The sequence below is a fragment of the Sulfitobacter sp. EhC04 genome (assembly GCF_001650875.1).
Lineage (GTDB): Bacteria > Pseudomonadota > Alphaproteobacteria > Rhodobacterales > Rhodobacteraceae > Sulfitobacter.
This window is the reverse complement of the sequence record NZ_LXYI01000001.1, coordinates 167,456-249,080: the sequence shown is the minus strand read 5'-3', so window position 1 is coordinate 249,080 and position 81,625 is coordinate 167,456. Positions and strand designations below refer to the sequence as shown.

The 81,625-nt window shown below is 62.6% G+C and carries 79 protein-coding genes and 1 riboswitch (1 of these 80 only partly in view); of the genes, 40 read left to right on the top strand and 39 right to left on the bottom strand.

What is annotated here, in order from left to right; all coding sequences use genetic code 11:
* Nucleotides 1-548: 548 nt before the first annotated feature.
* Nucleotides 549-1,661 (bottom strand): S-(hydroxymethyl)glutathione dehydrogenase/class III alcohol dehydrogenase, encoded by a 1,113-nt coding sequence (locus tag A8B82_RS01230; protein ID WP_067287325.1) that lies wholly within the window; start codon nucleotides 1,659-1,661, stop codon nucleotides 549-551.
* A 106-nt stretch (nucleotides 1,662-1,767) separates the two neighbouring features.
* Nucleotides 1,768-2,220, bottom strand: coding sequence for an Lrp/AsnC family transcriptional regulator (locus tag A8B82_RS01225; RefSeq protein WP_067287263.1), 453 nt, complete (start codon nucleotides 2,218-2,220; stop codon nucleotides 1,768-1,770).
* Between the two features lie 137 nt (nucleotides 2,221-2,357).
* Between A8B82_RS01225 and A8B82_RS01220 the strand changes: the two genes are divergently transcribed.
* The gene (locus A8B82_RS01220) at nucleotides 2,358-5,756 is read left to right on the top strand and encodes an indolepyruvate ferredoxin oxidoreductase family protein (protein WP_067287260.1); all 3,399 of its coding nucleotides are present in this window, start codon (nucleotides 2,358-2,360) and stop codon (nucleotides 5,754-5,756) included.
* A 215-nt stretch (nucleotides 5,757-5,971) separates the two neighbouring features.
* Here the strand turns inward: A8B82_RS01220 and xylB are convergent, their stop codons facing one another.
* The 4 genes from xylB to xylF form a co-directional block, all read right to left on the bottom strand.
* The gene (xylB, locus tag A8B82_RS01215; RefSeq protein ID WP_201120709.1) at nucleotides 5,972-7,408 is read right to left on the bottom strand and encodes a xylulokinase; all 1,437 of its coding nucleotides are present in this window, start codon (nucleotides 7,406-7,408) and stop codon (nucleotides 5,972-5,974) included.
* Nucleotides 7,408-8,157, bottom strand: a complete 750-nt coding sequence (locus A8B82_RS01210; protein ID WP_067287255.1) for an ATP-binding cassette domain-containing protein — start codon at nucleotides 8,155-8,157, stop codon at nucleotides 7,408-7,410. Before A8B82_RS01210 ends, xylB begins: the two co-directional genes overlap by 1 nt.
* Before the next feature lie 112 nt (nucleotides 8,158-8,269).
* Nucleotides 8,270-9,571 (bottom strand): sugar ABC transporter permease, encoded by a 1,302-nt coding sequence (locus A8B82_RS01205; protein ID WP_067287253.1) that lies wholly within the window; start codon nucleotides 9,569-9,571, stop codon nucleotides 8,270-8,272.
* Between the two features lie 137 nt (nucleotides 9,572-9,708).
* The gene (gene xylF, locus A8B82_RS01200) at nucleotides 9,709-10,740 is read right to left on the bottom strand and encodes a D-xylose ABC transporter substrate-binding protein (RefSeq protein ID WP_067287250.1); all 1,032 of its coding nucleotides are present in this window, start codon (nucleotides 10,738-10,740) and stop codon (nucleotides 9,709-9,711) included.
* 208 nt (nucleotides 10,741-10,948) lie between these two features.
* Here xylF and A8B82_RS01195 point away from each other — a divergent pair, with 208 nt between their 5' ends.
* Nucleotides 10,949-12,214, top strand: a complete 1,266-nt coding sequence (locus A8B82_RS01195; RefSeq protein ID WP_067287247.1) for an ROK family protein — start codon at nucleotides 10,949-10,951, stop codon at nucleotides 12,212-12,214.
* Complete coding sequence (locus A8B82_RS01190) at nucleotides 12,211-13,695, top strand: CRTAC1 family protein (RefSeq protein ID WP_067287244.1); 1,485 nt, start codon at nucleotides 12,211-12,213, stop codon at nucleotides 13,693-13,695. Before A8B82_RS01195 ends, A8B82_RS01190 begins: the two co-directional genes overlap by 4 nt.
* Here the strand turns inward: A8B82_RS01190 and A8B82_RS01185 are convergent.
* The 4 genes from A8B82_RS01185 to A8B82_RS01170 all read right to left on the bottom strand — a co-directional run bounded on the left by A8B82_RS01185 (nucleotide 13,692) and on the right by A8B82_RS01170 (nucleotide 18,885).
* The gene (locus tag A8B82_RS01185; RefSeq protein WP_067287323.1) at nucleotides 13,692-15,023 is read right to left on the bottom strand and encodes a cytochrome-c peroxidase; all 1,332 of its coding nucleotides are present in this window, start codon (nucleotides 15,021-15,023) and stop codon (nucleotides 13,692-13,694) included. The two genes, A8B82_RS01190 and A8B82_RS01185, sit on opposite strands and share 4 nt — an antisense overlap.
* 490 nt (nucleotides 15,024-15,513) lie before the next feature.
* Nucleotides 15,514-17,001, bottom strand: a complete 1,488-nt coding sequence (gene ggpS / locus A8B82_RS01180; RefSeq protein ID WP_067287242.1) for a glucosylglycerol-phosphate synthase — start codon at nucleotides 16,999-17,001, stop codon at nucleotides 15,514-15,516.
* Nucleotides 16,991-17,755 (bottom strand): HAD-IIB family hydrolase, encoded by a 765-nt coding sequence (locus tag A8B82_RS01175; RefSeq protein WP_067287240.1) that lies wholly within the window; start codon nucleotides 17,753-17,755, stop codon nucleotides 16,991-16,993. Before A8B82_RS01175 ends, ggpS begins: the two co-directional genes overlap by 11 nt.
* On the bottom strand, nucleotides 17,755-18,885 hold the full coding sequence (locus tag A8B82_RS01170; protein WP_082899075.1) for an NAD(P)H-dependent glycerol-3-phosphate dehydrogenase: 1,131 nt from the start codon (nucleotides 18,883-18,885) through the stop codon (nucleotides 17,755-17,757). Before A8B82_RS01170 ends, A8B82_RS01175 begins: the two co-directional genes overlap by 1 nt.
* Nucleotides 18,886-19,305: 420 nt before the next feature.
* On the opposite strand from A8B82_RS01170, the gene A8B82_RS01165 reads away from it, so the two are divergent.
* Nucleotides 19,306-20,199, top strand: a complete 894-nt coding sequence (locus A8B82_RS01165) for a UTP--glucose-1-phosphate uridylyltransferase (RefSeq protein ID WP_067287238.1) — start codon at nucleotides 19,306-19,308, stop codon at nucleotides 20,197-20,199.
* Nucleotides 20,200-20,233: 34 nt separating this feature from the next.
* Nucleotides 20,234-21,877 carry an alpha-amylase family glycosyl hydrolase gene (locus tag A8B82_RS01160; protein ID WP_067287237.1) on the top strand — a complete coding sequence of 548 codons (1,644 nt, stop codon included), beginning with the start codon at nucleotides 20,234-20,236 and terminating at the stop codon, nucleotides 21,875-21,877.
* Nucleotides 21,878-21,881: 4 nt separating this feature from the next.
* Here A8B82_RS01160 and A8B82_RS01155 read toward each other — a convergent pair whose 3' ends face one another.
* The 15 genes from A8B82_RS01155 to A8B82_RS01085 all read right to left on the bottom strand — a co-directional run bounded on the left by A8B82_RS01155 (nucleotide 21,882) and on the right by A8B82_RS01085 (nucleotide 36,276).
* Nucleotides 21,882-23,639, bottom strand: a complete 1,758-nt coding sequence (locus A8B82_RS01155; RefSeq protein ID WP_067287236.1) for a TRAP transporter permease — start codon at nucleotides 23,637-23,639, stop codon at nucleotides 21,882-21,884.
* 57 nt (nucleotides 23,640-23,696) lie between these two features.
* Complete coding sequence (locus A8B82_RS01150) at nucleotides 23,697-24,647, bottom strand: TAXI family TRAP transporter solute-binding subunit (RefSeq protein WP_067287234.1); 951 nt, start codon at nucleotides 24,645-24,647, stop codon at nucleotides 23,697-23,699.
* Between the two features lie 80 nt (nucleotides 24,648-24,727).
* Nucleotides 24,728-25,567, bottom strand: a complete 840-nt coding sequence (locus A8B82_RS01145) for a sulfotransferase (RefSeq protein WP_161489405.1) — start codon at nucleotides 25,565-25,567, stop codon at nucleotides 24,728-24,730.
* 170 nt (nucleotides 25,568-25,737) lie between these two features.
* Nucleotides 25,738-26,118, bottom strand: coding sequence for a rhodanese-like domain-containing protein (locus tag A8B82_RS01140; RefSeq protein WP_067287318.1), 381 nt, complete (start codon nucleotides 26,116-26,118; stop codon nucleotides 25,738-25,740).
* Between the two features lie 100 nt (nucleotides 26,119-26,218).
* Nucleotides 26,219-26,788 (bottom strand): hypothetical protein, encoded by a 570-nt coding sequence (locus A8B82_RS01135; RefSeq protein WP_067287230.1) that lies wholly within the window; start codon nucleotides 26,786-26,788, stop codon nucleotides 26,219-26,221.
* 80 nt (nucleotides 26,789-26,868) lie between these two features.
* Nucleotides 26,869-27,489, bottom strand: a complete 621-nt coding sequence (locus A8B82_RS01130; RefSeq protein ID WP_067287229.1) for a (d)CMP kinase — start codon at nucleotides 27,487-27,489, stop codon at nucleotides 26,869-26,871.
* A 2-nt stretch (nucleotides 27,490-27,491) separates the two neighbouring features.
* The gene (gene aroA, locus A8B82_RS01125) at nucleotides 27,492-28,844 is read right to left on the bottom strand and encodes a 3-phosphoshikimate 1-carboxyvinyltransferase (RefSeq protein WP_067287207.1); all 1,353 of its coding nucleotides are present in this window, start codon (nucleotides 28,842-28,844) and stop codon (nucleotides 27,492-27,494) included.
* Between the two features lie 177 nt (nucleotides 28,845-29,021).
* Nucleotides 29,022-29,723, bottom strand: coding sequence for a tRNA (guanine(46)-N(7))-methyltransferase TrmB (gene trmB / locus A8B82_RS01120; protein ID WP_082899073.1), 702 nt, complete (start codon nucleotides 29,721-29,723; stop codon nucleotides 29,022-29,024).
* A gap of 176 nt (nucleotides 29,724-29,899) precedes the next feature.
* Complete coding sequence (gene metK, locus A8B82_RS01115; protein WP_067287202.1) at nucleotides 29,900-31,081, bottom strand: methionine adenosyltransferase; 1,182 nt, start codon at nucleotides 31,079-31,081, stop codon at nucleotides 29,900-29,902.
* A 4-nt stretch (nucleotides 31,082-31,085) separates the two neighbouring features.
* A riboswitch (SAM-SAH riboswitch) is annotated at nucleotides 31,086-31,136 on the bottom strand.
* A gap of 90 nt (nucleotides 31,137-31,226) precedes the next feature.
* Nucleotides 31,227-32,729 carry an apolipoprotein N-acyltransferase gene (lnt, locus tag A8B82_RS01110; RefSeq protein WP_067287199.1) on the bottom strand — a complete coding sequence of 501 codons (1,503 nt, stop codon included), beginning with the start codon at nucleotides 32,727-32,729 and terminating at the stop codon, nucleotides 31,227-31,229.
* Nucleotides 32,726-33,625, bottom strand: a complete 900-nt coding sequence (locus tag A8B82_RS01105) for a hemolysin family protein (protein WP_067287198.1) — start codon at nucleotides 33,623-33,625, stop codon at nucleotides 32,726-32,728. Before A8B82_RS01105 ends, lnt begins: the two co-directional genes overlap by 4 nt.
* A gap of 34 nt (nucleotides 33,626-33,659) precedes the next feature.
* The gene (gene ybeY / locus A8B82_RS01100; protein WP_067287195.1) at nucleotides 33,660-34,163 is read right to left on the bottom strand and encodes an rRNA maturation RNase YbeY; all 504 of its coding nucleotides are present in this window, start codon (nucleotides 34,161-34,163) and stop codon (nucleotides 33,660-33,662) included.
* Between the two features lie 72 nt (nucleotides 34,164-34,235).
* Complete coding sequence (locus tag A8B82_RS01095; protein WP_067287192.1) at nucleotides 34,236-35,246, bottom strand: PhoH family protein; 1,011 nt, start codon at nucleotides 35,244-35,246, stop codon at nucleotides 34,236-34,238.
* Nucleotides 35,247-35,364: 118 nt separating this feature from the next.
* Complete coding sequence (locus tag A8B82_RS01090) at nucleotides 35,365-35,688, bottom strand: hypothetical protein (RefSeq protein WP_201120707.1); 324 nt, start codon at nucleotides 35,686-35,688, stop codon at nucleotides 35,365-35,367.
* Nucleotides 35,689-35,700: 12 nt separating this feature from the next.
* A complete protein-coding gene (locus A8B82_RS01085) occupies nucleotides 35,701-36,276 on the bottom strand; it encodes an OmpA family protein (protein WP_067287189.1) in 576 nt (191 codons plus the stop codon).
* A 644-nt stretch (nucleotides 36,277-36,920) separates the two neighbouring features.
* Between A8B82_RS01085 and A8B82_RS01080 the strand changes: the two genes are divergently transcribed.
* Nucleotides 36,921-37,271, top strand: coding sequence for a hypothetical protein (locus tag A8B82_RS01080; RefSeq protein ID WP_067287187.1), 351 nt, complete (start codon nucleotides 36,921-36,923; stop codon nucleotides 37,269-37,271).
* A gap of 115 nt (nucleotides 37,272-37,386) precedes the next feature.
* On the opposite strand, the gene miaB is transcribed toward A8B82_RS01080, so the two are convergent.
* Nucleotides 37,387-38,685 (bottom strand): tRNA (N6-isopentenyl adenosine(37)-C2)-methylthiotransferase MiaB, encoded by a 1,299-nt coding sequence (gene miaB / locus A8B82_RS01075; protein WP_067287184.1) that lies wholly within the window; start codon nucleotides 38,683-38,685, stop codon nucleotides 37,387-37,389.
* Nucleotides 38,686-38,794: 109 nt separating this feature from the next.
* On the opposite strand from miaB, the gene A8B82_RS01070 reads away from it, so the two are divergent.
* Nucleotides 38,795-39,664 (top strand): hypothetical protein, encoded by an 870-nt coding sequence (locus A8B82_RS01070; protein WP_067287181.1) that lies wholly within the window; start codon nucleotides 38,795-38,797, stop codon nucleotides 39,662-39,664.
* Between the two features lie 43 nt (nucleotides 39,665-39,707).
* On the opposite strand, the gene A8B82_RS01065 is transcribed toward A8B82_RS01070, so the two are convergent.
* Together A8B82_RS01065 and irrA are read right to left on the bottom strand one after the other, a co-directional pair.
* Nucleotides 39,708-40,502 (bottom strand): phytanoyl-CoA dioxygenase family protein, encoded by a 795-nt coding sequence (locus A8B82_RS01065; RefSeq protein WP_067287178.1) that lies wholly within the window; start codon nucleotides 40,500-40,502, stop codon nucleotides 39,708-39,710.
* A 22-nt stretch (nucleotides 40,503-40,524) separates the two neighbouring features.
* Entirely contained in the window at nucleotides 40,525-40,944 is a 420-nt protein-coding gene (irrA, locus tag A8B82_RS01060) for an iron response transcriptional regulator IrrA (RefSeq protein ID WP_067287175.1), read from the bottom strand.
* 160 nt (nucleotides 40,945-41,104) lie between these two features.
* On the opposite strand from irrA, the gene fabA reads away from it, so the two are divergent.
* The 3 genes from fabA (at nucleotide 41,105) to A8B82_RS01045 (ending at nucleotide 43,763) form a co-directional block, all read left to right on the top strand.
* Nucleotides 41,105-41,614 (top strand): bifunctional 3-hydroxydecanoyl-ACP dehydratase/trans-2-decenoyl-ACP isomerase, encoded by a 510-nt coding sequence (fabA, locus tag A8B82_RS01055; protein ID WP_067287173.1) that lies wholly within the window; start codon nucleotides 41,105-41,107, stop codon nucleotides 41,612-41,614.
* 118 nt (nucleotides 41,615-41,732) lie between these two features.
* Entirely contained in the window at nucleotides 41,733-42,962 is a 1,230-nt protein-coding gene (fabB, locus tag A8B82_RS01050; protein WP_067287170.1) for a beta-ketoacyl-ACP synthase I, read from the top strand.
* 9 nt (nucleotides 42,963-42,971) lie between these two features.
* The gene (locus A8B82_RS01045) at nucleotides 42,972-43,763 is read left to right on the top strand and encodes an enoyl-ACP reductase FabI (protein WP_067287167.1); all 792 of its coding nucleotides are present in this window, start codon (nucleotides 42,972-42,974) and stop codon (nucleotides 43,761-43,763) included.
* Nucleotides 43,764-43,938: 175 nt separating this feature from the next.
* Here A8B82_RS01045 and A8B82_RS01040 read toward each other — a convergent pair whose 3' ends face one another.
* Nucleotides 43,939-45,054: a THUMP domain-containing class I SAM-dependent RNA methyltransferase gene (locus A8B82_RS01040; RefSeq protein ID WP_067287165.1), complete on the bottom strand. Its 1,116-nt coding sequence runs from the start codon at nucleotides 45,052-45,054 to the stop codon at nucleotides 43,939-43,941.
* Nucleotides 45,055-45,199: 145 nt separating this feature from the next.
* Between A8B82_RS01040 and A8B82_RS01035 the strand changes: the two genes are divergently transcribed.
* On the top strand, nucleotides 45,200-45,601 hold the full coding sequence (locus A8B82_RS01035; protein WP_067287163.1) for a hypothetical protein: 402 nt from the start codon (nucleotides 45,200-45,202) through the stop codon (nucleotides 45,599-45,601).
* 37 nt (nucleotides 45,602-45,638) lie between these two features.
* Here the strand turns inward: A8B82_RS01035 and A8B82_RS01030 are convergent, their stop codons facing one another.
* Entirely contained in the window at nucleotides 45,639-46,067 is a 429-nt protein-coding gene (locus A8B82_RS01030; protein WP_067287160.1) for an FKBP-type peptidyl-prolyl cis-trans isomerase, read from the bottom strand.
* A 187-nt stretch (nucleotides 46,068-46,254) separates the two neighbouring features.
* Between A8B82_RS01030 and A8B82_RS01025 the strand changes: the two genes are divergently transcribed.
* From A8B82_RS01025 to A8B82_RS00985, 9 genes are all read left to right on the top strand, one after another.
* Nucleotides 46,255-46,941, top strand: a complete 687-nt coding sequence (locus A8B82_RS01025; RefSeq protein WP_067287157.1) for a haloacid dehalogenase type II — start codon at nucleotides 46,255-46,257, stop codon at nucleotides 46,939-46,941.
* Nucleotides 46,941-47,762 (top strand): alpha/beta fold hydrolase, encoded by an 822-nt coding sequence (locus A8B82_RS01020; RefSeq protein ID WP_067287156.1) that lies wholly within the window; start codon nucleotides 46,941-46,943, stop codon nucleotides 47,760-47,762. Before A8B82_RS01025 ends, A8B82_RS01020 begins: the two co-directional genes overlap by 1 nt.
* Nucleotides 47,759-48,727: a threonine ammonia-lyase gene (locus tag A8B82_RS01015; protein WP_067287153.1), complete on the top strand. Its 969-nt coding sequence runs from the start codon at nucleotides 47,759-47,761 to the stop codon at nucleotides 48,725-48,727. The genes A8B82_RS01020 and A8B82_RS01015 overlap by 4 nt, the downstream gene beginning before the upstream one ends.
* Nucleotides 48,724-49,923: an endonuclease/exonuclease/phosphatase family protein gene (locus tag A8B82_RS01010; RefSeq protein ID WP_067287142.1), complete on the top strand. Its 1,200-nt coding sequence runs from the start codon at nucleotides 48,724-48,726 to the stop codon at nucleotides 49,921-49,923. The genes A8B82_RS01015 and A8B82_RS01010 overlap by 4 nt, the downstream gene beginning before the upstream one ends.
* Nucleotides 49,920-50,708: a 3-oxoadipate enol-lactonase gene (gene pcaD / locus A8B82_RS01005; protein ID WP_067287139.1), complete on the top strand. Its 789-nt coding sequence runs from the start codon at nucleotides 49,920-49,922 to the stop codon at nucleotides 50,706-50,708. Before A8B82_RS01010 ends, pcaD begins: the two co-directional genes overlap by 4 nt.
* 30 nt (nucleotides 50,709-50,738) lie before the next feature.
* Complete coding sequence (locus A8B82_RS01000) at nucleotides 50,739-52,064, top strand: lyase family protein (RefSeq protein ID WP_067287138.1); 1,326 nt, start codon at nucleotides 50,739-50,741, stop codon at nucleotides 52,062-52,064.
* A gap of 5 nt (nucleotides 52,065-52,069) precedes the next feature.
* A complete protein-coding gene (locus A8B82_RS00995; RefSeq protein WP_067287136.1) occupies nucleotides 52,070-53,275 on the top strand; it encodes a TCR/Tet family MFS transporter in 1,206 nt (401 codons plus the stop codon).
* Between the two features lie 100 nt (nucleotides 53,276-53,375).
* Nucleotides 53,376-54,464, top strand: coding sequence for a zinc-binding dehydrogenase (locus A8B82_RS00990; protein WP_067287134.1), 1,089 nt, complete (start codon nucleotides 53,376-53,378; stop codon nucleotides 54,462-54,464).
* 62 nt (nucleotides 54,465-54,526) lie between these two features.
* The gene (locus A8B82_RS00985) at nucleotides 54,527-55,759 is read left to right on the top strand and encodes a mandelate racemase/muconate lactonizing enzyme family protein (protein WP_067287132.1); all 1,233 of its coding nucleotides are present in this window, start codon (nucleotides 54,527-54,529) and stop codon (nucleotides 55,757-55,759) included.
* A gap of 3 nt (nucleotides 55,760-55,762) precedes the next feature.
* Here the strand turns inward: A8B82_RS00985 and A8B82_RS00980 are convergent, their stop codons facing one another.
* Nucleotides 55,763-56,308 carry a hypothetical protein gene (locus tag A8B82_RS00980; protein WP_067287130.1) on the bottom strand — a complete coding sequence of 182 codons (546 nt, stop codon included), beginning with the start codon at nucleotides 56,306-56,308 and terminating at the stop codon, nucleotides 55,763-55,765.
* 354 nt (nucleotides 56,309-56,662) lie between these two features.
* Entirely contained in the window at nucleotides 56,663-57,886 is a 1,224-nt protein-coding gene (locus A8B82_RS00975) for an acyl-CoA dehydrogenase (protein ID WP_067287128.1), read from the bottom strand.
* A 101-nt stretch (nucleotides 57,887-57,987) separates the two neighbouring features.
* On the opposite strand from A8B82_RS00975, the gene A8B82_RS00970 reads away from it, so the two are divergent.
* Both A8B82_RS00970 and A8B82_RS00965 read left to right on the top strand, forming a co-directional pair.
* Nucleotides 57,988-58,887, top strand: a complete 900-nt coding sequence (locus A8B82_RS00970; protein WP_067287125.1) for a LysR substrate-binding domain-containing protein — start codon at nucleotides 57,988-57,990, stop codon at nucleotides 58,885-58,887.
* A gap of 94 nt (nucleotides 58,888-58,981) precedes the next feature.
* Nucleotides 58,982-59,329 (top strand): cupredoxin domain-containing protein, encoded by a 348-nt coding sequence (locus A8B82_RS00965; RefSeq protein WP_067287122.1) that lies wholly within the window; start codon nucleotides 58,982-58,984, stop codon nucleotides 59,327-59,329.
* Nucleotides 59,330-59,491: 162 nt separating this feature from the next.
* Here the strand turns inward: A8B82_RS00965 and A8B82_RS00960 are convergent, their stop codons facing one another.
* A complete protein-coding gene (locus A8B82_RS00960; protein ID WP_067287119.1) occupies nucleotides 59,492-60,157 on the bottom strand; it encodes an SOS response-associated peptidase in 666 nt (221 codons plus the stop codon).
* 155 nt (nucleotides 60,158-60,312) lie between these two features.
* Between A8B82_RS00960 and A8B82_RS00955 the strand changes: the two genes are divergently transcribed.
* Nucleotides 60,313-61,566, top strand: a complete 1,254-nt coding sequence (locus A8B82_RS00955) for an MFS transporter (protein ID WP_067287117.1) — start codon at nucleotides 60,313-60,315, stop codon at nucleotides 61,564-61,566.
* Nucleotides 61,567-61,702: 136 nt separating this feature from the next.
* Here the strand turns inward: A8B82_RS00955 and A8B82_RS00950 are convergent, their stop codons facing one another.
* Nucleotides 61,703-63,259: a bifunctional metallophosphatase/5'-nucleotidase gene (locus tag A8B82_RS00950; protein ID WP_067287114.1), complete on the bottom strand. Its 1,557-nt coding sequence runs from the start codon at nucleotides 63,257-63,259 to the stop codon at nucleotides 61,703-61,705.
* A gap of 290 nt (nucleotides 63,260-63,549) precedes the next feature.
* Here A8B82_RS00950 and A8B82_RS00945 point away from each other — a divergent pair, with 290 nt between their 5' ends.
* The 4 genes from A8B82_RS00945 to arsC are packed head-to-tail and all read left to right on the top strand — an operon-like array spanning nucleotide 63,550 to nucleotide 65,709.
* On the top strand, nucleotides 63,550-63,900 hold the full coding sequence (locus A8B82_RS00945; protein WP_067287111.1) for a DUF952 domain-containing protein: 351 nt from the start codon (nucleotides 63,550-63,552) through the stop codon (nucleotides 63,898-63,900).
* Nucleotides 63,897-64,328, top strand: coding sequence for a DUF1330 domain-containing protein (locus A8B82_RS00940; RefSeq protein WP_067287108.1), 432 nt, complete (start codon nucleotides 63,897-63,899; stop codon nucleotides 64,326-64,328). The genes A8B82_RS00945 and A8B82_RS00940 overlap by 4 nt, the downstream gene beginning before the upstream one ends.
* Nucleotides 64,328-65,368, top strand: a complete 1,041-nt coding sequence (locus A8B82_RS00935; protein WP_067287313.1) for a quinone-dependent dihydroorotate dehydrogenase — start codon at nucleotides 64,328-64,330, stop codon at nucleotides 65,366-65,368. Before A8B82_RS00940 ends, A8B82_RS00935 begins: the two co-directional genes overlap by 1 nt.
* Nucleotides 65,365-65,709, top strand: a complete 345-nt coding sequence (arsC, locus tag A8B82_RS00930; RefSeq protein WP_067287105.1) for an arsenate reductase (glutaredoxin) — start codon at nucleotides 65,365-65,367, stop codon at nucleotides 65,707-65,709. The genes A8B82_RS00935 and arsC overlap by 4 nt, the downstream gene beginning before the upstream one ends.
* A 40-nt stretch (nucleotides 65,710-65,749) precedes the next feature.
* Here the strand turns inward: arsC and A8B82_RS00925 are convergent, their stop codons facing one another.
* From A8B82_RS00925 to A8B82_RS00915, 3 genes are read right to left on the bottom strand one after another with little or no spacing between them, the layout of a single operon-like run.
* Nucleotides 65,750-67,126 (bottom strand): MATE family efflux transporter, encoded by a 1,377-nt coding sequence (locus tag A8B82_RS00925; protein ID WP_067287102.1) that lies wholly within the window; start codon nucleotides 67,124-67,126, stop codon nucleotides 65,750-65,752.
* A gap of 1 nt (nucleotide 67,127) precedes the next feature.
* Nucleotides 67,128-67,640, bottom strand: coding sequence for a PaaI family thioesterase (locus A8B82_RS00920; protein WP_067287100.1), 513 nt, complete (start codon nucleotides 67,638-67,640; stop codon nucleotides 67,128-67,130).
* Nucleotides 67,637-68,059: a PaaI family thioesterase gene (locus tag A8B82_RS00915; protein WP_067287097.1), complete on the bottom strand. Its 423-nt coding sequence runs from the start codon at nucleotides 68,057-68,059 to the stop codon at nucleotides 67,637-67,639. The genes A8B82_RS00920 and A8B82_RS00915 overlap by 4 nt, the downstream gene beginning before the upstream one ends.
* A 106-nt stretch (nucleotides 68,060-68,165) precedes the next feature.
* Between A8B82_RS00915 and A8B82_RS00910 the strand changes: the two genes are divergently transcribed.
* Nucleotides 68,166-68,567 carry a MerR family transcriptional regulator gene (locus A8B82_RS00910; RefSeq protein ID WP_067287310.1) on the top strand — a complete coding sequence of 134 codons (402 nt, stop codon included), beginning with the start codon at nucleotides 68,166-68,168 and terminating at the stop codon, nucleotides 68,565-68,567.
* Between the two features lie 165 nt (nucleotides 68,568-68,732).
* Here A8B82_RS00910 and A8B82_RS00905 read toward each other — a convergent pair whose 3' ends face one another.
* A complete protein-coding gene (locus A8B82_RS00905; RefSeq protein WP_067287095.1) occupies nucleotides 68,733-68,945 on the bottom strand; it encodes a hypothetical protein in 213 nt (70 codons plus the stop codon).
* A 96-nt stretch (nucleotides 68,946-69,041) separates the two neighbouring features.
* Nucleotides 69,042-69,782 (bottom strand): helix-turn-helix transcriptional regulator, encoded by a 741-nt coding sequence (locus tag A8B82_RS00900; RefSeq protein WP_067287093.1) that lies wholly within the window; start codon nucleotides 69,780-69,782, stop codon nucleotides 69,042-69,044.
* A gap of 243 nt (nucleotides 69,783-70,025) precedes the next feature.
* Here A8B82_RS00900 and A8B82_RS00895 point away from each other — a divergent pair, with 243 nt between their 5' ends.
* The 12 genes from A8B82_RS00895 to A8B82_RS00845 all read left to right on the top strand — a co-directional run.
* A complete protein-coding gene (locus tag A8B82_RS00895; RefSeq protein WP_067287308.1) occupies nucleotides 70,026-70,427 on the top strand; it encodes a MerR family transcriptional regulator in 402 nt (133 codons plus the stop codon).
* A gap of 39 nt (nucleotides 70,428-70,466) precedes the next feature.
* A complete protein-coding gene (locus A8B82_RS00890; RefSeq protein WP_067287090.1) occupies nucleotides 70,467-72,248 on the top strand; it encodes an acyl-CoA dehydrogenase C-terminal domain-containing protein in 1,782 nt (593 codons plus the stop codon).
* Between the two features lie 45 nt (nucleotides 72,249-72,293).
* Complete coding sequence (locus A8B82_RS00885; protein WP_067287087.1) at nucleotides 72,294-72,506, top strand: hypothetical protein; 213 nt, start codon at nucleotides 72,294-72,296, stop codon at nucleotides 72,504-72,506.
* 28 nt (nucleotides 72,507-72,534) lie between these two features.
* Nucleotides 72,535-73,692: an acyl-CoA dehydrogenase family protein gene (locus tag A8B82_RS00880; protein ID WP_067287084.1), complete on the top strand. Its 1,158-nt coding sequence runs from the start codon at nucleotides 72,535-72,537 to the stop codon at nucleotides 73,690-73,692.
* A 99-nt stretch (nucleotides 73,693-73,791) separates the two neighbouring features.
* Nucleotides 73,792-74,430, top strand: a complete 639-nt coding sequence (locus tag A8B82_RS00875) for a glutathione S-transferase family protein (protein WP_067287082.1) — start codon at nucleotides 73,792-73,794, stop codon at nucleotides 74,428-74,430.
* Between the two features lie 18 nt (nucleotides 74,431-74,448).
* Complete coding sequence (locus A8B82_RS00870) at nucleotides 74,449-75,660, top strand: acetyl-CoA C-acetyltransferase (RefSeq protein ID WP_067287080.1); 1,212 nt, start codon at nucleotides 74,449-74,451, stop codon at nucleotides 75,658-75,660.
* Nucleotide 75,661: 1 nt separating this feature from the next.
* Nucleotides 75,662-76,129 (top strand): cupin domain-containing protein, encoded by a 468-nt coding sequence (locus A8B82_RS00865; RefSeq protein ID WP_067287078.1) that lies wholly within the window; start codon nucleotides 75,662-75,664, stop codon nucleotides 76,127-76,129.
* On the top strand, nucleotides 76,126-78,327 hold the full coding sequence (locus tag A8B82_RS00860; RefSeq protein ID WP_067287076.1) for a 3-hydroxyacyl-CoA dehydrogenase NAD-binding domain-containing protein: 2,202 nt from the start codon (nucleotides 76,126-76,128) through the stop codon (nucleotides 78,325-78,327). Before A8B82_RS00865 ends, A8B82_RS00860 begins: the two co-directional genes overlap by 4 nt.
* Nucleotides 78,328-78,577: 250 nt before the next feature.
* Entirely contained in the window at nucleotides 78,578-78,742 is a 165-nt protein-coding gene (gene hemP / locus A8B82_RS23395) for a hemin uptake protein HemP (RefSeq protein ID WP_082899072.1), read from the top strand.
* Between the two features lie 65 nt (nucleotides 78,743-78,807).
* Nucleotides 78,808-80,070: an imelysin family protein gene (locus tag A8B82_RS00855; RefSeq protein WP_067287074.1), complete on the top strand. Its 1,263-nt coding sequence runs from the start codon at nucleotides 78,808-78,810 to the stop codon at nucleotides 80,068-80,070.
* 56 nt (nucleotides 80,071-80,126) lie between these two features.
* Entirely contained in the window at nucleotides 80,127-81,134 is a 1,008-nt protein-coding gene (locus tag A8B82_RS00850; RefSeq protein ID WP_067287072.1) for a hypothetical protein, read from the top strand.
* 70 nt (nucleotides 81,135-81,204) lie between these two features.
* Nucleotides 81,205-81,625 carry the beginning of a di-heme oxidoreductase family protein gene (locus A8B82_RS00845; RefSeq protein ID WP_067287305.1) on the top strand. 1,124 nt of this gene lie beyond the right edge of the window, so the window shows 421 of its 1,545 coding nt (coding positions 1-421); the start codon lies at nucleotides 81,205-81,207; its stop codon lies beyond the right edge, outside the window.

Below are 81,625 nucleotides of genomic sequence, written 5' to 3'. Positions count from 1 at the left end.
TCATCAGGTGATTCAAAGTCGTCATCGCACCCGCCCCCGATACAAAGCCCCACCCCCAGAAGGTCACCCAGGTCAAGATCGATATCAATGATCTGAGCCTGTGCAGGAAGAGTTGTCATTATCAGGGGCAGAACCGCCCCGATCATAGAATGCTTGAAATTGGTCATATCACTTCTCCAAACCAGTTACCCTTAAAGTTGTAAGTTGAGAATTCGGATAAATTTTGACGAGAGTTCTCAAAATCGCTGGTTATGCGCGGAAGATTAATTGAATCTTAACTAAATTAGAGCACCCAATGAAAACAGGTACTTAATTGGGCTGCGATCTAGAAATTCTGGGGAAACGGCGCGTAAATGGCCGAAAACATGACGAACGTCCGCAAGTTGCTGACGCAAGAGTTAACTTTCTGTTTTTTTAAACGCCACGCAGGGCTCAGCCCAAAAGGCTGATCAGACAGTCGAATAAATCAGCCCTGCTTCGCTCCTTCATTTGCGAAACAAAACAGGGCTTTTACCTATATTATATCATAATTGACCATAAGTCAGTAGTTAAAATTCAACCACCGCGCGAATGGACTTGCCCTGATGCATCAGTTCGAATCCGTGGTTGATCTCGTCCAGCGTCAGCTTGTGGGTGATCATCGGGTCGATCTCGATCTTGCCGTTCATGTACCAGTCGACAATCTGAGGCACATCGGTCCGGCCCTTGGCACCGCCAAAGGCCGTGCCACGCCAGACCCTACCCGTGACCAACTGGAACGGACGTGTGGAAATTTCGGCACCCGCTGCGGCCACACCGATGATGATGCTTTCGCCCCATCCCTTGTGCGCGGCTTCCAGCGCGGTACGCATCACCTTGGTGTTGCCCGTCGCATCAAAGGAGTAATCCGCCCCGCCGCCGGTCAGTTCGACCAGATGGGCAACCATATCACCGTCGACGTTGTTGGGATTGACGAAGTCGGTCATGCCGAAATATTTCGCGATCTCGGCCTTGTCGTCGTTCAGGTCGACGCCGACGATCTGGTCCGCACCGGCCAATCGCAGCCCCTGGATCACGTTCAACCCGATGCCGCCCAGGCCAAAGACCACGCAGCGCGCGCCGATTTCGACCTTGGCGGTGTTGATGACCGCACCGATGCCGGTGGTCACGCCACAACCGATATAGCAAATCTTGTCAAAGGGCGCATCCTTGCGCACCTTGGCCAATGCGATCTCCGGCACCACCGTATGATTGGCAAAGGTGGAACAGCCCATGTAGTGATGAATGGGGGTGCCATCCAGCATGGAAAACCGCGTGGTGCCATCGGGCAGCAGGCCCTGCCCCTGCGTGACACGGATCGCCTGGCACAGGTTGGTCTTGCCCGACAGGCAATAGTCGCACTGACGGCATTCCGGGGTATAAAGTGGGATCACGTGATCGCCCGGTTCCAGCGTTGTCACGCCTTCACCGACCTCCAGCACGATTCCGGCACCCTCATGTCCGAGGATCGCAGGAAAGATGCCTTCGGGATCGTCGCCCGAACGGGTGAATTCATCCGTGTGGCAAAGCCCGGTCGCCTTGATTTCGACCAGCACCTCGCCCTTTTTCGGCCCTTCGAGGTTCACTTCCATGATCTCTAACGGTTTGCCTGCTTCAACAGCGACGGCTGCACGGGTCTTCATCATGGGGAGTCCTCCGGTTTTGAGTTTCTGGCAAAAGGCCCAAGCTGGGCCGCGATGTCAAGCGGCGCGCGCCTGTCGGGCAGGAAATACCGGCCAGTCGCAGGGTTCAACCGCCCAGCGGCGCATTCGATTTGATCCGCCGCAGAACGACATTGGTCTGCGCCGAGTTGACGGCGGGCTGCACAAACAGGAAGTCTTCGAGAAAGGCGTTGTAGGCGTCGATATCCCGGCAGAGCACCCGCAGGTGGTAATCCGCTTGCCCCGTGGTGGCAAAACACTCCGTCACTTCCTCGCGCAGATGCACCGCCGCGATAAAGCGCGCCAGCGCCTGTGTGTCGTGGCGGGTCAGGTGAACATGTACAATCGCCTCGAACCCAAGGCCCATCGCCACCGGATTGACCATCGCGCTGTAACGCTCGATCACCCCTGCATCCTCCAATGCCTTGACCCGCCGCCAGCAGGCCGATGCAGAGATATTCAACTTTTCCGCCAGTTGCGCGTTGGACTGACGGGCGTCCTGCTGCAACAGGCGAACAAGTTTATGATCAATGGCTTCCATGAGCGCTCCTTGAGAAATCTATCCGCCGCAAGGCATCAAGGTGAATATTTCACCCCCATATCATAGGGAATTTCGCAAAAATAGACAGCAATATCCGGAGAATTCGCGTTAAACTGACCTTTCAGGAGGTGTTTCACATGACCAAGCAGGACCAGAGCTTTTCCACCTACAGGCTGGAGGACCGTTACGCGCTGCCGCGCGGGCGTGTTTTCATGACTGGTACGCAGGCACTGGTGCGTATCATGCTGGACCAGGCGCGGCGCGATCAGGCGGCGGGGTTGAACACCGCCGGTTTTGTATCTGGCTATCGCGGCTCCCCGCTGGGTGGCCTGGACCAGGAGATCTGGCGCAACAAGGCCCGGCTGGATGCGGGCCGCATCAAGTTCCTGCCCGCCGTGAACGAAGACCTTGGCGCCACCGCCGTTCTGGGCGCACAGCAGGCCCATCTGGACCCGCATGCAGAGGTCGAGGGCGTCTTTTCCATGTGGTACGGCAAGGGGCCGGGGGTGGACCGCTCGGGCGACGCGCTGAAACACGGCAACGCCTACGGATCGGCCCCCAAGGGTGGCGTGCTGGTGGTCGCAGGCGACGATCACGGCTGCGTCTCTTCCTCCATGCCGCATCAGTCCGACGTGGCTTTCATGGCGTGGTTCATGCCCACGCTGAACCCTGCATCGGTGGCCGAATATCAGACCTTCGGCGAATACGGATTTGCACTGTCGCGCTTTACCGGCACATGGGTCGGGTTCAAGGCAATATCCGAGACGGTGGAATCCGGTGCATCTGTCGATCTGGCGGCAGACCGTGTGTTCATCCAGCCCGATTACACCGCGCCATCGGGCGGCCTGCATGTCCGGTTGGGCGATCTGCCCTCCCCCCTGATCGAGAACCGACTGCACGACAAGCTTGAGGCGGTCGAAGCCTTTGTCGAGGCGAACCCGATCGACCGGCGCATCTATGACCTGCAAGATGCGCCCTTCGGGATCGTCACCACCGGCAAGGGCCATCTGGACCTGATGGAAGCACTGCGCCTGCTGGGGCTGGACGAGAACAAGTGCCACGCGCTCGGCATCGACATCTACAAGGTCGGCATGGTCTGGCCCCTGGCCCGGCGCGATGCGCTGGCCTTTGTCCGCTCCAAACGCGAAGTGCTGGTGATCGAGGAAAAGCGCGGCATCATCGAAAGCCAATTCAAGGAAGCCTTCTATGACTGGCCCGGCTCCAAGCCCGCGCGCATGGTCGGCAAACATGACGAGAACCTTGACGAACTGGTGCCCTGGACGGGCGAACTGTCACCGCTGAAGCTGGTCCCGATCCTCGCGGCACGGCTGCACGCCTTTTTTCCGGATGAAAACCTGCCGGACAAGGCAAAGGCCCTGACCGACACGCCGCCCATCCTGCTGAACGTGCCGGGGGCGACCCGTACACCCTATTTCTGTTCGGGCTGCCCGCATAATACTTCGACCAAACTGCCCGAAGGCTCCACCGCCAATTCCGGGATCGGCTGTCACGTCATGGCCTCCTGGATGGACCGCGACACCGCCGGTTTCGCCCAGATGGGCGGTGAAGGCGTGCCATGGATCGCGACCTCGCTGTTCAATGGCGGCAAGCATGTGTTCCAGAACCTCGGCGAAGGGACCTGGTATCACTCCGGTTCGCTCGCAATCCGGCAGGCGGTCGCGGCAAAGGCAAACATCACCTACAAGATCCTCTACAACGACGCTGTCGCCATGACCGGCGGACAACCCGTGGACGGCCCGGTCTCTGTCTTCGGCATCGCTCAGGCGGCGCGGGCCGAGGGGGTCACGCGTATCGCCATCGTCTCCGACATGCCGGAAAAGTTCACGCACGGCGACTTCCCCAAGGGGACCACATTTGACCACCGCCGCGATCTGGACACGGTACAGCGCGAATTGCGCGACATTCCCGGTGTGACCGTCCTGATCTACGAACAGATGTGCGCCACCGAGAAGCGTCGCAAGCGCAAACGCGGCACGCTGGAAGACCCGCCAAAGTTCGTGATGATCAACGATCTGGTCTGCGAAGGCTGCGGCGATTGCAGCCTTGAATCCAACTGCCTGAGCGTGGAGCCGAAAAAGACCGAGTTCGGCACCAAGCGCAAGATCAACCTGAGCACCTGCAACAAGGACTATTCCTGCCTCAACGGCTTTTGTCCCTCCTTCGTGACCATCGAAGGGGCGACGCGCCGCCGCAAGGCCGGTGCCGGTTTCAATGTGGCAGAGATGGCCCGCGCCCTGCCCGACCCCAACATGCCCGGGCTGGACGATCCCTATGACCTGCTGGTCACGGGGGTGGGCGGCACCGGCGTGGTGACCGTGGGTGCGCTGATCTCCATGGCCGCGCATCTGGAAGGCAAAGGTTCCAGCGTGCTGGATTTCACCGGTTTTGCGCAGAAGTTCGGAACCGTGCTTGGCTATGTGCGGCTGGCGCGCAGACCCGGCGACGTGCACCAGGTCCGCATCGAGGAAGGCCACGCCGACGCGGTGATCGGCTGCGACATGGTGGTCAGTTCCGCGCCCAAGGCATCGGCGCACTACCGCAAGGGCACCCGGATCGTGCTGAACCGGGCGGAAATGCCGACCGGCGATCTGGTGTTGAACCGCGATGCCGATCTGGCGATGGACCAGCGCGAGGCGGTGATCGCGGAGGTTGTCGGTGCCGGGAACCTGTCGGCCTTCGATGCCAACGCCATGGCTGAACGGCTGATGGGTGACGCGGTTTTTGCCAATGTCATGATGCTGGGATTTGCCTGGCAAAAGGGGCTGGTGCCGGTCTCGCTGACCGCGCTCTATCAGGCCATCGAGTTGAACGGCGTAGCCCCGGACCGAAACAAGGATGCCTTTGCCTATGGCCGCGTTATGGCGGCGAATCCTGCCAAGCTGGCCCTGCCCGAACCGACCCAGCCGGATGAAACGGTTCAGGGCCTGATCAAACGGCGCATGGCCTTCCTGACCGAGTATCAGGATACAGCCTATGCCCGGCGTTATGCCGACAGGCTGGCGCGTTTTGCCGAAACCGGTGCTGACGAGGACATGCAGCGCGCGGCGGCACGGTCACTGTTCAAGCTGATGGCCTACAAGGACGAATACGAGGTGGCCCGCCTGCACAGCCAGACCGGATTTGCCGAGCGTATCGCGGAAGAGTTCGAGGGCGACTACAAGGTGAAATACCACCTTGCCCCCCCGATGTGGCCCACGGGCCAGGACACGCGCGGGCGTCCCTTCAAAAGGATCTTCGGCCCCTGGATGGGGTCGGCCTTCCGGCTACTTGCGCGTATGAAGGGTTTGCGTGGCAGCTGGGCGGATGTCTTCTCCTACGGGGCGGACAGGCGGATGGAAGTGGCGCTGATCGGCTGGTACGAGGACCTGATGGACCAGGTGGCCCGCAGCAACCTCACGCAAGTGGACAAGCTGGCCCTGCTCGCCGCACCGAAGGATATCCGCGGCTATGGTCCGGTCAAGGAAAAGGCAGCCGATAAGGTCCGTGCCGAGGTCGAGGCGCGGCTAGCGGCGTGACGTTTTCTTCAAAGAAAACGGACCGGAGTTTTCAAAAACTCCGGCGCGCGGCATGGCCCGGCCAAGGAAGGGTGACCGGGCAGGTCCGCGCCGAGGTCGAAACCCGGCTGGCAGCGTGACGTTTTCTTCAAAGAAAACGAACCGGAGTTTTCAAAAACTCCGGCGCATGCGGCATAGCGGTCAGAAAGTCATAAATGGGGATCAAGCAGCATCCGTCAGACCATATCCCGGACCATTGCATAGGCCGCACGGTAGCGCGCGTGGCCATCCGCCATTGCCGCTGTCAAGGCCGGGTCGGGCTCAACGCTGCGCGCGATCGGGGGTTTGCCGGCAATCTCTGCACCTGCCCCGGTTGCCGCCATCTGGCCCAGACGCGCCGCCCCCAGCGCCGCGCCGAAATCGCCCGCCTGCGGCACCTCCAACGGGAATCCCAAGGTGCTTGCCAGCATCGCCAACCAATGGTCCGACCGTGCCCCGCCGCCCAGCGCCAGCGCGCTTTCGATCCGGGTGCCGGTTGCCCCCAGGGCAAGATTGCAGTCGGCAAAGGCATAGCTGACCCCTTGCAACACAGCACGGGCCGCGGCAGGGGCATCGGTGGCGTGATCCAGATGCAGGAACTGGCCCCGGATGGACGCATCGTTGTGCGGCGTGCGTTCGCCGCCCAGATAGGGCAGGAACAGGGTCTTGCCCGGTGCCTCCACGCTCCCCAGATCGCGGGTCAGATCGGCAGCGGATTGCCCGGTCAGGCGCGACAGCCATTCCAATGCATCGGTTGCCGCAAGGATCACCCCCATCTGGTGCCAGGTCTCCGGCACCGCATGGCAGAAGGTATGCACCGCCGTCTCGGGGTCGGGGCGATAGCCGTCGTTGGCGGCGAACAGCACACCAGATGTGCCCAGCGACAGGAAGGCGGTGCCATCGCGCACCACCCCTGCCCCGATGGCCGCCGCCGCATTGTCCCCGGCTCCGCCCGCGACCACCGCACGCGGCAGGCCCAGGTCTGCCGCAAGATCGGCACGCAACCGGCCCGAAACCCCCGACCCTTCGACCAGCGTCGGCATCTGGTTGCGGTCAAGATGGCAACCCGCCAGCAATTCATCGGACCAATCCCGCGCGCCGGTATTCAGCCAGGCTGTCCCCGCCGCATCTGACATTTCCGACACATGTTCCCCGGTCAGGAACAGGCGCAGATAGTCCTTGGGCAACAGCACCTTTGCGATCCGGTCAAAAATCCCTGGCTCATTCTGGCGCACCCATTCGACCTTGGGCGCGGTAAAGCCGGGAAACACGATGTTGCCGGTGATATCGCGAAACCGTGCCTGAGCATCCATCGCGGCGGCCTGCAGATGACTGCGGGTATCGTTCCACAGCATACAGGGGCGCAGCGGGGTGTCATCGGCACCGATCAGCGTTGCCCCATGCATATGCCCCGACAGGCCAATGCCCGTCACGCCCGAACAATCATGCGCAAACACCAGGGCCCGCAACGCCGTGACAGCAGCATCGCACCAGCTTTGCGGGTCCTGTTCGGACCAGCCATCACCGGGGCGCTGCACGCTGAGCGGCACCGCGTGTTCCGCCAGCACCTCATGCGCATCGTTCATCAGGATCGCCTTCAGCGAAGATGTTCCTAGATCAAGGCCGATGAACATCAAGCCGCCTCGCGCGGGTTCTTGCCCAGGATGATCATCGACAGGATATCATCTTCGGTCACATCCTCGACCCGTTCAGTCCCGACCATCTGGCCGTTCTTCATCACAGCTACGCGGTCGCAAAGTTCCATCATCTCACGCGTGTCATGGCTGATCAGGAAGATGCCAAGCCCCTGTTTCTTCAACTCCTGGATCAGTTCCGCAACCATCGCTGTCTCATGCACCCCCAGCGCCGCCGTGGGTTCATCCATGATCAGGATCTTCGCGTTGAAATAGACCGCGCGGGCAATCGCGACCGACTGGCGCTGCCCGCCCGACAGGGCCGACACCGGCTCTTTCAGTTTTTTGAAGTTGGGGTTGAGCCGCGCCATGATCTTGCGCGTCTCGGCCTCCATCCGGTCGTCATCGACAAAGCCCAGGCCGGTGGTCAACTCGCGCCCCAGGAACAGGTTGCTCGCCGCATCCAGATTATCGGCCAGCGCAAGCGTCTGGTAGATCGTCTCGATATTATAGTCGCGGGCGTCGCGGGGTGAATGGATCGTGGCGCGTTCACCCTCAATCCAGATCTCGCCGGAATCCATCTTGTAGGCCCCCGACAGCATCTTGATCAGGGTCGATTTCCCGGCACCGTTATGGCCCAGCAGGCCCACGACCTCGCCCGCGTGCAGGCTGATGCTGACATTATCGACCGCCTGCACCCCGCCAAAGGCGATGGAGACGTTTTTCATTTCGACCAAAGGCGTTGTCATCTACGTTGCCCCCATGTGTTTGAGGTGTCGCGCCAGAGGCGCGCAATAAATTTGAGGTGTCGCGCGAGAGGCGCGCGAAAAACAGGTGAAATATCGCTGGTGCTCCGCTTCATCATTTCGCCCCCACTCTCTTGCGATACTGAATGTCGATGAAGACGGCAAAGACCAGCACCGCGCCCACCACGATGTTCTGCAAGGGCGCATCGACGCCCACCATGGCCATCCCCGATTGCAGCGACTGCATGATCAGCGCGCCGAGGATCGCACCATATATCGTGCCGATACCCCCCGACAGCGCGGTGCCGCCAATCACGGCTGCGGCAATCACCCGCAATTCGTCCAGCGTGCCAAGGTCGTTGGAGTGGTTTGCCAGCCGCGAAGAGGCGACGATGGCGGATATGGCGCAGAGCACGCCCATCAGGGCAAATATCTTGACTGTCAGAAACCGCGTGTTGATCCCCGACAGTTCCGCCGCATCCGGGTTGCCGCCGGTGGCAAAGATATAGCGGCCAAAGCGGGTGCGCCGCGCAATCACCGTCATCACCACCGCGATGCCCAGCAGCAGCAACACCGAAATCGGCAGCCCGTAAACCGGGTTGCAGCCCTCGGCAACCTCGCAGCCGTATTTTGCCGGGTCCCGCGCCACCACGCGTTCAGGCACACCATAGTTGGTCAGGATCGCGATGAACCCCGCAATGGCAGCGGTGGCAATCACCGCCAGCGTCACCTCGGCCCAAAGCGGCTTGACCGGGAAGTCATGTGCCACCTTCACCCGCCGCGCGTTGAAGATCAGGATCACGGTGGCAACAATCGCGATGATGCCCAAGCCCCAGCTGAGCGGCCCGCCAAGGGTGCCGTTGATGCCGCCGAAGGTCATGAAGGTACTGTCGAGCGGTCCAATGGTCTGGCCTGCGGTCTGATACCAGCCCACGTTGCGCCAGATCAGGAAACCGCCCAGCGTCACGATAAAGGCAGGGATGCCCTGGTAGCCGATCAGCCAGCCGTTGAAGGCCCCGATCATCCCGCCAAAGATCACCCCGGCGGTGATCGCAATCCACGGAATTGCCCAATGGCCGATCTCCAGCCCCAGTCCGGGCAGCCAGCGCACCTGCGTCATGGCCATCAGCGCCGAACAGGCCGCCAGGATCGCGCCGACGCTCAGGTCGATGTGGCGCGTGACGATGACAAAGACCATCCCGGTCGCCATGATCGCAACCGAAGCCGTCTGGATCGTCAGGTTGAAAATATTGCGCGGCGTCAGGAAACGCCCTTCGGTCAGCACGTTGAACACCAGCGCCACCAGCACGAATGCCCCGATCATGCCCAGCAAACGGGTGTCGATCTCAAGCGAGTTGAGAAAGCTGCGCTTGGGGGCTGTCGGGCTTGGCCGTGTGTCTGTTGTGGAATCGGTCATGTCTCTGGCCTTCGCATATGGCGCGACCGGCCCTTGAGGGGCGGTATGGCGCGGTGCGGAAATAGGGGGTGTGCATCAACCTGCGCTGCGCGCAGATGAATGAATTGGGGGCGGCGCGGGCCGCCCCCGGATCGCGATCAGTTACAGGGTGCGGGACCGTCGGTCACGCCCTGGCACAAGGCCTCCTGGGTGATCCAGCCCGCGTCGGTCACGACGCTAAGGTTGTCGGCGGTCACCGGCACGGGGGCGAGGAACTTTGCCGTCAGCACAGAACCACCCGGCGATGTCCATTCCTGCGCACCTTCGACGGCAGACATGTCGGCACCACCGGCCAGTTGGACGGCGATTTCACCCGCAGCCTTGCCCAGTTCGCGCGCGTCCTTCCAGACAGAGACAGTCTGCGTCCCCTTGGCGACGCGGTTCAGCGCGGCGTGGTCGCCGTCCTGACCGGAAACCGGGATGCCCTCCATGCCCTGTGCCGTCAGCGCGGCAACAACGCCACCTGCGGTGCCGTCATTCGACGCCACAACCGCGTCGACGTTGTTGTCATTGGCGGTCAGGATCTGCTCCATGTTGCGCTGCGCGTTGGCGGGCAGCCAGCCGTCTGTATAGGCTTCATCGACGATGGTGATCTTGCCCGCGTCAATCGCTTCCTGCAGCACTTCCTGCTGGCCGCCACGCAGGAAATCCGCGTTCGGATCGGTGGGCGACCCCTTGATCATGACATAGTTGCCTTCGGGCTGTGCCGCAAACACGGCACGGGCCTGCATCCGGCCCACTTCGATGTTGTCGAAGGTCAGATAGAACGCGCGGTCGTCTTCGATCAGGCGGTCATAACCAACAACCGGAATACCCTCGTTTGCCGCCGCATTGATGGCCGGGCCAATCGCTGCGCTGTCCTGCGCGAGGATGATCAGCGCGTCGACGCCCTGCGCGATCAGGCTTTCCACGTCCGACAGCTGCTTGGCCGAAGATGACTGTGCATCGGCTGAGACATAGGTCGCACCGGCAGCTTCCAACGCGCCCTTGATTGCGGCCTCATCCGTCTTCCACCGCTCTTCCTGAAAATTTGACCAGCTCACGCCGATCGTCATGCTGTGACTATCCGCCCAGGCGAATGATGTGAATCCTGCGACCGCAACGCCAGCCGCGAGCATTTTCTTGAACATGTCGTCCTCCCTTATGATTCCCCCTGTCGCGCAGGAGGCGAGTCAGTTGACCCTGATAATAAGGTCGCTCAATTTATTTTAGCTGTCAAAATAATAATTCTCGTTTCGCCCGAATTTTCACATTTTTTTCTTCCCAAACGCCAAAGTCTTCGCCAAAATCATACATACCGGCCCAATATTGGGTGATTTATGTTTAGAGACTGAATTTATGGATGGCCATACAGCTGATCTCGCAGAGAACCCGCTGAAGGGATGCGGTCCGCAGCTGGGCAAAGGGCGGGCTGCGAATACCCCGCTGCGCGTCCAGATTTTCGATTATGTACGCGCATCCGGTTCCGCCGCAAGGGCCGACATCACCCGCGCGCTGGATATCAGCGCGGGTTCGGCCACCACCCTGACGGCAGACCTGATCACCGCGGGATTGCTGCGCGAGGTCACCGGCATGACCCGCGAGGCCGGGCGCGGACGCCCGCCTGTCGCGCTCCAGGTCGTTCCCGATGCGGCCCATGTTATCGGGATCAAACTGTCCTACAACCGGCACACCGCCGTCCTGACCGATTTTGCAGGCAACATGCTGGCGGATACGGCGCTGCCCACCAGCCAGGCCGTACATTCGATGCCGCAATTGCTGCAAGAAATCGACGCGTTGATCCAACAGATATTGACCGAAAGCGGAAAGGCCCTGTCTGACATTCGCGCCGTTGGCATCGGCATGCCCGGCATCATCGAATTCGACACCGGCACCATCGCATGGTCGGCCCTGCTGTCAGCGCGCGACCAGAACCTGCGCACCGCGTTCGCAACCCGTTTTGACATGCCGGTCTACATCGACAATGACGCCAATATGTTGACACTTGCGGAACTGTGGTTTGGTGAAGGGCGGCAGAAAAGCGATTTCGCGGTGGTGACCATCGAAAACGGTGTCGGCATGGGGCTGGTGCTGAACAACCGGCTTTATCGCGGCGCGCGGGGCATGGGCCTGGAACTGGGCCACACCAAGGTGCAGCTTGACGGCGCGCTGTGCCGTTGTGGCCAACGCGGCTGTCTTGAGGCCTATCTGGCCGACTACGCGCTGGCCCGCGAGGCGGCGACCGCCCTTGGCCCCGCGACAGCCACACCACAAAGCAACCAGATGCTGCTTGAAACCCTGTTTCAGAATGCCAAGGCGGGGAACCGCGCCGCCCGCACCATCTTTGAACGCGCGGGGCGGTATTTGTCGGTCGGCCTGTCAAATGTCGTGCAATTGTTCGACCCCGAGCTGATCATCCTGTCCGGGGAGCGGATGCAGTATGATTACCTCTATGCCTCGGAAGTGCTGACAGAGATGCAGGAACTGACCCTGTCAGAGGGCCGCGCCCCCTGCGAAGTGGCGATCCACGCCTGGGGCGATCTGGTCTGGGCACGTGGTGCCACCGCGCTGGCGCTGTCGGCGCTGACCGACACGCTGATTGGCGGAGAAGGGGAAACAACATGAGACGCGCAATCCTGCTGGCCTGCCTGATCGGCACCGCGGCACAGGCCGACCCGCTGTTCAAGGATATGTCCAGCGCCCTGCCGGATCACAGCTACACCGGCGGATGGGAGCACTTCGTCGGCGGTGGCGTTGCCGTGTTTGATTGTGACGGCGACAGCCTGCCCGACATCTTTGCCGCAGGCGGTGCCGCCCCCGCCACCTTGATCCGCAACCGGGGTCATTTCTGGTTTGACGCGGCCCCCCTGCCCCCGCTGACCGGCGTCACCGGGGCCTATCCGATCGACATGGATGCCGATGGGCGGATGGACCTTTTCGTGTTGCGCGCGGGCGAGAATGTCGCCCTGCGCGGCGGTGCCGATTGCAGCTTTGAGGATGCCACCACACAATGGGGCCTGCCGACCGATACACGGTGGAGCACCGCTTTCACCGCCTGGTGGGAAGGCGGCGACACCCGCCCGACCCTGGCCATCGGCAACTACGTGGACCGCAGCGACCCCGATGGCCCTTTCGAGGCCTGCGATGAAAACACGATCCTGCGCCCGGTCGCGGGCGGATATGAGGCCACACCGCTCACGCCGGGCTTCTGCCCCCTGTCGATCCTGGCGGCACGGGATGCGCGGCGCCGCCAGACGCTGCGCATCTCCAACGACCGGCATTATTACGTCAAGGGCGGCCATGAACAGATGTGGGACATCGCAGAGCGCCGTTTTCTGGGGCCTGAGGACGGCTGGCAGAACGTGGCGCTTTGGGGCATGGGGATCGCCTCGCGCGATATCACGGGGGATGGCGCGGACGAGGTGATGCTGACCTCGATGGGGGACCAGTTGTTGCAGATCGCACAGCCCGACGGCACCTATGCCGCCGCGCCCTATGCCATCGGCACCTACGCCCAGCGGCCGCATACCGGCGGTGACGGACGCCCCTCGACCGGTTGGCATGCCGAATTCGGTGATGTGGATAACGATGGCCGCGCCGATCTGTTCATCGCCAAGGGCAATGTGGACCAGATGCCGGGGCTGGCCACGCGCGACCCCAACAACCTGCTGATGCAACAGCCCGATGGCACCTTTGCCGAACGCGCGGCCCGGGCCGGGGTGGCCACTGTCAAGCGGTCGCGTGGTGCGGCGCTGGCCGATTTCGACGGCGACGGGCGGCTGGACCTGCTGGTGCTGAACCGCCGCGCCCCGCTGGAGATCTATCGCAATGTGACCACGGACACGGGCAACTGGCTTGCCGTCACGCTGAAGCAGGGCAATGGCAACCGCGACGCGGTCGGTGCCGTGATCGACCTGCGCACCGGACCGGCGCGGCAATCTGTGCAACAGGTGATCGGCGGCGGTCATGCGGGCGGGCAGATGCTGCCGCGCCATTTCGGGCTGGGCGCGGCAGAGAGCGCCGAAGTCACGGTCACCTGGCCCGATGGCAGCAGTTCAGCGCATGACCTTGGCGCGGGCACGACCCACGTTATCGACAAACCCTAGCGCTGCACCGGCAATCCACTGGGCACCGTCTCTGGGATGCCCAGACGCCCGTCAATTGCCACGGGGTCGGTCAGTGTGTCCAGAAAGGCGACGATTGCGTCCAGATCGGCTGGCGACATCTGAACCGATGGGGTCCGAACCGCCGCCAGTATCGCGGCAAGCTGTCCGGGGTCATGCATCACGGTGAAATCCTCGGCCTCGAAGCGCGGCAGCACGGCCTGCCCCTCGTCATACCGTTCAAGCCCCACCCCCGGGTCCGCATGGGCCGCGACGAAAGCGGCCAGATCACGGTGCCCGCCTGCGTGACCATAAGGCGCCGTCAGCGCCACGTTGCGCAGCGATGGCGTGCGAAAGGCATAAAGATTCGCCGGGTCGCCCGTCACGCGAAAACGCCCCTCGTCGCGGTCGTTGTCCTCGAAACTTGCGGATTTACCCGGGCCAATCTGCGGCGCGCCCATGGCGTGAAAATCATGATCGGTCAGGAACGGTCCGCTGTGGCAATCGGCACAGCCCGCCTTGCCATAGAACAGCTCCAACCCCGCCTGCGCCGCACCCTCAAGCTGCGCCTCGCCGCGCAACACCGCGTCGAAGGGCGCGGTATCGGACCGCCACTCATGCTCCATAAACGCGGCAAGCGCGTCGGAAATATCCGTGAAAGCGATGTCATCCGGGCCGGTCACATGCGGATAGACCGCCATAAAACTGTCGGCATAGGCGGGCAACGCCGCCACCCGGCGCGCGATCAGGTCCCAGGCACCGCCCGGCCCGGTGATCACCCCCTGCCGCACCGCGCGCGCCACGTCGTTTTCACGGTGCGATCCGGCCATCTCGTCCCGGCTGAGGACGGGAAACATGGTCTGCGCCGACAGGGCAGAGGCAAAGCCGGTGACCATGTCGGCGTCCATCGGGGTACGCAGCCCGCCGGGCCAGTCGGCATCCGCCTCTAGCCTGCCGTCATGAAACAACGAAGTGAATTCATGCGCGCCGAGGTTGAACAGACCCGGCGCGTTGCGCGGAATGCGCTCTTCCGGCAGGTTGTCCGGGTCCGCCTTCCGCTCGGGCCCCATACCGATACCGCCATCCCCCAGTGACAGAGACACCCCGTCACTGGTGCCGAAATCCGGGTGGTGGCAGCTTGCACAGGAAACGCTGCGGTTGCCCGAGAGGATGGCATCGTAGAACAGCAACTGGCCCAGCCGCGCCTCGTCCAGGTCGATGGGGCGGTAATCGCTGTCGGTCACAGGATCAGGCAGGGCCTGGGCCATCACCATGGCAGGCCAGAAGGCCAGCCCGGCCAAAACTGTTCGCAATGACAATATCGGTTTCATGCCCGCCAGCATAGCCGATGCTTGAACATAGAAAAGGGGTCAGGCGGTTTTGGCGTTGTATCAGATGTCAGGAAAACCCGGTTTTTGGTCACTCGCTGACCCGGAGCGCGGCGCTACCTCTGAAGGAGGGAGGCAGGGGCCAAGCGGACACTCGTGAAAAAATGCCGCGTAGGGCGGGATTGAGGCCTGTCCCCCGCGCGGAATCAAGGCCGCAGGCCGCCGCGCATCGCCGGGCCGTCCCCTGGCACGGCGATTTGGCTGCTGTCGTGTGTCACGCATAACTGGGAAGTGCATGGCTGCCATAAAGTGCCAGTCATGACGGTCGGATCGCCGCACCACGGCCCGTCGATGCGCGGCTTGGGGTTTCGTTGCAAAGGGCCGCTTCGTCCCGCTCACCTGACCTCGCCCCATGCCGCGCCAAAAGTCCGGTCTCGTTCGGAACCACCTGGCACGGCACCCTGACAGGATTCGGAAAATTCGACACGAAGTGTCAAGAATTCCCGGCATGCGACACGTCGAACTGGTGCTTGTGCTCTTCCGCCCAGGCATCCAGCGTATAGCGGAATACGGCCTTGCGCAGTTCAACCATCCGCGCGCGGCGTTCCTCCTGCGGCATGTCGAGCGCGGCAAGGATCGCATTGTCCATGGACCGGTGGGAAAACGGATTGGTGATCACCGCTGAATGCAGTTCGACCGCCGCACCCGCAAATTCCGACAGCACCAGAACCCCGTCCCCGTCACTGCGCGCGGCGACAAATTCCTTGCAGACCAGGTTCATCCCGTCCACCAGCGGCGTGATCCAGGCCACATCCGCCGCCATATAGTAGGACAACAACTGCTCGAACGGAATCGCCCGCGAGATCAGCGCGATCGGCTGCCATTCCAATGTGCCGAAACGCCCATTGATCCGGCCTGCGGTTTCCTCGATCCCGGTCTGCGTGCGCGCATAGGCCGACATTTTCCGGTCGGCGCTCACGGACACATGCATCAGCTTGACCTTGCCGCGCAGGTCCGGGTTGTCCTCCAGCACGCGCTCGAAACTCTCAAGCTGGTCGACGCCACCCTTGGTGTAATCGGTGCGCCCCACTGACAGGATCAGCCGCACATCGCCCATGCCATCGCGAATCTCGCGGGCCGTTTCCCTCAGCTCCGGTTCCTCCGACCGCCCAGAGATATATTCGGCGCTGACCCCGACCGAAGCCGAGCTGATCGCGATCTTGCGCCCGTCCTGGGTGATCGAGGTCGGCACGCGCCGCTCGCTCAGCGCGGTGCCGTCCGACACCAGATCGGGCGCGACATGGCCGATGGTGATGTCATCCAGATCGAACAGCGAATTGGCGACCGCCACGAAATTCGAGGCATAGCGCGGGATGTGAAAGCCGATGATGTCGCATTTCAGCAGGCTGTCCACGATCTCGCGCCGCCAAGGCAGCACGTTGAACATATCCGCCGCCGGAAACGGCGTGTGGTGGAAAAAGCTGATCGTCACGTCGGACCGCAACTGCCGCAGATACCCCGGCACAAGCCAAAGGTTGTAGTCATGCACCCAGACCCGCGCGCCCTTGCCCGCCTCTCGCGCGGCGGCTTCGGCAAAGGCCCAGTTCACCTCGCGAAAGGTGGGCCAGTCCACGGGGTCGTAGTTGAACTTTTCCTTGAAGCTGTGAAGGATTGGCCAGAACGCCTCCTTTGACGAAACGTGGTAAAAGCTTTTGACCTGCGCCTCTGTCAGCGGCAGGCGGGACACGTTGTAGGTGCCGTGGTTGTCGTTGATTTCGACCACCTTCTCAAAGCCGGGGTTGGCCGGATCTTCGGCCAGTTTCCAGGCGATCCAGGTGGCATGTTCGGCGGTGCCGAAAAAGCTCTTGAGCGTGGGCACGATGCCATTGGGGCTCTTGTTCTCGCGCAGGACCGTCTTGCCGTTTTCCTCGACCTCTTCGTAGGGCTGGCGGTGGTACACGATGACCAGATCAGATGACATCAGTCAGTATTTCCTTTGCATCGGGATGAAGATCAAAAGCGATCATGGCCTCGACGATCCCGGCAGCGCCGATGGCCTTGGCTTGGTGTATCCGGGGCAGATCCGGCAGTGCCTCGATCAGCGCGGCCTCCGACCCGCCAACTGCCACGGCGGGTGTGCCCGCAATCAGCATAGACAGATCGTTCAGCGTGTCACCAGCGGCCAGAACCCGTTCGGGCGGCAGCGACAGGTGTTCAAGCAGCCGCAACAGCGACGGCCCCTTGCTGACCCCGCGCGGCAGGACATCCAGGAATCGGTTGTCCGAAATCAGCACATCATGGCCCATCCCGGCGATCACCTCTGCGGCGCGCGGATCGTAGCTGTCGGGATCATAATCGAAACTGACCCGGTAGCGAAAGGCGGTCTTCTGCTCTGTCAGGCCGGGGAAAGACTTCAGTTCTGCGCGCACCGCATCACCGCTGTCATTCCACTGCGCGGCAATTTCCCTTTCCAGCGCGTCAATCGGCCTGATCCCTTTTTCAGGATGCACCTGCGCAATGCTGGTGCCCACGTCGCAGACGACATATTCGGGCCAGGGCAGTTCGTTGGACGAGCACATCTCATGGATGAATTCCGGGTCCCGGCCACTCACGAAAACCAGACCGACAGTATCCCGGTTGTCTTCGATCCAGCGGTACAGCGCGCGGCGGTCAGCCTGGGTGCCACCCAGGAAAGTCCCGTCCAGATCGGTGGCCAGTACAAATGGCTTGTCCATTACGCGGCCCCTCCGTCGAGACCGGTCATTGATTTATGCGCGGGGTTGTTCAGCGTCAGATCCATCGCACGCGGCTCCGCCGAGATCGGTTGGGTCCACAGGTCTGCAAAAGCCGCATTCAAATCGCGCCCCTCGTGCAGGATGCCGAACACAGTCTCGCAGATTGGCATTGCCACCCTGACCCGTTTCGCCAGGTCAATGACGGACCGCGCATTCGCCTCGCCCTCGACCACCACAGGCGCGCCGTCAAAGCACTGATCGCGCGGGATGCCCTGGCCAAGCTGCACCCCCAGCGACATGTTGCGCGATGTCTGGCTTGAGCAGGTCAGGGTCAGATCGCCCGTCCCCGCCAACCCGGTGACGGTTTCACGCCTACCGCCCAATGCCTCTGCCAGCACCTTCATCTCGTCCAGGCCGCGTGTGATCAGCGCGGCGCGGGTGTTCTCGGCAAATCCCGCACCTGTCATCATGCCGCAGCCGATGGCGACGACGTTCTTCACCGCCCCCCCGATCTCGACCCCAACCAGATCGTCGGAAATATAGGTCTTGAAGAAGCCCGTGCTCATCGACAGAGCCAATCGCGCGGCGGGGCTGTGCGCAGGTTCCAGCCGGTCCTTGTGGCTGAAGTCAAAGGCAACTGTCGCAGCGGTTGGATGGCCCAGCGCGGTTTCACGCGCAAAGGTCGGACCGGAGATGGTGCCGACCGGCACATGCGGCATCTCTTCCGAGACGACCTGAGACATCAGATAGCCTGTCTTGGGTTCGATCCCCTTGGTGCAGATCGCCACCGGTGTGCCGTCTTTGACCAGCCCGGAAATGCGCGAGGCCATGGCACGTACCGCACCAGAGGGCACCACCAGCAACACCGCGTCCGCGCCCTCCAGCGCTACCTCCAGATCGTCGGTTGCGGTCAATGACGGCGGCAATTCGATTTCGGGCAGGTATTTCGCATTCACATGAGTGGCGTTGATTGCACAGACCGTCGCACTGTCACGCGCATATAGGTGAACCACCCGACCCGCCTTTGCCGCGACGCTGGCCAGCGCCGTCCCCCATGCACCACCACCGATCACCGCGATCCGGGCATAGGGTTGTTCCTGTGTCGGCAGCACCTTGATTTCCGCTGTCATATCCTGGGCTCCTTTTGTGCTGACGCATCAACCCGGTCCTTGGCCCGGACCGACCTGCGCATCCGCTCGTCATGCTTAGCTACTGACCTAACGGCATGCCGTGTCAGTTCAATGCGAGACGCCGAGAAAGCCGAGAAACACGCAGGCTACGTCTGGATTTTGCCTAATTTTTGGGCAACTCGCGGAATGACGCGCAATCCTTGCTCAGGCCCTGCCCGGCTGACGCATCGCGCCGCCGCAGGATTAATGCGCTGAAATCATGTTATTTTCCAGACAAGATGGCCAGAATAAGCCGCCCCCGACCAGCGGACCTCGGCAGATATGCGCAATTTTCAAGCAAGCCCGCGCCCCGGTTTTTTTGACTTTCTGCATGTGCAGCATTACCTCTTTCCGAGTGGTGGAAACAGGAGTGAAACAAAAATGACAAAGACAGTTCGCACAGCAATTTTCCCGGTTGCCGGTATGGGCACCCGTTTTCTGCCCGCAACAAAGGCGGTGCCGAAAGAGCTGTTGCCGGTGCTTGACACGCCCCTGATCCAATATGTGATCGACGAGGCGCGCGACGCCGGGATCGAACGGATGATCTTTGTCAATCACCCCTCCAAATCCGCCATCGAACACTACGTCCTCGACGATATCGCCTTGGGAGAGACATTGTGCCAACGCGGCAAGAACAAGCTGGCGCAACAACTGCATGATGCCGCCCTGGACGAAAGCAAACATGACATCGTCTTTGTCCACCAGCACCAGCCGCTCGGCCTTGGCCACGCGATCCTCTGTGCCGCCGATCACGCGCTGCCGGGGGCAGTTGCCGTGCTGCTGCCGGACGATCTGATCCTCAGCCAGAAAGGATGCCTGAGCCAGATGATCGACGCCTACAAGACCTCGCCTGTCGACCATATGCTTGCCACCCTCGAAGTCCCGCGCGAGACCGTTTCAAGCTATGGCGTGCTGTCAATCGCCAGGCATGACAATGCGCTGGCCTATTGCGACGGGCTGGTCGAAAAGCCGGATGTGGATCTGGCACCCTCCACCACCGCCGTGGTCGGCCGCTACGTGCTGGACGGCGGCATCTTTGACACCCTGCGCAAACAGAAACCCGGTGCGGGTGGGGAAATTCAGCTGACCGACGCGATTGCCGCCGATATCGGCACAAAAACCGTTGCAGGCTATCGCTTTATCGGCAAACGGTTCGATTGCGGATCAAAGGACGGCATGCTGAGTGCGCAGTTGTTCCTGGCCCAGCAGGACGCGCAATTCGACCATGTGATCGGCGATTTCCTGAGTGCGAACCAACAGATGAGCGTCGCCTGACCGGACAAGCCACGGAAGGCCGGTAAAACCAGATATGACAGAGACAGAAGCCCCCGACCCCGACTGGTGGCGCGGCAGCGTCATCTACCAGATCTATCCGCGCAGCTTTCAGGACAGCAATGCGGACGGCATTGGCGACCTTCAGGGGATCGTGCAGCGGCTTGGCTATGTGGCCAGCCTGGGGGTGGATGCGATCTGGGTCTCGCCCTTCTACCGCTCGCCGATGAAGGATTTCGGCTATGACGTCAGCGATTACTGCGACGTTGATCCGATCTTTGGCAGCCTGGCCGATTTCGACGACGTGATCGCGGCGGCACATGATGCGGGGATCAAGGTGATCATCGACCTGGTGCTGTCGCATACCTCTGAACAGCACGCCTGGTTCGCCAACAGCCGCGCGTCGCGGGATGCGTCGCTGGCCGACTGGTACGTCTGGTCCGACCCGAAACCGGATGGCACCGCCCCCAACAACTGGCTGTCGATCTTCGGCGGTTCGGCCTGGCACTGGGACCCCCGGCGCGAACAATACTACCTGCACAACTTTCTGGCCTCGCAGCCCGACCTCAACCTGCACAACCCCCATGTGCAATCCGCCCTGCTGGAAGTCATGCGCTTCTGGCTCAATCGCGGGGTGGACGGGTTCCGCTTTGATACCGTAAACTTTCTGTTCGCAGACAAGGAGTTGCGCGACAATCCCGCGCTGGAAAAAGCGCGGCGCAGCGAAATCCTCACCCCTTCCGTGAACCCCTACAATTATCAGGATCACGTCAACTCCAAGAACCGCCCGGAAACGCTGGATTTCATTGCCAGTATCCGGAAATTGCTGGACGAATACGGTGCTGTCACCTCGCTGGGTGAAATCGGGGATGCCACAAAGGGTCTGCAACTGCTGGGACAATACACCAAGGGCGCGGACAGGCTGCACATGTGCTATGCCTTTGAATTCCTCGCCGCTGAACCGCTGAACGCCTCCCGCGTGGCAGAGGTTCTCTATACCATCAATCAGGTCGCGCGTGACGGCTGGCCCGCCTGGGCGTTCTCCAACCATGATGTGATGCGCCATGCCAGCCGCTGGGGTCTGTCCCCCGCCGCACAGCGGCTTTATGCAACCTTGCTGATGTGCCTGCCGGGGGCCGCCTGCCTCTATCAGGGCGAGGAGCTGGGCCTGGAAGAAGACGATATCTCTTTCGAGGACCTGCAAGACCCCTACGGCCGCGAATTCTGGCCCGAGTACAAGGGCCGCGACGGCTGCCGCACGCCAATGGTCTGGGACCAGAGCGAAAGCAACGCGGGTTTTTCCACCGGGGTGCCCTGGCTGCCGCTCAGCAATGAAAACCGCCACCGTGCCGTCCACACCCAAGAGGCGGAGCCGGGCGCCATCCTGCATCATTACCGCAACGCCATCGCCTTTCGACGCAAGCACGCGGCGCTCAGAACCGGGCGGCAGGAAGGTGTCTATGTCTTTGGCGACGTGCTGCATTTCCAGCGGGTGACAGAGGAAGAGACGATTTTCTGCGCCTTCAACATGTCAGACACACCGTCCATGCACAGCCTGCCGACAGGCACGTGGAAGACCATCGGTCGCAAGATCGGCAGCGCCAGCCCCTCGCCGGACGGGCGGTTGCACCTGGGCCCGTGGCAGGTCTGCCTGGCAAAGAAAATCAGCGAAGCGGCCTGAGCCGTCAGAGCGCCAGCCGGACAAAGATGATCGCAGCACCGGCGGCAAAAAGCCCCGCGCGCAGGGCGATGCCGCGCGGGGATATCAGCGCCGACGACATCAGCGCCAGCCCTGCCCCCACCTGTACCGCCGCAACAATCGCCAACAGCGGTGCCGCGCCCAGCGCGATGAGGTCAGGATTGGCGATCATCGCCAGCGGAATGACATAAAGGCCAAAGCCCAGCGACATCGCGGTCACCGCCACCTTCAGCCAGTTTTCCCCGATCATGCCCGCCGCGATGAACACCGCGCCGCAGACCGGCGGCGTGATGGTGGACAAAAGGGCAAACCAGAACACGAACAGATGCGCCTGCAAGGGCATCAGCCCCAGTTCGATCAGGGCAGGCCCTGCCACCGACACGCAGATCACATAGGCCGCTGTCGTCGGCACCTCCATCCCCAGCACCAGGCAGGCCAGCGCAGTCAGCAGCAGCGCGGGCCAGAGCATGCCGCCCGATCCCGACAGGATCAGCGAGGTGATCTTGACCCCAAGGCCCGTGATCGACAGCACGCCGATGATGATGGATGCGCAGATGATGATCGCCGCGATCATCGACACCTGCCTTGCCGCGTTGATCATGGCGCTTTCGATCCGCCCGCTGATCCCGCCCAGGGTGCCGATGCCCCGCGCGTTAAAGAACAGCAGGGCAAAGGCCGCAAGGATCGCCATCGTCGCTGCATATTGCGGCGTGACCTTGATCCAGAACATACCCCACAGCAGCACCGTGAACGGCACCGCAAAAAAGGCCGAGGTGATCAGCACATCGCGCAGGGCGGGGCGGTCTTCGGCCCGGATGCCCGACAGGTTCCCACGCGAGGCATAGGCGTTCACGCCAACCCAGACCGCCCAGAAATACAACAACGCAGGCAGCACCGCCGCCGCCATGATCGCCGTGTAGGGCACGCCAGTCAGCTCCACCATGACAAAGGCCCCCGCCCCCATCAGCGGCGGCATGATCTGCCCACCGGAGGAGGCCACAGCCTCCACCGCCGCTGCCAGCCGCTTGGGGTATCCCAGACGCGTCATCGCAGGCAATGTGATCGCCCCGGTGGAGGCGACATTGGCAGAAGCCGAACCGGAAATGGAGCCGAACAGCGCCGAGGACAGGACCGACACCTTGGCCGCCCCACCCTTGAGCCGCCCGGCAGCGGCGGCGGCCAGGTTCATGAAGCCCTGTCCCGCCTCGCCCGCATTCAGCACCGCACCAAAAATGACAAAGATCGCGACCACGCTGACAGAGACGCCGGTCAGACTGCCCCAGATGCCGCCTTCGGCAATGGTCAATGTGCCCAGAAAGCTGGCCAGTGGCGTGCCGGAATGGCCGAATTCGCCCGGAATATACTGCCCGAACAACCCGTAAAGCAGCGCCAGAAGCGCGACACAGGGCAAGGGCCAGCCGATGGCCCGGCGCGCGGCCTCAAGCACCACCACCAGCAGGGTCACGGCGATACCGGTCTGGAACGGCCCTTCCAGGAAACCGTATTGGTCTGACAGCATGTTATGCGACAAAGCCACCCAGAGGCTTGCACCGACGCCCAGCGCTGCCAGAACCGCACCACTGCCCCACATCAGCCGCGACTGCCCCGCCCCCAGCAGAATCCACGGCAGCGCCAGCGCAAGGTGCAGCGGGCGGCTGACCAGATTGGGCACCAGCCCCGAAAAGATCAGGCCAAGGTGAAAGACGACCAGCACAAGGGCCGCGAGAAAGGCAATAAGACGCATCAAGAGGCCTTTGACAGCAAGGAAGGGCGCGCCGGGTTTCCGGCACGCCGGGGGGCTTTACATCTGCGCGTCGCTCAGGGTCCAGCCCATTTCCTTGTAATAGCGCACAGCACCCGGATGCAGCTTGCTGGTGATCGTTTCCATCAACCCCTCGTCGACCGCGTTCCACCACGGCGCGGAGGCGCCCATCGCGTCACGCTGTTCCCAGAACGTCTTGGTCAGGGCGTAAGCGGTGTCATCGCTCATCCTGGTGGTAGCAAAGGCGACAACCGGCAGCGATGTGGTGACGATGTCGCTGGCCTGTCCGGCATAGGTGCCTTCCGGGATCACCAGCCTTGTCCGCTTGGTTTCCGCGATCTGTTCGTCACTCAGCGACAGGATGGTCACGCCGGTGGTTGCCGCCGCTTCAATCACATTGGGGGCCGGATAGGACCCGGCGGTCACAAACCCGTCGATCTGCCCGTTCTTGAGTGCGGCAACCGCGTTGGACAATTCCGCATCAGCCAGGTTGACCTTGCCCTGCAGCCCAAAGAGGCCAAGATACTTTTCACCCTCGGTCGCACCAAAGGACCCCTTGCCCAGCAGAATGGTCTTGCCCTCCATCCCGGCGAAATCGGTGACGCCGCTGGCCTCCGACATCACGAAATGCATGGTCAGGGACGGGATCGGGAACAGCGCGCGGATTTCGTCAAAGGCGGGGTCACCCTTGCCTTCGAACATCGCCTTGCCCTGCTGGGCAAGCCCCACCAGCGCAGGCGGCGTGGTAAAGACATAATCGCCCCCCCGCGCCCGGACTTCCATGACGTTCTGGACCGACCCCTGGCTTTCCTCGACAGTCACGATCACATTGCCATCGGTGCCGGCCTTCATCGCCTCGGCGATCTGCACGCCCATCTGATAATAGGACGATCCGGTCTTTGCGGATTTATAGGTCACACGCTCTTGCGCAGTGGCAAGGCCTGCGGTCACGACCAGCGCAAGGCTGGCCAGTACAGGTGTCAGTTTCATGGTAAATTCCTCCCTCGGAAATGTCTGCGGCCACTGTTCCACTGTCCGCGCCCGGCTTCAAGCCGCGAGGTTGGCGCTGATCACGCCAGAACTTGTTCCAGTGTATAGCCAAAGGTCGCGGCCCGCGCGCCGCAGATGTCCCAGATCCGACGTGCCTCTCCCGCATCCATGTCGATCACACTGGCACGCCTGGCATCCACCTTGAGGTTCGGCGCATCGGCGGGTGGCGCGCGGTGCAGGAACCCTGACAGGGCGGCGGCAACCGCCTCGGGACGCTCCAGCGTATCCTCGAACCGGACGATATGCAGCGCAGGATCACCATCGAAGCAGCGTGCCATCAGGTCCGCCTGATGCAACCAGCTGTAGGCATTGTGGATATGTGCGCTGTCCACCTCGATCAGTGCGGGATCGCGCCCGGCATGGACATAGGCCGCAGGCAGTGCCGCCCGACCCATCGGGTTGTTCATGCGCGATGTCATATGGGTGCGCCGCAGGCTGGCACGCACCGGATGGCGCACCAGGTGCAGGCATTGCGCCTGCGGAAAGGCCGCCTTGGCGAGATCGCAGATCAGTGTGGTTTCGGGCAGTTTCCAGCCCCAGTATCCGCTTTCGACCCGCCCGGCGCGGGCCAGCACTTCAGCCGCCGTTTCATGCAGGCGCTTGATATAGGCTGCACGCCGGGCGGCATCGGGCGGCGCATCCCCTGACATCACCTCGATCGCAATGGCATAGACGGTCTTGACCCATTCCACGGAATCAAAGCTCTTGTTGATGTCCGACCCCAGGAAAACGCCCTGCCCCTGGACAAACTCCGACAAAAGCCGCGTGCCGCCGCCGCCCCGGCCCAGCAGAATGACAGGGCGGGTTTCGTGCATCGGCTGGCCACCGGGGCCCATGATGGCTGATGAACTGGAGGTCATGTGCGGCATCCCCGTCTTGCGCGCGCCGGGAAAATTCCCTGGCCCTGTGTACCGCCGGGCGTGCCAGCCTGAAAGGCCCCGGATATGCCGGTTCCGATCTGTTGCCGACAGGTCGCGCGCGCTGCGGCTGGCATGATCCGTAACAGACCTGCCAGCCGCAGGGTCGCCTGTCAGCCCTCTTCGGTCGGGCCGCCCGCCTCTTTCCAGCCGGGGAAGCCGCCGATGTTGGTCACATTGGTGTAGCCCATGTTCTGCAAGGTCTTGCCCGCCAGTGCCGCCTGGCCACCCGCCCCACAGATCAAATAGATTTCGCCATCCTTCTTCAGCGCGGGGTTGTAGAACTGCTCCATCGCGGGATCGGCGCGGAATTCGATCATGCCGCGCGGAATCCGCTGTGCCCCCTTGATGGTTCCGCTTTTTGCAATGTCGCCGCTGTCGCGCACATCGACAAAGACACCGCTCCCCGCAGCATGTTTCGCTATTGCGTCGGCCGCAGCCATCTTCGGTACGGTTTCATTGGCTTCATCGAGATAGTCTTTTGCGGATTTCATCATCGCTCTCCTTCATTGCGTCCTTTGGGGAAATAGCCCGGTCGCGCGACAAGGCGATGGCAAACAGCGCGCCCTCTTGCCGGAAAATGCCCCGCTGCGGTCAAAGTTCCTGACCTTTCTTGCGCAGTTCCTCCAGCAGCCCGCGATAGATCTCGCTGCTGTCGCCGCCGCCGAAAATCGCAGCCCCACCAGCATAGGTCGTGCCATAGGTGCGCGCCACGGTGATTGTCTGAACCAGGCCGGACAGGAACTGATCCTTTTCAAGCGGTGACAGCGGATGAATGAAGACCCCCCACAGCCGCCCATGTGCAATCGCATAGCGCGCATCGAGGGCCGCATCGAAATTTGCCTGCATCAGGCGCAGCAGATCCGCCTCTGTCAGGCCCTGCACGCTGGCGATGGGCACCATGGCGCGCATCCGGTCGGCCCGCACATCCGTGATCACGATCACCGGAATATCCTCAAGCGTGAATTCCATTGCAGGCCCCTGCACCCGCATATCCGGGTCCAGCGCCGTGATGATTGCCGCCAGCCGCGTCAAGGTCATCGGTGCCTCGGCCTGCCGCTCCTGCGGGGCTTCCGGCACCGCAGGAGCGGTGGTTTGCGCCAGCAGGGCAGCGGGCATCAGCAGGTTTACAACGACGAAAGCCGGGGCAAAGACGCGGTACATAGCAATCTCCTCTGCCCCATCCTGCGCCGGAACAGACTGAAATACACGTCACCTCTGAGTGAACCGCGCCGCAAGGGGGCTCAGGCAGAGCCAGCCATCTTTGCCTCGATCAGGGAAATGGCAGTCTCGACGGCCGCCGCGATCGCCATGTCCGATGTGTCGATCCGCACCGCATCATCTGCCGGCTTCAGCGGCGCATCCGCACGGCCCATATCCCGCGCATCGCGGGCCTGAACATCGGCCAACACCTCGTCAAAGGTGGTCTCGACCCCCTTGCCCTGCAATTCGGCAAAGCGTCTGCGGGCGCGGACATCCGCATGGGCGGTGACAAAGAGTTTCACCTGCGCATCCGGGCAGATCACTGTGCCGATGTCGCGCCCGTCCAGCACCGCCCCCCCGGCACGGGTGGCGAAACTGCGTTGAAAGTCAACCAAAGCCGCGCGCACTTCCGGCACTGCCGCAACCCGGCTGGCCGCCTGCGCAACCTCGGGCGACCGCAGCCGGTCGTCTTCCAGATCACCGGGAACAAGCGCCTCTGCCGCTGCCTGCGCGGTGGCGCCATCCAGCACCTTTGCCCCCACCGCACGATACAGCAGCCCCGTATCCAGATGGGCAAACCCGAAATGCCGCGCCACCGCTTTCGAAATCGTCCCCTTGCCCGAGGCCGCAGGCCCGTCGATGGCCACCGTGAACCCGCTCAACCTCATCCCTTGCTCCGGCTGATCTGCGCACCCAGTGCCTGCATCAACGGCTCGAAGATCGGAAAGGAGGTCGCAATCGGCCCCGCGTCATCCACCTGCACCGGAGACTGCGATGCCATCCCCAGGATCAGGAACGACATGGCGATGCGGTGATCAAGCTGGCTGGCACAGGTCGCCCCGCCCGCCACATTGCCATGCCCCCGGCCCGCGACAACCCACCAGTCCGGCCCTTCCTCCACCTCGATCCCGTTGGCACGCAGCCCCTTCGCCATCGCGTCGATCCGGTCGCTTTCCTTGACCCGCAATTCCTTGACGCCGCGCATTTCCGTGTGGCCTCTGGCAAAGGCCGCAACCACCGACAGGACCGGGTATTCGTCGATCATGCTGGCCGCACGTTCGGGCGGCACCGCGATGCCTTTCAGATCGGGCGAAAACCGTGCGCGCAGGTCGGCCACCGGCTCGCCCCCCTCGACACGCTCGTTCTCATAGCTCAGATCAGCGCCCATCTCGCGCAGCGTGGTAAAAAGCCCCGCCCGCGTCGGGTTCAGCCCGATCCCCGGCACCAGCACATCAGACCCCGGCACGATCAGCGCCGCACAGACCGGAAAGGCCGCCGAAGACGGGTCGCGCGGCACCTCGATATGCTGCGGTTTCAGCTCCGGCTGCCCGGTCAGCGTGATCTCCCGCCCGTCATCGGTCTCCGCCACCGTGATCTCGGCCCCGAAGCCCGCCAGCATCCGCTCCGTATGATCGCGCGTGGCCTCCGCTTCGATCACAACGGTCTGGCCGGGCGCGTTCAGCCCCGCCAGCAGCACCGCCGATTTCACCTGCGCCGACGGCACCGGCACCACGTATCGCACCGGCACCGGTTCCACCGCGCCGACCAGCGTCATCGGCAGCCGCCCGCCCGTCCGCCCGATCGCCTGACAGCCGAACAAGGCCAGCGGGTCCGTCACCCGCGCCATCGGCCGGCCATTCAGACTGGCATCCCCGGTAAAGGTCGCGACGATGGGCGAGGTCGCCATCGCCCCCATGATCAGCCGCACGCCAGTGCCGGAGTTGCCGCAGTCAATCACGTTCTCCGGCTCGGCAAAGCCGCCGACGCCGACCCCGTGAACCGACCATTTGCCGCCGCCCAGATCCGTCACCTCGGCACCAAATGCCCGCATCGCCCGCGCCGTATCCAGCACGTCCTGCCCCTCAAGCAGGCCGGTGATCGTGGTTTCTCCCACAGCCATCGCCCCCAGAATCAACGATCGGTGCGAAATCGACTTGTCGCCGGGCACTTCCGCGGTGCCGGTCAGCGGCCCGCAGGCCTGCGAAGTCATCGGAAGTGGGTCACCATGGGCTGACATCTGAAGGTCCTTACCTGTTTCCGGGCGGTTTTAACCCAGCCTCCCGGCAGCGTCCATGCCAGCCTGCCAGCTTCATTGTTCCGATAAATATACCAGAGCGCGAGACAGCGTCTCGCACCGATTTGGCAGCGCCAAACCAATCAAATCGAATGCGGGCCGCAGGCCCGCGCCTTTCGGTCACACCCGGCGGAAAGTCAGGTAATGCGGTGTCCGGCCCTCGCGCAGGGCCTTCTGCTCATAGCGCGTGGACAGCCAGTCATCCCAGGGCGCGCGCCAGTCGCCCGGCCCCTCGGCCAGCCATTCAAACCCGAATTTCGGCACTTCCTCCAGGGTCTGGCGCACATAATCCTCGATGTCCGTCGCCACCCGGAAAATCGCCCCGGGCTTCAGTACCCGCGCCAGAGGCACAAGATGCTCTTCGGTCACAAAGCGCCTGCGGTGATGGCGCGCCTTGGGCCAGGGATCGGGGTAGAGCAGAAACGCCCGCGCGACCGAGGCCTCCGGCAGGACATCGAAGAGATCGCGCGCATCGCCGGGATGCACCGCGAGGTTCGACACGCCTGCGCGCCGGATCTTGCCCAGCAGCATGGCCACGCCGTTGATGTAAGGCTCACAACCGATGATGCCGACATCGGGGTTCGATGCGGCCTGATGCACCAGATGTTCACCGCCGCCAAAGCCGACCTCAAGCCAGACCGGCTTCTCGCCGAACAGGCCCGGCAAATCCAGCGGGCTGCGGGCGGGGTTATCCTCCCAGCTCACCGCACCGGGCGACAGGGCGCCCAGATCTTCATCCAGATAGGCTTTCTGCGACTTTTTCAGGGTCTTGCCCTTGAGGCGACCGTAGAAATTCCTGCGGGGTCTGACGGGATCATTCATGCCCCGCGCTTTAGCGCCCTGCGGGGGTTCCTGCAAGCCGCCGTTGCAAGGCGGCCTCCCCCGCGACTGGACCCATCCATCGAAACAAGAAAGGCGGCCCCGGTGGGGGACCGCCTGATCCGATGATCCTCACCCGGTTCCCCACAGGGAACCCGGCGTGCCAGCCGCCTGTCTGCTCAGACCGCCGCTTTCAGCTTGTCTGCCAGATCGGTGCGTTCCCAGCTGAAACCGCCATCCGCCTCGGGCGCACGACCAAAGTGGCCATAGGCAGAGGTGCGGGCATAGATCGGCTTGTTCAGTTCAAGGTGCTCACGAATGCCGCGCGGCGTCAGGCTCATTGCCGCGCGAATTGCCTTTTCAACCGCCGCATCCTCGACCTCGCCGGTGCCGTGGGTGTCGCAATAGATCGACAGCGGCTCGCTGACGCCGATCGCATAGGACAGCTGGATCGTGCATTTGGTCGCCATGCCGGATGCCACGACGTTCTTGGCAAGGTAGCGCGCCGCATAGGCGGCGGAACGGTCCACCTTGGTCGGATCCTTGCCCGAAAACGCGCCACCGCCATGCGGGGCGGCACCGCCATAGGTGTCCACGATGATCTTGCGGCCGGTCAGGCCTGCGTCCCCGTCGGGGCCACCGATCACAAAGACACCGGTCGGATTGACGTGCCAGACGGTATCATCGGTCACCCAGCCTTCGGGCAGAACCTCAAGGATATAGGGTTCCACGATGGCGCGGATGTCATCGCTCGACTGGCTTTCGGATTCGTGCTGGGTGGACAGCACAATGGAACTGACACCCACCGGCTTGCCATTTTCGTAACGCACGGAAAGCTGGCTCTTGGCATCGGGCCGCAGGGTCGGCTCGGTGCCGTCCTTGCGCACTTCGGCCAGGCGGCGCAGGATCGCATGTGCATAGTGGATCGGTGCCGGCATCAGCTCGGGCGTCTCGTCGGTGGCGAAACCGAACATGATCCCCTGGTCGCCTGCGCCTTCGTCCTTGTTCTCGGCCGCATTGACACCCTGGGCGATATGCGCGGATTGCTCGTGCAGCAGATTGGTGATTTCGCAGGTCTCGTGGTGGAACTTGTCCTGCTCATAGCCGATGTCCTTGATGCAGGCGCGGGCGATATCTTCGATCTTGCCCATATATTCGCTCAGCTTGGCCTTGTCGGACAGCCCGACCTCACCGCCGATCACAACACGGTTTGTTGTCGCAAAGGTCTCTGCGGCGACGCGGGCTTCGGGTTCTTCGCTAAGAAAAGCGTCAAGAACCGCGTCGGAAATGCGGTCACAGACCTTATCGGGGTGACCCTCGGAAACGGATTCTGAGGTGAAAATGTAGTTTTGTCGGGACATGTCGTGCTCCAAATGAATACCAAGACGCCACGTCAGGAAGCCGTTGTGGCGCGATTGGGTTGGCTTACCCGGGCTTCATACAGGCGTCAATCGCTTAGGGGCGCTCAACAGAAATCGGCGGCGCAGTGATGCGCCAAACGCGGGTTTACGCCCGGTTCCGACGCAGCGCACGCCAGCCACACAGCGCCAACGCGATGATCACAAACAGGGCAACAGGCAGATCGCCGCTGCGCGCATAAAGCGTCGCGGCCCCCGGCGCGGGCAAGGCGGCGTCAATGAAACCGGCGGTATTCAGCGGCAGGCTGGCCGTGATCCTGCCCTGCGGGTCGATCATCGCGGAAATGCCGGTGTTGGCCACGCGGGCCAGCGGCAGGCCCTGTTCGATCGCGCGCATCCGGGCCTGGGCCAGATGCTGGCGCGGCCCGGCCCCCCGCCCGAACCAGGCGTCATTGGTGATCTGGATCAGGAAATCCGGCCGTTCAGGTGCGGCGTTCACGTCATGGGCAAAGACGGCCTCGTAACAGATCAGCGGCAGCGCATGGCCCAGCGGCCCGAAATCCAGCAGCCGCGCCCCCGGCCCTGCGGAATACCCGTGGCCCTGGTTCGCCGCCAATCCATAGATGCCAAAGCGGGCCAGCAGGTCGCCCAGCGGCATGTATTCCCCGAAGGGCACCAGGTGGTGCTTGTCATAGGTCTGGGTGACGGCACCGCCTTGATCCAGGGTGATCATCGCGTTGAAGTAGCGCAGCCCGTCACTGCGCTGCACGCCCAGCGCCACCGGGGCCGCCGCCCCCGCGCGGGCGATTTCCTCAAGCGCGGTGCCCGCCCACTCAAGGCTCCACGGAATTGCGGTTTCCGACCAGAGCACCAGATCAGGCGCTGCCCCCGTCGGTGGGGCGGCGGTGAAATCCAACTGCCGCTGGAAGAAGACGGGGATCTTTTCGGGGTCCCATTTTTCCTTTTGCGGGGCATTGGGCTGGACCAGTCGCACCGTATGGCCCGACAGCGGGGCATCGCCGCGCATGACCGGCAGCAGCAGCGCCAGCAAGGTGACCAGCACCACTGTTTCGCGCAGGATGCGCCAGCGCAAGGCGCGCGGCCGGTCTGTCAGCCCCGTCGCCGCCCAGACCGCCACACCGATCAGGATCGCATTCAGCCCGTGCGGCCCGATCCAGGCCAGGCTTTGGCCCGCCAGAACCCCCACACCGGCCTGTGCCGGGCTGGCCCATGGGAAGCCGGTAAAGATATAGGCGCGCAGCAATTCGGCGGCTGTCCAGCAGGGGATCAGCGCCCAGGGGCCTGCGCGCGACAGCCTGCGGGCGCCCCAGAATGCCACGCCCCAGAACAGCGCCATGCCCGCCGCCATGAACACCAGCGCAAAGGGGGCCATCCAGCCGTGACGTGCCACATCCACCATGAAAGGCGACACGATCCATTGCAGCGCATGCATGAAATAGCCAAGGCCAAAGGCCCAGCCGACGAGGGCCGCCTGCCGCGGCGCTGCGCGGCCCTGAAACAGCCAGACCGCGCCGATCATCCCCAAAAGCATCAGCAGCGGCAGATCATAGGGTTGCTGGCCAAATGCGGCCCCTGCCCCGAACACTGCCGCCAGAAGATATGCCTGCCACGCCGTCAGGCGCTGGGTCATCCCGAGGCCCCAGTGGTGCGCACGCGCAATCGTTTGATCCGGCGCGGATCGGCGTCAATCACCTCGAATTCCGGCCCATCCGGGTGCAGAACAACCTCGCCCCGCGCAGGCACCCGCCCCGACAGCATGAAGACAAGCCCGCCCAGCGTGTCGATCTCTTCCTTGTCCACATCGTCGTGGTCGGTCAGGGAATGCCCGATCTCGGCCTCGAAATCCTCAAGCGGGGTCTTGGCCAGGGCAAGGTAGGTGCCGGGCTTTTCCTTGGTCCAGTATTTGCCTTCGTCGACGTCGTGCTCGTCCTCGATCTCACCGATGACCTGCTCGATCAGATCCTCGATGGTCACCAACCCGTCCACACCGCCGTATTCGTCGATCACCAGCGCCATGTGCCGCCGTTCCGCCTGCATCTTGGTCAGCAGGACGCCGATGGTCATGCTGGGCGGCACAAACAGCAAGGGACGCGCCATTGCCGCCAGATCGAAGTCATGGGCTTCGCCATTGAACCCGTATTGCAGCGCAAGATCCTTGAGATGTGCCATGCCGACAGGCGTGTCGAGGGTGCCATCATAGACCGGCAGCCGGGTCAGGCCACTTTCCTTGAACACCTGGACCAGTTCGTCCATCGTCGCCGTGACCGGCACCGCGATGATATCGGCGGTGGGAATCGACACGTCATCGACCCGCATCCGCCGCAGGTTCATCATGCCGCGCGCGCTGACCCTGTCCACCGGGGGCTGCGTCAGTTCGCTGTCATCATCTGAATCGGAGGGGCTGAGCGCCCCGATCACACGAGAGAAAAAGCCGCCCTGCCGGGCATTGCTGTCGTCGTGTTCGTCCAAGTTGTCTTCGGTCAGCGCGCTCCGCGCTGCACTAGAAGATCCGTCTGTATCGCCCATTGGGTCCTGTCTTAGTATGCGGGCAAATGCCCCTTCAGTTCCTATATGGGTCATTCAGACCCATTTTGCCAAGTATTTTGACCTCCAGCCCTTCCATCAGGGCCGCATCGGCGTCGGTTTCGTGGTCATAGCCGAGAAGATGCAACACTCCGTGCACCACCAGATGGGTGACATGGTCGGTCACCGGCTTTCCGGCAGCCTGCGCTTCGCGTTCGCAGGTGTCAAAACTGATCGCGATGTCGCCCAGTTCGTACAACCCGTCAAGGCCGGGTTTCAGCGCTTGCGGATTGTCGCCGGGGGCGTCAGCCGCGCGTTCTTCTGCGGGCCAGCTCAGCACATTCGTGGGTGTGGGCTTGGCCCGGAAGTCTCCGTTCAGCACCGCGATGCGCGCATCGTCGCAGGCCAGCAGCGTGACCTCGCACCTGTCGGGGTCAAGCGCCAGATGGGTCAGCGTGGCGCGCAGAGCCGTTTCGGCAAGCGTCTCCAGCGCCAGCGCGTCCCAACGCGGGTCCTCGATCACGACCGACAGGTCATCCACGGCGCACCGCCCGGTGACATTCTGCCCGGCACCCGGCGGCGGGCGTCAGGAAATTGGCTCGATCTCGCTGCATCAGCCGGTGCCCGTATCCGCCTCGTAGGCCTCGATAATGGCGGCGACCAGCGGGTGGCGGACCACATCCTTTGAGGTGAAGTAGTTGAAGCTGATCTTGGGGATGGTTTTGAGCAGCCGTTCCGCATCCGCCAGCCCCGAGGGGACGCCGCGCGGCAGGTCGATCTGGGTCCGGTCGCCGGTGATCACCATGCGCGACCCTTCGCCAAGGCGGGTCAGGAACATCTTCATCTGCATCGACGTGGCGTTCTGCGCCTCGTCCAGCACGACAAAGGCATTGGCCAGCGTTCGCCCCCGCATGAAGGCCAGCGGCGCGATCTCGATCCGCTTTTCCTCCAGCAGTTTGGCCAGTTGCTTGCCCGGCAGGAAATCGTTCAGCGCGTCATAGAGCGGCTGCATGTAGGGATCGACCTTGTCTTTCATGTCGCCGGGCAGATAGCCCAGTTTCTCCCCCGCCTCGACCGCCGGGCGGCTCAGGATGATACGGTCCACATGTCCGCCGATGAACATGCTGACACCCACCGCGACGGCCAGGTAGGTCTTGCCGGTGCCGGCAGGGCCGATGCCAAAGGCCAGTTCATTGTCGAACAGCGATTTGACATAGGCCTTCTGCGCCGCTGTGCGCGGCTCGACCCGTTTCTTGCGGGTCTGGATCTCGACGGTTTCGCCGATCTGCATTTCGATCTGGTCGCCCTGCCGCACCCCGGTGCCCGCATCGGAGCCGCCCATGCGCAGGGCGCTGTCGATGTCCGCAGGTTCGACCGAGCGCCCGCCTTCCAGCCGGGCATAAAGCGTGTTCAGCAGGCGGGCGGCGCGGTCCGCCGCATCCGCGTCGCCCAGCACGCTCAGGTGATTGCCCCGGCGCACGATCTGCACCTCAAGCGCCTTTTCGATGGCAGCAAGATGCGCGTCGTAGGCACCGCATAGGTCGATCAGCAGGCGGTTGTCGGGAAATTCAAGCACACGGTCCACCGGGATATCCGGCGCAGTGGTCAGGTCGCTTGGGGTCAAGGGAGGCTCCTTGTTTGGGTCATGAAGCTGAACTTAGGGGAGTCGGTTAATGCAAGCATAGAAAAAGGGCCGGCGTGTGCAACACGCCGGCCCCGAAATTGCGACAATTGAGGTCAACTCAGTTCGGGTCCCGGATTTTGGAGCCACCTTTGAAGTCACCCACAGTGTGGTTCGGCGGTGCGACGCCAGAACAGACCGGCTTGCCATATTTGTCCAGACGCTGTGACAGGTATCCTTCGACACCATCGTCGATGATCCAGTGGTCACAGCCGTTCGGGTCGACCCAGATGCCCGCCTGAAGCTGGCTCAGGTGTTTCTTGTCGATGCCCCGGTCCACGGACTTGTCCGACGGATATCCACGGCCAAGGCCACCTTCGTAATCGGCGCAGGCTGACAGGCCAAAGGCACAGGCGGTCACCATAAGAATTTTAGTTTTGATCACGTGACTGTCCCCTTAGCGAATGCAGATGATTTCGACGCGGCGGTTCTTGGCCATGCCTGCGGCAGAGTTGTTCGGTGCTGCTGGCAGCCGCTCGCCATAGCCGCGCACATCTGCAATCCGGGCGCCGGATTGGGATGCGATCGCGGCAACCGCATTGGCACGGTTGTAGCTCAGACGCATGTTATAGGCATCAGAGGCGCGGCTGTCGGTATGCCCGGTGATGATGTAGCTGACGGCACCGGTGGTCTGAAAGAAATTCATCAACCGTGCACGGCCCGCCTTGTGAATGCGGTAGCTGTCTGTGGCAAAGAACTGGTCGGTTTCCATCACACCGCAGACGTTGCCCCGGTGGCAGACCGGAATGCCCTGACGGCTGACATGCGGCGACATATACCCTTCGGCACCGTCATCCATCACCCAATGTTCGCAGCCATCGGGATCAACCCAGATGGTCGGGACATAAACCCCTTTGTCGCGTCCCGATTGCGACCGTGTCTGTGCGTCGGCAGCTGACGCTTGCAAGGCGATTGCCGCCACCAGCGACAGGCTCGCCACGGTGCGGATCGCTTTGGAGATAATATTCACCACAGCATTTTCCTTTTTTATTCCCCCACGATAGAGCCATCCTGCCCTTGGTTCAGAACAGCCCCGCATATTCAGCGAGGTTAGGTAAATTTTACCAAGCTGTGAAGCGTGTATCACAAATTTCCGCCCTGTTTGTGCCGCGCAAACAATGAAATAGCGGTTTTCTTTCATGAATGACTTGAATTGCGCAGTCTAAATCACCTTTCCAACGCCGGTTCCGCCGACGAATGGCGCAATCGGAAGCCAGCATAGCTGCAAAACGAATCTCGCTTTGGCAACTTGCCGCCGTGGCACGATCCATCATGCCCGGCCCGGACGGCCCGGCCACAGCGATTTCCTGTTTCACCCGGCAGGGTTACGAACCGGCATTGCCTCACCAAGGAGAGTACAGCCCCCTGCAACACACGCCAGGGTGGTGTCCGAGTACTATTGAACACGAAGTAGAAACAATCCCAAATACCAATCCAGATTGTCTACTTATGGCCTGCTATCGTTGAAGAATTCACTTGAAATGCCCCAATTCTGCCTTAATCGTTAATTCATTCCGTTCACGTCGCGATGGCCAGGCTGCTAACTGGTTTTCGCAACAACCGACCAAAACGGGCTGCAAGGCCAAGGCTATCGGCCATAACACTGGGGTGTGGGAAATGATCAAGAAAATTGTACTGGCTGCTGTCGTGGCAGCCCTGGGGGTGCCGGCATTTGCGGACCACAAAAGACATACGACCTACAGCTATCACTACGGCAATTACGGGCCATCCGGCAACCGCATCGTGGTAAGCTGCTGGCGCGGTCCGTGGCAGGAGGTGATCTGGGATCGCCCCAATGCCGTCTTCGTGGATAGCCTCGTGTCCGTCGGCTATGACTATTCGACCGCCGACGCCATCGCGACGCGCGTCTGCCGCGATCAGAACCTTGTGGGGCGCCCCGGTGCGCTGAAAGCCACGATGGAACAGATCTGGGCAGACCCGGCATCGCACCGTCGCCACAACTACTGAGGTGTAAGCCAGGGCCCTGACCCTCGGGTCGGGGCCTTAGGGCCTGTGGACGTTCATCTTCCGCCACCCGCGCGGGTGGCGGAAGATGAACGTCCACAGGCCCTAGTCTCGGACATCAAATCTGAACAGCGCCAAGCGAATTGGTCTTGGCATCCAGCACTCTGACACGCGCGATGTCACCCACCGCGGCAGAGCCATCCTGAATGTGGACCGAATGCAGGTATTGCGACTTGCCGATCATCTGGCCGGGATTGCGCCCCGGTTTTTCAATCAGCACGTCCAGCACGCGCCCCACCATATTGTTCTGAATGTCGCGCTGGTGCGTCGTGATCAGCGCCTGCAACCGTTGCAGCCGGTCGTCCGCCACCGCCGGGTCCACGCCCGGACGCTCTGCCGCCGGGGTGCCGGGCCGGGACGAATATTTGAATGAATAGGCATAGCCGTAGCGAACCTGCCTGACCAATTCCATGGTCGCCTCGAAATCGGCGTCAGTCTCTTCGGGGAAGCCGACGATAAAGTCACCGGACAGGATGATATCAGGCCGCGCGGCGCGGATGCGCTCGATCAGCTTCAGATAGCTTTCCGCCGTGTGGCTGCGGTTCATCCGCTTTAGAATGCGGTCGCTGCCCGATTGCACGGGCAAATGCAGGTAGGGCATCAGCTTTTCGACCTCGCCATGGGCCGCAATCAGATCGTCGCCCATGTCGTTGGGATGGCTGGTGGTGTAGCGGATGCGTTCGAGCCCGTCGATGCGCGCCAGTTCGCGGATCAGCCCGGCCAGGGTCATGCCGCCGTGGTAGGCGTTGACGTTCTGGCCCAGCAAGGTCACCTCGCGCACGCCACGTTCGACCAGATCGCGGGCTTCGTCCAGCACGCGGGCGGCGGGGCGGCTGACCTCTGCCCCGCGGGTATAGGGCACCACGCAGAAAGCGCAGAATTTGTCGCAGCCTTCCTGCACGGTCAGGAAAGCGGCCGGTGCGCGCCGCGCCTTGGGGCGGCCTTTCAGGTGGTCGAACTTGTCCTCAGCCGGAAAATCGGTGTCCAGCGCGGGCTTGCCCGCCCGCACGCGCGCCTCCATCTCGGGCAGGCGGTGATAGGTCTGCGGCCCGACAACCAGGTCAACGGCGGGCTGGCGGCGCATGATCTCCTCGCCCTCGGCCTGGGCGACGCAACCGGCCACGCCGATTTTCAGATCCGGGTTTGTCTGTTTCAGCGTCTTGAGCCGCCCCAGCTCTGAATATACCTTTTCCGCTGCCTTTTCACGGATGTGACAGGTGTTCAGCAGGATCATATCCGCATCTTCGGGCGTCTGCGTCTCTACATAGCCCTGCCCGCCCAGCGCCTCGGCCATGCGTTCGCTATCATAGACGTTCATCTGACAGCCGTAGGTCTTGATAAAGAGCTTCTTGGTCATCGGTCCGGTCCTGGTGCGGGGGAGATTGCCGTCTAACAGGGCGCGGCAAGGCTTGCAATGCACCCGGAATTAACCGATTCTGCGGCACAAAACCATCCAGAGCGCATATATGCAGTACCCCAGTCTGACCGCCATGATCAAAGAAAATGCCGTGAAACTGGCCAAGGGGCCGGTGGCGCTGATCATGGTCGAGGATGATGTGGAGGTCGCCACCACCCTGCGCCATCATCAGCAGGCAGGCTTTGCCAGCATCGTCGCGCTGATGCCCGACAGCTTTGATCTGCCCCGCGATCTGCAGGACACCGTGCTGCGGGTGGACTACAACATGAGCATCGAAGGCGCGATGGAAACCGCCGTGAACACGGTCATCGACGCGGTGCCGGGCCAATGGCTGTATTACTGCTTCAATGCCGAATACTTTTTCCACCCCTTCTGCGAGACCCGCAACGTGATCGAGATGCTGGCCTTTCACAGCGAGGAACGCCGCGACGCGATGTTGACCTATGTCGTCGATCTTTATGCCGACGACCTTGAGCAACATCCCCATGCCGTATCGCTGGATCAGGCACATATGGACAGGTCAGGCTATTACGCATTGGCCCGACCGGATGAAAACAACCATGGCCACCCCAAGGAACGACAGCTTGATTTCTTTGGCGGCCTGCGCTGGCGCTACGAGGAACATGTGCCCCCCGCGCGCCGCAAGATCGACCGCATCGCGCTGTTCCGGGCCAAGAAGGGGCTGCGCCTGCGCTGGGACCACACTTTCAACGATGAAGAATACAACACCTACGCTTGTCCGTGGCATCACAACCTCACAGCGGCAATCTGTTCGTTCCGCACCGCCAAGGCCCTGAGAAGCAATCCCGGCAGCAAGTTCGAGATCGAGACCTTCAAATGGCACAATTCCGCACCGTTTGAATGGCATTCCCGGCAGTTGCTTGATCTTGGGCTGATGGAACCGGGGCAATGGTTCTGACGCCATGGCAGGCATACTCTTGCCCACTGCTTACCTGATCAGCTCAGCGGCCCCAAAGCACAGGAAACCAGTCCTCGCGCAGCTTTTGCCCCGGCACCATGTCATGCCCCGGAAACGGCGGCGACGTTGGTCCGGGCCGTTCCACATAGCGTGCATCGTCGCCCACAAGCCGCAGCGAGAACGCCCGCCTGCGCGCCGCGCTGGTATTGCCCCGCGCGCCGTGCAGGATTCCGTAGTTGAAGGCCACCGCATCGCCCGGTGCCATCTCCCATTCGCGGATGTCCATGCCTTCGGCGTCAGGGTCGGGGACGGGCATATAGGGTTCAGGGTCGAAAAACGCGTCACCCTTGACCCAACGGGTCGGCAGAACGGGCTTTTCCCACAGATGCGACCCCGCGACGCAGCGCAGCGATGCCTCGCGCACCGGGTCAAGCGGCGACCAGAAGCTGACGGTCTGCTGCCCTTCGACAAAGTAATACGGCCCATCCTGATGCCAGGGCGTGGCCATGGAGGTGCCGGGTTCCTTGACCAGAACATGATCGTGAAACACCTGCGCTGTCGCACTTTGCATCAGTTCCGCCGCCACCTGCGCCGCGTCCGATTGCCGGATCACCGCTTCGAATTCGGGAATGCGCTGCCAATTGCAATAGTCGTCAAAGAAACGCCCGGTCTCTCCCGGTTTGTCATTGTTTGACGCATAGGGTCCGGGTGCGGCGATATTGCGTTCGACCCCGTCGCGCAGCGCCGCCACATGATCTGCAAACAACCCCTTGATCAGCACGACGCCGTCGCGCTGATAGGTGTCAATCAGATCCTCAGAGAGCAGCGGATGGGTCATGAACACATAACCCTGACCGGGATCAAGCCTTGCGCCGCAGGCGGATCACCACATCGACAGAGGCGATCTCGGCCCCTTCGGGTGCATCCGGCAGGTTCGAGATGATCAGTTGATCCGACGCCGCGTCGGTCAGCCTGCCATCGTCTTCCCAATAGAAATGCGGGTGGTCATGGGTGTTGGTGTCGAAATAGCTTTTGGACCCGTCAACGGTGACTTCCTGCAACAGCCCTGCTTCGCAGAACGCGCGCAAGGTATTGTAAACGGTGGCGAGCGATACGGAATCACCCTGCCCCTTGGCTGCCTCGAACAGGCTTTCGGCAGTGACGTGGCGATGCTTGCCGTCCCCTACCAGCAGACGCGCAAGTATGGCACGCTGCCGCGTCGGGCGCACGCCAGCCTGCTCCAGCCATCGTTTGCCATTGTCCTGATGTGTCTGCTCCATCCCGGCCCCATTGTCTGTTCCTCGTTCTGTATTAAGCACTTCGGGCGGGATTTTCAATTGATATTCGGAAATCGGGCCACAGGGTCGCAGCCCTTGCGGCGCGCAATATCGCAATGCTAGACGGGGAAGACTGGAATGACCCGAGCAGGAGAGCCGCCACATGGCCGACTACCCCACGAGTTTCGACAAGGACGCACTGCTGAAATGCGCCGCCGGAGAATTGTTCGGCCCCGGCAATGCGCAATTGCCCGCCCCCCCGATGCTGATGATGGATCGTATCACCGACGTCTCCGGCGATGGTGGTGCCCATGGCAAGGGTCATATCACTGCGGAATTCGACATCACCCCTGACCTGTGGTTCTTTGAATGCCATTTTCCGGGCAACCCGATCATGCCGGGCTGTCTGGGCCTGGACGGCCTGTGGCAGCTGACCGGCTTCAACCTGGGCTGGCGCGGCTGGCAGGGGCGCGGCTATGCGCTGGGTGTGGGCGAGGTCAAGCTCAAGGGTATGGTCCGCCCCGACCGCAAGATGCTGACCTACAAGATCGACTTTACCAAGGCGATCCAGACCCGCCGCCTGACCATGGGCGTGGCCGACGGCATCGTCGAAGCCGATGGTGAAGTGATCTATGAAGTCAAGGACATGAAGGTCGCGCTGAGCGAAAGCTGAGACGGGCCGCAGATCGGGCCGGGCGACCCTCCACGATCCTCCCCGGCCCTGCCAATCCGGTTGCGTGACCGGACAGACCTGTCTTAAACAGAGCAAAGACCATCAAAGGAGTGCGCCCATGCGCCGCGTCGTCGTCACAGGTTTGGGGATTGTGTCCTCGATCGGAAACAACGCCGAAGAAGTGCTTACCGCTCTCAAGGCGGGCACATCTGGGATCGTTGCAAGCGAGGAAATGGCCGAGCACGGCTTTCGCAGCCGCATCGCCGGGACACTCAAGATCGACGTGGCGGATCACATCGACAAGCGCACCCTGCGCTTCATGGGGCCGGGTGCGGCCTATGCCCATATTGCCATGGGTCAGGCGATTGCCGATGCGGGGCTGGACGAAAGCCTGATCAGCAATCCGCGCACCGGGTTGATCGCGGGGTCCGGCGGGCCGTCGACATCCGCCATGTTCGCGGCGCATAATGTGGTCAAGGACACAGGCGCGACCAAGCGCATCGGCCCCTTTGCCGTGCCCAAATGCATGTCCTCCACGATCAGCGCGAACCTCAGCACCGCCTACAAGATCAAGGGCATCAACTATTCCATCACCTCGGCCTGTTCGACCTCTCTGCACTGCATCGGGTCGGCGGCAGAACAGATCATGATGGGCAAACAGGACGTGATGTTCGCCGGCGGCGGCGAAGAACTGGACTGGACCCTGTCCTGCCTCTTTGACGCCATGGGCGCGATGAGCAGCAAGTACAACGACACCCCCGAAAAGGCATCCCGTGCCTTTGACGCCAATCGCGACGGTTTCGTGATCACCGGCGGCGGCGGCATCGTGGTGCTCGAAGACCTGGAGCACGCCAGGGCGCGCGGCGCGAAGATCTATGCAGAAGTCACCGGCTTTGCCGCCACTTCCGACGGGCATGACATGGTCGCCCCCTCCGGCGAAGGCGGCCAGCGCGCCATGGAACTGGCCCTGGCCACCCTGCCCGAGGGCCGCAAGGTCAGCTATATCAATGCCCATGGCACCTCCACACCCGTCGGCGATGTGGGCGAGATCGAAGCCGTGCGCCGGGTATTTGGCCAGGGCAAAACCCCGCCGGTCAGCTCAACCAAGTCGATGACCGGCCACGGCCAGGGCTCTGCCGGCGCGATGGAGGCGATCTTTTGCCTGCTGATGCTGGAACATGATTTCATCACCCCGTCGATCAACGTCGAGAATCTGGACCCCGCACTGGACCCAGCCGAAATCGCGATGGAGCGGGTGGACAATGCGGGTCTGGATTCGGTCATGACCAACTCTTTCGGGTTTGGCGGCACCAACGGGTCGATGATCCTGTCGAAGTTTCAGGGGTAGGACCGGATCATGTCAGATATGCTCAAGGGAAAACGCGGCCTCATCATGGGGGTCGCCAACGAACGCTCCATCGCATGGGGTATCGCAAAAGCGATGGCAGAGGCGGGTGCGGAACTGGCCTTTACCTATCAGGGCGAGGCATTTGGCAGCCGGTTGAAGCCGCTTGCCGAAAGCGTCGGCTCGGACTTCATGGTTGATGTGGACGTCACTGACGACGCTTCGCTCGACCTCGCTTTCGGCAATCTGGCAGCACGCTGGCCGACCATCGACTTTGTCGTCCATGCGATTGCCTTTTCGGACAAATCCGAACTGACAGGCCGGTTCCTGAACACCAGCCGTGCCAACTTCAAACACTCGCTCGACATTTCTGCCTACAGCTTCATCGAGATGGCCCGCCGTGCGCATCCGCTGATGGTGGCCAATGGCGGCACCCTGCTGACCCTGACCTATCAGGGCTCGAACAAGGTAGTGCCGAACTACAACGTGATGGGGGTGGCAAAGGCCGCCCTGGAAAGTGCGACGCGCTATCTGGCCAATGACCTGGGCCCGGAGGGCATTCGCGTGAACGCGATCTCGCCCGGCCCGATGAAAACACTGGCCGGGGCCGCGATCGGCGGGGCGCGCAAGACCTACAAGCACACCGATCAGAACGCACCGATGCGCGCCAATGCGACGCTTGAGGCCGTGGGCGGAACGGCGGTCTACCTTGCCTCCGATGCCGGGGCCTGCACCACCGGAGAGATCATTCACGTCGATGGCGGGTATCACGTTCTGGGGATGCCACAGGCCGAGAACCTCTGAATGCAGGCGCGCCCACGCAATTGGCGCGCCACTGGCTCACCTCGCATTCGAGTATTTCTGGCATAAAGAAGCGAAACCTCATGCTTCTTTATGCCTCAAATGCTCCAACGCCACGTCGGCGCAAGCACTGACACCGGAGCGGCGGAAAACTCGGCCAGGTAGGTCCCCCCCCGCCTCAGCGCAGCGGCGGTGTCTGCCACAACCAGATCTTCATACCCCCATGGGCCACCGGCGCGCCCTGCGGCTGCCACGGCAGCCCCGTCGCCTTGGCCAGCGGCGGCTCGCTTGTGACCAGCCCGACACGCCAACCCTTGAACCGGCTCAACAGGGTCTGCCCCAAAGTGCCGTAGAGCGGATAGAGCAGCTTCTTGTTCCCGATCCGCGCACCATAGGGCGGGTTCACGATGACAAGGCCGGGCGGGCCGTCGGGCGGCATCACTTCACCGGCACCATGGCAGGCAAAGGTGATCCACTCCGCCACACCGGCGCGCGCGGCATTGGCGCTGCTCATGCGGATCGCCCCGGCATCGCGGTCCGATCCGAAGAAACGGTTCTCTGGCGGCGTGCTCGGCGTACTGCCGCGCATCTCTTGCCAGCGTGCCGGATCGAAACTGGCCAGGTTCTCGAAGGTAAAGCTTCGGCTGCGCCCCGGTTTCAGCCCCGCCGCGATCTCTGCCGCCTCGATCAGAAAGGTGCCGGAGCCGCACATCGGGTCCAGCACCGGCCCGGTCCCGTCATAGCCGCATTGGCGCAGGAACAACGCCGCCAGATTTTCACGCATCGGGGCCTTGCCGACCGCTTCCTTGTGGCCCCGCTTGTGCAGGGCCTCGCCACTGGTATCGAGGCTGATGGTGACCGCATTGTCATGGATCCGCACCTTGATCACCAGTTCGGCCTCGGGCGAAACCGTGATCCCGTGACTTTCGCGCAGCGCCGTCTCGATTCGTTGGGTGGCAGCGCCTGCGTGATAAATCCTGGACGCCTTGCAGGTCACCTGCACCTTCACAGGCACATCCGTGCGCAGCACCTCGCCCCAGGGGAACTTGCGCGCACGTTTGTCCAGTTGCGCCAGATGAAACGCCATGAACTGCCCGATCCGCACCAGCACCCGCGTGGCCCCGCGCAGTTCGAGGTTTGCGCGCCAGACCTCGGGCCAGCCGCCGCTGATCGTCACGCCCCCCGGCCCGACCATGGGTGTGGCAAAGCCTTTCTCGATGACCTCCTCAAGCAGGACGGCCTCCAGCCCCGGAGCGCAGACAAGGAAGATTTCAAAGGCGGTATCGCTGTTCATGCCTCTCCATAGGCCCAAGGACGGACATCTGCGAGGGGGGATCGGACTTTTCGAAAAGTCCGGCCCGGAAAATTCGAATTTTCCGTCCGCGCAGAAATCAACTGCGCGCCCTGTTTTTGCCGAATTCGCTTTGTAGATGGCCCAAATGGACTTTGCAGAAACATACCGCCATGAAGTCATTCAGTCGCGTCGGGACAGATCACGCCGCGCGCTGTTCTGGTCCAGGATCGTGGGCATCCTGCTGGTGCTGACAATCGCCGCCATCCTTCGGGTGGAGCCTGAGTTGCGCCGCGCGCTGGCGATTGCGGGCAGCGACGCCATTATCGCCGTCATGGGCCGCAGCACGCCCGACACGGCACAAGCTGCCCTGCCGCAGGGTGCGCAAGGCACACAAATTCAGGTCAGCGCCCGGCCGCGCGACCGGGTGAAGGTCAATCGCCCCGGTCAGACCCCGACAGCACAGCCGGAATCTGCTGGCCAGGTCGACCCGCAAGCCCTGGCCCGCGAGATCGAAAAGCAGTTCCAGAACCTCAATCCGCGACCCTGACCCTGCCAAGGCGGGGACCACGCCCCGCCTGCACGCCTCAGCCGATGCTGACGACTTCGATGTCGAATTGCAGGTCCTTGCCTGCCAGCGGGTGGTTGGCATCCAGCGTGACGGTCGCTTCGTCCACATCCACCACGGTCACCGGCAGCGCCTGCCCGTCCGGTGTCTGCATCTGCAACTGCGTGCCGACTTCAAGCGGGATGTCCGCCGGGATGCCTTCGCGCGGCACTTCCTGGCGCATTTCGGGGTTCACCGCGCCGTATGCTTCGGTGCTGGGCACTTTGACCACTTTCTTTTCGCCCACTGCCATGCCCGGCAGGGCACCGTCGAGGCCCGGAATGATCTGGCCGGAGCCGACTTCGAATTCCAGCGGGTCACGCCCTTCGGAACTGTCGAATTTCGTGCCGTCCAGCAGCGTGCCGGTGTAGTGAATAGCAACTTTATCGCCTGATTTTACCTCAGTCATGAAGATCTCCAATGTGTTCGGGAATGTGTAAAAGGCCGCGTATCTGCGCGGGTGCTTCGGATTCGCGCTACCTTTTCAAAGCATGGCACGGGTGTAAACCCCCCGGCCCAAAGGTGCGCGAAGGGCCATTTCGGGTCTTTCAAGGCCGGGCGCAGCGTGACAATCTACCCCCAGCTAGGAGGCCGTCATGCCCATCACCACCTGCGTTTTCGACGCTTACGGCACGCTGTTCGACGTCGCCGCCGCCGCGCGTCAGGCCGCGTCGGAACCTGCATTTGCCGCGATCCGGGAGGACTGGCCGATCCTGGCAGAACACTGGCGCAGCAAGCAGTTGCAATATTCCTGGCTGCGCGCCGTCACCGGGGCGCATGAGGATTTCTGGATTGTCACCCGGAACGGGCTGGACTGGGCCCTGGAAAAAACCGGCCACGCAGGCGACGCGGCCCTGCGCGAGCGTCTGCTGGCGCTTTATTGGGAATTGCAGGCCTACCCGGAAGTCCCCGCCATGCTCGCCGCGTTGAAACAGGGCGGGCTGAACACGGCGATCCTCTCCAACGGATCACCCGCGATGTTGCAGGGCGCTGTCGACAGCGCCGGGATCGGCGATCTGCTGGATGTATCGCTCTCGGTGGAAACTGTCGGCATCTTCAAACCCGACGCCGCGGTCTATGATCTGGTGGGCAAACACTTCGGCTGTGCGCGCGACGAGGTGCTGTTTGTCTCTTCCAACGGCTGGGATGCGGCGGCGGCAACCGGCTATGGCTTTGCCACCGCCTGGGTCAACCGCAGCGGGGAGCCGATGGACCGCCTGCCCTGGACCCCTGCGCATGTTCTGACCAATCTCACGGACATTCCAAAACTGACAGGGCTCTGATGGCACATTTCACCACTTCTGACGGACTTTCACTGTATTATTCCGACACAGGCGAGGGCCTGCCGATCCTCTGCCTTGCCGGGCTGACCCGCACCACCGAGGATTTCGACTATGTCGCGCCACATCTGGCGGGCAACCGTGTAATCCGGATGGATTATCGCGGGCGCGGTCAATCTGATTTCGATCCGAACTGGCAGAACTACAGCCTGCCGATCGAATGCCGCGATGTGCTGGAACTGCTGGCGCATCTGGGGCTTGGCAAAGTGGCCATTCTGGGGACCTCGCGCGGGGGGCTGAACGCCATGGGGCTGGCCGCCGGGGCCAAGAGCCACCTGCTGGGCGTCGCCCTGAACGATGTCGGCCCAAAGATCGACCCTGGATTCATCGAATTTCTCAAGGGGTATCTGGGCCGCACTCCCGCCGCGCGCACCTACCCGGAAGCAGCTGCCGCGATGAAGCATGTCTTTGTCGGCTTCGACGACGTGCCGGAAGAGCGCTGGCTGGCCGAGGCGCAAAAGCAGTACCGCGAGACCGACACGGGCCTTGAGATCACCTATGACAAGCAACTGCGCGACGCGACGCTGGCGATGTCCGATCAGGAGGTCGACCTTTGGCCCTATTTCGATGCGCTGCAAGATCTGCCGCTGGCACTGATCTGGGGCGAAAACTCGGCCCTGCTGAGCGCTGAGACCGTCGCCCTCATGCAGGAACGGCGCCCCGACATGATCACTGGCCGGGTGCCCGGACGCGGCCATGCGCCGTTTCTGGATGAACCAGAGGCCATTGCCGCCCTCAAGGAATGGATAGGAAAAATGACATGAACATCGACATGATCCGCGCCGCCGCCCGCCGCCTTGAGGGCCATGCGCGCCGCACGCCGTTCTTGTCTTCGCCGTTCCTGGACGAGATTGCGGGCCGGCGCGTCTGGATCAAACCGGAGTGCCTGCAACACACCGGCAGCTTCAAGTTTCGCGGCGCCTACAACGCGCTGGCGGCGCTGGACGCGCAGCTGCGCGCACGAGGGGTCATCGCCTTTTCGTCGGGCAACCACGCGCAGGGTGTTGCCCTTGCCGCGCGCATGCATGGCGCGCCCGCTGTCATCGTCATGCCTGCCGACAGCCCGGCACTGAAACTGGCAAACACCGCCGCGCTGGGGGCCGAGGTCATCCCCTATGACCGCGCCACGGAGGACCGCGACGAAATCGGTGAGCGGCTCAGCCGGGAACGCGGATTGACCCTGATCAAACCTTTCGATGAACCCGAGGTGATCGCGGGACAAGGCACCTGCGGGCTTGAGATTGCACAGCAGGCGGCGGAACAGGGGATCGACACCGCCGACGTGATCGTCTGTTGCGGTGGCGGGGGGCTGACCAGCGGCATCGCGCTGGCGCTGGAGGCCGACGCACCGGGGCTGCGGGTGCGCACGGCAGAACCCGAAGGTTTTGACGATGTGGCGCGGTCGCTCCACGCGGGCAGGATCGAGCGGAACACCCGCACCTCCGGCAACATCTGCGATGCCATCATCACGCCACAACCGGGCAATATCACCTTTCCCATCATGAAACGCCTGTGCGGCCCCGGCCTTGTCGTCAGCGAGGACGAGGCATTGGCGGCCATGGGTCAGGCCTTCAACCGGCTCAAGCTGGTGGCCGAACCGGGTGCTGCCGTGGCGCTGGCGGCCGCGCTCTACCGTGCCGATCAGATCGCGGGGGAGGATGTGATTGTCACCATTTCGGGCGGCAACGTGGACCCGGCCATGTTCGCCCGCGCGCTGGAGACCCTATGACCGCTTTCACCATCGCCAGTTTCAACGTCAAAAACCTGATCGGGCCGGATCAGGAATACTACAAGTTCCAGTCCTACACGCCCGAGGAATACGCCTGGAAAGAGGATTGGCTGGCCGACCAGATCGCAACGCTGAACGCGGATGTGATCGGCTTTCAGGAGATCTTCGAAGAAGACGCCCTGCGCGCCACCATCGCCCGCGCCGACCGCTATGGCCAGGACAACAATGCCGCCACCCTGCCGGGCGAGGACAAGCGCTATCGCCACCGGGCGATATTCGACCGGCTGGCCTATCGCGACTATGGCGATGCCGCGCTTGGTTTTGCACCCAATGTGCATGACGGCGGACCGGGCCAACGCCGCCCCGGCGTGGCGGTGCTGTCCCGGCTTGGATTTGCCGAGATACCGCAGGTGATCCAGGTGATGGACCAGCCCTTGCAGATCCCGTTTCAGACCTTTGGCGGCGACGAGGGTGGCCATTTCACCATCCACAAGCTGAGCCGACCCATCCTCAAGGTGCGGGTGCCGGTCGGCGATCAGATCGTCACGGTCTTCAACTGCCATCTGAAATCGAAACTGGGCGAATACATTCGGCCGGAAGGTGCCGATTTCGCGTCTGAGGCCGATCTGACTCACTATGACCCGATAGGCCGCGCGCTGGGTGCGGCCCGCGCCGCGATGCGCCGCATGGCAGAGGCCTGGGTGCTGCGCGGTGCCATCATTCAGGAGCTGCGCGCGGGCCGTCCGGTGATCGTGCTGGGGGACTTCAACGATGGCGAACATGCCGTCAGCACCGAGATCATCACCGGCGAAGTCCCGTTCCGGAACTATGCCTGGATGCTGCGCCATGATGCAAAACATCGCGGCGACCGCTATACCGAAGCCGAAAGCGCACAGATCACCGAAGACATCGAAGCGCTGCGCCTGCATTCCGCCGAAAAGCTCTTTGTGCGCAAATCCCTGCGTGACATGGTCTATACGGCGGCCTTTGGCGGCAATTACGAGAGTATTGACCAAATCATGCTGTCACGGCATTTCCTGCCTGAATGGAAAGGGCATATCGGCGAAATGACCTATTTCAGCGTGCTGAACGACCACCTGACCGATGGCAGCCACCCCGAAGCGCCGTATAACAAACTGGCCTCGGACCATGGGCAGATCATGGCCACAATTGAACTGAACGGAGACCCCCGATGAAGATTTTCGATACCGGCGACGTGCGCCTGCATTACCGCGTGGACGGCCCCGAAGACGGCGCGCCGGTGGTTTTCGCCAATTCGCTCGGGACCGACATGCGGCTCTGGGACCCGATCCTGCCGATGCTGCCCAAGGGGTTGCGGATCATCCGCTACGACAAGCGCGGGCATGGGCTGTCGTCCTGCCCGCCTGCGCCCTATGCGATGGGCGCGCTGATCACGGATGTCGAGCGGCTGCTGGATTTCCTCGGCGTCCGGCAATGCGTTTTTGTGGGTCTCTCGATCGGCGGAATGATCGGCCAGGGGCTGGCGACCAAGCGGCTGGACCTGGTCCGCGCCATGGTGCTGAGCAACACCGCCGCCAAGATCGGCAACCCCCAGATGTGGGCCGAACGCATCGCCGCCGTGGAGAAAGACGGTATCGAAAGCCTGGCCGACGCGGTGATGGAACGCTGGTTTGCCGCCGATTTCCGCGCCAAACCGGAACTTGAACTCTGGCGCAATATGCTGGTGCGCGGTGAGGATGCCGGATACGCAGGCTGTTGCGCCGCGATTTCCGGCACCGACTTCTATACGCCCACCGCCTCCCTGCGCCTGCCGCTGCTGGGCATCGCAGGGTCCGAGGACGGCTCCACCCCGCCCGACCTGGTGCGCGAGACCGTCGATCTGGTGCCCGGCTCGAAATTCCACCTGATCCGCAAAGCGGGCCACCTGCCCTGTGTGGAACAACCCCGCGAATACGCCACCGTGCTAAGCGATTTTCTGAAAGGCGTCGGACATGTCTGACACATCCCCACTGGCTTTGGGCCGGTTCTGATGGCGGCATCGGTTTTTGATTCACCGCTTTTCGCGCAACTGTTCGACCCCGGCGAGACCGGGCGGCTTTTCACCGACAGCGCGGCACTGCGCGCGATGCTGCTGGTCGAAGGGGCTTTGGCCAAGGTTCAGGGCGCTCAGGGGGTGATCCCCGAAATCTCCGCCGCCGCGATCCATCGTGCCTCGCTCGAAATCGCCGTGGATCCGGGGGCGCTGGGGGCCAGCACCGGGCAGAACGGCGTGCCGGTGCCGGGCCTCGTCGCGGCCTTCAGGGCCGAGATGAACGCGCCGGAACATGCGCAATACGTCCATTGGGGGGCCACCAGCCAGGACATCGTCGACACCGGGCTGATGCTGCGCCTGCGGCAGGCGCTGGCATTGGCCGAAGCGGACCTGCGCCAGATCCTCAAGACGCTGGGGGAGAAAGCGGCGGAACATGCGCATCAGCCGATGCCCGCCCGCACCTATGGCCAGTTCGCCACGCCCACCACATGGGGCGCTGTGCTGGCGCAGTTCGGAACCCCCCTGCTGGACGCGCTGGCGGGGCTGGATCATCTGCGCAAGACCTCGCTCTGGGTGTCGCTGTCCGGCGCATCCGGCACCGCCTCGGCGCTGGGGGATGACGCTGCCGCGACACGCAAAGGTCTGGCAGAGGCCCTGGGCCTGCATGACCCGCAGCGGTCCTGGCACACCGACCGCACGCCGATCCTGCGCATCGCAGACTGGCAAGGTCAGGTGATAGCCGCGCTTGCGCATATGGGGCAGACCCTGATCGCATTGTCGGGCAGTGACACGCAGGAAGTCTCGCTTGGCTCGGGCGGCGCCTCTTCCACCATGCCGCAAAAGCAGAACCCGGTGGCCCCCTCGGCCATGGTGGCGCTGGGGCATCAGTTCACCGGCCTGCGCAGCAGCCTGCAATCCGCCGCCGCGCACCAGCACCAACGTGACGGCGCGGCATGGTTCGCGGAATGGATGGTGGTGCCGCAACTCACGCTGTCACTGGCCGCCGCCCTTGACCACGCCAAGGCGCTGTCCGGCGGCTTTGCCCCCCGCCCCGTCCGGATGCAATCCAACCTTGAGAGCGGGTTGGGCCTGATCCATGCCGAAGCCCTGAGTTTCGCGCTGGCCAGGATCATGCCGCGCCCCGAAGCGCAAAAGATCACCAAGGCGCTTTGCCTCGATGCGCTGGACAAACGCACCTCGCTGGAAACCCTTGCGCTCGCCGACTACCCGCAGCTTGACCGCGCGGTCTTTGCCCCCGGCTCCGGCACCGGCGACGCAACCCGACAGGCGGAAGGTTTTGCCGCACGGACACGGTCGCTCTGACGCTTATGCGGCCGGCGGTGCTGTTCATCATGTTGACCGTGATGATCGACGCCATGGGCATCGGTCTGATGATCCCCGTGATGCCGGACCTGATCCGCGAACTGCGCGGCGGCACGCTGGCGCAGGCGGCGCTCTGGGGCGGTGTTCTGGCCACCAGCTTTGCGGTCATGCAGTTTCTCTGCGGGCCCGTGCTTGGCAGTCTGTCCGACCGCTTTGGCCGGCGGCCCGTCTTGCTGGTCTCGCTTCTGGTAATGGCGGCTGATTACGTGGTCATGGCGCTGGCCGGCAGTATCTGGCTGCTGCTGGCTGGCCGGATCGTTGGCGGCATCACCGCCGCCACCCAGGGCACCGCAACCGCCTATATGGCCGATATCTCCGCCCCCGGCGAACGCACCCGCAACTTTGGCCTGATCGGGGCCAGCTTTGGGGCCGGGTTTGTTCTGGGGCCGCTGATCGGCGGAGTTCTGGCCGAATACGGCACCCGCGCGCCTTTCTGGGCCGCAGCAGGACTTGCCAGCGGCAATGTGATCCTGGGCTGGGCCGTCCTGCGCGAAACCGTCCGCCCCGAGAACCGCCGCGCCTTTGACTGGCGGCGCGCGAACCCATTGGGCGTGGTGCGCCATCTGGGCCGCCTGCCCGGCGTGCGGCGATTGCTGGTGGTCTATTTCCTCTATCATGTGGCCTTTGCCGTCTATCCGTCGGTCTGGCCCTACTTCGGACAGGAGCGGTTCGGCTGGACGCCTGCCGTGATCGGCCTGTCGCTGGGGCTGTTCGGGGCCGTGATGGCGCTGGTGCAGGGCGGCGCGATCCGGCTGGCGCTGCATTGGTGCGGGGAACGCGGCACGGTTGTGCTGGGGCATGTCTTTGCCATTGCCGCCTATGGCGCGCTGGGGTGCCTTTCGTCGGGCCCGCTGGCGCTGGTCCTGACGCCGCTGGCAGCACTTGCAGGGGTGATCCCGCCCGCCCTGCAGGGCATCATGTCGCAACGGGTCGCCGCCAATGCGCAGGGCGAATTGCAGGGCGCGCTGACCTCTGCCGCATCGCTGGCGATGATCCTGTCGCCCTTGGCAATGACCTGGACCTTTGCAACATTCACCCACAAAGGAACCGCCTTCTACCAGCCCGGCGCGCCCTTCCTGCTGGCGATGTGCCTGTCCGTCGGGGCACTCCTGCTTTTTGCCCGTCCCGCTGTGCGAACCGACGCAGCGTAAAGCGGCACACCCAGACACATCCACGGTTGCCTCAGACCGCTGTTCCGGTTCAGGCTGCCGCCCAGACACCATGCCAATCGCCCCCGAAAGGATTCTACCCGTGCAAAAGATCAAAGCCGCCGTCGCCCATGAGTTCGGTGCCCCCCTGGTCATCGAAGAGGTGCAGTTGCGTGCGCCCGAGGGCAGCGAAGTCGAAGTGACCCTGGATGCGGTCGCGATCTGCCATTCCGACATTTCCTTTGCCGAAGGGGCCTGGGGCGGCACCTTGCCTGCGGTCTATGGCCACGAGGCCGCGGGCCGCGTGTCTGCGGTGGGTCCCAATGTGCGGGGGCTGCAGGCGGGCGACAGCGTCGTCGTTACCCTGATCCGGGCCTGCGGCACCTGCCCCAGTTGCGCCAGCGGCAGCCCGACCGTCTGCGAAACGCCCTATGACGGCGACAAGGGCCCGCTGAAAACAGCGGACGGTGGCACACTGCATCAGGCCATGGCCTCGGGCGCTTTTGCCGAAAAGGTGGTGGTTGAACAGACCCAGGTGGTGAAGATCAGCCATGACATCCCCAAGGAGGCCGCCGCCCTGATCGCCTGCGGCGTGATCACCGGAGTTGGTGCGGTGGTCAACGCCGCCGGTCTGCGTGCGGGTCAGGACGTTGTGGTGATCGGTGCGGGCGGCGTCGGCCTGAACGCCATCCAGGGTGCGCGCATCGCCGGGGCGCGGCGCATCGTCGCCGTGGACATGAGCGAAGAGAAACTGGCCGTGGCAAAGGAATTCGGTGCCACTGACGGCGTATTGGCAAGCGAGGCAAAGCCCTGGCGCGCGGCGCAAAAGGCGATGGGGCGCGGCGCCGACGCGGTGATTGTCACCGTGGGCGCGATCCCGGCCTATGATGCCGCACCGCGCTATCTGGCGGGCGGCGGCAAGGTGATCATGGTGGGCATGCCCCATTCCGGCGCGATGTCGTCCTATGAACCCGTCACGATGGCCTTCATGGGACAGGGCATGGTCGGCTCCAAGATGGGCGATGTGGTGATCCAGCGCGACATTCCCTGGATGGTGGACCTTTACCTGCAAGGCCGCCTGAAGCTGGACGAGTTGATCTCGGGGCGCTGGTCGCTGGACCAGATCAACGAGGCGATTGCCGATACCAAGGGTGGTGCCGCGCGGCGGAACGTGATCCTGTTTGACAGGTAACGCCGGGGGACCAGTCCCCCGGACCCCCGGAAGTATTTCGGGCATAAAGAAGGAAAGGCGCCGTGAAGCTAGCCGATCTTGACGTCATCGTGACTGCGCCGCCCGCACCCGGCTGGGGCGGGCGGTATTGGATATTGGTCAAGCTGACCACCGATACCGGCATCACCGGCTGGGGCGAATGCTATGCCGCCTCTGTCGGGCCGGACGCCATGCACGCCGTGATCAAGGATGTGTTCGAACGCCACATGGCCGGGGAGAACCCCGAAAACATCGAGCTGATGTTCCGCCGGGCCTATTCCAGCGGCTTTACCCAGCGGCCCGATCTGACGGTCATGGGAGCTTTTTCGGGGCTTGAGATCGCCTGCTGGGACATCCTGGGCAAGGACCGCGACCGCCCGGTACATGCGCTGATCGGCGGGCGGGTGAACGAACGGGTGCGCGCCTATACCTACCTATATCCCCTGCCCCAGCACAGCCTGGCCGATTTCTGGACCTCGCCGCAGATGGCCGGTGAAGCCGCTGCCGATTGCGTTGCGCGGGGCTATACGGCGGTGAAATTCGACCCCGCCGGGCCCTATACCCTGCGCGGCGGTCATATGCCCGCGATGAGCGACATCAGCCTGTCCGTCGCCTTTTGCGCCGCGATCCGCGCGGCGGTGGGCGACAAGGCGGACCTGCTGTTTGGCACCCATGGCCAGTTCACCACCGCTGGCGCGATCCGGCTGGGCCAGGCCATCGCGCCCTATTCCCCGCTCTGGTACGAAGAGCCGGTGCCGCCTGACAATGTGGCACAGATGGCCCAGGTTGCGGGTGCTGTCGGCATTCCCATCGCCACAGGTGAACGACTGACCACAAAGGCCGAATTCGCGCCCGTCCTGCGGGCCGGGGCCGCGACGATACTGCAACCGGCACTGGGCAGGTCCGGCGGCATCTGGGAGACCAAGAAGATCGCGGCGATGGCAGAGGTCTATAACGCCCAGATGGCTCCGCATCTCTATGCAGGCCCCATCGAATGGGCGGCCAACATCCAGTTCGCCGTCTCCATCCCCAATCTGCTGATGGCCGAAACCATCGAAACGCCGTTCCATGACCAACTGATCAAGGGCAGCATCCGGGTCGAGAACGGGTTCATCCCCGCGCCCACCGCCCCCGGTCTGGGCATCGAGGTGGACGAGGATCTTGCCCGCGCGCATCCCTACACGGGCACCGGCCTGCATCTGGAAATGCAGGAGGCCCCCTGCGACTACGTCAACGGCAATGCCTTTGAGGGGGGTGCCCCAGCGCCGCGCGACTGAGGGTCAGAGTTCCGCTTCGGGTCCCGTCGGTTTCAACGCGCCCACGGCTGCAAAATGCGCATGTTTCAGCGCCTCTGTGTCGTCAGCAGTGCCGCGCGGCGCGACCTGGCTGAGCACCTGGACCACCACACCGTTCAAGGCGGCATAGCTGTGCAGCACGGTTGTGGCTTTTTTCGGGCCCGCCAAACGATAGGTCAATGTGCCGAAAGGGGCCCCGTTGATCGACCGGCTGTCCAGATCGACAAATTCGAAATTCTGCCCGGCGGCCCCTGCCCGCGCATTGATCATCTCGATGATCCGCGCCTCGATGGCCTGCTGGGTGGCGGCGATCTTGCTGTCCTTCTCGGTCAGGATCTTCGAGATGAAACCGTCAGGATGCAGCCAATAGCTGATCCCCCTGAGCTGCCCACGGTCGATCCGCGTGAAGTCTTCACCCCCGCAAAAAGTCATGCCCGGCCCGGCACGGCTGCATTCCGGCAGCGCGCCATCGGCAAGAACCGGTTGTGCTAGAAGGGATAGAACGCAGGCTGCAAAAAAATTTCGAAACATCGGAACTCCTGTCGCGGGTTGCGCGTTGAAGTTATTACGCAATGGTTAACAAATGCAAAACACGTCCAATGTTTTGCAGTAACGTTTTCTTGCGTGCCTAAATATGGTGCGCAAATGCCTCGGCAGTACTTCAATTTGTGGGGGAACATGTGTTGGCCAAGGCGGGTCGGACTTACCGCCCAAAGCGAGCCGCCAACGGCTGATGCGCGCCGGTTGACGTCGTGCCGCGCCCCTGCTCAGCAGCATGGACATTCACGCCATTGCCAAAAGAACAGCGCCAATCCCGTCTCTTTTTGGCAAGAAATATCCGGAGGGGGAGTTTGAGGGGGAGGAACGCCCCCTCAATCCGATGGTTTAAAAGAACGCCTGAAGGCCGGTCTGCGCGCGGCCCAGGATCAGGGCATGCACATCATGGGTGCCTTCATAGGTATTGACGGTTTCCAGATTCATCATGTGACGGATCACCTGGAATTCACCGGAAATGCCGTTGCCGCCGTGCATGTCACGAGCGTGCCGCGCCACCTCCAGCGCCTTGCCGCAGTTGTTGCGCTTGACGATGGAAACCATTTCCGGCGCGGCATTGGCCTGATCCATCAGGCGGCCCACCTGCAACGACCCCTGCAACCCCAGCGAGATTTCGGTCATCATGTCGGCCAGTTTCTTCTGGAACAATTGCGTCTGGGCCAGTGGTTTGCCGAACTGCTTGCGGTCCAACCCGTATTGGCGCGCCGCGTGCCAGCAGAATTCTGCCGCACCCATCGCCCCCCATGAAATGCCGTAACGCGCGCGGTTCAGGCAGCCGAACGGCCCCTTGAGGCCCTGCACATGCGGCAGCAGCGCATCCTCGCCCACCTCAACGCCGTCCATGACGATTTCACCGGTGATCGAGGCCCGCAGCGACAGCTTGTTGCCAACCTTGGGCGCGCTCAGACCCTTCATGCCCTTTTCCAGCACGAAACCGCGGATCTTGCCGCCGTGTTCGTCGGATTTTGCCCAGACCACAAAAACATCCGCGATCGGTGCGTTGGAAATCCACATCTTGGACCCGGTGAGCTTGTAACCCGTGGCGGTCTTGACCGCGCGGGTCTTCATCCCCGCCGGGTCGGAACCGGCATCAGGCTCGGTCAGGCCAAAACAGCCGATCCACTCGCCTGAACACAGCTTGGGCAGGTACTTCTTGCGCTGCGCCTCTGATCCATAGGCATAGATCGGATACATCACGAGGCTCGCTTGCACGGACATCATCGAGCGATACCCGGAATCGACCCGCTCCACTTCGCGGGCAACCAGACCATAGGACACATATCCGCCGCCCAGACCGCCGTATTCCTCGGGGATGGTGATGCCCAGCAGGCCCATTTCGCCCATCTCGCGGAAAATCTCCGGATCGGTTTCCTCATTGGCAAAGGCGTCGATGACGCGGGGTTGCAGCTTTTCCTGCGCATAGGCCTTTGCGGAGTCGCGGATCATCCGCTCGTCTTCGGTCAGCTGGCTGTCCAGACGAAACGGGTCCGTCCAGTCAAAACTGCCCAGATCGGGGGCATCCTTGGCGCGCAGGACTGGGGCTTCGGCATTCATGGCGGTTCCTCCATTGGGGGGTGCGGTTGCGCGCAGTATTGCAAAAATGGCCCTGAATGACTATCGCTGCTTTGTCCTGCATATATGAGAAAAAGTCATAGATGATCGCGCCCCGACGTTTCCTGCCCTCCATCTCTGCGCTGCTGGCGTTTGAAGCCGTGGCACGGCTGGGCGCGGCCACCCGCGCGGCAGAAGAACTGGCGCTGACACAATCGGCGATCAGCCGGCAACTCAAGACGCTGGAGGAACAGCTTGGCGTCGAATTGCTGACCCGGCAGGGTCGGCAGCTTGTCCTGACAGAGGCCGGGCAGTCCTATGTCCGCCATGTCCGCGACATCCTGAACCGACTGGCCCAGGCCAGCGTGGCGGCGCGGACCAATCCGATGGGGGGCGCGCTGAACCTGTCGATCCTACCCGCTTTCGGCATGCATTGGCTGGCCCCCCGCCTGCGCGATTTCGCCCGCAGCCATCCGGAAGTCACCGTGAACCTCTCCACCCGGCTGAAACCCTATGCGATCGAGGACAGCACCTTTGACGCCGCGATCCATTTCGGACGCGAGGACTGGCCCGGCGTCAGCTACCTGCCCCTGATGCCCGAAATCGTCGTTCCCGTCTGTTCACCCGACCTGATGCAAGCGCCGGTGCGCAACGCGGCGGAGATGCTGAACCATCCCTTGCTGCACCTTGAAGCGCGGCCAAAAGGCTGGGCGCGCTGGCTGGCGGCACTGGGCGTGGGGGACGAGCCGCCCGCAGGCATGGTCTTTGATCAGTTTTCCACCATGGCGCAGGCGGCGATCCACGGTCTGGGCGTTGCGCTGCTGCCGACATTCTTTGCCGATCCCTACCTGCGCGACGGGCAGTTGATCCTGGCCTCTGACCAGACCACACAGAGCATCGGCAGCTACTATCTGGTCTGGCCCAGGGACCGCGACACCGGCGCGGCGCTTGGGTCCTTCATCACCTGGCTTGCGGCGCAGGCCGCGCAGGAAGACGAAAAATAGGGGCACAAGGCGGCAAATCGACAAATTTTTGCCGCATTTACCACTTAAGCAAATTTATCCGTAACCGGGTGGGGCCGTTACAAGGAGCACGTCGATGCTTACATCATTCTGCAAGGGTGCCTGCGCCATTGCTGCTGCCAGCGCGCTATGGGCCGGTGCGGCTCAGGCCGACAACCAATCCGTGCTGATCGTGGAAGGGTCCTATTTTCCTTCGACCATCTATGCAAAACCGGGTGACAATGTCATTTTCACCAACCAAAGCGGCGTGGTCCAGCACATCTCCGGTCCCGAGGACACATGGACATCCGGTCCGATCGGCGTGGATGCGACCTACCGCTTGAACCTGACCCATTCGACGCCACTGTCCTTTACCAACGGTGAAGACGGCGAAGGCCTGATGGAAGGAGCGATTTCATATGATCCCGCTCCGCTGAACGACTGATCCTTGAGACCGCCCGGCAAAGGGCCGCGTGACACCCACACGGCCCCTACAGCGTTTCGGCGCTTACCTTGAGACAGCCCTTATCATCACATGCGTTGAAATCCATGATTTCAGGCAGCATTTGGTGATTCAGGTCTAACGCGAAACGCTACAGCCATGCGCTCAGATTTCTTCAATCAGCTCAGGCCCTTCAGCGCGATTTGAATTGACGGCGCGGTCGACACGGTGCCAGGTCAGCAGATCATTGGCTGCGGGCACCATCAGGGACGCCGCCCCCTTGCCCGCCTCGCCCAGCCATAGCGGCCAGTTCTCCTTTTCGACAATCACCGGCATGCGGTGATGGATCGCCCGCATCGGGTCATTTGCGGCGCAGGTCACCACCGCACAGGTGCGAATCCCTTCCTCCGCATCCGCACGCCAGTCCTGCCAGATCGCGGCAAAGGCCAATGGCGCGCCGTCGCGACGGGTGATGTACCAGGGGTCACGGCCCCCTTCTGCGTCCTTTGTCCATTCGTAAAACCCTGACGCCACGACAAGGCCCCGCCGCTCCCGCGCGGCAGCGCCGAAGGCCGGTTTGTCGGCAATCGTCTCGGCCCGCGCGTTGATCAGCAATGGGCCGTCCCCCGGTTTCTTGTACCATTTGGGGATGAAGCCCCAGCGCATCGCGCCCAACCGGCGCGGCCCGCCGGTGCCAGCCGTGACAATATGCACCTGGGTCGTCGGGCAGACATTGTAGTTCGGCACATCCGGCAGGTCATTGGCCGGTGCCGCCGCAAAGAGCTGCGCCATGGCGTCATGGGGCAAGGTCACCGCCATTCGTCCACACATCTGCTGTCCTTTCTGCCTGTTCCTGACCAACAGCCTACCGCGCGTGCCGCGGGGCTGCAAAGGCGACGACAATCCCGGATAATCGCATGGACCCACCTGTAAAAGGTGCCGGATATCTGGCAAGCTTCCCGTAATTGGCCAAAGGATACCAGGTGATGATCAGACAATTCCTGCCCGTCAGCGCGCTTCTGCTTGGGTCCGCCTTCCTCCTGTTTGCAGGCGGGATCAATGGTCTGATCCTGCCCGTGCGCGGCACCATTGAAGGATTTTCAGCCGTTTCGCTGGGTCTTTTGGGCACCGGTTGGGCCGTGGGATATGTGTCGGGCTGCATCATGACGCCGCCGCTGGTGGCGCGGGTGGGTCACATTCGGGCTTTTGGCGCGATGGCCGCGATTGCGGCGATTTCGATGCTGGCCAGCGCCATCCAGATCACCCCATGGGCCTGGATCGTGCTGCGCGGCGTCTGCGGTTTCTGTTTTGCCGGGGCCGCGATGATTGTCGAAAGCTGGCTGAGCGAACAATCCAGCCCGGACACCCGTGGCCGCATCTTTGGGGTCTATACGATGGTGAACCTTGCCGCGAGCACGGCAGGATCGCTGATGCTGACGGTGGGGGACCCGGCGGGGTTCCTGTTCTTTGCGCTGGCGGCCATCTTCTATTGCATGGCGCTGGTGCCAACCGCGCTCAGCTCCTCGTCCACCCCTGCCCCGCTTGTCACCGTAAAGCTCAACCTCGCGGCCCTGTGGCGCAATTCGCCGGTCGCGGTCTTTGCGGTGTTCTGGGTGGGCGTCTCCAACGCCGCCTTCGGCACTTTGGCGGCGGTTTATGCGCAGAACGTGGGCCTGGTGCTGGCGGCGGTGTCCTTTTTCATCTCGATCCCGATCCTGGCGGGGGCGATCATCCAGATGCCCGTGGGGCTGATGTCCGACAGAATGGACCGCCGCAAGGTGCTGGTCGGCGTGGCCGCACTGGCACTGGTGGCCGACCTGGGGTTTATCCTGCTGGCACCGGAAGGGCGGGGGATGAACCTGACACTTGCAGCACTGCTGGGCGGCTCGATCTATGCGATGTACCCGGTGATCGTGGCACATGCCAATGACCACGCCGAACCCGGCACCGCGATCCAGATATCAGGCGGGCTGCTGCTGACCTTCGGCATCGGGTCGATCATCGGGCCGACAGTTGCAGGGCTGGCCATGGCAGAAGTGGGCATTCGCGCGCTTTTCCTGATCACGGCGGTGTCGCATGGCATGGTCATCCTCTACACCCTCTGGCGGATCAGTAAACGGGAGGCCGTCGCCGATGCCGACAAGACCAGTTTCCAGCCGATCAATGCCGGCCGTACCTCCAGCCTGCAAACGGTCGAGGCCTCGCAGCAGCCGGTGGATGCGGCCAAAGGGATGAATTGATCGAGCCAAGCGGCAGACGGCAGGCGATTTTTTCGAAAAAATCGGCCCGGACTTTTTGAAAAGTCCGGCACCCGGACCAAAAGAAAAAGGCGCGACCCTTGCGGACCGCGCCTGTCAATTTTGCCTGAACCGCGTGTTACTTCGCGCTGATGCGCCCGTCGGTATAGGGCGTATAGGCACCATTCTCGGCCAGATATTCCGCCGTCACATCGGCCAGGTCGGGGCCAAAGTCATAGGCGTTCATCGCGGTCTTGAACATCTCATAGCCGTCACCGCCGTTGCGCACATAGTTGTTGGAAACCACGCCATAGGTCTTGCCCATGTCCAGCGGTTCGCCCCCGACCATCACGTCGCTGACCCGGCTGCCCGGCTCCGCGCTGGCGTCAAACGCAAAGGTCAGACCCGCAACCTGCGGGAAGCGGCCTGCGCCTTCCTCGACCTGGCTGACACCGTTCTCCAGCGCGGCCAGCAGCGTTTCGCCGGTCACCTGAAAGGTCGAAAGCGTGTTCTGGAACGGCAGCACCGTCAGCACCTCGCCCATGGTGACCTCGCCCGCGTCGATGGAGGCACGCAGCCCGCCCGAGTTGGAGATCGCCACGTCGATGCCCTGGTCCTTGACCCGCGCCAGCATGGCGTCGGAAACGAGGTTGCCCATGGAGCATTCCTGCGCTCGGCAGACATCGCGGTTGCCTTCGATCATGTCGGTGGTTTCGGCCACAACCTTGTTGCGGATTTCCTCAAGCGGTGCGGCGGCCTCCCCGATACGGGCGACCGTGCCCTCGTCTTCGGTCACCGCGGCGTCCATGATCAGCGGCTCGCCGCTGGCCTCGGTGACCTTGCCGTCGTCGTCAAAAGTCACATTCAGCTCGCCCAGAAACTTGCCATAGGCATAGGCCTGCACGATGGCCGTGTCGCCCACCATGGTCGGATAGGGCCCCTCGGCGCGGTCATTGGTGTTGCTCAGCAGCGTGTTGGAGTGCCCGCCGACGATGACATCCACACCCGTTGTTTCAGCGGCAACGCGCTGGTCCACGGCGTAGCCGGAGTGCGACAGGACGATGATCTTGTTCACACCTTCCGCAGTCAGCTTGTCCACCTCGCCCTGTACCGCAGCCACGGGATCGGAAAAGGTGATGTTGTCGCCGGGGCTTGCCAGCTCATCCGTGTCTTGCGGCGTCAACCCGATCAGGCCCAGCTTTTCGCCGCCCCGTTCGATGATCGTGGATTTCGGCAGGTTGCCTGCAAGCAGCGGCTCAGCCGAGACATCGGCATTGGACATCAGGATCGGAAAGTCGATCGTGTCCATGAAGCCTTTCAGAACCTCGGGGCCATCATCGAATTCGTGGTTGCCCACGGTCATCGCGTCATATCCCATCTTGTTCATCATCTCGGCGGCCAGCGCGCCCTTGTAATAGGTATAGAACAGCGTGCCCTGGAACTGGTCACCGCCATCCACCAGGATCGAATTGTTGGACCGCGCGCGGGCGTCGGTAATCGCCGTCATCAGCCGGGCGGAACCGCCAAAACATTCCCCGGCGGTATTGTCTTCGGCACCGCAGGGCCCGTCATATTTGCTGATCGGTTCGAACCGCGCATGGAAGTCGTTGGTATGAAGGATGGTAAGCTGATAGTCGGCGGCAGCCGCACCGGCCGTCAGGCCCAGCGCTGCAACGCTTGTCAAGAATCGTTTCATTGCTTTTCCCCAGTTGGAACACATGCAGCATGGTGGCCTGCGCCCTTGCGACTGTCAAAGCGCTTGTGCGCGGCATGCCGTTGGGTCAAGCGCTGCAGGCGGCAATGCCCTGTGCCCTTGCCAATGAAACGCGGGCTTCGGGGTCTGGACCGGATATTTTGGCAAAAAGAAGAGATAACCGGACTTCTTTATGCCCCAAATACTCAAATCCGACGGCCGGGGCACATCCAGGTGGCTGCGATGGTCCGACCCGCCTTGACCCCCGTTGACTGCCGGGGCATGACTGCCCCATGTTGATTTTCAAGATATTTACCGCCGATCAATGGACCACATTGCGCCAGGCGGGCAGCACTGACGGCGCGCCCATCGACATCGCGGACGGCTATGTGCATTTTTCGACCGCCGCACAGGTGGAAGAGACGGCAGCCAGGTATTTCACCGGGGCCGAAGGCCTGATGCTGGTCGCGGTGGATGCAACCGCCGCAGGTGAGGCGCTGAAATGGGAACCCTCGCGGGGCGGCGCGCTGTTTCCGCATCTCTATCGCCGGATGACCATGCAAGACGTTGTCTGGGCGCAGCCGCTGCCCCTCCTCGACGGGGCCCATCAGTTTCCTGCCGGTCTGGAGGACGCAAGCCAATGAGCGGTTTCATCGACCCGGACCGCGCGCAATTCGACGCCTTCAAGGCGCTGGACCGCGATGCCCCCCTCAACATGCTGAACCTCGTCGCCTTCAATGATCTGGCAAATTACCCCGGCGACCACGACCTGGCCCGCGACGGGCTGACCGGGGCGCAGGCCTATGGCCTGTATGGCAAGCATTCCGCCCCGGTTCTGGCGCGGGTGGGCGGCAGCATCCTGTGGCGGGGACAGTTCGACATGACGCTGATTGGCCCTCAGGACGAGGATTGGGATGCGATGTTCATCGCGGCCTACCCCAGTGCGCATGCCTTTCTGGCGATGATCTCGGACCCTGAATACCAGCGCGCGGTGATCCACCGGCAGGCCGCCGTCCGCACGTCGCGGCTGATCCGCAGCACCCCGCTGGCCCCTCAGGACGGCTTTGCATGATGTCGCTGATCGAGCGTCTGGGCCTTGGCGCGCTGCACCGGCTTGACCCGGAAGCTGCCCATGGGCTTGCCATGCGGGCCCTGCGCTGCAACCTGACGCCACGCCCCGGCCCCATTACCACGCCACGGCTGAAAACCACCCTCGCAGGCCTCTCCCTGCCCAACCCCGTCGGGCTGGCGGCAGGGTTCGACAAGAACGCCACCGCCATTGCCGCACTGTCGCGGGCAGGTTTCGGTTTTATCGAAGTGGGCGCCGCCACCCCCCTGCCCCAGCCGGGCAATCCGCGCCCCCGCCTGTTTCGCCTGACCGAGGACGCCGCCGCCATCAACCGCTTCGGCTTCAACAATGAAGGGGCCGATGCCATCTGTGGCAGGCTTGCGCGGCGTGGTGCTGGCATTCCGGTCGGTCTGAACCTCGGCGCGAACAAGACCAGCACGGACCGTGCCGCCGATTTTGCCCGCGTCATGGTTGCCGCACGCAACCACGTCGACTTTGCCACCGTCAACGTGTCGTCGCCCAACACCGAAAAGCTGCGCGACCTGCAGGGCAAGGCCGCGCTTGCCGCCCTGCTTGACGGGGTGATGGAGGTGCGCGGCGCGACGCCTGTCTTCCTCAAGATCGCGCCGGACCTGTCGGAGGCGGAAATCGCGGACGTGGCCGAGGTGGCAAACGTCGCAGGCATCTCCGCGATCATCGCAACCAACACGACTCTGGACCGCGACGGGTTGCGCTCTGCCCATGCGCATCAGACGGGCGGTCTGTCGGGCGCGCCCCTGTTCGACAAATCGACCCGCGTTCTGGCGCGCCTGTCCACACTCACCGATATCCCCCTGATCGGGGTTGGCGGCGTCGGATCGGCCGAACAGGCCTATGCCAAGATCTGTGCAGGTGCCAGCGCGGTGCAGCTTTACACCGCGCTTGTCTATGGCGGGCTTGGACTGGTCAGTGACATCGCCCGTGGCCTTGACGCATTGCTGGCCCGTGACGGGTTTGATCATGTGGCGGATGCGATCGGCAGCCGCAGGGATGACTGGCTATGATCACCATCTGGCACAACCCGCGCTGCTCCAAATCCCGCCAGACCCTGGCGCTGATCGAGCAGGGCGGCGCCGAGGTCACCATCCGGCGCTATCTTGAGGACGCGCCGACAGAAAGCGAAATCGACGCGGCCCGCAGCGCGCTGGGGCTGACGTCCCTGCGCGATATGCTGCGGACTGGAGAGAAGACCTACAAGGAACTTGGGTTGGACAAGGATACGCCGGAAGCGGAACTGCTGACCGCCATGGCGCAAAACCCGATCCTGATCGAGCGGCCCATCGTGTTCCGTGGCAAACGCGCCGTCATCGGACGTCCGCCCGAGGCTGTGGGCGAATTGCTCTGACAAGCGCCCGGAATTTTCGAAAATTCCGGCCCGATTTTTTTCAAAAAATCGCCTGCCCCGCAGCCCGTTCAAGCGCCGGATAGCGCAGCCCAAGGGTCACAGCCCGCGCCACAAAGGCAATCAGCATCGCCGCCCAAAGCCCGTGATTGCCGAGGGCGGGCAGCAGCAGGATCACTGCCAGCACGTAGATGCCAAAGCTGATCGCCATCATGTTGCGCATGTCCCGCGACCGCGTGGCCCCGATAAAGACCCCGTCCAGCATGAAGGCCGCACAGGCGACCAGCGGCAGGGCAACAACATAGGGCAGAAAGACCCGCGCCATCTGCTGCACCTCCGGTGCCTTGACCATCAGGTCGATGATCTGCGGCCCGGCCAGCGCGAAAACCACCGTGACCAGCGCCGAAGTAACAAAGGCCCAGCCCATGCTCAGCATCGCACTGCGGCGCAGGGCATCGCGTTGCCGCGCGCCCATCGCCTTGCCCACCAACGCCTCCGCCGAAAAGGCGAAACCGTCCAGCCCGTAAGACGTGATCATCAGGAAATGCAGCAGCACCTGATTGGCTGCCAGCGTCACATCGCCCATCCCGGCACCCAGAAAAAGAAAAGAGACAAACATCGCCTCCAGCAACATCGACCTGATCAGGATATCCGTGTTCAGCCGCACCATCTGGACCCATCTCAAACGGTTGAAAACCTGCAGCCAGTTGCGCCACTCCGGCCCCCTGAATGCCGCGCGGCAAAACCACAGGCCCAGCACCGCCCCTGTCCATTCCGCGATGAAAGTGGCAAGAGCCACGCCCTGCACGCCCCATTCCAGCCCCAGCACGAACCAAAGGTCCAGACCGATGTTCAGCCCGTTCATCACCAGTTGGATCACCAGCACAGCCCTGGTGCGTTCCTGCGCGATCAACCATCCCGTGATGGCATAAAGGGCAATGGCCGCCGGTGCCGACCAGATGCGAATGGTCATGTAGGACCGTGCAAGGCCCTCCACCTCGACAGTGCCCGGAGAGACCAGGAAGGCGGCCCAGAAAAGCGGCACCTGCAAGGTCACCACAACAAGACCTGCGCCAAGGCCCACGAGCAATCCGCGCGTTAGCAGGGCCGCCACTTCGGCCTCGTCCCGGTTGCCTGCGGCCTGCGCGGTCAGCCCGGTGGTGCCCATGCGCAGGAACCCGAATACCCAGTAGAAGGCGGAGAGGATGATCGCCCCCAGCCCCACCGCACCCACCGGTGCGGCCAGCCCGATCTGGCCCACCACGCCGGTATCCACTGCCCCCAGCAGCGGCACAGTGGCGTTGGAGATGACAATGGGCAGCGCGATGTTCAACACGCGCCGATGGGTGATCACATCGCGGGGTTCCAGTGCCCCTGCCTCGATCGCGCGCACTTCGCTGTCCGAAATCGGTTCCGTCACATCAACCCTTGCGCTGCGGCATCACGAAATGCCCGGTGGCCTGCGCGAACATCCGGTCCCGGTTGTCCTGCCAGCCTTCCACATGCACGCTGGCATAGCGCCGCCCCGACCGGTTGATCCTGGCGCGGGCATAGGCATCGCGCGGCAGGCCGGAGCGCAGGTAGTCGACGGTGAAATCAATTGTCTTGGGCAGGCGCGGCAGATGCACATGGCTCAGATCGCTGACATCCAGCGCGCCACTTTCCATATCCTCCCAGATGAAGGCCCAGCTCAGCGTGATGATCGCCGTGACCTCCAGAAACGCCGCTGTCGCGCCGCCGTGCAGCGCAGGCAGGATCGGATTGCCGATAAGATCGTCCTTGAACGGCATGACCCCCGTCAATTCATCCCCCCGCCGTTCAAAGGCGATGCCCAAGAACTGCACATAGGGCACCCCCTCGACTAGCGCGCGCAACACGGAATCACGGCGCTGTTTGACGATCTGAACGGGTTCAGGTGCAGGGCGTTTGGTCATTTGCCCCCCTCCACCGTGAATGTCCCGGTGGCCATGGCCACGGGAGTCTCGCTGTCCTCGTCCCGCGCGGTTGCCCGCACGAAAGCCACGGAGCGGGTAACGTGATAACAGGTGGCTTCGGTGGTGATCGCCTGTCCAGGTGTGGCGGCACGCAGATATTCGATGCGCAGATCAATGGTGGCGGTGCCTGCCGGATGGCTGGGATGGCTCATTACCGCGGCACCGCAGGCCGTGTCCATCAGCGCCGAGACCGCGCCACCGTGGATGACACCGGTCTTGGGGTCCCCCACCAACCTGTCAGCATAGGGCATGGAAATGATCGCCGTCCCCAGTTCAAGGGTCTGCAACTGCATCCCGAGCGCACGTGCATGTGGCAGGGCCCGGATAAACTGGTTGGCTTGTTTCAATTTGTCAGTCATCGGCCCCTCTTTCGGGAACTGTTATCAACTTGTGACGGGCAAAGGACAAGACCACCTGTTGCGCTTGGACGGGCATCATCCTAGCTTGCGCAACGGGAGATTGATGATGGCCGACGAGAGACTGACTTTCAAACAGATGTGTGAACGGTTCGACGTCACGCCGCGCACGCTGCGTTACTATGAATACATCGAGCTGCTGCAACCGGCACGTGAAGGGCGGTCTCGCTTTTACAGCCCGAGGGAATGCGCGCGGATGAAGCTGATCCTGCGCGGTCGCAAATTCGGCTTTTCCCTTGAGGGCATCCGGCAATGGCTGCTGATCTACGAGAAGGAAGGGACCGAGGCGCAGAAGCGCGCCTGGGTGATCGCTTCGGAACGGCAGCTCAAGGAACTGGCAGAGCAACGCGCCCAAGTGGACGAGGCCATGGCCGAATTGCAGCGCCTGCACGACGACACTGTCGAAGAACTGGAAAATCTCAGCACTTACAGCGATTCGCGTTTGGCTTGAGCCAGACCATCCCGCCGACGGCGTCTTACGAAATATATGACACATCACCTATCATGCGGCGCGTTGAAATCCCTGATTTCAGGCAGTGGGTTTCAGGCAGTGTAAGGGTCTGTGGTCATTCGCGTTTAGCGCGAAACGCTCCAGCGCCTCATCCCGGTTGCGAGGTCAGATTTTGGTCACCTCATCCTGTACACGTTCGGTGAGCGAAATCGCCTTGGCGATGCGGTCCATTTCTGCGGCGATCACGATCAGTTCCGACACCAGCCGACTGGAGTGGGAAGACGCCAGATCATAGGCCGCATCTTCGACCAGCTTGGCCGCTTCCAACAGTTTTTGACGGGGGTCATCTGTGGGAAGGGATTTAGCGGAATCGTTCATTTAGCAACCTTTCGCAGTATATGCTGCAAATGCAGCATGACGCGTGGACGGACCAGATAGCGGTGGCAATGGTCGTGGTCACGTCACGCGAATGCGCTACAGGATATCAAGTTCTTTTATTTGCAAAAGTCCCGATCCGAGCCCTTTGATGGCTGCGGTCGTTCGATCGTTAACATCAAGTTTGTCAAATAGTCTGCGGCCAATCGTGTCAACCGTATGCCTTGAAATTCCCAGTATTTCGGCGATCACGCTATTGCTCTTGCCGCGGGCCATCCAGCGCAAAATTTCCAGCTCTCTCGGGGAAAGGTCAATGTGGCACAGAGGTTCCTCAATCAGTTCGCAGAATCGAAGATGTGCGATCTGCGCTGCACATTGCATTTCGAATATGTTCTCTGGCCCGACCACAACCGCCGATTTGCCAAACCCAAGTCCAAAGTAGGCATTCCGCCCTTTCGGGCCGAAAACCGGAAGCGCGACCCCATCGCCAAAGTCAGATGCCTGCCGCCTGCGCATGAAGTCCGCTTCCTGCTCGGTCAGGTCGGCAAGCTCCTCGATTTCGGACCACAGAAATGGTCGGGACACTCTGGCGGCGAGTCCGGGTATCGGGTCGATCACCTGCAAATTTGAGTCGATGTATTCGCAGACCCATTCCTTCGGAAACCCATCCTCGACAAAGCCCAGTTGCCCCCCCGGAAGACTGTCGGTGTTGTCCAGATGATAGCTGACCATCTCTATGCCACAGCTTTGAAAAAACCCGACAATGGTCTGCCAGAGGCACGCGGCATCAGACGCGGCCGCGCAGCTTGTTACGAAACTCCTGACGGTTATCCGGGACATAGATCCATCCGATCCTGGCGCAACTTTACAAGATTTTGCGACATAAGTAGATTGAAATCTGTCGTCAAACACCAATTTCACAAGGCGCAGAAGCAAGTTGACTGGAATTGCAAAGGCTTGCCACATTTCGGCACCAAAGTGACGTGACGTTTGGGTTACGTAAACGTCAACTGATGTTGTAAGAGACTTTCTGTATCCCCAGATCAAAATCAACGTGATGGTTTTCTGATGAGAGCAGAGATGATGACAACAGATACAATGACCATTCGCCAGATGTGCGATGCCTACGACGTAACCCCGCGCACCCTGCGGTTCTACGAGGCCAAGGAACTGCTGTTCCCGATCCGGGAAGGCCAGAAGCGCCTGTTCACCAAGCGTGACCGCGCCCGGCTCAAGCTGATCCTGCGCGGCAAGCGCTTTGGGTTCTCGCTGGAGGAAATCCGCCAGTTGCTGGACCTGTATGACATGGGCGACCAGCAGCAGACCCAGATCGCGCGCACCTATGAGATTGCGCACGCCCGTCTGGCCGACATGGAATCCCGGCGTGATGAGCTGAACGAAGCCATCGACGATCTGAAAGACCAGTTGAAATGGGGGGAAAAGATGATCGCCTTCATGAACCAATCCCGCAAGGCCGCCGAATAGGCACCCTGCACCCTCAACACGCGCTTTAGGAACAGACCCATGCCAAGCTACACCCCCCCCGTCAAAGACCTGCAATTCGTCCTGCACGATGTGTTGAACGTGACCGGCAGCGAGACCCCCGGCTACGATGAGCTGGAAGCCGATTTCACCTCTGCCATCCTCGAAGAAGCGGGCAAGCTGACCTCGGGCGTTCTCGCCCCGCTGAACACCGTGGGCGACAAGGAAGGCTGCCGCCTGGAAAACGGCGTCGTCTATACGCCCAAAGGTTTCAAGGAGGCCTTTGCACAGGTCAAGGAAGGCGGCTGGCCGGGTCTCGACATGCCCGAACAATACGGCGGCCAGAACATGCCCTATGTCATCGGCACCGCCGTGGGCGAGATGTTCTCTGCCGCCAACCAGGCCTTCACGATGTATCAGGGCCTGACCCATGGCGCGGCCTCTGCGATTCTTGCGCATGGCACCGATGCACAAAAGGACACCTATCTGCCCAAGATGGTCGCCTGCGACTGGACCGGCACAATGAACCTGACGGAACCGCATTGCGGCACCGATCTGGGACTGATGCGCACCAAGGCGGCACCGCAGGACGATGGTTCCTACAAGATCACCGGGCAGAAGATCTTCATCTCGTCGGGTGAACACGACATGGCCGACAACATCATCCACCTTGTCCTCGCCAAGATCGAAGGCGGCCCCGAGGGCATCAAGGGTGTGTCGCTCTTCATCGTGCCGAAATTCATGGTGAACGAGGACGGTTCCCTGGGTGAGCGGAACGGCGTCGCCGTCGGCTCCATCGAGGAAAAGATGGGCATCCACGGCAATTCCACCTGCGTCATGAACTATGACGGGGCCACCGGCTTCCTGCTGGGCGAGGAACACAAGGGCATGCGCGCCATGTTCACCATGATGAACGAGGCCCGCGTGGGCGTCGGCATGCAGGGTCTTGCACAGGCGGATGTCGCCTATCAGAACGCGCTGGAATACGCCAAGGACCGCCTGCAGGGCCGCGCGGTGACCGGCGCGGAAGCGCCCGACAAACCCGCCGACCCGCTGATCGTGCACCCCGACATCCGCCGCTCGCTGATGGATCAGAAAAGCTTTGCCGAGGGCGCGCGCGCCTTCATCCTCTGGGGGGCCACCATGATCGACGCGGCCCACCGCGCGGGAGACAAGGATGCCGATGGCCTCGTGTCGCTGCTGACCCCCGTGATCAAAGGGTTCCTGACCGATCAGGGCTATGACATGACCGTAAAGGCCCAGCAAATCTATGGCGGGCATGGCTATATCGAGGAATGGGGCATGTCGCAGTTCACCCGCGATGCCCGGATCGCGATGATCTACGAGGGTGCCAACGGCGTTCAGGCGCTTGACCTCGTGGGCCGCAAGCTGGCGCAGGACGGTGGCAAGCACGTCATGGCCTTCTTTGATCTGGTGAAAGGCTTCATCAAGGACAACGCGGGTCAGGACGCGGACTATGACGCGGCATTCCTCGATCCGCTCAAGGCGGCCAGCAAGGACCTGCAACAGGCGGGCATGTACTTCATGCAGAACGGCATGAAGAACCCCAATCACGCGCTGGCAGGCTCCAACGACTTCATGCACATGTTCGGACATGTCTGCCTCGGCCTGATGTGGGCCCGCATGGGCCTTGCGGCGACCAAGGCGCTCAAGGATGGCACCGGCGACGCGGCGTTCTTTGAGACAAAGCTGGCCACCGGGCGCTACTATATGGCACGACAACTTCCGGCGACCGCCCTTCACCTGACGCGCATCCAGTCCGGCGCGGATACGGTGATGGCGCTGGAGGCCGCGAACTTCTGAACCCCGGTTTCGCCGCGAAACCTTGATTATTAACAAGAGGTTAAGATGCCGAAACGCTTCCGCCTGACCCGCCGCTTTCCCGTCGCCATGACGGAGGACGGGTACAGGCGGCTGAAGAAATTCAGCGCCGAGGCGGGCCTTGACGAGGGTGAGGCGCTGTCGTTCCTGTTTGAAAACTTCGGCAGCGTGATCAACGAGGAAAACCTGATCGCGCGGCTGAGGCTTTTCAACGCCGAACTCGACGACCGCAAACGCTGAGCCGAAACGACTCACCTGGGGAGGGATCATGAACGACCTGAGCACAGCACCATCCAACTGGATGACGGACGAACACAAGATGATCGCGGACATGGCCGCGTCCTTCATCACCACCGAATGGGCCCCGAAGTTCGAGAAATGGCGCAAGCAGGGCGAGATGGACCGCGAGACCTGGGCCCAGGCGGGCGCGCTGGGCCTGCTCTGCCCCTCCATCCCCGAGGAATACGGCGGCGCGGGTGGCGATTTCGGCCATGAAGCGGCGATCCTGATCGAAGGCGCGCGGGCCAATCTGGCCAGCTGGGGCAATGGTATCCATTCCGGCATCGTGGCGCATTACATTCTGGCCTATGGCACCGAAGAGCAAAAGAAACGCTGGCTGCCCAAAATGGTATCGGGCGAGATGGTCGGCGCGCTGGCAATGACCGAACCCTCTGCCGGGTCGGACGTGCAGCGGATCAAGACCAAGGCGATCCGCGACGGCAATGCCTACCGGCTGTCGGGGCAAAAGACATTCATCACCAATGGCCAGCACGCCAATCTGATCATCGTCGCGGCCAAGACCGACCCCAAGGAAGGCTCCAAAGGCGTCTCGCTGGTGGTGCTTGAAACCGAGGGCGCTGATGGCTTCCAGCGCGGCCGCAACCTTGAAAAGATCGGCAAACACGCCTCCGACACCTCCGAACTCTTCTTTGACAACGTGGAAATCCCGCCTGAGAACATCCTTGGCCAGGAAGAGGGCAAGGGTTTTTACCAGATGATGCAGCAGCTTCCGCAGGAACGGCTGATCATCGGTTGCGAGGCTGTGGGGTCGATGGAAGGCGCTGTCGATCTGACAATCAGATATTGCAAGGAGCGCGAAGCCTTTGGCGGCCCGCTGACCCAATTCCAGAACACGCGGTTCAAACTGGCGGAATGCAAGACCAAGGCCGCAGTGGGCCGGGCATTTCTGGACACCTGCATCGCGGAGCATCTGCGCGGCGAATTGACTGTGGACCGCGCGGCGATGGCGAAATACTGGCTGACCGACACCCAGGGCGAGGTGCTGGACGAATGTCTGCAACTGCATGGCGGCTACGGATTCATGCAGGAATACGCAATTGGCGAGATGTGGACCGACGCCCGCATCCAGCGCATCTATGGCGGTACAAATGAGATCATGAAGGAACTGATCGCGCGGTCGCTGTAGGCCAGGCCGCACTGCTTTCTTTTTGGCCCCAAATATTCCCACGGGGGTCCGGGGGTGTGAAACCCCCGGCGCGACCCCAAAATACAGGAGAGACACCAGATGACGATCAAGCTCTATTGCTTTGGCGAATCCGGCAACGCCTACAAGGCCGCCCTGGCGCTGCAACTGTCGGGACTGGACTGGGAGCCGGTGAAGGTCGACTTCTTCGGCGGCGAAACCCGCAGCGCGGATTACCGCAGCCAGATCAACGCGATGGGCGAGGCCCCGGTGATGGTGGATGGCGACGTCAGACTGACCCAATCCGGCGTCATTCAGGATTACGTTTCCGAAAAATCCGGCAAATTCGGGGGCGGGAATGCTGCCGAACGGCGCGAGATCCTGCGCTGGGTGCTCTGGGACAACCACAAGCTCAGTTCGCAGGCCGGGATGACCCGTTTCCTGATGAACTTCCTGCCGGAGGAAAAACGCCCCGCCGAAGTCATCGGTTTCACGCTTGGCCGCCTCAAGGCCGCGTACAGCGTTCTCAACAACCACCTTGAGGGCCGCGACTGGGTCGTGGGCGACAGCGTGACCAACGCTGACCTGTCCTGCTGCGGATACCTCTATTACCCCGAGCCCTTCGGCTTTGACCGCTCTGCCTGGCCCAACATCGACGCGTGGCTGACGCGTCTGTCCGAACAACCGGGCTGGAAAGCCCCCTACGACCTGATGCCCGGCAGCCCCGCTGACCGCGCCTGAAGAAAGGAAGATATCACCATGACCGAAGCCTATATCTACGACGCCCTGCGCAGCCCCCGCGGCAAGGGCCGCAAGGACGGCGCGCTGCATGAAGTCACGGCCCTGCGCCTGTCCGCGCAGACGCTGAACGCCGTCAAGGAGCGCAACAACCTCGATGGCCATGCGGTCGAGGACGTGATCTGGGGCAATGTGACCCAGGTGATGGAACAGGGCGGCTGTCTGGCGCGCTCTGCCGTGCTGGCCTCTGACCTTGACGAACGTATTCCGGGTCTGGCGATCAACCGGTTCTGCGCCAGCGGGATGGAAGCCGTGAACCTGGCCGCCAACCAGATCAGGGGCGGCGCCGGCATGGGTTATATCGCGGGCGGTGTCGAAATGATGGGCCGTGTGGCGATGGGCAGTGACGGGGCGGCGATTGCCGTCGATCCTTCCATCGCGATGGACGGGTATTTCGTCCCGCAGGGCATTTCCGCCGACATCATCGCCACCGAATACGGGTTTTCCCGCGATGATGCGGACCAGCTTGCCATCGCCAGCCAGCAACGCGCGGCAGCGGCCTGGAAAGACGGGCGTTTCGATAAATCCGTCATCACCATCCGCGACCAGAACGGTCTGACCATCCTGGACCGTGACGAATACATGCGCCCCGAAACCGACATGCAGAGCCTCGGCAGCCTGAACCCCGCGTTCCAGGCCATGGGCGAGGTCATGCCCGGTTTCGACAAGATCGCGATGATGAAGTACCCGCATCTTGAAAAGATCAACCACATCCACCACGCGGGCAATTCATCCGGCATCGTGGATGGTGCCGCCGCCGTGCTGATCGGCAACAAGGAATTCGGCGAGAAATACGGGCTCAAGCCGCGCGCCCGCATCCGCGCCACCGCCAAGATCGGCACCGACCCCACCATCATGCTGACCGGCCCGGTCCCGGTGACCGAGAAGATCCTCAAGGACAACGGCATGACCATCGGCGACATCGACCTCTTCGAGGTGAACGAGGCCTTCGCCTCGGTCGTGCTGCGCTTCATGCAGGCCTTTGACGTGGACCACGACAAGGTCAATGTGAACGGCGGGGCCATCGCCATGGGTCACCCGCTGGGGGCCACCGGCGCGATGATCATCGGCACCCTGCTGGACGAGCTGGAACGCAGCGACAAGCAGGTTGGCCTGGCCACGCTCTGCATCGCTTCCGGCATGGGGGCAGCCACCATCATCGAGCGGGTGTGACATGATCCTGCGCGCGGGCAGTGTACCCAGGACCGAAGTCCAGTCTGGGTATCCCGACCCCTTCAACCTCGGCAAAGGCTACGTCACCTATCACGGCTTTGGCGATGTCGCCGGGCTGACCCAATTCGGCGTGGCGCTGGAAACTTTGTATCCGGGCAAGCAATCCTCGCAGATGCACTGGCACGAGAAGGAGGACGAGTTTCTCTTCGTGCTCTCCGGCGCGCTTACCGTGGTCGAGGACGGCAAGGAAACCGCGCTGCAACCGGGCGACGCCTGCTGCTGGAAAGCAGGCGATCGCACCGCCCACTGCCTGCGCAATCACAGCGATGAACCCGCAACCTATCTGATTGTCGGCACCCGTGCCGAAGACGACATCTGCCATTATCCCGATCTGGACCTGCTGGCGACACCGCAGGGTTTCACGCATCGCGATGGCACCCCATACCCCAAAAAGGGAGAGACCAAATGACCGATTTCACCATGAAAACCGACGCCGACGGCGTTGCCATCATCACCTGGGACGTGCCCGGCAAGTCCATGAACGTGATGTCCATCGACGGGCTGAGCGAGCTTGACGCGCTGATTGACTCTGCTCTGGCCGACGACGCGGTCAAGGGCATCGTGATCACCTCCGGCAAGGACGGCTCCTTTGCCGGTGGCATGGACCTGAACCTGCTGGCCAAGATGAAGCAGGACGCGGGCGATGACCCGGCCAAGGGTCTGTTCGAAGGCACGATGAAAATGCACGCCCTGCTGCGCAAGATCGAACGCGCGGGCATGGACCCCAAGAAACTGACGGGAGGCAAGCCCATCGCCGCCGCCCTGCCCGGCACGGCTGCGGGCATCGGGCTGGAACTGCCGCTGGCCACGCACCGCATCTTTGCCGCCAACAACCCCAAGGCGCGCATCGGCCTGCCGGAAATCATGGTCGGCATCTTTCCGGGCGCGGGCGGCACGACCCGTGTGTCGCGCAAGCTGGGCGCGATGGCGGCCTCCCCCTTCCTGCTGGAAGGCAAGATGGTCGCCCCCGATGCCGCCGTGAAGGCGGGCCTGATTGACGAGGTGGCGGATGACCCGGTGGCGGCGGCCAAGGAGTGGGTGCTGAACGCCAAGGACGCCGATCTGGTCAAGCCATGGGACGCCAAGGGCTACAAGATGCCCGGCGGCGCGCCCTATCACCCGGCGGGCTTCATGACCTTCGTGGGCGCCTCCGCCATGGTCAATTCCAACACCAAGGGCGTCTATCCCGCCGCCAAGGCGCTGCTGTCGGCGGTCTATGAGGGTGCATTGGTCGATTTCGACACTGCGCTGAAGATCGAGGCGCGCTGGTTCACCTCCGTTCTGATGAACCCCTCTTCCTCTGCCATGATCCGGTCGCTGTTCCTGAACAAGGAAGCGCTGGAAAAAGGTGCCGTGCGCCCCGAAGGCGTTGCAGACCAGCGGGTGAAGAAGCTGGGCGTGCTGGGCGCGGGCATGATGGGCGCGGGCATCGCGCTGGTCTCGGCTCAGGCGGGCATCGAGGTGGTGCTGATCGACCGCGATCAGGAAGCCGCCGACAAGGGCAAGGGGTACGCCGCCGCCTATTTCGACAAGGGCATCGCACGCCGCAAATCCACGCCGGAGAAGAAGGAAGCCGCGCTCGGCCTGATCACCGCCACCCCGGATCTGGACCATCTCAAGGGCTGCGATCTGATCATCGAAGCGGTGTTCGAAGACCCATCGGTGAAGGCCGAGATGACCCAGAAGGTCGAAGCGGTGATCCCCGAGGATTGCATCTTTGCCTCCAATACATCGACCCTGCCGATTACCGGACTGGCGAAGGCATCCAGCCGCCCCGAGCAGTTCATCGGCATCCACTTCTTTTCGCCTGTCGAACGCATGGCGCTGGTGGAGATCATCAAGGGTGAGAAGACAGGCGACCGCGCGGTGGCCAAATCGCTCGACTATGTGCGCCAGATCCGCAAGACCCCGATCGTGGTCAACGATGCGCGGTTCTTCTACGCCAACCGCTGCATCATCCCCTATGGCGGCGAGGCGAACCGCATGATCACCGAGGGCGTGGCCCCCGTGCTGATCGACAACGCCGCGCAATTGCTGGGCTTCCCCGTGGGGCCGGTGCAACTGGGCGACGAAACCTCCGTCGATCTGGCGACCAAGATCATGCGCGCGACCAAGGCGGCGATGGGCAATGAATACCCCGCCTCCGAGGCCGACGACCTGATCGTCTGGATGGAAGATCTGGGCCGGTTGGGCCGCAAGGCGAAGGCGGGCTATTTCGACTATGACGAAAAGGGCAAGCGGCTGGGTTATTGGAAGGGCATTCACGACAAGTATCCGCTGGCGGATGAACAGCCCGAATTGCAGGAAATTCAGGACCGGCTGATGTTCGTGCAGGTGCTGGAAGCCGTGCGCGCGCTGGAGGAAGGCGTGCTGATGGACATCCGCGAGGGCGACGTGGGCGCGATCCTGGGCTGGGGCTTTGCCCCTTGGTCGGGCGGCCCGTTCTCCTGGCTGGACATGATCGGCACCCCCTATGCGGCAGAACGCTGCGACCAGCTGGAGGCCAAGTTCGGCCCCCGGTTCAAATGCCCCGACCTGCTGCGCGAGATGGCCGAGAAGAACCAGACCTTCTATGGTCGTTTCGGGCCGGAGGCACAGGCGGCCTGAGAGGCGTCAGAACGGGATCGGAAAGGGGCGCTTCGGCGCCCTTTTTCATGTCCTGCCGGACCGGTGCGCCGATACGTCGCGCGTGACCTGACAGGATTATCCGAGTTTTTTCCTCGGATACCATTTCCTTATCAATTCTCTCGGGTATAAGAAGGGCACAGCCAGCCCGACTCTGTCTCGGGCAAGCCATTACGCCAGATGCCACAGGATGTACCATGACCCTTTTGCCTGATTCCGCGGCGCCCCGGACATGAGCTTTCACCGTCCGCCCGCGCAACTCACCACGCAGAATGAAGTACCGACCTATGTCGCACAGGAACTGACAGGCGACGGCGATCTGGCGCATATCCAGCTGGACGGTCAGACCTACACCCTGCGGATCACCCGTTCAGGCAAGCTGATCCTGACCAAGTGACCGCCACCATGCCAATCTGCCGACAACGTGCGGACGGCAGGCCCAGATACCAAAAGGACATTCCGATGAAACGCTCCACCCTTCTCTCCACCGCTGCTTTGCTGATCTGCGCCTCTCCGGCGCTGGCCGTCGAAAAGACCGAGGTGATCGAGACATATGCCGACATCGCAGCGGCGAAATACGCTGACAGCGTGACCACAGCCCAACGCTTGCAGGACGCTGTCGCAAGCTTTCTGGACGCCCCGTCGGCCATGGGTCTGACAGCGGCACGGCAGGCCTGGCTGGCGGCGCGGGTGCCTTATCAGCAATCCGAAGTCTACCGTTTCGGCAATGCCATCGTCGACGACTGGGAAGGCAAGGTGAACGCCTGGCCGCTGGACGAGGGGCTGATCGACTATGTTGATACCACCTACGGCGGGCCATCGGATGAAAACAGCTTTGCCGCGCTGAACGTCGTTGCGAACCCGACCTTCACCCTGTCAGGCACCGAAGTTGACGCCAGCGCGATCACCCCCGAACTGCTGGGCGAAACCCTGCACGAGGCCGACGGGGTCGAGGCCAATGTGGCCACCGGATACCACGCCATCGAATTCCTGCTTTGGGGTCAGGACCTTAACGGCCACGACGCGGGCGCGGGCAACCGCCCCTGGACCGATTATGCGATGGGCGAGGATTGCACCAATGGCAATTGCGACCGCCGCGCCGATTATCTGGTCGCCGCCACCGACCTGCTGGTCTCTGACCTGGAATGGATGGCCGCACAGTGGACAGATGGCGGTGCCGCCAGAACTGCCCTTCTGGAAGACGAGAACGCAGGCCTTGTCGCGATGCTGACCGGCATGGGCTCGCTGTCGTATGGGGAGCAGGCGGGCGAACGCATGCGGCTTGGCCTGATGCTGAACGACCCCGAAGAAGAGCATGATTGCTTTTCCGACAACACCCACAACAGCCATTACTACGACGGACTTGGTGTCCAGAGCACCTATCTGGGCGAATATGTCGGTGTGGACGGCACGCTGGTCTCCGGCCCGTCGCTGTCCGATCTGGTTGCAGAGACCGACCCGGCGCTGGACAGTGAAATGCGCGAAAAGCTGAGCACCACGATGTTGGCGCTCGGGCGGATCAAGACGGCGGCTGAAGCCGGTTTCGCCTATGACCAGATGCTGGAACGCGGCAACGCGGGCGGCGAGGCGCTGATCATGGGCGGCGTCAACGGGCTGATCGACCAGACCCGCAGCATCGAGCGCGTGGTCAAGGTTCTGGGGCTCGACCAGGTCGCCTTTGAAGGCTCCGACAGTCTGGACAATCCCAACGCCGTCTTCCAATAACCCGATCAGCCAGCCCTCCTGCCAGCGACATCTCATACTCTCACAGGACAATCACAATGAAGAAACAGACACACCTTGCGGGGCTTTGCGGCCTCGCGATGCTTTGCGGGCATGCGGCACAGGCGCAGGACGCCGGCTTTACCTGGGAAGGCAGCGTCGAGATCGGCGTGGACAGCACGGTCAGCTCCGATGACCCGACAGCGGAATTCAGCGATGTCTATCTCAGCATCGAAGCCGCCTTTGAGGCCGCGATCACGGACCGCATCACCGCCTTTGGCGGGCTGACGCTGGAATCGATGACAGATGCCACCGACGACCGCAGTTTTGATGACCTGGGGCTCTACGTCAGCGAATTGGGCCTGCGCTTTGCCTTTGGCGAAACCCTGGTCTCCGTCGGCAAGCTCAGCCCGATCTTCGGCGTGGCATGGGACGATGCGCCGGGTTACTACGGCACCTCGCTGTCGGGCGACTATGAGCTGGCGGAGATGATCGGCCTGACCGTCGAAACGCCTGTTGGCGCAGATGGCACCCTGTCCTTTGCAGCATTCTATGCCGACAACACCTTTCTGAGTGACAGCATCGGCAATCGGCGCGGGCGGAACTCGGTTGCGGCGGGTGGTGTCGGAAACACCGGCAAGTTGAACAACATCGCGCTGCAATACAGCCAGGACTTCGGCGCAACCACCGCATGGGTCGGCGCACGCCACCTGGCGGCAGGCGCGGGCGATGTTTCGGATGAAAACGGTGTCGTTGCGGGGCTGGCCCATGATTTCGGCAATGGCTGGGACATGATCGGCGAAGTGGCCCATTTCAGCGGCGCAGGCGGTACTGCTGCGGATGCAACCTACAGCACCCTCGGCGCGTCCTATGCGCTTGACCAATGGACCTTCTCGGGCACCGGGACTCTTGTCAACATCAGCGGTGCAGGCCGTGACAAGATGCTCGCCCTTGGAGTAGACCGTCAGATAACCGATAACAGCGAAATCAACTTTGGCGTGGCCCGCTTTGACGTGGGCGGTGTTAAATCGACATCGGTCGGCCTGGCGGCTGTCGTGTCTTTCTGAACAACCAGGAGCCTTCATGACAGCCAGCCATCAGTCTGCCGCCGCACAACGTCCGGGCCAGACCGCCAGCATGTCACAGCGCACAGGCAGATTACCCTGCGCCCTGGTGCCGCTGATCCTTGCCATTGGGTCAGCGGCACTGGCGCAGGATGCCCCGGTGCTGGATGACCGACATCTGAATGTGATCCCCCGCACGGCGGAGGAGACCGCGCGCATTGCAGCGGTGCTGACACCACCCACCAACTTTACCGCCCCTGAGCAATTTGAACACCTGCCTGCCGGTGCCGCCACTGTGCGGGTGCGCAAGTCGGCAGATGCCTTTTCCCAGCCCTCCGGCAACATCAGTTTCGAGGATGAGCTGACCTTCAAGGTCGGCAATGGGCTGTTCCGCAAGCTCTGGGTCTCTGCCCCCTCCTCCACGCTGGCCTCTGACGGGTTGGGGCCGCTTTACAACGCGCGCTCCTGCCAGCGTTGCCACATCAAGGACGGGC

Bases quoted from the DNA above. Each gene is read 5' to 3' on its own strand.
- A8B82_RS01230 (WP_067287325.1), bottom strand. From the start codon at position 1,661: ATGAAGACCCGTGCAGCCGTCGCTGTTGAAGCAGGCAAACCGTTAGAG.
- A8B82_RS01225 (WP_067287263.1), bottom strand. From the start codon at position 2,220: ATGGAAGCCATTGATCATAAACTTGTTCGCCTGTTGCAGCAGGACGCC.
- A8B82_RS01220 (WP_067287260.1), top strand. From the start codon at position 2,358: ATGACCAAGCAGGACCAGAGCTTTTCCACCTACAGGCTGGAGGACCGT.
- xylB (WP_201120709.1), bottom strand. From the start codon at position 7,408: ATGTTCATCGGCCTTGATCTAGGAACATCTTCGCTGAAGGCGATCCTG.
- A8B82_RS01210 (WP_067287255.1), bottom strand. From the start codon at position 8,157: ATGACAACGCCTTTGGTCGAAATGAAAAACGTCTCCATCGCCTTTGGC.
- A8B82_RS01205 (WP_067287253.1), bottom strand. From the start codon at position 9,571: ATGACCGATTCCACAACAGACACACGGCCAAGCCCGACAGCCCCCAAG.
- xylF (WP_067287250.1), bottom strand. From the start codon at position 10,740: ATGTTCAAGAAAATGCTCGCGGCTGGCGTTGCGGTCGCAGGATTCACA.
- A8B82_RS01195 (WP_067287247.1), top strand. From the start codon at position 10,949: ATGGATGGCCATACAGCTGATCTCGCAGAGAACCCGCTGAAGGGATGC.
- A8B82_RS01190 (WP_067287244.1), top strand. From the start codon at position 12,211: ATGAGACGCGCAATCCTGCTGGCCTGCCTGATCGGCACCGCGGCACAG.
- A8B82_RS01185 (WP_067287323.1), bottom strand. From the start codon at position 15,023: ATGAAACCGATATTGTCATTGCGAACAGTTTTGGCCGGGCTGGCCTTC.
- ggpS (WP_067287242.1), bottom strand. From the start codon at position 17,001: ATGTCATCTGATCTGGTCATCGTGTACCACCGCCAGCCCTACGAAGAG.
- A8B82_RS01175 (WP_067287240.1), bottom strand. From the start codon at position 17,755: ATGGACAAGCCATTTGTACTGGCCACCGATCTGGACGGGACTTTCCTG.
- A8B82_RS01170 (WP_082899075.1), bottom strand. From the start codon at position 18,885: ATGACAGCGGAAATCAAGGTGCTGCCGACACAGGAACAACCCTATGCC.
- A8B82_RS01165 (WP_067287238.1), top strand. From the start codon at position 19,306: ATGACAAAGACAGTTCGCACAGCAATTTTCCCGGTTGCCGGTATGGGC.
- A8B82_RS01160 (WP_067287237.1), top strand. From the start codon at position 20,234: ATGACAGAGACAGAAGCCCCCGACCCCGACTGGTGGCGCGGCAGCGTC.
- A8B82_RS01155 (WP_067287236.1), bottom strand. From the start codon at position 23,639: ATGCGTCTTATTGCCTTTCTCGCGGCCCTTGTGCTGGTCGTCTTTCAC.
- A8B82_RS01150 (WP_067287234.1), bottom strand. From the start codon at position 24,647: ATGAAACTGACACCTGTACTGGCCAGCCTTGCGCTGGTCGTGACCGCA.
- A8B82_RS01145 (WP_161489405.1), bottom strand. From the start codon at position 25,567: ATGACCTCCAGTTCATCAGCCATCATGGGCCCCGGTGGCCAGCCGATG.
- A8B82_RS01140 (WP_067287318.1), bottom strand. From the start codon at position 26,118: ATGAAATCCGCAAAAGACTATCTCGATGAAGCCAATGAAACCGTACCG.
- A8B82_RS01135 (WP_067287230.1), bottom strand. From the start codon at position 26,788: ATGTACCGCGTCTTTGCCCCGGCTTTCGTCGTTGTAAACCTGCTGATG.
- aroA (WP_067287207.1), bottom strand. From the start codon at position 28,844: ATGTCAGCCCATGGTGACCCACTTCCGATGACTTCGCAGGCCTGCGGG.
- trmB (WP_082899073.1), bottom strand. From the start codon at position 29,723: ATGAATGATCCCGTCAGACCCCGCAGGAATTTCTACGGTCGCCTCAAG.
- metK (WP_067287202.1), bottom strand. From the start codon at position 31,081: ATGTCCCGACAAAACTACATTTTCACCTCAGAATCCGTTTCCGAGGGT.
- lnt (WP_067287199.1), bottom strand. From the start codon at position 32,729: ATGACCCAGCGCCTGACGGCGTGGCAGGCATATCTTCTGGCGGCAGTG.
- A8B82_RS01105 (WP_067287198.1), bottom strand. From the start codon at position 33,625: ATGGGCGATACAGACGGATCTTCTAGTGCAGCGCGGAGCGCGCTGACC.
- A8B82_RS01080 (WP_067287187.1), top strand. From the start codon at position 36,921: ATGATCAAGAAAATTGTACTGGCTGCTGTCGTGGCAGCCCTGGGGGTG.
- miaB (WP_067287184.1), bottom strand. From the start codon at position 38,685: ATGACCAAGAAGCTCTTTATCAAGACCTACGGCTGTCAGATGAACGTC.
- A8B82_RS01070 (WP_067287181.1), top strand. From the start codon at position 38,795: ATGCAGTACCCCAGTCTGACCGCCATGATCAAAGAAAATGCCGTGAAA.
- A8B82_RS01065 (WP_067287178.1), bottom strand. From the start codon at position 40,502: ATGACCCATCCGCTGCTCTCTGAGGATCTGATTGACACCTATCAGCGC.
- irrA (WP_067287175.1), bottom strand. From the start codon at position 40,944: ATGGAGCAGACACATCAGGACAATGGCAAACGATGGCTGGAGCAGGCT.
- fabA (WP_067287173.1), top strand. From the start codon at position 41,105: ATGGCCGACTACCCCACGAGTTTCGACAAGGACGCACTGCTGAAATGC.
- fabB (WP_067287170.1), top strand. From the start codon at position 41,733: ATGCGCCGCGTCGTCGTCACAGGTTTGGGGATTGTGTCCTCGATCGGA.
- A8B82_RS01045 (WP_067287167.1), top strand. From the start codon at position 42,972: ATGTCAGATATGCTCAAGGGAAAACGCGGCCTCATCATGGGGGTCGCC.
- A8B82_RS01040 (WP_067287165.1), bottom strand. From the start codon at position 45,054: ATGAACAGCGATACCGCCTTTGAAATCTTCCTTGTCTGCGCTCCGGGG.
- A8B82_RS01035 (WP_067287163.1), top strand. From the start codon at position 45,200: ATGGACTTTGCAGAAACATACCGCCATGAAGTCATTCAGTCGCGTCGG.
- A8B82_RS01030 (WP_067287160.1), bottom strand. From the start codon at position 46,067: ATGACTGAGGTAAAATCAGGCGATAAAGTTGCTATTCACTACACCGGC.
- A8B82_RS01025 (WP_067287157.1), top strand. From the start codon at position 46,255: ATGCCCATCACCACCTGCGTTTTCGACGCTTACGGCACGCTGTTCGAC.
- A8B82_RS01020 (WP_067287156.1), top strand. From the start codon at position 46,941: ATGGCACATTTCACCACTTCTGACGGACTTTCACTGTATTATTCCGAC.
- A8B82_RS01015 (WP_067287153.1), top strand. From the start codon at position 47,759: ATGAACATCGACATGATCCGCGCCGCCGCCCGCCGCCTTGAGGGCCAT.
- A8B82_RS01010 (WP_067287142.1), top strand. From the start codon at position 48,724: ATGACCGCTTTCACCATCGCCAGTTTCAACGTCAAAAACCTGATCGGG.
- pcaD (WP_067287139.1), top strand. From the start codon at position 49,920: ATGAAGATTTTCGATACCGGCGACGTGCGCCTGCATTACCGCGTGGAC.
- A8B82_RS01000 (WP_067287138.1), top strand. From the start codon at position 50,739: ATGGCGGCATCGGTTTTTGATTCACCGCTTTTCGCGCAACTGTTCGAC.
- A8B82_RS00995 (WP_067287136.1), top strand. From the start codon at position 52,070: ATGCGGCCGGCGGTGCTGTTCATCATGTTGACCGTGATGATCGACGCC.
- A8B82_RS00980 (WP_067287130.1), bottom strand. From the start codon at position 56,308: ATGTTTCGAAATTTTTTTGCAGCCTGCGTTCTATCCCTTCTAGCACAA.
- A8B82_RS00975 (WP_067287128.1), bottom strand. From the start codon at position 57,886: ATGAATGCCGAAGCCCCAGTCCTGCGCGCCAAGGATGCCCCCGATCTG.
- A8B82_RS00970 (WP_067287125.1), top strand. From the start codon at position 57,988: ATGATCGCGCCCCGACGTTTCCTGCCCTCCATCTCTGCGCTGCTGGCG.
- A8B82_RS00965 (WP_067287122.1), top strand. From the start codon at position 58,982: ATGCTTACATCATTCTGCAAGGGTGCCTGCGCCATTGCTGCTGCCAGC.
- A8B82_RS00960 (WP_067287119.1), bottom strand. From the start codon at position 60,157: ATGTGTGGACGAATGGCGGTGACCTTGCCCCATGACGCCATGGCGCAG.
- A8B82_RS00955 (WP_067287117.1), top strand. From the start codon at position 60,313: ATGATCAGACAATTCCTGCCCGTCAGCGCGCTTCTGCTTGGGTCCGCC.
- A8B82_RS00950 (WP_067287114.1), bottom strand. From the start codon at position 63,259: ATGAAACGATTCTTGACAAGCGTTGCAGCGCTGGGCCTGACGGCCGGT.
- A8B82_RS00945 (WP_067287111.1), top strand. From the start codon at position 63,550: ATGTTGATTTTCAAGATATTTACCGCCGATCAATGGACCACATTGCGC.
- A8B82_RS00940 (WP_067287108.1), top strand. From the start codon at position 63,897: ATGAGCGGTTTCATCGACCCGGACCGCGCGCAATTCGACGCCTTCAAG.
- A8B82_RS00935 (WP_067287313.1), top strand. From the start codon at position 64,328: ATGTCGCTGATCGAGCGTCTGGGCCTTGGCGCGCTGCACCGGCTTGAC.
- arsC (WP_067287105.1), top strand. From the start codon at position 65,365: ATGATCACCATCTGGCACAACCCGCGCTGCTCCAAATCCCGCCAGACC.
- A8B82_RS00920 (WP_067287100.1), bottom strand. From the start codon at position 67,640: ATGACCAAACGCCCTGCACCTGAACCCGTTCAGATCGTCAAACAGCGC.
- A8B82_RS00915 (WP_067287097.1), bottom strand. From the start codon at position 68,059: ATGACTGACAAATTGAAACAAGCCAACCAGTTTATCCGGGCCCTGCCA.
- A8B82_RS00910 (WP_067287310.1), top strand. From the start codon at position 68,166: ATGGCCGACGAGAGACTGACTTTCAAACAGATGTGTGAACGGTTCGAC.
- A8B82_RS00905 (WP_067287095.1), bottom strand. From the start codon at position 68,945: ATGAACGATTCCGCTAAATCCCTTCCCACAGATGACCCCCGTCAAAAA.
- A8B82_RS00900 (WP_067287093.1), bottom strand. From the start codon at position 69,782: ATGTCCCGGATAACCGTCAGGAGTTTCGTAACAAGCTGCGCGGCCGCG.
- A8B82_RS00895 (WP_067287308.1), top strand. From the start codon at position 70,026: ATGACAACAGATACAATGACCATTCGCCAGATGTGCGATGCCTACGAC.
- A8B82_RS00890 (WP_067287090.1), top strand. From the start codon at position 70,467: ATGCCAAGCTACACCCCCCCCGTCAAAGACCTGCAATTCGTCCTGCAC.
- A8B82_RS00885 (WP_067287087.1), top strand. From the start codon at position 72,294: ATGCCGAAACGCTTCCGCCTGACCCGCCGCTTTCCCGTCGCCATGACG.
- A8B82_RS00880 (WP_067287084.1), top strand. From the start codon at position 72,535: ATGAACGACCTGAGCACAGCACCATCCAACTGGATGACGGACGAACAC.
- A8B82_RS00875 (WP_067287082.1), top strand. From the start codon at position 73,792: ATGACGATCAAGCTCTATTGCTTTGGCGAATCCGGCAACGCCTACAAG.
- A8B82_RS00870 (WP_067287080.1), top strand. From the start codon at position 74,449: ATGACCGAAGCCTATATCTACGACGCCCTGCGCAGCCCCCGCGGCAAG.
- A8B82_RS00865 (WP_067287078.1), top strand. From the start codon at position 75,662: ATGATCCTGCGCGCGGGCAGTGTACCCAGGACCGAAGTCCAGTCTGGG.
- A8B82_RS00860 (WP_067287076.1), top strand. From the start codon at position 76,126: ATGACCGATTTCACCATGAAAACCGACGCCGACGGCGTTGCCATCATC.
- hemP (WP_082899072.1), top strand. From the start codon at position 78,578: ATGAGCTTTCACCGTCCGCCCGCGCAACTCACCACGCAGAATGAAGTA.
- A8B82_RS00855 (WP_067287074.1), top strand. From the start codon at position 78,808: ATGAAACGCTCCACCCTTCTCTCCACCGCTGCTTTGCTGATCTGCGCC.
- A8B82_RS00850 (WP_067287072.1), top strand. From the start codon at position 80,127: ATGAAGAAACAGACACACCTTGCGGGGCTTTGCGGCCTCGCGATGCTT.